Genomic DNA, 115,343 nt, shown 5'->3' on the forward strand with positions numbered 1-115,343 from the left:
GCAATAAGATGGTAGACTATAAAAATGGATTAAGAGAAGCGGTGCTTAAAGCAGCAGAGTCAATTAAATAATTACGAATTACGGCGCTCTTCGAGCTAATTACGAATTACGTAGGTAATCGCAGTTAGCACGAGGAGCGTTGTAATACTTTAAATAAAACAATCCTCTATAGCTTAATTAAGCATGAAAGAAGACAATATTATACAGATTAAGAGTTTTAAATTCGCTGTAAGAATAATTAAAGTTTACCAACATTTAACTACCGAAAAGAAGGAATACATATTAAGCAAACAATTACTTCGTTCAGGAACTTCTATTGGTGCTAACATTGAAGAAACTATTGGTGCGCAAAGTGAAAAAGACTTTCTTTCTAAATTATCTATTGCTTACAAAGAAGCTCGTGAAACTCATTACTGGATACGTCTTTTAGCAGAAACAGATTACTTTACACCTAAAGAAAAAAACAGTTTATTAAAAGATATTGAAGAATTACTAAAACTCATAGGTAGCATCCAAATATCACTTAAAGCTAAACTAGAGAGTGCCAAATAATATTTACAACTCATAGTTATTCTTTTCAATAAAAAACGCTTCATTTACATTTATTTTTCAGGTCAACAAAGCGTAATTCGTAATTTGAAATAATTAAACGTAAAGATGAGATCTTACATTACCCTCAAAAAACACATAACAGATGAGTATACTCATGGGCATCTAATATTGAATATGTACAGTACCCCCCTAATATTATATTTCTATTAGAAGTGATATACATACTTGATGCCGTAGGCAAACCATTTGTAATTCGTAATTTGAAAATCGTAATTAAAGAAACAGGCTGTGTTGGCATGCTGTTAATATATCTCTGACGATTCTACTTATAGGAGAGCTATTATTCACTCCGTACATCCCAAGATAAGGTAAATGCTGTATCACCTCATCTCTCCCTTGATACACCACTTCTTTACACAGTTTATCTATAGTATTACACTCTTCTTCTGTCAGTTCAATACCTTCTTGTACTTTCTGCCATGTAGTAGATGCTAAATCATAAAAAGCTTCTCTACGCGCGTGATATGCTGTCTGTAGTTTCACTAACAATTCTGTCTGGAACTGTTCATAAACACCTCCTTTGAGTTTATTAAAATATACCTCTACTTCTTGTAGAAAGTGGTATTGCATTCCCAACTGATTCACAGCTAATGTAAACTTCGCAAACGGATAAAAAGGAAACTTATAAAGTGGGGTGTCGATAGTACATGCCTCACTCGTGATACTAAAGCTACGTGATTTAGGTACGCATAATCCTTCTGCCACGATAGAATGACTCCCTGTAGCTCTTAGTCCTAAGGTATCCCAACTGTTCTTAGTTGTTACTTCAGAAGGCAAAAAGAAAAATGACTTATACACAGGTCTTCCTTCTGCATCATACTGCAATTCCCCATTGACTTCAAGATGACAATTCGCTGTAAAAACTGTACAATGCTGTAGTCCTGTAACGATATCCCAAGTCCCATTGATAAGGTAATATTCTCCTTCTTCTCTTGCTACTCCACTTACCTTACCACTACCTCCAAAACACACCTTAGCGTCTTGAAAGACTTTATTACTTTCATTAGGATCTAAAAAGCCTACAAACATATTAGCTCCTGCACATAGCGTCACTGTCCATCCTAAACTCCCATCTATAGTAGCTAATTGCTCTTCTACCCTTAGTGCATCTATAAAGTCTAGTTCTAATCCATTATATTGTTTAGGCACAAATAGGTTGAATAAATTGTTTCTATACAGCACTTCTAGTTGTTCTGTTGTTAGATGACCTAATTGTTCTGCTGTAGTTATATTGTCTTTAAGTATTTGCACATCGGCATCACTTAGATACTGTCTCATAATATGTTGTTTTATCAACAACAAAGCTACCGCATTAAAACACTTTAAACAAAAAAGACCTCATCAGTAATACTGATGAGATCTCTTCAAATTGCTCTATTTTTCTCTATTCTAAATTTTCTGGTAATAATAAACTAAACTGACTCGCTGTGAGAATATCTCCTATGATACGGTTCATCTCTGTAGTATAATTCATCGCTCCCATACCTAAATAAGGCACGACTTTCAGAACAGCATTACGTCCTTTATAGACTAGACCTTTGCACATCTTCTCAATATCAGCAGTAGTCTGCTCTGTTAACTTCCCATTTAATGCTATCTCATCACTAGAGGACTGAGCTAATCGATAGAAGGCTGCTCTTCTCTCAAGGAATTTCTCTTCATATTGATAGAACAATTCATCTTTAAACTCAAAATATTTATTATACAACTCTCCTGTAAAGTACTTTCTTAGTTCATCCATAAAATGCTCTTGCATGCCCAAATGATTTGCAGTCAAGGTTAACAATGCAAACGACATAAAGGGATAGTGATAGATCTGTTCGTTGATAACAGGATGATTACTATCTATCTCAAAAGCACGATTACTACTTACCCTAAAGTCTTTGATATTGACGCTGTGGCTCGCAGTAGCTTTTAACCCGACAGACTGCCAATCTTCAATAACATTAATCTCCTTAGGAAAGAAGAAAAACGTTTTAAAATAAGGCGAACCATCTTCCTTATAAAGCAATTCTCCTTTTTCTTCAATATGACAGTTCAAGGTCAATACAGTACAATGTGGTAATCCGACGATATAATCCCAAGTACCATTCACTATATACCCATCTCTGGATACCTTAGCGATACCATCTATCTGTCCACTTCCTCCAAAACATACTTTAGGGTCTTGGAAAATCATTTTGGCAAGAAAGCTTTCTAAATATCCTACGAACATATTAGCACCAGCACACATGGTCACTGTCCACCCTAGACTACCATCTATTCTAGCCAACTGTTCTTCCACCTGTAAAGCTTCAATCAAACTAACTCCTAGGCCTCCTAAATATTCAGGCACAAACATATTAAACAACTTATTATCATAGATAACTTGTAGTTGCTTATCCGTTAATGTACCTAATCTAATAGCTTCATTTACTTCACTTCTCAGAATGTCTACATCCTTTGATGATATTTCCATCATAACATATTGATTAATTATCTATTATAACAAACATATTAATTTAAAAATTGATTAATATGTGATTATTCACACCTAGTGCAAAAAACATTCCAATATTATTAACTAACCATTATTTAAAAAAAACTTACTTTTATAGTATAAAAATAAATTAGAAAATATGTCGGCATTGAACAATCCATTTAACACCGTTCATGGTACAGCACCATTTACTCAAATTAAAACGGAAGACTATATACCTGCTTTCAAAAAAGCAATACAAGATACAAAAGCAGAGATAGACACTATTACGGCTAACGTTGCAACACCTACCTTTGAGAATACACTAGAGGCATTAGCCTACTCAGGGATGGAATTAGATGTATTGTCTAATATCATCTTTAACCTGAACTCTGCAGAGACCAACGATGAGATGCAGAAAATAGCACAAGAGGTAGCTCCTATGTTATCTGCATTAGGCAATGATATCTCTTTAAACGAAGAGTTATTTAAACGTGTAAAAGCAGTTTATGAGCAAAAGGAGACACTGAACCTTACTATAGAACAAGAAACCTTATTGACAAAGAATTATAAAAGCTTTGTCCGCAATGGTGCATTGTTATCAGAAGATAAAAAAGAAAGATTAAGAGCAATAGATGCAGAACTGTCTACTACAGCCCTAAAGTTTGGAGAAAACGTATTAGCAGAAACACATAAATACCAACTGCACATCACTGAGGAGAAAGACTTAGCTGGTCTTCCTGAAGGCGCTATAGAAGAGGCAAGAGCTTTAGCAGAACAAGAAGGTAAAGAGGGATGGATATTCACATTAGACTATCCTAGTTATATCCCTTTTATGACCTATGCTGATAATCGTGAGTTGCGTAAAGAGATGGCTATCGCTTCAGGTAAAAAAGCCTTTCAAGATAATGAGCACAACAATGAAGCTAATGTCTTAAAGATCGTAAACCTACGTCATGAGAGAGCTAATCTATTGGGATATGCTACACATGCTCACTTCGTATTAGAAGAGCGTATGGCACAAAGCCCAGATAAAGTTAGTGCTTTCTTAGAGGAGCTATTAGCAAAGGCTAAGCCTGCTGCAGATAAAGAGTTTGCCGAATTAACTGCTTTTGCTCAAAAAACAGACAAAGTAGATGTGTTAGAGAAATGGGATGGTTCATACTACTCTGAGAAGTTAAAACAAGAGCGCTTTAGCTTAGATGATGAATTACTTAAACCATACTTCCAGTTAGAGAATGTATTAGACGGTGCTTACCAAGTAGCAAATAAGCTATACGGATTAGTTTTTACAGAAGTACAGACTATAGAGAAGTATCATGCAGATGTACGTACATTTGAGGTAACGAACGAACAAGGGGACTTCATAGCGGTATTCTATACTGACTTCTTCCCACGTAAAGGAAAGAGAAATGGTGCATGGATGACTTCATTCAAAAACCAATATATCAAAGATGGTATCAATGAAAGACCACATATCTCTATCGTATGTAACTTCACTAAGCCAACTGCGACTAAGCCATCGTTACTTACCTTTAACGAAGTGACTACTCTATTCCACGAGTTTGGGCATGCACTACACGGCATGTTAGCAAATACCACTTACCCATCTCTATCAGGAACTAATGTATATTGGGACTTCGTAGAGTTGCCTAGCCAAGTGATGGAGAACTGGTGTTATGAGAAAGAAGCTTTAGAGCTATTCGCTAAACACTATCAGACAGGAGAGACTATCCCTATGGAATTAGTAGAAAAAATCAAAGAGAGTGCGAGCTTCTTAGAGGGGATAGCTACTGTACGTCAGTTGAGCTTCGGTTTATTAGATATGGGATGGCATGGTCAAGACCCTACTACTATCACGAGTCTAAAAGACTTCGAAACAAAACAATTTGCCTCTACTCAACAATATCCTGATGTAAAAGAAAATGCAATGAGTACTTCATTCTCTCATATCTTCCAAGGTGGTTACTCATCTGGATACTACAGTTATAAATGGGCAGAGGTATTGGATGCTGATGCATTTGCTTACTTTAAAGCTAATGGTATCTTCAATAAAGAAGTAGCTACTAAGTTTAAAGATTATGTGTTGTCTCAGGGAGGTACTGATCACCCAATGACATTATACAAAAAATTCAGAGGTCAAGAACCTACTCCGGATGCTTTATTAAAAAGAGCGGGATTGTTATAGGTTAACGATGGACGGTTTACAGTTAATAGCTGTAGACCGTTTAGCTGTTAGCTACATTGAACAACTAAGCCCATTGCGTTGCAATGGGCTTAGTTGTTTTATTAAGGATTATCTATATTGTGGTTACTAGGTGGTAGACGCAATGTATTGCCGTCTCTACAGCAAACTACTAATCATCAATTGTAAACTATAAAAAACACTCTTCACTATAAGTATAAGCATCTAGTGTAACAGGTATTTTATTAGCCTCTTTAAGATCATGTTGTACCTCATTGTAACGCTCTATATCAGCATCCGCTTTAGGATCCTTTATACTCTCTAATATTGCATTGATACGGTCAAACTCGCGTTGTTGATCAGCTTTAAGATATCCTTCTGCTACTTTACATACTTCTTTAAAAGTTTGACCTCCTACCTCTTTTAAGAAAGCTGCATCTGTCTTATCATGATCTATTCCCTCATCTTCTGTATAGATGACATTCATATTTCCGATGATTTGTATTGCCTTTTGAAGACGCAATTGATCTGCATCTCCTAAAGTTACCATCATCTTATCTTCTGACTCCATGTAGACATCCATATTGTCTGCCGCTAGCTTTAAGTCTGCTGTCACTGGCTGTACTTGAGGAATCACTATTTGAGTCTCTTCTACAGCTTCTGTTTGAACCTCTTTATCCTTGCAACTAACTGTCAAAAGTGCTAGTGCAAATAATATAATCCCTACTTTTTTCATACCTATCGATTAATATGACAAATGTAAAAACATACCTAGTCAATATGCAATAGCTATAAACAGCTATTTTACATCCACAAAAAAAGGGAGAGGCAATCCATACCTCTCCCTTCACCAAAACAAAACCACTATAAAAATATAGTCACCTTACTTATTATGAAATTTATTATTATGCAAGATCTCCAAACTTCCCAGAGTTAAAGTCATCTACTGCTTGTACCAACTCATCTGTTGTATTCATTACGAATGGTCCATAGTGTGCTATTGGTTCATTTAAAGGTTCTCCTGAGATTACTAAGACTACAGTATCTTTAGTAACTTCTACCGTAAACTCTTCTCCTTCTCTCTCCATGTGCGCCACATGATCTGTAGCTACTGCTGTTCCATTTACTTTTACTTCACCTTCTAATACTAACAATAAAGTAGTGTACCCTGAAGGAAAGCTAAAGTTAGTACTTGTACCTACTTTTGCTTTTAAATTGTACATGTGAATAGGCGAGAATGTAGAAGCTGTTCCTTTAGTTCCATTATAGTCTCCTGCTATCACTTCGATTACCCCTCCCCCATTAGGCAATGTATATTTTGCCATTTTATCATGTTCTATTGTCTGATACTTAGCAGGTCCTTTCTTATCTTCTCTCTTTAAGTTCACCCATAACTGTACCATTTGAAACTCACCACCTGTTTTACTCCATTCTGTTTCATGAAACTCTTTGTGTAAAACTCCAGACGCTGCAGTCATCCACTGTACATCACCTTCCCCTATGATACCTCCACCTCCGCTACTATCTCCATGTTCTACACGTCCTTTATATGCTATCGTTACAGTCTCAAACCCTTTATGTGGGTGAACTCCTACACCTCTTGGGATTTCTGAAGGCCCAAATGTGTATTTAGAATTATAATCAAACATGATGAAAGGATCCATCTGTTGCATATTCATATTAGGCATACTTGGAATAAAGTTGTGCACTCTAAAACCATCTCCTACAAAATGTGCTGGTTGTGGTTTTACTACTTGTTTAATATTTCTTGTTTTCATATCTCTTTGTTTTTTGTATTACAAATTTACAACCTCATCACCCCTTAAACACTTAACCTACAACAAGAAGTATACCTAATAAAAAAGGAGGTTTACCTCAGCAAACCTCCTTCTGTTTATTTATCTAACTACACTAGTTCTTAATCTCTACTCTGATGCCTTCACTATGAGCACTTAGCTCTGGTGCGTACATACTCTGCATGGTTGTAATACCATTCGAGAATTGACCACTTACATTAGCTCTTAACTCATACTCGAATACATAACTTCCTTTTCTCAATCTCGATATAAAGAAATTCGTAGATGCGTCCCTCGTTTCTTCATAGTATCCGAACTCTCCTTTCCATCTATACCCTGATAGTACATTCGTAGGTTCAAAGCCACTAGCACGCATATCTTTTAAGTGAACATAGTCCATATTCCTATCTGTACTTATCTCTAAACGTACTGTCACCACATCACCTACTTTAATTGGAGACTCCTTAGTGATCTCACGTAGTACTTGACCCTGCTCTGTATTAGTTTTTACATATAGTTTTTTAGTTAACTTAATACCTGTCTCTGCTGTATTAATAGCATCTAAATCTTCAAAGTACTGCCAGTACATCGCGCCATAAGCAATACCAGGAGATGTCTTATTTACTTCTACAACACCTTTTTTAGCTGTCAGCTCAGCTTTAGTCCAACTCTGTTTGATATAACCACTACCCGCCTGAGCATTTGCTTCTGTATCTATAGGATATCCTCCTACTTTTACTTCAAGACCTTGCTCTGCATCTAACCAAGACTTTCCTGTATTTAATAAGGCATATACAGCCTTTGTAGTAGCTTTAGTAGATCTCCATCCAGTAGTTTGTTTATTCTTTAGTAACCAAACTTTCATCTGTTCTATCGCATTAGCGTATTTCTCTTTATTTACCTCGTTGGTAGCTTCTAGAATTGCTACTTGAGTTTCGATAGGCGCCTGATACCATAACCATCCTGCTGTATTATTCTTCCAATACATTCCCATCTCATCAGACTCTACGGCTGTCTCCATAATCCCCTTAACAATACTCTCTGCCTTTTTATCAGAACCAAATCTCTTTGCTATCACAGCTCGTATAGCCTCTTGATAAAGATTATTAGCAGGTTTCTCGCTCTCGATACTTTGACGAATAGCTGTTATCATAGGAGAGTATTTCTCATTGATACCAAAGTCCCCTATAAAATAACTACGTGCATATAGATAGTGTGTACCTAAGCTAGGAACTTTACCTTTTACACCAAACTTCACTTGCTCTTCATAATCTTTATACTGTGCCTGATCCATATACTCTATTGCTCTCTTTAGCATCGAAATATAATTCACATCACTTGCCCAAGGCGCATCCATTGCACCTATGCGTTTCAGATTACCAAAACCTTCTACAATAGTTTGTGTAATATAGTTGTCTGATTTACCTCCTTTAAACCAAGAGAATCCTCCATCTTCGTTTTGTTGCTCGATTAACTTATCAATATCCGACTGAAGATCATATTGCATTTTATTCAAATCAAACAAGACTGCCATACGCTTCATTTGTTCAGCCTCACTTGTTGCTTCTCTCACCCATGGTGACTCAGCTAATAGTACACTCTTCAGCTCTTGATTCTGTTCTAACTTAGAAGACATCTCTCCTTTTACATTCCATTGATCGAAGACTGTCTTAATCTTAGGATTGTCATTTAATATCTTCGTTGCAACAGCATTAGCAAACACTTTACTAAACACTTGCTCTGAGCTATCATAAGGATATTCTTGTAAGTATGGTAAAGCAAACACAGCATTCCAAATCGGATTAGTCGTTAACTCTAATGTCAATTTATGATTCTGTAGAGTATTACTTCTATTGGCTTCATACTCCTTAAACTTGAATATCTTATTCTGTCCTTCTTTGATGTAGATAGGCATCGTCTCTGTTACTAGCATTCTATTAGTCAATACCGGTAGTACAGACTCTTCCCCATCACTATAATTATCTGACACAGCTACTATTCTACAAGATACTACATCTACACTATTCGGAACTTCTATATCCCAACTTACAGCACTTGACTCTTCTTTATTGACAGAAAACTCTCCTGTTTTCTCTACCAACAACTCATTCGAGTAAGCATTAAACAGTTGAAGAGTAGCTTTTCCTTTTCTATTAGCATCAGATAGGTTAACTACTTTAGTAGATAAAGTTAACTTATCTCCTTGTCGTAAGAAACGAGGTAAGTTAGGCACTACCATTAACTCTTTTTGAGTTACTACTTCTTTTTCAGCATAGTCACTACGCAAATCCTTAGTATGAGCAAAAGCCATAAACTTCCATTTAGTCAAAGCTTCAGGCATTGTGAACTCAAACTTCACATCACCATTCTCATCTGTCTTTAGTGTAGGGTAAAAGAATGCTGTCTCTTGTAAGTTTTTACGAATAGTCGGCGCAGGGGCATCAGCTTTTTCTACACTGTTACCACCACTACTTACGTCCTTAGACTCAACCATAGGAGCAGTTTCTTTAAACTCCTCTTGAGATGAAAGTTTAAGAGCAACAATATTTTCAGCCATTGCATCTCCACTCGTAGCACTCACCTTACTCATCCCTCTCACTCGCATTGTTCCAGAACCAATTCTAACTTTAGGTTGGAAGTTTAAGCCGTAAGTATTAAATACGATTGGTCTATCTATTATAAACTTAGTATAATCTACTGTCTCACTTGCTAATGAATTAAAGTAACTTATTCCCTTGATATTACTAAAATCATACATACTAAATGAAGGTCTGTTGTAATAATGTACAGGAACCTTAAGAGTAGTATTTAGACTATGTGATACGAACTGATCTAAAGAAGCATCATACATAGTAGCCAATATTTCAGATACTACTTGCTCCTTCTCCTTCCCTTTTACTTTTAAAGACCACTTTTCTTTAGCTCCTGGCTCTACCTTATCTCTAAAGGACTCAATAACTAAAGACAGTTTACTCTCTTCTCCTTTTAGAGCAACACTAGCCGCATCTTGTGCTGCTATATTGTGCTTTAATGCTAAGGCATAAACATCTACTACCTTATAATCCTGTTTAATAGGAATATCTATTGACGAACCTCTCTTATTGATCTTCATCACTTTTTGATAAACCTGTTTACCGTTTGCTTTTACTTCTACGAATGCATACGTATTATTCTCAGCACTACGTATCTCTACACTAGCCTTATCTCCTACTTTATATACTTTGTCCTCTGCTTTTAATTCTACTAAGACCTTTGATGGCTCTTTTGACTCCTCATTTCTTAATGTAAAGCGTTTCTCTATCTCATTCTTCTCACCGTTCTCGTATACATATCCCTTAACGATATACGCACCCGAAGACAATTGTTTAGCTCCCTTAAATACCACCTCTTTTGTATCTGCTGTATTAAATGATGTACTAAACACAGAATTACCTATTCCCCATTGCGCAGTATCTTTCTCATCTCCGTAATCTAAATGAGGGAATAGAGAGACAAACTCATTGTAATCATACAACTTATAATCTCCTTTATCTAAACCAAAATTATCAGAGATACGCTCAGGATTAGGAGCTAAAAGAGGAAATATACTTAACTCCCCTTGAGAAGCGTAGTCTATCCCATTTAAGTTCTTCGTACTAATCGTAAACTTACTCAAATCCTTTACTGTAGAAATAAAAGGAAGATTAACAGCTAACTCTATATTCTTCTCTCCTACTACAACATCTATACTACTGCTATGTGTTTCTCCATTCTGGTCTATTACATCTGCATAGACAAAATAAGTAAAGGTACGAGGCAGCTTACTTTCTTTTTCTTCTTTAGGCAACGCCTTAAAGCTGATAGTAAACTTTCCTTTCTCATCCGTTATTGTCTCTCCCTGAATCATTGTCTCAGGATTCAGATATCTACTTGGGTAGTAAGGTCCACATATCCAATAAGGCCATATCTCTTGTCGTTCTACTCTATAGATTACTTTCGCCTTATCTATATTAGCCCCTAAGAAAGCCTTTGCACTTCCTTCTACTATTACCTCCTCATTTAGCTTATAGATCTCTTTAGGTTTTTCGAACTCTACTTCAAACTTCGGACGCTTATACTCTTCTACTGATAGATGACTCCATCCTACAGTCTCCTCTCCTAATATGACTTCAACACTATAATTACCTAATCTACCTACAGATGGCAATACAAACTGTCCATTGACAGAACCAAACTCATTGGTCAACAGTTGTTGTGTAGTCAATTCCTTTCCATTAGGATCATATAGCTTTATAGATACTTGTGCCTTAGCTACGACCTGCTCACTTAGCTTACTCTTTTTAGAAACTATAGATTTAAAATATAAGACTTGTCCTGGTCTATAGATACCTCTATCTGTTAGTACAGTCGCTTTATACTGTACATTATCTTCTTTTTCTTCTTGCTGATAGCGATTGTATACATAAGAAGAATAATATACCTCTTCCCCTTTTATATTAGCATAAAGATATCGATCAGATTTAGCAAAATCAAGATTAGCCTCTCCATTCGAGTCTGTCGTTATCACCGTTTCCCAATAATTACTATTAGTTCGCTTCTCATCTTCATTAGCGATGTGAATACTAATATTGCTTAATGGCTTACCTGTTCTTCTATTATAAGCACGTAATTTCCCTTCGTTTATTTCTATAATATTAGGTGTCACATTAACTAGGCTCACTTGTACATCCGACTCTCCTTCTTTGATTTGGTCAAAAGGAACATTAGAAAATGCTATAAAGTATCTACCTGCCTCTAATGGATGTAACGCTACCACAGTCTTGTGCATTTCATAATCAGTGAAGGTACTCAACTGCAATGCATAAGTATCTATAGAAGTATATTCCTTATCTAATCTGTTATATGCCTCTATCCCCTTATGAAAGGGTACATTGTTACTTCTCTTAGCCTGGTTGTTCTTATACACGCGCACATATACCTTATCCCCATTCTGATGTCCTATGCTCACAGGTATAGCCTGCTTATCTAGCACATACTTATTGATATTATAAGTGTATTGTTTGCGTTCTGTATACTTCTTCAGTGCACTTAAGTTCTCTGCCGTTTTTGTATTAGGAAATAACTTTACAGCCTTATCTATTAGAGCTACTAATTCTACTCCATTTAGATAATTAGCATATCCCTCATACACAAGAGGCTCATTAGGATACGCTGCTAATAAGCTTTCAAACTTCTCTTTTCTATCCTCACTAGATTCTATAGTAGCTGCTAGATACATCTCTACATACACATAGAGTGTAGGATCATTCTTAGCTTTTACATCTTTTAGAAGAGATGCTTTTAACTCTTCCTTCTTTTGCTCTAGTGTTCTACGTTCTTCATCTGACAAATCAAATGAGTTATACTGTAAATTGTCTAAATAATTTAGACGCAATGCATCATACACTGTCAGTTTAGTCCTATTAACACCTAAGTTAGAAACATTAGAGCTAAACATATCTCCCCAATTACCAATAGACTCTCCTTGTTCTTTAGCTGCTAGAGAAAGTCCACTTTGATAATACTTTTCTATTTCTTTCTTAAACTCCTCAGCAGTCCAGTATGCAACACCAGAAGCTGTACTTTGTTCTAAAGTTGTTCTACCTCTAAGTTTATATTTATTAGCAGTGTAATAAAGCTTAAATATTTCAGCGATATACGTGTCGATAATAGCCTTATTAATTCCTTTAGCATTTCTTCTTTCTTCAGCGAATTGCTTAATGACTGTATTGACATCATACTTGTCATCTTCACTGACTAAGATATTTACTCTTGCCTCGTAGAACATTGCCTTAATCATACTAGGATAGTCATTGTGTCTTTTAGACAACTTCTTTACTTCCTGTATATTGGGCAACATGCTCTTTACCTCAGCATTCTCTTCTTGTTTCTGAATAATATTCCACAACTCCTGTATTCTCCCATTCGAGCTTTGTCCAAAGCCGATCATCGGAGCAAGAATCATAAGATACAAACCTAACTTCTTCATAGTTTTATAATTGAATCCTTAAAGATAGAGTTTTTATAAATTACTTCTAAAAACTTGTACAGCAAATGATACAAAATAGTCGTTAACCCTACATTAAATAACGCCTACAGTTCTACTTTTTTCTAAACGTTTATATAACCTAAGCTTCACAAACGCATAATGCGAACAACTTGTATAATGAGGTGTAATCGAGGTTACTTTGTGACATACAAAAACATTATTATGAAAAGAATTATCCTAAGCCTTATCTTATGTGTATCACTAGTATCATGCTCTAGCGATGACAATAAAGTAGAACAAAAAGAAAACAAAAAGTATCAAACTGAGAATGTCGTTTTATTAGTAATAGACGGTCCTAGAATGACAGAGACATGGCAAGAAACTACACAAGCACATATCCCTAACCGTATTGCTCTATTAAAAGAAGGTGTTTTTATCAGCAACTTTAGAAACAATGGACTAACGAATACTAATGCAGGACATACAGCGCTAATCACAGGTGTATATGACAGTATTAAGAACAACGGTAAAGAACTTCCTACCAATCCTTCTGTGTTACAACAATGGTTAAAACAAACGAACAAAGACAGTAGCAAAGCTTGGGTTGTCGTATCTAAAGACAAATTAGAAGTACTAAACAATACTAAAAACCCAGATTGGAACAATAAATATATGCCTAAAGCAGATGCAGGAGTAGCAGGTAATGGTACAGGTTATAGAACAGATGAAGTAACTATCGAGAACTTCAAAAAAGTAATCACAACTGACAAACCTAATGTGGTTGTTATCAACTTAAAAGATGTAGATAGCTATGGACATGCTAACAAATGGAATGAATACATACAAGCTATCAAAACAACAGATCAAAGCATTAAAGATATATGGGATTTCTTACAATCTCAACCTGACTATAAAGACAAAACAACACTAATGGTATCTAATGACCATGGTCGTCATTCAGATGGTATTAAAGATAGTTTTGTCAACCATGGTGACTCATGTATAGGATGTCGTCATATCGAATTCTTCGCTATGGGGCCAGACTTTAAACAAAATACAACAATCAGTACAGGTAGTTATGAGCAAATAGATGTAGCGAATACAATGGCTGAACTATTAGGTATAAAACTAGAATACAGTAAAGGGAAAGTGATAAAAGATATCTTTAAGTAAGTCTATACTTTATTTCAACAAAAACAGCTATTAGAAAAATCTCTAATAGCTGTTTTTTTTAGTTATAAGTAATAATTTATTTTCTTGGTAACAAAGGATCCACAAAGGCAATAACAGGTCTAACATATAGCTTTCTATCCTTAATAAAGCCCACATCACTCATTTGTCCTTCCACAAGCACTTTCACTGATGTTACTCCTCCAGGACTTACACTAAAGTCTTCTGACTTATACTTTTTATCCTCTACAGTAGTTAGTTCTAGATATCCCTTTAACTGGTTAGTAGTAACAGACTTCACATTGTACATGAACTGACTATACCTTTTTGAATCTCTTTGTATAACAGTATGACTCACATATTCTGTATAAGCATCTTTATCATTACTCTTAAGTCCATTGTCATCTGACGAGCAACTAACTAATAATAGCATCATCATGATCATAGACATCAATATCTTATTCATAAAGCAATTTTTATTACAAATAAACTGCACAAACAAAATAAAACACAATGCTTTAACACTACGTCAACATTAAGTATCCCATTTGTATATATCCTATAGACATTCTATCCTGCCTTTGGAAATTTATACATAGGTGGATTAAAGAAGTCTCTTGAAGGCATTCCCTTATTCGGAAATGCATCAAAATTGATAGGTGTAGCATACACTTTATAGCTTTTTACATAATCTCTTTCAACTACTACTCCTTCTTTCTTCACTAGAACTTCTCTATGTTCTCCCATACTAAGAGAAAATCTATCCGACTTTATCTTCTCATTATTTATAGTAACTATTTCTACATACCCTTGCATAGGTGTACGCACTTTAGATCTAATAGTAAAATAAAAATTAGTGTACTCCTTAGCTTTTCTAGTTTCTACAGATGTACCATTGTACTGAATACTGACATCTTTATTGCTTACTTCTAAGTCTTCTTTTGAACATCCAGTAACAAAAACCATGACTAACATCATGATAACCAAACTTATATTTTTCATGTTATTATTGTTTTAGGGCATCAAAGTAAAATAAAAACAACAAAAGTTTATACCAAAAAAATATTATTTAACGTAAATACAAAACAGAAAACAATAAAATTAAGATTAAAAAATATAGTTTATTAAAATAGTCACCAAAAACTAACCATCAATACTAGAAACTAAATATAAAAACTAGTTTACACTAATATAAAACTCACTACCACTCCTCAAATGTATAACTATGACTGAAGCTCAAATCAAAGTTTTTATATTGCTCTTTAATTAATTCTATACACTCTTCTCTAGTCCCTTCCTTCTGATAAGAGCCTTTTTTACTCACTATAGGAATATCTATAATCCACATATCATCTCTTAACCAACCAAACTGTAGTGTATCATCCTCTCCCTTAAATATTCCAATAAAAGTACCTTCTTCTGTCGACAACTTCTTAAAACACGTGATTACTTCTAGCTCTGTAGCCACCTTAGACTCGTCTCCTTCTTGCCCCTGATCAGTAAGAGCGTCATAGTAAAACAACTTTATCATATCTACCTTTTTATCTTTCAAAATTAAACAACTCTATGCAACATTTTACAATAAAAAAAGAGCATTACCTCAGCAATGCTCTTTCTTTATATCTTAGTTACTTGTGCGCTTAGGTCCTCTTGACTCTGGCCACTCTTGACGTTCTCCTTTACTGTCTAATGGAAGAACAATCTTTTCTCTAGATACCAACTCTTTCTCCTCGCTTGCTTTATAAGCCATGATAGCGATCAGAATAGCGTTGTTCTGTACGTCGTCATAAACGATTTTGTCAGCTGTATCTCTGTTTGTATGCCAAGTATAGTTACCATACCCCCAGCTCAATGAACTCATCATAAACCCAGGTATATCTTTACTTACAAATGACACGTGATCTGAACCTCCTCCTGATGGAGAACCAGGGAAGTGTGTTTTAATTTCTTTCTTATATTTCTCAGGCACTGCGTATAACCAGTCTGTGATATATTGATAAGAATTTAAGAACCCTTGTCCAGAGATATTAGCCACACGTCCTGTACCGTTATCTTGGTTGAATACTACTTGTATCTTATTGTGTAGTTCTGGGTGATCTGCTACGAAAGCACGAGATCCATTTAATCCTTGCTCTTCACTTCCCCAGTTACCGATTAGGATAGTACGTTTAGGATTAGGCAGTACTGCCTTTAAGATACGAGCAGCCTCCATCATCGTAATGATACCTGTACCGTTATCCGTAGCACCTGTTCCACCATCCCAGCTGTCTAAGTGTGCAGATAAGATTACATACTCATCTCCTTTCTCTCCACCTTTAAGCTCAGCTATTGTATTATATGTCTTCGCAGTACCAAGGTCTTTTGACTGTGCATTCACATGGATATGAGGTTTCTTACCATTCTCTGCTAATCGATATAGCATTCCATAATCTTCTAATGCGATATCGATAGTAGGCACTTTTTTAGTCTCTGCTCCAAAGATTCTATTAGACCCCATGATACCTGTCCAGTATGACATTATCACACCAGCAGCTCCTGCATCTTCTAATACTTTAGGCAATTCCTTAGCTGTATATCCTGTATTTTTGATACGAGTAGCCCATGCTTTCTCAGCTGCAGCTTTCTCTTCTTTCATTTTAGTATAAGACTCTTCCGTAGCAAAAGTCTGCCATTGGTAGTCTGGTCTTCCTGTAGGTTGGTGCATAGAGATCATGACATACTTCCCTTTAACAGAAGGTAACCAAGCATTAAAGTCAGCCTGAGAAGCTACATCAGCTAATATCACTACTTCTCCGTCCACCCCTCCTTTTTTAGAAGCAGGGCTCCATGCCAGTTGCATTCCCTCTAATGATTTAGTACGAGGTGAAGTCATCGTGATCTGTGTAGTACCACGCTCCCATGCTTTCCATGTTCCGTATTCTTCATTACGCGCCTCGAAGCCCATAGAAGAATACTGATCCTTAACCCAATTATGTGCTTGCATCATCTGTGGTGTTCCAACTAAGCGAGGTCCGATGACATCCATTAGTTCAAATGCATACTTCTTTAATTGAGAATTAGTAGTTCCTTCTTTTACGATAGCTTCTACTATAGGATCTTGTTTTTGTGCTAATACTAGCGCACTAGACAGTAAGGTCACCCCTAGTACACTATGTGCAATCGTCTTACTGATTACGTTTGTGATTTTCATATTGGTTAGTGTTTAGTTTAAGATGGGCAAATTACACATTTTAACCATACTTCCAAGACTATTAATCGCCTATTTCACCATAAACACTAGATTATACAATAAAATTCACAATAATTAACCTCTATAAATACTCATCACGTAATTTTAATCACTTTTTATTACATAATTACAGCCAACCTATTCATAATATTCATACGCAATCTCCTTCTCACTCACTAGTACATCTCGCTCCACATATACTTCCTGCTTTGTAATATTCCCAAAACTATCGTACCCCTTATTCATTACTATATATTTAGCATCTGTAGAGGCTAATACATCTTTCTGTATATACCCATTCTGATATCCACTATCATCATACATAAACTTCGACAATGAGTTTATCTGTACACTCTCTCCATCCTTTGCTATCATCTGCATAGAGCTAATCTTTCCTTCTTTATCTACTGCCCCTTTTATAGTATTACTCACTGAGGGAGTATTAGTATAAGATGTAACTACAGTATACGCCGCAGGAGAAGACCACTTCTGTATCGCTTCACTTATCACAGCTCCTTCATAATCATATCCTTTTAATACGCGTTGTTGTCCATTATACGGTTCGTATTTAAGAATACCATTACTACTAAATTCTAACAATTCAGTATCTAACTCATTGTCTAAAGACTCCATCGATATCTTATATCCGTTCTCATCATATAGGCTTATTCTCTGTGACACAACATTAGAGTCAGACAGTCGTATAACCTCTGTTACAGACTTTACTCTTCCTCTGATCCCCTCTAACTTCGCATCACTATAGGGTGTAGTACTCCCCTCTGACTTACACCCTACTAGCATCACTGCTAGCACCAACATTAACTGCTTAATCATTTCTTTTTCTTTAGCTTTTTTTATTAATCGTAATATTCGTAGGTAAAGGTTTTATTAAGCACTAATACATCATCCTCGTAATGCTCTTGTACTGTTACATTTCCCTTAATATCTAGTTCTACATTTACCACTTTTAACTCTGTAGATGTATTTTTATTTAAATCATTTACTCTTAAACTAGTTAAATATCCTTCTGTATTGAACGTATTAACTGTCTCTAATCTTTTACCTGGCAAATCAGTTGAACTACTAAATTCATCTTCATACAAACTTTTTACTAAAAGCCCTTTTCCATTAAATGTTTCGGTAGTTATATTAATCAGAACTTCTTTTTCTTCACTACTTTCTCCCCACGAAATTCCTTTACTAATATTAACGCGAATACTATCTGACTGCCACTCTTCTGTCCCCTTAGCTATCTCTACTTTATCACCTAAAAAGCTTATCGTAATCCTTTTATTACCTTTATATGGTTCATAGTTCTCCATCATATTTAAAAACATAGCAACATCAGGTGCTTTTTCATCTAAAACTGACATCTTTTTAGATAGGTAATACCCCTCTTCATTATAAACATTTACTTCTTCAAAGCATGCACTTTCACCTACCCCATTCATAACTATTTCCATATTCTTCACCTTTCCTTTTAACCCATCCACTTGCCAATCTGTAGGTATTTGCCCTAAACAAAAGACAGAAATAAGTATAAAGATCAATATCAACATATTCCTCATATCGAATTTTATGTTAAAGATACACTATTCCTTAATTATCTTATTCTAAAATTATTACGAAAAATGTTATCATCTTAATTTTTCTCTACCAAATCTCTTATCAAAATAAACAGTCCTATCCTAGGTAAAACAAGAGATTAGCAATAATATACCTCCTACTTCTATACCCCGTCTTGAAAATGTACCTTTGCGCAGATTTTTAATTAAAAGATTTTTAAAACAATGAAAAACCTTAAAGGAATTCTATTCGCATTGATTTCTTCGGGTACATTTGGTTTGGTGCCTTTGTTCTCCTTACCATTGATACTGCCGAACTTGCGACCAGAAGGAGTGGTTGCTATAGGCATACCGACCATTCTATTTTATCGATTCTTATTTTCATCTGTGACCATGGGCGCAGTATGTTTGTACAAAAAAACAAGCTTAAAAATTTCTATTAAAGATCTAGCAGTCGTCTTTTTCTTGGCGTTATTGTATGCCGCAACAGCCAAATTCTTAGTCGATGCGTATGAGTATATAGATAGTGGGCTAGCCACTACTGTACACTTCTTATACCCTATATTCGTCAGTATTGTCATGATTATGTTCTATAAGGAGAAGAAGTCTATCGCACTCTTGGTAGCGTCTATTCTATCTCTAGTGGGAGTCGGTATGATGTGTATACACGGTGAGGCTTCACCTTCACTGATCACAGGTCTAGTACTCTCTGCCCTGACGATATTCACCTATGGACTGTATATCGTAGGCTTAAATAAATCTAGAATATCAGAGATGAACTTTGATTCATTGACCTTCTATGTATTGTTAATGGGATGTTTAATCTTCTTATTCTACTGTCTTTTCACTACAGGAATACAGACGGTGACCCTTACAAGCGATTGGATCAACCTTATTCTATTAGGAGTATTCGCTACCTTCATTTCTGACTTATGTCTAGTACTAGCAGTGAAGCACGCAGGTAGTACTGTCACCTCTATCCTAGGATCTATGGAACCAGTAGTAGCTGTACTAGTAGGTACCTTATTCTTCGCAGAGCACTTCGACTGGATGTCTGCTATAGGTCTACTATTCGTATTGGGTGCTGTAACCTTAGTTATTATTGCTAATCAGAAGAAATAGTTATTGGTCAACAGTTATCGGTTAACGGTTATCGGTTAACAGCCTTGCCCTACGGGCATAAGACACTTAGATGATGTGACAAATTATGTAGTGATAAAATAAGACTAAACGATTTCACACCTTCACAAAAAAACAAAAAAACAATTTCATAAAAAAAGCCTGCTAGTATGTCTAGCAGGCTTTTTCTATTCTTCTTTATTAAGCTTCTCTTTCTAATACATCGTCAAGACTCTCTTTGCGCACATCTACTAATTTCATCTGTGGATAGACGAACAGTTGTTGTTTTGCATAAATATCTTTAATGATGGCTAGACATTGCGTCTTGTCAGCATACATCTGTGGGTTGACTAAGGTAGGAGGATTTAACACCTCTACTAAGATACGGTCTTCATCACAGTGAAACTGCATCGTGTGTGCACCTATCGTAATACCGACGAAGTTATCCACTAAATCTATCGTCTCTGAGAATATCTCGATACATTCTTCTAATGTTAGCTCTAGATTCTCTTCAGATAAATTCTCATAATAATCTGTATAAAATACTGTAATCATACTGCGCTTTAATTGTTATAACACCTTCTAGACAACGCTATCTCAGTGGAAGTACAAAGGTATCGTTTTTTTCATTTTTTGCCTTATCCTCCTGAATCTTCTCTGTAATTAAAACTCCTCCCTTCAAAATAACCTATCACAACCTCAAGAGCAAATACATGAAGAATACGTGGAGTATAAAAGGAGATTCTTTCGACAAACAACCTCTTAGCTCCACCATTCTCGGTGTATTGTCCCACTATTGTCGAACAATATGCGATAAAACCCCATGAATACTGGCTTTAAGACAGGTGTATGATAATAGTAAACTTAACACAAAAAACAACAATTACTTAATTATCAACTATTTATAAAAAATACTACTCAAAAAAAACATACCCTTTTTTTCTATTAAATCCCCATTAATCTCCAAAAAAGGGGGATTTCTTAAAAAAAGGTATTCAAAATTTCTAAAATGAGAGAAAAAAACGACTAATAACTAGATGAAAACAAAAAAAGTAATGCTATTTATTTGTGTGATACTTTCTTCTGAAGGGAGTTATTTGCGCTCCACACATATTGTTGTAAGAGATAAAAGAGGATACCCCCTAAGATATAACAGCCTATATCATATAAATCTGCAGTATAACGAGAAGTGTGCTGAGGAAGGTAATATTCAAAATAAAAGGTGTAGTACAAGACTACACTAGTGATCATCAGGGGAGATAACTGATATGTACTCCCTTTCCACAGGCGTAGAATGACTAATATCACTGCCATCGTAAGGGGAATAGAGAGAATATCGTTGACATAATTATTAATAAAGGATGGTAACTCTACCTCCAGCCGCTGTGCTGTATAGATAGCCCCCCCCACTACTAACATAGTAATGAAAGTCCAATGCTTCAATACACTCATGCTACTATCATCCCGATTAGCCAAGCTATAAACATCGTCACTGCCATCACAGTAAACCAAACGCCATAGACTAACTTAAAAAATAAACGTACTAACAGCCATGGATGCTTCGTCATACGGAGTAAAAACTTCTCTATAGCAGAAGGTTCTTCAGCTAACGCCTTAGCGATGCGTTCGCGTTCTAAGTGCTTGCGTTCTTCTTCACGTTGCTGTACCATATTCAATGCATGTCCACACGATATACAGTTATCTGTATCTACATTAAATGTTCCGCATTTAGAACAGCGAATATGTACTTGTCCTTTAGTCATAAATCAAAATAATCTTCTGTCTTCAAAACTACTATTTTATAGTACAATAAAAAAAGCCTTTACTCCAATAAGGAAATAAAGGCTTCTTCCGTTAATAAAAATATAGTTATTACTTTTGATCTACGTTGTGTTGTCCATGAGCACCTCTTCTGTGTTCCATCACTTCTAGATTCTCATCTACGAAGTATGCACTACCGAATCCGTTCACATAAGAACCTTTAACTGGCTTAAAGTTAAACATGATGAAGTCTTCTAAGTTATCTAATACTTCTACTACCTTACCATGTCTTTCTCTTAAGTCAGCGATTGCTTTCTCGTATAATGGGTTTTCTTTCTCGATTAACTCCGCTTGAGTATCTAAAGTTAAACGGTGTCTAGCATATAATTGTTTAGATACGCTCTCATCTTCTACAAACATGAATGATACTTGCTTGCGATCACGTAAGTTCTTTGTATGTTTTGCCATAAAAGAAACTAATATCTGAAACTCATTACCTACTCTAGAATAAGGAGCTGTACTTACTAATGGTGTTCCGTCCTCGCTGATAGTAGCCATCATTACTGACTTACACTCATTGATTAATTCTTCGATTTTAGGAGCTTTAGGCTTTACTTTATGTTGATCGAAATTTGGGTTTATTGTATCTGTACTCATCTCTTATAAATTTTAATGAAGCGAAGATAATAAATTATTTAAACTAAATAAGAATAAGAAAGTAGCTTTAACAACATTATGCCATAAAGACACAAATAAATGTACTAGCTATCCGTACTAGGTTTAAATAAATTGCCTAGAAGTGTGTGTTTAAAAATAATTGTATTTTTATCGCCTAGTCAAGACAACAATGAAAAGAACACTTTTAATAGCACCACTATTATTACTATTAATGAATTGTGGTAGTTTTAACTCTACTACAAAACGAAAAGGGAAAACATTTAAAACAACAGTATTAGACCATGCTGTAGAGAAAAGTTACTTACTAATCACAGAAACTTATGCAGATGGAAAATCGAATACAATAAATAAAGATAAAGAGAATACAGAAACAGAAATACGCAACTTCTTATTTACTTATGATGAATATGGTCAATTAGTCAACACCTACTCTAGTAATATCGTCAATGAGAAAGCGACTAACCCTTCTAGCTTAGGAGTGGTGTTAAATGCTAAGAAGCAATTGACAACTATTTCACTAGACGAGGATACCGATAAGTTAAAAGCTGTTTATAAAGATAATATCCTTCATCAAATCACACATTACGAGCCAGAGTTTAAAGAACTAGTGGTTAGTACATTTAGCTATGATAAGCATCAACTACCTGTACATGCAAGATTAGGCAATGAAAGCAAACCTAATGAAGTTATCAATCTTGACTTCACCTATGACCTTAATCAGAATGTACGTACCTATAAGAATCCTCTAGAGTTATTCTCTTTTAGCTATGATGATAAGCAGTATATACTAGCAGGGCAACCTTATTACTATAATCCGTTCTACTATATGTCTATAGATTGGTTGACCTTTACTACTTATGCTCCTAAAAACAACATTGTGGGGTTCGAAGATGATGAGCACATCACTACGATAGACTATACCTATAATACAGACAACTTACCTATCACAGCAAGGGTTAGAAAGACTTCTAAAATAAATGCACTAGATAGTAGAGTGACGTGTGAATATGAGTTTTATTATAAAGAACTAGAGGTTATCCGTTTAAAAAACAAGAAAAGATAAAACCATGAAGTCTATCAGCTTAGTCTTTCTACTACTACTTATATTTCCTATTGCTTGGGGACAACCAATAACAGTAATAGAACGAGTAATAGAGAAACAACATATACCGAAAGCGCATATTATATCTATCAATCCTAATCCTTCTACAGATCAAACTGAAGGAGATACAGAGGTCTTTATAAGACACTATGATTTTACATACAATACGCAGGGTGTCTTAATTTCGACTAGTAGTTACGCTATAGAAAATAATATGCCTAGTTATCCCTTTACTACATACATAGAGATGAAGGATAAGCATACTATTAAAAATATTGATTTAGGATCTGATACGAGCTCTTACAAACTAGAGTACACAGATAAACTACTAAGCTCGTTTATATTTACTAACAGTAATTTTAGAGAAACGAGAACTAGTACATATAACTATAACACGAACTTATTACCACGTCAGATTACGATTAGCACTACACCAGAACAGACGAATGCTATTGAAATAAGTTTGGAGTATAACGATAAGTTAAACTTGAACAGAGAAATATATAATGGTCAATACACTGACTATACTTATGACAATAAAAAATATCCTTTCAGCTATCTGCCATACGGATATACTATATCTAGTTTCTTAGGGAGTGAATCCTTAATATTTACAAATTATATTCAACAAAACAATGTAATTAGAATTGAAAATGTTAAATTTATAACTTCTATAGACTACACATATAACAAGAAAGGATTCCCTATTACTGCTAGAATCACAAGTATAGATAAGGAGGATAAGAACAACAAAAGGCTTTTATATGAGTATGAATTCATCTATAAAGAATTACATATACCAATAATGAAGTAATATATTATAAAAATACTATGAAAAGAAGTTTGTTATTCACTCCACTGTTACTATTCGTAATTAGTTGGAATAGTTATAGTACATCCAGTCCTATACCTTCTGATCAGATAAAGAAACTGACTGTAGTAAGCCAAGTTGTTGAGAAGAACTATGTTCCTGTTGATAACGCTACCCTTATCGATAATGTAAATGTAGTAGACGCAAGTACACCTAATACTGAAGTATCTATTACTAAATATGACTTTAATTATAATGATTTAGGTCAAATGACTTCTGTGGAATCCTATTTAGTAGAGAATGGAGCACCTAGTAGTTCCTTCACTGCTACCATGGAGTTAGATGAGAATAACCTACTACGCAAAGTCATCTATGGAGAGAATAAAATGAGCTTAGACCTAGTATACGACAATAAAATACTTCAATATACAGAGTTTAAGGATTTATACTATGACGAGTCTAGAGTAAGTAAGATCGTGTATAATAGACTAGATCTACCTGGCTCTATAGAGATATCTTCTAAGCCTCAGTACTCTGATCCTGAAGTAACTGACTTTATCTATAATCCTAGTAACAATCTAAAGTTAGTCAACCTAGATAGCAATAAGACAATCTATACTTATGACCAAAAGAATTACCCATTTGCTTACTTGCCTTATGCGTATAATGTGTCAAACTATCTTAGTGCTAATGAGCTGATGTACACTAACTATAATCAACAAAACAATATCGTTAAAATAGAAAGTAGCGACCTCCTAACTACGATAGAGTACACTTATAATGCTCAAGATCTACCTCTGACTGCTAAGGTAAAAACAGTAGTCAAGTCTATGCCTAATGAGCAACCAAGTATTTATGAATATGAGTTTACTTATAGAGTAATAGAGCTGATGTTATAACAAAGAAGGTTAGCCAATGGCTAACCTTCTTTGTTATTATAAATCTAACTGATAGATATAATCATCCATTACATATCCGCCCCCGATATCAAAAGTCTTAGACTCTATACACTTCATATTATTGCGGATATAAAAGTCTATAGCTCGTTGGTTATTTTTATTCACAGTAAGATATACCGCAGTAGCGCCTTCGCGTCTAGCATAGTCTACTACATGCTCAAACATAAAATGCCCTAAGCCCTTTACTTGTTTATACACATTAGTATATAATTTAGAAAGAAACACACGGTTGTCCTCCATAAGCTTATAGTTTGTGTAGCCTAATAACTCGTCCCCTTGCATTAACAGTTCCCATTGGTACCCTTCTTTTAGTTCACCTAAGATACGCTCATCACTATACATCATTGGTAGCATATAGTCTATCTGTTCTTGTCCGATAATATGAAGATACGTATCCTCCCATATCTTCTCTGCTAAAGGAAGAATTAAGTGTATATTACTTTTATCTACAGATATAAAAGTGGTTGTTTCTACTAAGTTATTCATTGTTATGATTCTTTATAAGATGACGAAAATACGATAAAACTATAAATACAAGTATAAAAAAACGAGAGTAGTTAGACTACTCTCGTTCTCCTTCTTTATATCCTAATCAGATATTATCCTTTATAGTTAGTCAAGAAGTCAACTAGAGTACGTACTCCACTTCCTGTACCACCATTACCTTTATAATCTCTAGGAGCATCCATCCAAGCTGGACCTGCGATATCCATGTGTACATAAGGTGCTTTAGCAAAATGCTCTAAGAACTTACCTGCTGTGATAGTACCTGCAAAACGTCCACCGATATTCTTCATATCTGCTACGTTAGATTTCAACAAGTCTTTATAGTCGTCCCAGAAAGGTAACTTAGCTAAACGCTCGTGTACGTTGTATCCTGAAGCGATAATAGCATCGATAGTCTGCTCATCATTCCCCATAATACAAGATGCCATATCTCCAGCTACTACTAAAGCTGCACCTGTAAGTGTAGCTGCATCAATAATAACCTCAGGATCATACTGAGTAGCATAAGCAATAGCATCTGCTAAGATCATACGTCCTTCTGCATCTGTGTTTAATACCTCGATAGTCGTACCGTCAAACATAGTGATTACATCACCAGGAGCATAAGCATTTCCTCCAGGACGGTTATCTGTAGCAGGAACTAATCCGATAACGTGAACATTCACATCGTTTAAAGCTGCTGCATAGATAGTACCTGCCATACATGCTGCACCTCCCATATCACTCTTCATAGAGTCCATAGAACCTGCAGTTGGTTTTAAGCTCAAACCTCCTGTATCGTATACCACACCTTTACCAACTAAAACGATAGGTTTTTTGTTGATAGGATTAGCTGGCTTGTACTCCATAATTGTAAAAGTAGGTTGATCAATAGATCCTTTATTAACAGCTAATAAACCACCCATCTTCAAGTCTTCAATCTCTTTGCGTCCTAATACTTTCACTGAGAAGTTAGCCTCTTTACCTAAAGCTTCTATTTCAGTTGCTAATTGAGTAGCATTTAAGAAGCTTACAGGTTCGTTTACCATTGTACGAGCCCAATACACCGCTTTTACTGTATTGTTTAAGTCACTGATTTGTTTAGCTGTAAAATCTCCTTTTACCTCAACATTACTCAAAGCGAACTTCATTTCTTCTGCTTCTTTGAAGTACTTTAAGAATTGGTAGTTTGACAACATAAACCCTTCTACTAAAGCTAACGTAGAAGCTCCATTACCTACGATAGTAAGGTTGTCAGCTTTTTTATCTAATTGTTTGCGAACGCTATTACCTGCTAAACGCATTTTTTCTAAGTTCTCATTCTCTTTTACGAAAAAGAAATACTGACTTCCCACTTTAGCAAAGTCTTCTTCTTTTTTCCCTTCTTCGAATGCTTTTACAAAATCATTTAAGAATGCAGGAACCTCAACAATTCCTTTGTTCTCACTACTTAAAACGAAAACAACGTTCCCGTTTTCTTTCATGTTATTTACTAGTTGTATCATCTTTGTCTTTTTATATTACTGCAAATATAACATTTTTAGACGCAACTAAAAAAGAGCTTTTCTTAAAACTCTGCTATAATCCTTGAAGTATCCAAAAAAGACACATTTTACGTTTTTAGACAAGTATTTATCGAATAACAATAAATTTTATTTGTTTTATAAAAAATTAAATATACTTTTGAATTACAATTAACCAACTAAATTACTAACGATGATAAAATTACTAATCCATTGGGCTATGCTTTTAATAGCATTATGTGAACGATTAATAAACGTATTATTTTAAACCTAGATTATGAAGCTGAAATTACTTACAGTTATATTTATTGTATTATATATAGCCAATCTTTGTGTACACTTTAGAGATTTTCAACAAGGGTATAATAATGCTCCAGAATGTCATGATGATAAAGTGTATACTACTTTGATCGTTAAACAGACTCCTAGTGATACCTCTGACCTTCATTTATCTCTAACAGATAAAAAAACTACTGGTATACAAATACGTGAAATAAAAGAGACTATTGAAATAGAAGTTCCTAAACAATATTCGAACGGGATTAGTAATTTCTTCATAGGTTTGTTAGGTATCCTTACTATACTCCTTTTCCCAGTTATCATTATTGTATTTATAAAATTCTTTAAAAACTTATATAATGGTAATATAGCATCTAATAGTCAAATAAGACGACTACAAATTCTAGCTTATTTTCAATTACTTCTACCTGTATTAGGGAATATATTTATTTATTATTCAAACAAAGAACAACAAGAAGTAGCTAATATCTATAACCTCGACCTAGTTAAGTATGACTATGATTTTTCGTTATTTATTATTCCTTTAATTCTGTTATTGATTGTTGAAGTATTAAAGCAACATTTAACTTTAAAAGAAAATGCTGAACTAACCATATAACTTGATCTTATGAAACTAAAATTTCTAACTATATTATTAATCATTGCCTATTTATTTTCCTTTAACAACCACTTTAGGGATATGAAAAGAGGTTTTAATGAAGGTTCTGACAGCGCAAGAAGCATTTCGACAAATCCTTACTATATAACAATCAAAAACGGTACAGAATACAATGCAAAATTAACTACTAATCATAACTCACCTAAGATAGCAGTAACTGATTCAACAAGTAGAATTCGTGTAGATGATGTTCCTTTTAGTTATTCATTTCTTAGAACTGTTATGATAATGAGTTCATTTATTTTTATCGGCTTTATAGTCTATGCCTTATACAATAGCTTTACTATTCTAAAGTTTTTGTACAAAGGAGAAACTGTTAGTCGTATTCAAATTAAACGTATAAAAGTACTAGCTTCTATACTTTTAGGTCTTGCTATTTATGAGAATATACTCGAATATCTATCTACTTACGAAGCATCAAGAATAGCATCTCTATATAACCTAGAAGCTGTAAAAGGTGATTTTAATTTCACGATGTTCTTTATTCCTTTAATTTTGCTGATGATTGTAGAAGTATTGAAACAACATTTGCGTCTAAAAGAAGATGCAGAACTAACCATATAACCCCACGATATGCCAATAATAGTAAACCTTGATGTCATGATGGCTAAGCGAAAGATATCGCTTAATGAGTTGGCTGAGCGTGTAGGTATCACCGTGAGTAATCTATCCATACTCAAGACCAATAAGGCAAAAGCCATACGCTTCAGTACATTGGAGGCAATCTGTAAAGAATTAGATTGTCAACCAGCTGATATACTAGAATATGTAAATGAAGACTAAGCTAAATGCTTGGTCTTTTTATTCTAACATACTTGCATTCCCTTGAATAACAACAATTAACCACCATACAATAGGCACACTCTCTACCCAGAATAGCGTAAAGAACTTAGTTCGTTTCGGTGAAGCATATACAATAAAAAACAGCGTTAATAATACAATCAACATATTATTCCATGCCTGTATAGGCTGATAACCTACCTTAAAGAATTCGATAACATAAAAAGGAATTAGCAGTAATCCTAATAGCCATTTGGTATTAGCTATTCCTAGCATCTGAGGTAAGGTCTTCAAATACTTATCGTCATACTGTAAATCAACGACTTCAAATATTCCAATTAGAATAAACACTAAGATAAAACGCTGTATAAACTTAACTACAATATCCCAACTGACTGGTATATCAGCATTCATCACTGGCACTATAAGCGTTACAGTAGCCCAACACAGACATACGATATACACTTTAAGTCCTGCTAGATTGCGCAGATTACTTCGGTTACTACTGATAGGAATAGCGTATAGTACTGATAACACCAATAAACTCAAAGTAACGAATTGTGCTTTCCAATTCAGCATAAAGAAGGCAACAGTACCTATCAGCAACGCAATAATACTTATCCCTATAATGACTTTCAGACGTAGTGTAAATGGGTTCTTATGTCTATAGATTACTTCTGCATACTTAATGAAATTATAAGAAAACAGCGTTCCTGTAAAAGCTAAAGTAGACACGACTGCATCAAATGGAAGGTGACAGAAATAAAATGTCATCTGCACTAAAGCAAAGACTGCTAACGAAACGTGAACACTTCCGTTTAAATAAAGAGCAACTATTCTGTTTTTTAACAAATCCATATTAATTATCAATCTAACTAGTGTAATGCTTATTTACTTTTCAAAATTAATCGATATAAACATACAATTGTCAGATTAATGGTTATTTTTGTGTGATTAAACACAACTTTTATTTATTGTCCAAATGAAAACAAACGCATTTGCATTAAGACACATTGGTCCTCGTCCTGAGGATATGGCAGAAATGCTTAAAACAGTGAAAGCTGATAGCATCGAACAATTAATCAACGAAACTTTCCCAGACGCAATCCGTCTTAAAGAAGACTTAAACCTTGCTCCTGCAATGACTGAGTATGAGTACTTATCTCACATTCAAGCATTAGGAAACAAAAATAAAATATTCCGTTCTTTCATCGGTTTAGGATATAATGAGGCAGTAGTTCCTGCAGCTATTATCCGTAACGTATTTGAAAACCCTGGATGGTATACTGCTTATACTCCTTATCAAGCTGAAGTAGCTCAAGGTCGTTTAGAAGCTTTATTAAACTTCCAAACTACTGTTATCGAGTTATCAGGTATGGAGATTGCTAATGCTTCATTATTAGATGAGGCTACAGCAGCAGCAGAAGCAATGATCTTATTATTCGACGTAAGAACAAGAGATCAAAAGAAAAACAACATAGTGAAGTTCTTCGTTTCTGAAGAGATATTACCACAGACTTTATCAGTATTACAGACTCGTGCTACTCCATTTGGTGTAGAGTTAGTACTAGGTAACCACGAAGAGTTTAACTTCTCAGAAGAGTACTTCGGAGCGATCTTACAATACCCTGGTAAACACGGTATCGTAGCTGACTACGCTGACTTTATCAACCAAGCAAAAGCAAAAGACATTAAAGTAGCTGTAGCTGCTGATATCATGTCATTAGTATTATTAACTCCTCCAGGAGAAATGGGAGCTGACGTAGTAGTAGGTACTACTCAACGCTTTGGTATTCCATTAGGATTCGGAGGTCCTCACGCTGCTTTCTTCGCTACTAAAGAAGAGTATAAACGTAGTATGCCAGGTCGTATCATCGGAGTATCTAAAGATGCTGATGGTAACTTCGCTCTACGTATGGCTTTACAAACTCGTGAGCAACATATCAAACGTGAAAAAGCTACATCTAATATCTGTACAGCTCAAGTATTATTAGCTGTTATGGCTAGTTTCTACGCTGTTTACCACGGACCTAAAGGGTTGACTAATATCGCTTCTTTAATCCATGCTAAAGCAGTAACTGTAGCTACTGAATTAGGTAAATTAGGTATCGAGCAAGTGAACGCTAACTTCTTCGACACTATCTTAGTGAAAGCTGATGCTGCTAAAGTGAAACCTATCGCTGAAGCAAACTCTATCAACTTCAACTATATCGATGCAAACACTATCTCTATCTCATTAAACGAGACTGTAGAGTTAGCTGATATTAACGCTATCGTTAATGTATTTGCTCAAGCTACTGGTAAGACAGCTACAGAAGTAACTACATTAAGCACTGAAGTTAAATACCAAGATAAACTAAAACGTACTTCTAAGTTCTTAGAGCACGCTGCATTTAACAGCTACCACTCTGAGACTGAGTTAATGCGTTATATCAAAAAATTAGAACGCAAAGACTTAGCTCTTAACCACTCTATGATCTCTTTAGGTTCTTGTACAATGAAATTGAATGCTGCTGCTGAGATGTTGCCATTGAGTAACGCACAGTGGAACAACGTTCACCCATTCGTACCTGCTGACCAAGCACAAGGATACTTAGAGATGTTACACGGATTAGAAGAGAAGTTAAATGTGATTACTGGTTTTGCTGGTACTACATTACAACCAAACTCTGGAGCTCAAGGAGAGTACGCTGGTCTTATGGCTATCCGTGCATACCACCACTCTAGAGGAGACTTCCAACGTGATATCGCACTTATTCCTGCTTCTGCACACGGTACTAACCCTGCTTCTGCAGCAATGGCTGGTATGACAGTAGTAGTGACTAAAACTACTCCAGAAGGAAATATCGACGTAGCTGACTTAAAAGCTAAAGCGGAACAATATAAAGACAACTTATCTTGTCTTATGGTTACTTACCCTTCTACACACGGTGTATATGAGTCTGCGATCATGGAGATTACTCAAATCATCCACGATAACGGAGGACAAGTTTATATGGATGGTGCTAACATGAATGCTCAGGTAGCAATCACTAACCCTGCTAATATCGGGGCGGATGTATGTCACCTTAACTTACACAAAACTTTCGCTATTCCTCACGGAGGTGGAGGACCTGGTGTAGGACCTATCTGTGTGGCTGAGCACTTAGTACCATTCTTACCTACTAACCCTATCGTTAAAGTAGGTGGTGAGAAAGGAATCACTGCTATCTCTGCTGCTCCTTATGGATCTGCATTAGTATGTCTAATCTCTTACGGATACATCACTATGTTAGGTACTGAAGGTCTTAAGAAAGTAACTCAACAAGCAATCTTAAATGCTAACTACATGAAGACTCGTCTTGAAGAGCACTACGCTATCCTTTATACAGGAGAGAAAGGACGTGCTGCACACGAGATGATCGTTGATGTACGTGAGTTCAAAGAAAAAGGTATTGAAGTAACAGATATCGCTAAACGTCTTATCGACTACGGTTTCCACGCTCCTACAGTATCTTTCCCTGTTGCTGGTACACTAATGATCGAACCAACAGAAAGTGAGAGCAAAGAAGAGCTTGACAAATTCTGTGATGCGATGGCTTCTATCCGTCAAGAAATTGAGAATGCAACTATCGAGAACCCTGTGAACGAGCTTAAGAATGCTCCTCACACATTAGCATTATTAACTGCTGATAACTGGGATCTTCCATACTCAAGACAGAAAGCAGCTTACCCACTTCCTTATGTAGCTGAAAACAAATTATGGCCTACTGTACGTCGTATTGACGATGCTTACGGTGACAGAAACTTAATTTGTTCTTGTGCTCCTATCGAAGTTTATATGGAGAACTAATCTTAACTGATTTATCTATACAGAAAACGCCATCATTACGATGGCGTTTTTTTATGCTCTACTATGTTCTTTTTGACCAAAGCTACTAGGTAGCACCTCTATAGTTATCAACAATATTGTTAATAACTACAATTCATCTTATTCACATTATAAATAGTGATAACCTCTACACTTAACAACTAACAAACACCACTAATACAATCACTTACAAAAAAAATAGTAATTATTAAGAATAATATATCTCTAGAGTTATCAACATTTTTACTCCGTAAACAATTCTTATTAACAGGGTTATCAACATAGTTATAAACGCTGTTGTTAACTATAAACTATCGTATTCGAAGTAACCTCCTTGTTCTTTAATATGAGTGATCATCTCTTTATATATACTATTATGACTAAGCACCTCGGCATTACCGATGATAATCATTTGCTCTTTTGCACGAGTCAGAGCCACATTTAACTTACGGTCTACTGACTGATCCTCATTAAGACTCACTACCCCATCTAGCTGAAGTACTTCATTTATAGTAAACGAATAAATAATAATATCTCTCTGCCCTCCCTGAAAGCGCTCTACTGTATCGACTACTATATCCTCTGCATTTAGAATATCACTACCTTCTAGTTTATTTTTAATCAGGGCTATCTGATTCTTAAACGGAGCTATAATTCCTACTCGCTTAGTCAAATCTGCACTACGACCATTTAGTTGATAAAGTTGTTCTATCTTTTGTAATAATTGAACTACGAAGTCAGCTTCTTTCTCACTTGTTTTCTTTTGTTGTCCTGCGTGGTGTTCTTCCACATGGACAAAGAGGACTCTCTTCTGTGCCAATATTGTACTTAATACATCATTATCTACAGGCTTTAAGTTTAACGGAGCTACTTGTCTCTGTAGGCTACTTTTAGCTACTGTAGTTAAATTCTCTAATGTATATGCCTCTTTTAGTTTGCCTTCATAGAATGCTATATTAGGAAATGCCGCTATCTCTCTATGCATACGCCCTTGATATGTCAATGTATCATGTGCATAATTAAGCTTATTCAGTTCACAGAAGTTATATAATCGTTCGAATAATGAATTGCGTCTATCCGCTAACCCGATCTGTTCTAGTAGAGGATTATTAGTCTTAGACAACGTATCACTCTGTACCACTATCGCCGGAAGCTGTTTGTGATCACCGATCATAATGAACCTTTTACACTTCGGCAATAACCCTATAATCTGAGGTTCTAATATCTGAGAAGCTTCATCTATGATAACCGTATCAAATTTCTTTAGTTTGAACACGTCATTCTTACTAGACATAGTAGCCACTGTAGACAGAAACACTCTATTATTACGAATAATATTAGACAAAACATTTCTAGTAAATCTCCTACCCGATTTCTCTAACGCATCACTCTCACGTTTAATAATCGTGCTGACTAGATGATCAGCATATTTCTGACTACTAGATAACGGGCTACCTATACGCACAAACTTATCTATAGCAGATACATGCTCTAGCGCATCCGTCACCGCACCACATAGCTCATCCACAGCCTTATTAGTATAGGCTAGAAGCAGTATATTCTGATTGGTATTGGTATATAATTCTTCTACAAGCTCCTTAATAATATGAGAAGTCTTACCCGTACCAGGAGGTCCATTTAGTACAAAGTAATCTTCTGAAGATAAGGCATTGTTTAATATTCTATTCTGTTCTACAGAAAGAGTAGGCTTATAGAACCCATAATTTATCCCTTGTCTAGGAGGTAGCACATTGAGGATTACCTCTCTCTTATTCTTCGGTGCGTTCATAAACGCATATAGACTCTTATACATACTCGTAAAAGAAGAATCCATAGAGTCGCGTTCTAGCGCCCATAAGCGATATTGATTAAAGTAATTAATCCCTCTCTGCTTATGACGAAACACTACTGTCACCATTTCTTTAGTGATACTCTGTATCGTACATTTAAATATCTGATGCTTCACTGCTGTGTCAGTATCGTGATCTCGAGGATATAATACACAGACATCTCCCTTTCTAAAGTTGACAAAGTCATCTACTAATGTTCGCCTGAAGATAATTTGCTTCTCTTCTTCAAAGATTTTATTCTCTATAATCTCTAGATCATATAAGATGCTATACTTATCTTTTTTGACCTCAGCACTGTCTATCCATAAACTTGCCAACCCATGACTTCCTTCATAGTCACTCGCTCCTAACTTACTAATGTATTGTTCTCTTGCGATAAAGCTGACAAAAGAATAAAAATAAGTACGCTCTAACGCTGAGCACTTCTCTAGCACAGACGTAAACATATCTATCTGCTTATAGAGCATATCTTTAAACTTGGTATTCAGATTAGGGTTACGCACTATATTCTCCCCTTTTACATAGTGGAGTAGCAGCGCTACTTTATCCAGATCATCTGACTTTAAGATATGTTCGTTTAGCACGATTCTATTTCTCAACTCACATATTGCTTGTACCCTACGAAGGTTGATCTGATCTTTACGAAGATTATTAGTTCTTGGTTTACTATAAAAAATAAAGCCACTTAGATACTTCTCATTACCTATCTCTCGATATGGTATATCATATACCACAGATAGCATAAGGTGATATAAATACAGCTGTACAGTGTGATTAGGTTTCACCCCTACTCCATCATCAGGATAGACCGTCCCGCCAGACTTCAGCTCCACGATAGTTGTCTTTAGATTATCTTTCTTTATACTATGCAGAAGGTCTAAACGCCCCTGCACCCCATAGACATCACACAGAAAGCTTGGTTCTAGGTTAATATCTCCCTCATTCGTAATACCATAATGTACAAACTCTTCAAGATATACTCTCTTAATCGTATTAAAATGAGTTTCACAGTCATATCGATATTGTTTAAACTGTTCTATATCTAATATATCAGGACAAGCCGTATGCTCAAAAGGATAGTTCTCAAAGTGGTGGACAAAGACTGTATTAAAGTCTACTGTCTGCGCGTCTTCTGCACCTACTAACTCATCCATGACAGCATTAGCAAAGTTACCAATGAGTAGATACTTATTATTAGGTATCTCATCGAACTTCGACTTTATAAAGCTCAATGAAGAAGTCCCATAGTCTTGAAAACATTCTGCTATAGCAGACACATCTATTAAGTAATCTGGTTCTAGTATAAATATCTTCGGATGATGTATTTGATGATCATCCACTCCTATATTAATCAAGTGTAGTGTAGCTCCCTTCCATATTTTCTCTATAGAACTAAATGAAGCATTCACTCCTTCTTCATTAATCTGTACACGTATAGGCTGTCCATCTTCTGCATTCTCTACATCACATAAAAGTAAGTTATCCTTAATCCCCAATACATTAACTCTCAACTTATCAATAATCTGCTCAAACTCATTATGCTTCAGGGCTAACCTCTGAATAGGAAATGGGTAATATGACCTATTCGCATCAGGTACAGGCACCTGAAATACGTAAGAGATAAAATCATTTACATCCATCCAGTAGGTCTCTAGATATAGATCTAACTCTGCCGAATCATACTTAGTCAAATCATTACTGATCATTCTAAAACTGTGGATAACACGGCTCGCATTATACTTATTACATATAAAGGATAGACGAGAGAATAGATTAGAAAGACTAATCACCTCATCCTTTACTACATATTTACATATTTTCTCTAGTAGATTTCTAAGTAGTCTGTACTTAGCACGTGTAGTTAGTTCTGTATTATTGATAATATCTACTAATGAGGTAAAGTATAAGGAAGTATATTTATTATCAAGCATGTGCAGTATCCGTTTTAAACATCAAAGATAATCTAGATTTTACAGTTAGTAAAATATCTCACCTATACATAAAAAAAGAATTGTCTTATTAACTAAGACAATTCTTCTCTAAAACATTTAATAACTTGTGAACTATAATTGTAACCTCTCAAGCAAATTTAAATTACAAAAGCTTACAAAACCATTCACTATTCAAAGTAAAAATAACTAATACATCAACTAATCAAATATTTGATTAGACTTACTCCTATTACACTATATGATAGTGTATATTTATCCTATTGATATACTATTCTTTAGTACAGAGTAAAACAACTGTCAGTATAGTCGAGAAGTACAGTCTTCTGTCCTCCACTATTTTCTTCTAAGTTTACTTCTGCATACTGTTACATTTCATTCAGTTTTAGTCGCCTTGAGTCCGTAGTGAGTCCGTTATGAGTCCGTAGTGAGTCCGTTATTTTAACCAAAACAACGGACTAAAGAAGGAGACACATCCCTTCTAGTGTAGAATCAAAAGCAACATAACTGCTATAAGACTAAAAGCTAACTAAATGCACAGAAGAACCACTACTTCCTCATATTCTTTAACTAAACATAACACATGCTATTTATAGACAATATCCTTACCTGATCTACCCTCTTATAATCATAGCGTTCATGAAATAAAAGTAAATTTCTCTACAGTGATATTGTTTTTAGACAAACTGATAACTATCATATAATATCGATTTAGATATAAGTACTTTTACCAGTGCCAATAATTCGTATAAAGTTTTTATACAGCTGTTTTTTAGACGAAAAGAGAAGTATATGGGATATACTTCTCTTTTTATTATTTCACGATAGGAACCTTGTTAGACTCTAGTGGAGCCTCATAGATTTTATACCCTAATTTCTTCACCTCTTCTAGTAGCTTAGGACTTAGTACCTGCTCTACAGCCTTCGTATTATACACATAGGCTACATAGTACTTATACCCACCATCACTGATACTATCTTTACACGCATACCAGGTAGGAGCTACTGCTAGTTCAGATTTAAAAGGAAGTCTTAACTGTACGAAGCTTTTCGGTTTGATAATCACATAGTCGGTTACTTTCTTTGTTTTTAGCTTCTCTTGCCACTTCGCTAATAAACCATCCGAATCATAATCTCCACTCATCAGCATCGGCTCATCGATATGATTCGCCTTGTTATACACTCTCTGTCTCAACACATATACTTGGTTCTCATACGTACTTCCTACACTAGCCCCATAAGCTAACTCTGAAGTATCCCACGGAAACCAATATGTATCATTGGAGTTATTCATTACTACAATAGTAGCTAGGCTATTATCCTGCACAGTGGAGTCTAACACCTTCACTTCTATTGGTTTTTTTGCGCTTTGGCCAAAAGCACAAAATGCACTAATAAGTGCAACAAAAACAATAATTAATCTATTCATTTTCAACCGTCTCTTTAATCCGCACAAGATAATAACTACATATTATTTGTCCTCTAAAAGGAATTATAATTTCACAAATTAGAACAAGTATAAATAAGGACTTATATTTGTACTCAAACACAAAACAATCATTATCTATATCATGAAGAAGTTTTTCTATACATTATTATTTCCATTGGCTCTACTATTTGCTCATCCTATCACTGCTCAAGAAGCAATAGAAATAGGAAAAACATATACAATCCAATCTAAAGTGCTTAACGAAGATAGAAAGATACAAGTATACCTACCTGCGGGATATAATGAAGCTCAATATCCTAATCAGCAGTATCCTGTCATCTACTTACTAGATGGAGAAAGTAACTTTAATTATCTAACAGCCTATCTAGATAAGCTAAGTAGATATCCATACCCTTCTATCCCTGAGATGATCATAGTAGGAGTGATTAATACCAATAGAACAAGAGATCTGACTCCTACTAAAGTAAGTAGTGAGGAGATGTCTACAGAACAGGCTAAGAAAATAAAAGGTGAAAATGGAGGGAATGATGCCTTCTTTAAATTCTTAAAGGAAGAAGTCTTTACTTACGTAGATACCAACTACAGAACACTGGATTACAAAATACTAATCGGTCACTCATTCGGAGGAATTACTGCGTTAAACAATCTACTGAACTACACAGATATGTTTAACGCTTATATCGTACACGACCCAAGTATATGGTGGGATAATAAGGTTATACTGAGAGAATATACTGATGGGATAAACCAAGACTTTAAACACAGAAGACTATTCCTTACCCAAGTGGGCGAAAGCGAGAACAAAGGTCACCTAAGTGATCATTATAGTTCGATTAAAGAATTTGATAAATTATTAAGTACTAATACTCCTACTACACTGAGTTATCAATATGTAGCCTATGAAGGAGAAGACCACGGTAGTATACCACTAAAAGGAAATCTAGATGGACTAAGATATATATTTGACGGCTATCGAATCAACTTTAAAGAATTAAAGACCAATCCAACACTCTTAGAAGAAACTTTCGATCAGCTGAATAAACAGATGCATTATGATTTTAAACCGACTGAAAAATTCTTAGATACGGTGATTAAATATTTCACCTCTACAGGAGACAATGAGACAGCCAATCAAGTCACTAAGTATAAGAATACGCTTTACAAGAAATAACGCAGTAGTATCGCGCGCACATTCTTTTAATGCCAATAAGTAATAGTACACAATAAATATTACTTATTGGCATTATTATTATATACCTACACGAAAAGTACTACGAAATCAAAACAGCATTTCAGAATACTTCAAAAAAAAGAGAAAAAACTTATCATTAATAAATATAAAGCTCTAAGTTTACCTTACAATTAACCCAAAAACGATATTATGAATATTAAAATAATAAGTTCAGGATCTTATATCCCGACTAAAGTAATAGATAATACGAATTTCGACCAGTTTGACTTTAGAGATGAACAAGGACAACCATTAAAAGATACTAACCAACGTACAGCTTATAAACTACAACAAATAACAGGGATAGAAGAAAGAAGATATGTAGAACATGAATTAACTACCAGTGATATCGGTACTATCGCCTCTGAGCACGCTATCAAAAGTGCAGGTATAGACCCAGAGACATTAGACTATATCATCTTTGCGCATAACTTCGGAGATGTAAAGCACGGAACATTGCAGTCTGATATCGTACCTAGCTTAGCATCTAGGGTAAAACACAACCTAAAGATCGCCAATCCATCATGTGTAGCATTTGATGTTCTTTTTGGGTGCCCTGGTTGGCTACAAGGTGTGATACAAGCCTATGCGTTTATGAAAGTAGGTATGGCGAAGAGATGTCTAGTCATCGGAGCAGAAACATTATCACGTGTGATAGACTTACACGATAGGGACTCTATGATCTATGCAGATGGTGCTGGAGCTACTATATTAGAACTGACTAATGAAGAAGGCGGAATACTATCTGTAGAGTCTGCTAGTTATACACTAGACGAGGCTTTCTTCATTCACTATGGCAAATCTTATAATCCTGACTTAGACGAGAACACTAAGTACATCAAGATGTTTGGACGCAAGATTTATGAATTTGCACTAACTAATGTACCGTTAGCAATGAAGAGCTGTGTGGATAAGAGCGGAATAGATATCAACAAAATCAAAAAGGTGATGATACACCAGGCTAATGAGAAAATGGATGAAGCTATCGTAAAACGTTTCTTCGAGTTATACGATATGGAAATGCCAGAACATATCATGCCTATGAATATTCAAAAACTAGGGAACAGTAGTGTGGCTACTCTACCGACTCTATATGATATGATTATCAATAAGCAACTAGACCCGCACCAATTAGAACAAGGGGATATTATCCTATTCGCTTCTGTAGGAGCAGGTATGAACATTAATGCCTTTACTTATCAGGTATAAAATATGTATTAGAGAGAGAGCTTCATGCTCTCTTTTTTTTATAATACTCCTCTATTAATATTTCTATTATTTGTTTTCCTTTCTCTCTTTTCCACAAGACTTTCCTGTATAAAAGAGAATAGCTGTACAGACACCTAATGCGCTGTAACATATATAACTAACTAAATTATTACTAAAAAAGTCAAATAAATCAACTATTAGTAATAGTGTAGCTACAGCTATTATAAATTTTAAAATCCGATCTAAACTATACACTCGACTATACTTTCTATTATAAACTCCTTCTGTTGTGTTTAGTTACTTCACTAAAAACACAATAAAAACTCTATCAAATAATTATCAATAGTAATGCCAATTTTTCACAAAATATAAGCTCAAAAGACAAGTTCACATATAGTCATTTTAATTAAATCGAAAGTTTACTAGAAATATTTAAGTTTAAATCAATAATAAAAGAAGCAATCGTCTATTTTTAGTCATTCTTCTTATTCTTTATTAGAAGAAAAATAATTCCAGCTTCCTTATACAAATAACAAATTTTCTAAACTAACGCCATCAGTATAATAAAGCTCTTTTTGATTCTAAAAAACACCTTAAAAGGTAATTTTGCAAACAAAAAGAAAGTAAAGAATGAAAAACACTATTTATTTCGTCTGTTTATTAACATTGTATCAAACCCTAGGTTGGGGGCAATTAATCAATAATAAACAACATCTAACTGCACCGACAACGCCTAACTACGGTTTATCTCCTAAGAAAGAGAAGACTTTTTTTGAGAAAGATGCTGTACAAATTAGCTTTGTCCCTGCGATACTCTTAACAGCTTCAGGGCTAACGTGGAATAAAAAAGAAGAAATTAGAGAAATACGCAATAGATACGTTCCCACATTTCAGTATAAATATGATGATCTATTACAATATGCTCCTGCAGCGGCTACCTTTGGTCTAAAAGCAGCTGGTGTAAAAGGGCGTAATGACTTTAAGCGTTCTGCTATATCCTATGCTACTAGTATGGCTATCATGGCTATTCTAGTCAATGGAGTAAAATATACTGCAAAAGTAGAACGCCCTGATGGTTCTTCTAAGAATTCATTTCCATCGGGTCATACTGCAATGGCTTTTGCTAACGCTAGTTTCTTAGACAAAGAATACGGTCTAGTCAATCCTATGTATTCTATAGGTGGGTATGGAGCCGCTACTATGACAGGTCTTGGACGTAGCCTTAATAATAGACATTGGGTGCCCGATATATTAGCTGGAGCAGGTATTGGTATATTATCTACTCAACTAGCCTATTTCTTTGTAGATAAAATATATGGAAACAAAGGCGATAACCTCAGCCTAATCTCTAGATTTGAAGGAAATGAAAACCCTTCTTTTATGGCTATTAAACTAGGATTCACTAGCGGACTAGAAAGTATAGTAGAAACAGAAAACGAAGAACCATTAGCTAAGCTAGGATGGGAAGCGGGATTAGAAGGAGCTTATTTCTTCAATAAACACTGGGGAGTAGGCGGTCAAATAGCTGTGGCTAGTTTCCCTTTCTCTGAAGACAAAGTCAATGATCCTGATAACACAAACATCAATGGGAAAGTGCTATCTGAATCAATGGGTAATTTAACTTTCTCTCTAGGTCCATACTATGCTATTCATTTCTCTGATAGATGGAATCTGATGATAAAAGCATTAGGAGGTTATAGCATAGGAGCAGATGGTAATATCTCGTTAAAAGTGTTGTCTCATGAAGTTCATATCCCTGAACTAGAAGATGGAAAAGTACAGCTAGCAGAATATAAACCTGCTAATGTATTTCAATTTACAGGTGGATTAGCACTGACTTATAATATCACTGACAACTTGGGACTAACTGCCTACTCGGACTTTAATCACAGCCAATCTAAGATTACTTATATCATAAACGAAGATGTATTAGACGAAGGAGATCTAAAAGTAAATGTAGTAAGGCATCCTCTTAACTACTTAAGTACGGGAATTAGACTGACTGCTTACTTCTAATCAATCAGGAAAAGGAGCTAATAATTAGCTCTTTTTTTGTATCTGTACATTAAAACAACATTAAAGAAGAAACAGAACTTTATTTGATTTTAGTAACTTTGCTCTAATTTACTTATTCTCTTAATACTATGAGCAAACATCTAGAAACAATCGGTGACCACTATAGAGAGAACACGATTAGTCACTATGCCTTCGATGCGTCTGACTACCAATGTGGTAAATCACACTTCAATATTAATATTCGTAAATATTGTAATTTTAATACGCCTTATAACAGACGAGATTATTACAAGGTATGCTTAATTATAGGAGAAGGTGTATTTAAATACGGGGAACATACACTGATACTAGACAGACCTGCTTTATTCCTCCCATGTCCTACGATACCTTATGAATGGGAATGTCTAAGTAATCAACAAGAAGGATTTTTCTGTCTTTTCAACCAAGAGTTTTTAGTAGAACACAGTACAATAGAGTTCTTTAAAAAAACATCTCTCTTTAAAGAGTGGAGTAAACCATTTATATTCTTAGATGAAGAGCAATTAGAGTTGGCCTCTACCTACTTTAAACAGATGTATGCCATGGCACAGAGTGATTATCCCTTAAAGTTTGAGATTATCCGTAACTTACTTGCTCTATTACTGCATCAAGCGTTACAGTTAAAAGTAGAAGACCTTAAACTAGATGAAACACCTAATAGCACTAGATTATACAGACTATTTGATGAGTTGTTAAACAAACAGTTTCCACTAGACTCACCTGCTTATCCTCTAAACCTCAAGACAGCGTCTGACTATGCTACAGCCCTAAACGTGCATGTCAATCACCTGAATGCATCTATTAAGTCTGTAACAAGTAAGACTACTACTCAACTGATAAAAGAAAGGTTATTCGAAGAGGCTAAAAACCTATTGAAGAATACGAGTTGGGATATAGCAGAAGTTGGATATACACTAGGCTTCGATCAGCCTTCTCATTTTAATAATTTCTTTAAAAAGAATGCTGGAGTAACACCATTAAAATATAAAAACCCTATATAACCAATCTTTGATTTTTGCAATTATACCTTTGAGATATTTAATTCAAGATAATGATTGCCTACTTAATTTTGCTCCTCAAACAACAATTATAATATATGCTAAGAGAAGCAAGTGAACAAAGAAAAAAGCTAGCCACAATACTTGCCTTTTGTTCTATACCCCTTTCTGGTTTTGTGACCGATATATATTTACCGTCATTCCCTTCTATGGCTAAAGGACTAGCTGTATCAGAACAAGACATACAGCTTACCCTTACCTGCTATCTATTAAGCTATGGTATATCACAGATATTCGTAGGTAGTCTTTTAGACAATATAGGAAGATACAAACCGCGTTTAGTCGCGTTACTGATATTAATCTTTACCAATCTTAGTATCACACAGATGGATAGCGTCTTCTATATCTGTATTATGAGGATTATACAAGGGATGGCCATCTCTACATTAGTAGTTGCTACACGCGCTATCTTTATAGACATCTATGATGAAACGAAGAGACAGTATTACTTAAGCTACTTTACGATCGTATGGTCATGTGGTCCTATATTAGCGCCTTTCTTAGGTGGATACTTAGAGAAGCTATTTAACTGGCATGCTAACTTCTATTTCTTAGCTATCTATTCAGGGGTTTTATTAATCTTAGACCTGTGTATCAGTGGTGAGAGTATTCCTGAGAAGAAGAAGTTTAATTTATCTGATACATTAAGCTTATATAAAATGATGCTAAGTGAAAAGAGATTTATGATTGGTACCCTAATATTAGGACTTAGCTACTCTATCGTAATGATCTTTAATATAGCAGGGCCTTTTCTAATTGAAAACACATTTAACTATGGTTCTGTAGTTATTGGTTATTGTACATTAGTACTTGGATTCTCATGGATGCTCGGCGGTATAATAGGAAAGAAAAGAATGCACTTAGACTTAAAGCCTAAAGCTCTTAAGCCTTCATTAGTACAACTATCTCTTATTGCAGTTCTATTAATTACTACAATATGGATAGAGAGCTTGCCTTTATTAATTGGTTTTCTATTTCTTATACATATCTGCTCTGGTACTTTATTTAATAATTTCTTTACCACGACCATGTTACAGTTTCCAAATAATGCAGGTACAGCAGGTGGTCTAATGGGCGGATTGGTATATGTGCTTACCTCTTTTGTCACATTAATAATCTCATCTACAGGAGCTATTACCACTCCCACTGCACTAGGAATAAGATACCTCATAACGGCTATAGCATTACTACTAGCTATACTTTATATAATCAAGCTATACAATAAAGAAAAAGTAATAAACTAGAAGAAAAATAACTAAGCTTTGCATATTTCTATACAATACAGCATAAAATAGAACATCGCTGTAATTATAAAACTAAAAATAACTTATCGAATATGCATTACATCTCGATAAATACTTAATAAACCTCTCTTAAAACTAGCTATTTTATACAGAGTAGACAATTCGTATACTGTAGTATTTTTTACTATTTTACAGTCATATTTATCAGTAATTTTGCGTTAGTCTTTAGGTAAAAAGAATCCTTTTTATCACAATATATTCAACTAATAATGTACTTAGAAGTACGTTTTTAAAAATGCAATTAAACAATAAGTTTTTAGGCTTTGCATCCGCAATCTTTGCAGCGATGTTATGGGGAGTATCTGGAGCTTTTGCTCAGTTCCTTTTTAGAGAAAAAGAGTTTAACGCAGAATGGTTAGTTACTGTTCGTCTTCTTATCTCAGGAGTATTAATGTTATTATTTGGGATTGTCAGAAAGAATCCTGATGTCGTAAATATCTGGAAAGACAAAAAAGATGTCATTCAATTAATGCTTTTTAGTTTATTAGGAATGCTGACAGTACAGTACACTTACTTTGTAACTATACTTCACTCTAATGCAGCAACAGCAACAGTAATACAATACACTGGCCCTGTGTTCATCGCTATCTATCTAGCATTAAGACTGCGCAAATGGCCTAAGCCTATTGAATTCTTAGCGATAGGAATGGCGATGTTAGGTACATTCTTATTGGTAACACATGGAGATATTAATACACTGAATATCACTCCTACAGCATTAATATGGGGTATAGCTTCTGCTATAGCATTAGCCGTATATACACTTATGCCTGTACATTTATTGAATAGATATAGCCCTATTGCTATTATAGGTTGGAGCATGCTTATCGCAGGTATAGCGATGAGTATTATACACCCTCCACATAAGCTAGAAGGTATATGGGATACAGATACATATTTGGCAGTATTATTCATTATCTTCTTAGGTACATTGATACCGTTCTATATCTTCTTAATGGCGATAAAGAATATTGGACCACAAAGAGCTAGTTTATTAGCTTGTGCCGAACCTCTGTCTGCTACTTTAATAGCTGTAGTATATTTTGGGGTCAACTTTGAATTGATGGACTATATAGGAAGTCTTTGTATTATAACAACGATATTCCTATTGACTAAAATCAAGAAGAAAGTTATTCCAGAAAATTAAACAACGAGAATATCCATTTTTTATAAGCAACGCGGTATATCCCTGTAAGGTATATCGCGTTGTTGTTTTTATATAGGTTACAAACCTAGTTTGCGAAGTAGCTTATCTAACATTGACTTTATTCCTATAACCCAATTTGTCTTTAATAGAACAATGAAGTTTAAGATAATCACTAATCCAACTTTTAAGACTAAGACTAATAGAGGGTGAGAACTATTAGGTATAGAAAATATAATAACAACAAAAGTGACCATCAATAACAATAGCTTAAAGAAGTTAGTATCGAATGGCCATAACTTCATCTTCTGATAAATGTAGTAAGTCTTAGCTATATTAAACAACGTTAAAGATAATAGTGAAGCTAGTCCCACACCGAATATTCCTAAATCTGTATAGGCTAATAATACATAGTTCAAAACAACATTAAGAACCATCAAGCTTAAGATAGAAACTAAATTAAAACGGTAATATTTAGAATAAGAAATAATCTCTGTATTAAACCCTGTAGACATATTAATCACCACATTAATACCAAGTAAATAGATAATCGGCAATGAAGGGGCTAACTTATCATAAGTAGGCAACAACTGAAAAAGAGGTTCTATACCTACAACTACACAGCTAAAAAGAAGCATACCGATAAAAAAAAGATTACGTGCTACTTCTTTATATTTCATATTCAGTGTACGCAGTTCCGCTCTCTTTATTAAATCAGATATAATAGGCGCATATAGTGCAAATACTCCTGTAGCTGGTATAGCGAGTGTAGACGCTAATGTCACTCCAATATTATACGTACCATTCGCTTCATAAGAGATAAAGTAAGGAATCATCAAAGAGTCTACTCTAAATGCAAAGAAAGATCCAAAGCTTCCTGCAAAGGCGAATAAGCTATATGCATAATACTCCTTCTTTCCTACATAAGTAAATAAGTCGTCGTATTTCCAATGCCAATTAAACTTAAAATGTCTATATATATAAGCACCTATTACTATGGCGATAACGTAGTAAGAAACAATATAATACCACACTGCCTTATCTATCGAAAAACTACCATACACTACTATTAAGAACACTGTTGGTAAAGCTATCTTTGGGATAATCTTTTCAAAAAACGTAGGAAAAGAAAGGCGTTGTAGATTAGTCGCTTGTCGTCTAAATAGCTCTATATAAGCCATCGAAATAGCTAGTACAAACCCCATAACTACATATCTCAGCTCAGCACCATCATAGACATAGGATCCTAATAGTAATACTATCCCTACTCCTATCGTGAGCTTAATCATAGAGAGCATACTATAACTAAAGAGTTTGCCTTGTAAACGCTCACTTAATTTGGGGTAAAAGTTGATCAAAGCATGTGTGCTCCCTAAAACAATAATCGGAAACATAATCTGCGCACATGCATCTACAAAACGGATAATACCTAACAGTTCTTTGTCCTGAGGATAGATTAACACCGTAGACACCACCCCTATCAATACACCTATATAATTGATTATAGTAAAAAGAAAGGCTTGTTTCGTAGATATTTTATCCTGCATAGTATAATTACCTGTTAGTCTATTACAAATATACTTGCTAATAAGTCCTTAACTACTATTTTTTTTAAATTTGTAGTTCTTATGTGAATATACCAACTTATAAAAGAAAACTTATTCGCACAAACACTATTACATGAAATACCTAATTATCATGCCTGCTTATAACGAGTCGGCTTTTATCGGTCATACTCTAGACAGTATAATTTCTCAAACGTTATTACCTACTGATGTAATAGTTGTAAACGATAATTCCACAGATGACACAGCAGATATTGTAATAAGTAATTATGCTCATCATCCTTATATAAAACTAATCAACAAAGCCTCTGAGGCTATACATCTACCTGGTAGTAAAGTTGTACAAGCTTTTAACTATGGTTTAGAACAAGTAAACAACTTAGATCAATACGACCTCATTGTAAAGCTAGATGCTGATCTTATCCTACCTAATGATTACTTTGCTACTATTGCAAGTACTTTTGCGCAAGACCAAGCTATAGGTATGGCGGGAGGCTTTGCCTACATAGAGAAAAACAAGGAATGGACAATAGAAAACCTTACAGATAAAGATCATATTAGAGGAGCATTTAAAGCATATCGACTAGACTGTTTTAAACAGATAGGAGGACTTAAACCTGCCATGGGATGGGATACAGTAGATGAACTCTTGTGTAGATTTTACAACTGGAAGATCGTTACGATAGATACGCTAAAAGTGAAACACCTCAAACCTACTGGGGCAATGTATAATAAAGCAGCTAGGTATAAACAAGGAGAAGCTTTCTACAGACTTCACTACGGACTAGTAATCACAAGTATAGCAGCATTAAAACTAGCGATGAAGAAGAAGAAACCTTTCTTATTCATAGATTATATCAGTGGCTACTACAAAGCAAAAAGAGAAAAACAACCGTATTTAGTCACTGAAGAGCAAGGTATTTTTATACGTAAATACCGTTGGAGTAAGATAAAATCAAAGTTACTCTAATCACTTTTTTACTTTAATAAACTTAAAACTCATTTGTAATTGGTAATTTAGCCGATATTTTAATATTTATGATCAAATCTGGATTAACACATATAGGACAGTACTTTATAATGCTAAAAGAAATGTTTAGCAAAATGACAAAGTGGAAGGTTATGAAAGTACTTATATTTAAAGAAATAGATGACCTTATCATTGGTTCTTTAGGTATTGTGGCATTCCTATCGTTTTTCGTTGGTGGTGTAGTAGCTATCCAAACTGCTCTTAACTTAACCAACCCTCTTATTCCTAAATATCTTATTGGATTCGCAACGAGACAATCTGTAATCCTAGAGTTCGCTCCTACCTTTATCTCTATCATTATGGCAGGTAAGATGGGATCATTTATTACCTCTAGTATTGGTACGATGCGTGTAACAGAACAAATCGATGCACTAGAAGTAATGGGGGTTAGCTCACTTAACTACCTAGTGTTCCCTAAGCTAGTAGCAGTAATGTTATATCCATTCGTTATCGGTATCAGTATGTTCTTAGGAATCGTCGGAGGATGGTTTGGTGGTGTGATGGGGAACTTTGTTACATCAGAACAATTCATCATTGGATTACAAGATTCATTTACTCCATTCCACGTTACATACGCATTTATTAAAACCTTCTTATTTGGATTCTTATTAGCTACCATCCCATCATACTTTGGTTACTATATGAAAGGTGGTGCATTAGAAGTTGGTAAAGCCAGTACTACTTCATTCGTATGGACGAGTGTAGCTATTATCTTAACCAACTATATATTAACCTCTCTACTTTTAAGCAACTAAGAAATGATCGAAGTAAAAAATATACAAAAGTCGTTCAATGGTACACAAGTACTGAAAGGAATTACAACTACTTTCGAAACAGGTAAAACTAACCTTATCATTGGGCAGAGTGGATCTGGTAAAACAGTAATGCTTAAAACTCTTCTAGGTATTCACACTCCTGATGAAGGAACCATCAGTTTTGATGGCAGAATATATACAGACCTGACAAATACCGAAAAAAGAGAGTTGAGAACAGAAATAGGAATGGTATTCCAAGGAAGTGCCTTATTTGACTCTATGACTGTAGAAGAGAATATAGCTTTCCCTCTTCGAATGTTTACTAATAAATCCGATGCAGAAATAGCACATCGTGTAAATGAAGTTATAGATCGTGTGAATCTAATCAATGCTAACACAAAAAAGCCCTCAGAAATATCAGGAGGTATGCAAAAAAGGGTAGCAATAGCTAGAGCAATAGTTAACAACCCTAAATACTTATTCTGTGATGAGCCTAACTCAGGCCTTGATCCTAAGACAGCTATCGTTATAGACAACCTTATTCAAGAAATTACACATGAGTACGGCATTACTACAGTAATCAATACACACGATATGAACTCTGTATTAGAGATTGGCGAGCACATTGTATTCTTAAAGAATGGAGTATTAGCTTGGTCTGGTAATCATAAAGAGATCATTCAGACAGACAATGAAGATGTAGTTGACTTTGTGTACTCATCAGAATTATTCAGAATGGTACGTCAAGCTATGAGACAAATCGGAAACGAAAAGAAATAATATAAAAAAGGAGTAAAACTAATAGTTCTACTCCTTTTTCTTTTCTTGTATTCTTACTTAAGTTTATCTGTCACTTGCTGACTCACAACCTTAATCTCTTGTTCTTTCTTCTTAGGGTATAATAGTAAGATATCATCCTTATCTACGATGATATAGTCATTCAGACCATCTACCACCACCACTTTTCCTTTCGCAGTTCTAACAATGTTATTTGTAGCATTATTAAAAAACGCTGTAGCATTCACTACTGCATTGTCATTATCATCTTTAGGAAGCTTATCATATAAAGATCCCCATGTACCTAGATCGTTCCAATCAAATGTAGCTGGCAATACATATACATTATTAGCCTTCTCCATCACAGCATAGTCTATAGAGATATTTTCTGACTTAGAATAATTCTCTTCTATAAATGCTTTTTCTTTATCTGTATTTAAGAACTCATATCCTTTATCAAACAACTCAGTCATCGCAGGTTGAAATTCTGAAAAGGCATCTAAAATAGAGCTTACACTCCATATAAAGATTCCTGAATTCCACAGAAAATGTCTACTTTGAATAAATTTACGTGCTGTAACATAATCAGGCTTCTCTCTAAACTGAACTACCTTTTTAATAGGACGAGAGTCTAACTTGTTAAACTCTATATACCCATACCCCGTATTTGGGAACGTAGGTAAGATACCTAAAGTCATCAATACCTTATCTCGCTCACATACATCAAAGGTACGTTGTAAGTTAGACACGAACTGTAACTCATCTTCTATCCAGTGATCACTAGGAGCCACAACCATTACAGCATTAGGATTCTTCTTCTTAATCTTCATAGCTGCATAGAGAATACAAGGAGCTGTATTACGCATATCTGGTTCTAGGATAATACTATCAGATTCTACAGAAGGCAATTGTTCTTTTACAATTTCTTTATAATTCTCATGTGTTAAGATCAGAATATTCTCTTTAGGCACTACCTGAGACAGACGTTTAAAAGTCTTTTGTATCAAGGTATCTCCTGATCCTAACATATCGTGAAACTGTTTTGGAAACTCTGGTGTACTCACAGGCCAAAAACGTGACCCTACTCCACCTGCCATAATCACAGCGTAATAATTTGAACTCATATATCTTTATCTATTTACAACATAATGGGTCAACAACTCTACTTCAGCATTTGCTTTAAAAGTATACATTCTGCCCGTTGAAACTTCTAAACACTCGAAGCGTTTTACCCGTATAGGACCACGCTTAAATATCTTTCCGTTATACGTTTTAAAATGACTCCCTAAAGGGATTTCATATATAAAACAATTGTTATTATTTATATCCTGCACATCATACCTTCTCATCGCTATAGATAACTTCTCATCAGTATCGCTACTAGCAGAAGGGTTTCTAAAATGATTTGCTAACAAAGGTAATAATGCACTAGGAAACACTTCTTCTCTTAAAAAGGGTAACATTAATAATTGAAAAGTGCTTTTCCACTCTACTCCGTGCGGTTTTATTCCTCCTCTATACTTCTGATAAGCCACTAAATGAGCTATCTCGTGAATCAAGGTCATCAAAAAACGGTAAGGATTCAGGTTAGAATTTATCGTTATAATGTGTTTCCCATCGTGATTACGAGTATAATCTCCATGACGTGTAACTCTCTCATGTACAATCTTTAGATGCACATGATAGTGTTTTATCAATTCAAATACAGGTTCAACTGCTTGTTCTGGTAAATATGGCTTTAGCTTCTCTATCAATTACATTTTTATTTAAGGGGTAGTAGTAGACACTTGCAACACCTTCCCATTAAAAAATCTATTTCCATGTATCGCAAAATTCACGATATACTCAGCCATTTCATCTGGCATAAGTGGAGCTTGATATCCAGGGAATGCCTCTTCTAACATCTCTGTCTGTACTGCTCCTAAAGCTACTACATTAAAGAATACTCCCTTATCCTTATACTCTTCAGCTAGCAACTCACTTAAGATAGTGATAGCCCCTTTACTAGAACTATAGGCAGCTAATCCTCCGAATTTTAATACTCCTTGCACTCCTCCCATACTACTTACTGATACCACATGACTATTCACTTTCATAAATGGGATAGTAACTTGCATTAGACGAGCAGCACCGAATACATTCACGTTATATACATACTGAAAATCTTCTTGTGTGATCTCCTCAAAAGGTTTGTTCACGATAGCCCCTGCATTATTAATCAGGATATCTACATGCTCCCAATTGTCCTGTACAAAGGCAACTACCTTCTGAATGTCCTCTTCTTTAGTTATATCAACAGCTAAACAAGTAACATTATCTAAATCAATAAGTTTATCTGATATTTTTCTAGATACAGCCAATACATTATGACCTAATTTTGACAACCATTGTACGCACTCTAGTCCAATACCTCTACTTGTCCCTGTAACAATTACATTTTTCATCTTAATACATTCTTATTTCTCCCGGAGCTAAATTAACAAGTTTGTTCACAACCGGTATTATATCTTGTGTAAAAGAAGTCATAAAATTTAAATCCATTAAATGAGCTTCATCCTTTACATGGTGGTAATATTCATAATTTTCAAAGTCAAAAGAACTAAATGTTTGACATGGTACTTTAAACATTTGATAGAAAGGATAATTATCAGAACGCTTAAACAAATTAAACTCCTCAGCCTTTTCTAATTTACCTACAATAGGCTTCCCTGCCAATTCGTTTAACTTAGTTGCCATAGTAGATAGATCATACCCTGTAAGATAAGTCATATAATCTCTCTTCATTGGCAGCCCTAACATTTCAAAATTAAGCATAGATACCACATTCACATTTTCTTTCTTTAAACGCTCTGCTAGATGCTTAGATCCCCATAGTCCCTTCTCTTCTCCTGTGAAGAATGCCACAAGTACTGTACGCTTATTATTTTGCAACTTCAAGTTACGTGCTAACTCTAACAGGATAGCTGTACCAGCAGCATTATCATTCGCTCCATTTGCAATAGAATCCCCATCTACAGGCTTTTCTATTCCGATATGATCATAATGAGCACCTAACACCACTACCTCATTTTTTAAAGTCTCATCACTACCTGGTATAACTCCTACGATATTCCAAGCATCTGCTACATTCTGTAACGTATCGTTATAAGAACTATAATAAGGCTTAATCTTGTACTCTTCTAATCGCTTAGCTAAGTACTCTCCAGCCATTTTACCTCCTTCTGTACCAGTATCTCTACCTAGTAACTCATCAGAAGCTAAATAATATAATGTTTCTTTAATATTCTTTTGTTCAGCATTAGCTTTAACAACAGATGGTGTCTTAGTAGTAGCACATCCAACTAATAAGACTGCTGCCAATAGGCTTAAAATTCTCATTTATAAATATTTTTATCAAAAATACAAAAAGGTAATCAACTATAGAAAATAAATTCTACTGTATATCAAGCATACACCATAAATTATCACCAATAAAAAAGCCCTTATTCAAAAGAATAAGGGCTTAAGTATATTATTATTTAGATTACGCCAACATAGTCACTGGGTTCTCTACATAATCTTTAAATGTTTGTAAGAACTGAGCACCTGTAGCACCGTCCACAGTTCTGTGGTCACATGCTAGAGTTACTGTCATTGTATTACCTACTACGATTTGACCATTCTTCACTACTGGTTTTTCTACAATAGCACCTACTGATAGAATTGCAGAGTTTGGTTGGTTAATAATAGAAGTAAATGACTGAATACCAAACATACCTAAGTTAGACACAGTGAATGTACTTCCATCCATCTCAGCAGGAGTAAGTTTTTTAGTCTTAGCTTTACCAGCTAATTCTTTTACTTTACCACCGATATGAGTTAAAGACATTTGATCTGTGAATGGTAATACTGGTACTACTAATCCATCCTCTACAGCTACAGCTACACCGATATTGATGTGGTTGTTATAGATAGTTGCATTATCAGTCCATTGTGTATTCACCTGAGGGTGTTTGCGAAGTGCCATAGCACATGCTTTCACTACCATATCGTTAAACGACACTTTCGTATCAGGTAAGTTATTGATAATCTTACGAGATTCAATAGCATTATCCATGTCTAACTCGATAGTTAAATAGTAATGAGGAGCAGTAAACTTAGACTCAGCTAAACGACGAGCAATCGTCTTACGCATTTGTGAGTTTTTCACTTCCTCTACACTTACTTCTCCAGCTGGTACGAATGCCTTAACAGCAGGTACAGTAGCAGTAGCTGCAGCTTCAGGAGCAGCAGTTTTAGCAGCAGGTGTATAGTTTTCAATATCGCGTTTGATGATACGTCCATTCTCACCTGAACCTTTCACCTCAGTAATATTTATTCCTTTATCTTCAGCAATTTTCTTAGCCAATGGAGAAATGAATACTCTCCCATTAGTAGAAGTAGCAGCCTCCACACTTACAGTTTTTGGTTCTTCAGCCTTAGGAGCCTCCGTAGCAGGAGCCTCAGCAGCGAAAGTACCACCGTTTTGAGCAGATGCAACTACAGCTGATACGTCAGTTCCTTCTGGCCCTAAGATCGCTAATACGCTATCAACAGGAGCAGACTCACCTTCGTTAATACCAATATATAATAAAGTTCCAGCCTCAAAAGCTTCGAACTCCATAGTAGCTTTATCAGTTTCGATTTCTGCAAGGATATCACCTTCCTGAACCTTATCACCTACTTTTTTAATCCAAGTAGCTACTGTACCATCAGTCATAGTATCACTAAGACGAGGCATAGTAATGATTTTAACTCCAGCAGGCATAGCAGCCGCAGCAGGAGCTGGTGTTTCAACTTTAGCCTCTGCTACAGGAGCAGCAGCCTCAGCAGCAGGAGCAGCATTACCCGCACCACTGATTAAAGCAGAAATATCTTCACCTTCATTTCCTATAATAGCAAGTAACGAATCTACAGGAGCAGATTCACCTTCTTGTAATCCAATATATAACAATGTACCTGAATTAAATGATTCAAACTCCATTGTTGCTTTGTCTGTTTCAATTTCTGCAAGGATATCTCCTTCAGAAATCTTATCTCCAACTTTTTTTAACCATGCTGCAACAACACCTTCTGTCATCGTGTCGCTTAAGCGTGGCATTGTAATTACTTCTGCCATGTTCTTTTTATTATAATCTGTGAGGGATAAAAGGGTAATTCTCTTGTTCGTATACTACGTCATACATTACGTTTTTCTCTGGGAATGGAGACTCTTCAGCGAATTTCTCACACTCAGCCACGTAATCTTTTACTCTTTGATCCATTGCTTCGATCTCAGCTTCAGTAGCATATCCTTTTTCTCTAATTACATCTAATACTTGTGTAATTGGGTCTATTTTTTTGTACTCTTCTACTTCCTCTTTAGTACGGTAGTGTTGAGCATCTGACATAGAGTGACCTCTATATCTGTATGTTTTCATTTCTAATAAAGTAGGTCCATCTCCACGACGAGCTCTTTCGATAGCCTCGTACATAGCTTCAGCTACTTTTACAGGGTTCATACCATCTACTGGTCCACTAGGCATTTCGTATCCTAAACCTAATTTCCAAATATCACTATGGTTAGCTGTACGCTCTACTGAAGTCCCCATAGCATATCCATTGTTCTCAATGATGAATACTACTGGTAGTTTCCAGTTCATAGCCATATTAAATGTCTCGTGTAAAGACCCTTGACGTGCTGCACCATCACCGAAGTAACACATAGTCACAGCATTTCTGTCAAAATATTTATCAGCGAATGCTAATCCAGCTCCTAGAGGAATTTGCCCCCCTACGATACCATGACCACCATAGAAACGGTGTTCTTTAGAAAAGATGTGCATAGATCCACCTAATCCTTGTGATGTACCAGTACCTTTTCCTAATAACTCAGCCATAATACGCTTAGGATCTACTCCTAATCCGATTGGCTGAACGTGATTTCTATATGCTGTAATCATCTTGTCTTTAGACATGTCCATTGCATGTAAAGCTCCAGCCAATACTGCTTCCTGCCCATTATATAAATGCAAGAATCCTCTCACTTTTTGTTGAATATATAAAGCAGCAAGCTTATCTTCAAACTTTCTCCAAAATAGCATGTCTTCATACCACTTTAGATAAACTTCTTTTGTAATTTCTCTCATATGACTTTACTTTTCATAAACGGTCTCCCGTTTAAAATACAGACTTTCTCGTTTAACCACACTACTGTGGAGAAGCAAAAATAATATATCTACACTAGACTGAAAAATTTATTTGAAGTATTTTAGATTTGATAATATTTTAGACAATTAATTTAACAATACCTTATAATTAGATCGTTTACTTACATTTCTATTTTTTAAAACTTAAACCTAAAAATCCCTCTTTTGCTTTTTTAATCTTATTATAACATCCTCAATATTGCTAATATCAACCTCATTTAAAGAGACATAAATTATACCACCTTTCGAATAAAGGGCAACTAGTCTGTAAAATCTTCTAAAAACTCCTATTATAGCTCATTTATAGTATTCTCCATCTGCTAGTGTTATTATCTGTCATCTATCAACCTTGACTATTCATTGTCTCTTAGTGCAGATCAGTTAATCGCACTTCTATCTTGCCTGCATACTAAGTCCGTTTCTATCCTTGTTTTAACGGACTCACTACGGACTCATAACGGACTCACTACGGACTCAACTCGCATTACTTTAGTACCAATTCATACTAAGTTTGCATGCAATACCTAAAAAAGAAGAGAGCCTATTCTCACAGGCTCTCTTCTACATTATAAAATATATAATACACTATAAACACTCTCTTACTTAATGATCTATAATAGTGAATAAACTAAGTAGTTCTAATCAAAACTAATTTTGCCACCACATCTTATAGTTAATATTATCTCCTCCCATCTCTGCTACCTTTTTCTCATAATTACCTTTGTTCTGAGTACGTATATTGATCGGGTATGGGAATCTATTAGGCATATTCCCATCGTTTAGCATTGACTCTGTCTTAGGTAGTTTAGGGTATCCTGTACGCTTGTATTCGAACCACTGTTGATAATCGTTCATATACAATGCATAATATTTCTGCAACATAATACGCTCTAATGTACCATTATACCTAGTACTTTCTAAAGTAAAATAATTAGTTGGCATCTCTAATCCCTTAGATGTAATAGCCTCTTTCACCGCCTGCTCATAATAGCTCTTAGCATCTGATAAGTATCCCTTCTGAGCTAACTCAGCCTTTATAAATAATACTTCAGCATACGTTAGTATAGGTGCTTCTGTAGGATTAGCCGCCATAACATTATTCAATGTAGAAGCTTCGTAATCAAACTGTGAATCTGAACCATCAAAGGCACTAGGTATTCCTTTATACCCTATATATATTTTCTTCTTTCCTTCTACTCTGTATGCTTCTGTTGCATATAATGGAAGCCTTGGGTCATTAAAATCATTTAAATTATCAATAAAGAAAGAAGCCATCTTACGACTTAATGTAAAATCTTGAATACGACTCCATGGAGAGATATTAGGTGTTACCCCTGTTATCTTTAGGTTAGCCTGTGACTTCACATCATTAATAATAGGATATTTATCTGGATCGTTAAGTATCGTCAGCATACGTTGATATGCATTCTTATTTTCTTTATTTGATATTCTCAACAATAAACGCAAATGCAAACTATTCGTAAACTTTTGCCAGTCATCCCAATATGTCTTTGAGTCTATATATAAAATATCAGGATTATATACTAACTTCCTATTTAAATCATATAAGCTATTTGCTCTCTCTAGATCAGCTAAAAGACTATCATATATCTTCTCTTGTGAATCAAATGCTGGATATAGAATCTTCTCTTCTCCCTTAGACGCTTCAAAATAAGGTACATCCCCAAATAAATCAGTTAAGTTAGAAGTGATCCACGCTTTTAGAGTTAGAGCCATCGCTTCATAGTTAGGATCTGCTACCTTCACCGCTTCAAACTCCATGTCTCTAGCATTCTTTAACCATCTGTAATAGGCATTCCACGATGACGCTCCTACATCATCACTTAAATCATATCGTTGCATACCTGGTACATCACTAGGATAAACCACGATATCTTGCATTAAATGATTATTATGAGACCAACTGCGATACATATTATGACTAGCCATCTCATAGATGATAGGGTTTAATAACGTTGCTGGGCTAATCTGTTGTAAACGGTTAGGATCAATATTCTTCTCTTCAAAATCAGAAGTACAACTCACAGTCAGCAATACTGTTGCTGATAATCCTAAAAATATATTTTTGATTTTCATCTGTCGTTTTCTTAATATTAGATATCTAGTTTAATGCTAAAACCGTAAGTAGCAGGTGATGGCATCTGCCCCATCTCTACTCCTGGCATCATAGAACCTCCATTTAACGCTGCTGTCTCTGGATCAAATAACGGGAAGTTAGACAACATCGCTAGATTACGTCCATATACAGACACACTTAGCTTCTTCAGGCGTAACTTATTTAATATCTGCTTAGAGAAATTATATTCAAAACTCACTTCTCTCAATTTGATGTAAGAAGCATCGAATGTATTAGACTCTAGATTAGCTCTTCTATAGTATTCTTTATAGTAACTAGCTGGGTCTACCTTAGTCGTATTAGGAGAGAATGTACCATCTCCATTTCTCACTACTCCATCTCCTATGATATATCCTTGTTCTCTACCGTATAAAGTGTGTTCTAGTTTCCCCTGTTCACTCATCTTATGATGAGACTGTGAATATACATTACCTCCGTACTGCCCATCTATCGTAAAGCTGAACTTAAATCCTTTATACTTAAACGTATTAGTCCATCCCATCGTCCAATCTGCATAAGCACTACCGATATATTCTATTTCTTTAGATTGTTCAGGAAGTCCTTTATCAGTATATACGATTTGCCCTTGATCATCTCTCACAAATTTATAACCGTATAAGTCTCCTGTGGTTCCTCCTACTTTAGCTATAATAGATGCTGTACCAGATGTAGCTAATACTTGTTGATCTCCTCCTTCGAACTCTTCTGCTAGGCTTAAGATTTTATTCTTGTTTTTAGCCCAGTTCACTGAGGTGTTCCAAGAGAAATCTTTTGTCTTAATAGGTGTACCACTTAACATTAGTTCAATACCTCTATTGCGTACATCTCCTCCATTAATTACAGCCTTATTATATCCTGTCACATAATTTAATGGTACGGTAATAATTTGATTTTTTGTATTGGTTTCATAGACTGTCACATCAAGACCTAATCTATTGCCAAACATTTTGTGCTCATATCCGATCTCAAACGAATTAGTTCCTTCTGGTTTTAATTCACCATTATGTAAAGTCGTAGCAGACGTAGCAGAGCTCGCAAAAGCACTATTAGAATAGTATTTCAACGTTTGATATGGTTTAGTACCATTACCTACTTTTGCTACAGACACTCTCAATTTAGAGTAATCAATACTCGCAGGCATTCTAAAAATATCATTCAACACAAAACTTGCATTTAATGAAGAATATAAAAATGACCAGTTCATTTTAGGCAATGTACTCGACCAGTCATTTCGAATAGTTCCATCTAAGAATACCATATTCTTATACCCAAATGAAGCCATTCCATAGACAGAGTTCACTTTATAGTCGTCATCTAGAACATTAGTGATAGGATTATTGATACCATTCGCTAACATATATACACCAGGCGTAACTAGTCCGTCTACATAAGATGTCACACTGTGATATTTAGAATCAAGCATATTCCCTCCTATAGATCCACTATAGGTAAATATATCTGAGTCATTATCTGTATAAGTTAATAACACATCAGTATTGATCTCTTGGAAGTTTATCTGTTGTGTTCTAAAGTATCCTTTACCGAACTTAGTCGTGCTATAAGGTCTACGTTGTTCACGTTTATCATTACGTGAGTTCAACGCAGCACGCAACATTAATTTTAATTTAGGTGCAAGAGTAATATCAGTCGATAGGCTTCCTGTTATAGTGTTTGTATTTACTGGATTAGTCGTCTCATAAGCGATTAGATAAGGATTCTCTATATATGAGCTAAACGGATGTATTTGTTGTGTCTGGTTATAATCTTTTTTCCAGATAGGTCTATACCATTCTAAGTCAACATTAGGATTCTGAAAGATCATAAAATATCCTATCGTATGGTTACCATATCCTGTACCTGGTAGGTTATCACTCTTTCTGTTGGTATAACTAACATTAGCATTTAAAGTAACTGCATCAGAGATATTATACTTCGCCTTAGTAGACAGCGTAGTTCTATCGAAGCCGGTGTTAGGCATGATCCACTCATTCTTAGAGTGCGTTATCGTTGTTCTAATATCTCCTTTATCACTTCCGCCTGATAGACCTAAAGTGTTAGTGGTAGTAATACCTGTACGCCAGAAGTCTTTTATATTATTCTTATATGGTCTCCACAAGGTTCTTTCTGCACCCTGAGTCTCTGTTGTAGGATCGTACTGATAGTAATATTGTCCTTCAAACTTAGGTCCGAATGCACTACTCGTACTTCCCGTATTCGCACCATCATCTGATAAGCCGTAAGAGTAATAAGGATTACCTTCCTTGTCAAAGCTATTTCCACTACCTTGACCATATTCGTATTGATATTTTGGCCATCTCTGAATCACGTCAAAACTAACATTAGAATTAAAAGAAATACCTAATCCTTTGTCTTTTTTTCCAGATTTAGTAGTAATCATTAATACTCCGTTACTAGCTCTAGAACCATACAATGCAGCTGCACCTGGTCCTTTAAGCACAGAGATACTTTCTATATCATCAGGATTTATATCAGCTATACCGTTACCATAATCTACAGGAGCATCAGTACCAATATAAGAATCACCCGCCCCACTACTCCACAAAGTACTATTGACAATCACACCATCTACCACTACTAATGCCCCATTAGCATCAGCATTTAATGATCGATCACCACGCAACTTAATTTGTGTCGAATTCATTGGTCCAGAACTAGCAGAGGTCATAGTCATACCAGCCACTTTTCCTTTTAAAGCATCTGACCAAGTATTAGAACGAGTATTATCAAGTTGTTCACTGTTCAAAGTCTGTTGGGAAAACCCTAATTGCTTCTCTTCTCTCTTAATACCTAAAGCCGTTACTACAACTTCATTAAGCATACTGCTTGACTCTACTAAGGTCACATTCACAAAATCACCTTTACTAACAATCATTTTCTTCTCTTCAAATCCCATAAAAGAAATGATGATCTCACCTTTTAAGAAAGTATCAGGCACAGATAATGTGAAGTTACCATCTAGATCAGTCGATGTGATGTGCTTAGATCCAGACAGCTGAACCACTGCACCAGGTAAAGTCAATCCAAGGTTATCAATTACTTTTCCCTTTACGATCGAGCCACTACTTTGCTCTGAAGAAGATTTAGTAGTCATACTATCTAACGCATCAGTTGAAACATTAGAAGCGAATAATGAATTTGATTGTAGCAATAAAACACTTCCTATAATCAAACAAATTTGATGACAATTACGTCTAACTTTTTTCATTACTTAAAATTGTGTTGTTGTTGGTTGTACTAAATACCCCACTTAATACAGTCACAAAAGAATGAAATGCCATTAGTCGACACAACGTTTAACGATTACCAAACAGTTAATCATTGTTATATAATTGTAAACAAAAAAATATCTAAATAATTTTTTAGTATAATCTAAATTATTAATTTAGCCTTGTCTAATAAAAATAAAACTATAAATAATGAAATTCAAACTTCCTGATTTACCATATGATAAAAATTCTTTCAATTCTTTTATATCTACTGAAGGATTCGATTATCACTATGGAAAACATCATCAAACGTATGTAAACAACCTTAACCATTTAATAACAAACACGAAATGGGAAGATGAATGTTTAGAGAACATTATCACAGGTACACAAGCAGAAGGAGAAGTAGCCATATTTAACAATGCTGCACAACATTTTAATCACTCTTTTTTTTGGAAATCTATTACTCCTAATCAAGGTGGTCAGCCTAGTGAAGAGCTACTAGATATGATAGGTAAGTACTTCGGATCTCTAGAAGAGCTAAAAACTCAATTCATTGACAAAGCGACTAAATTATTTGGAAGTGGATGGGTATGGTTAGTACTAACTCCAGAAAACAAACTGGAACTAATGAGTCTAAAAGATGCTGACACACCAATAGTTTATGGAAACAAGCCATTACTTACTATAGATGTATGGGAACATGCGTATTATATAGACCATAGAAATGCAAGGCCTAGCTTTATCCAATTATTTTGGAATGCAATCAACTGGGAATTTGTCAATAAAAATTTAGTAAAATGAGTATAGAATGTATTATGCACATAGAGAAAAGCTGTCAACTAAAGCAAGAACTTGCTAATGAGCAGCTCCAAAAAGGAAATAATGGTTTAGCTATTAACTACTATATCGAAGCCATAAGTCGATTAGAAGTATTATGTGCTTCTTATAAAGCATATCTAAAAACAGGTCCTAAACTCTATCTACAATACATAGATATATCTATGAGGTTAGTCACCTTATATAGGAAAGAACAGGAGACTGACAAGTATAAAAAACTAGTCTCTAAGCTTAACAATTATATTGACAATGTCAAAGAGCTTATAAGCAAAGATCATGAAATGTCAATTACACTAGCTAACTTCAAACTGAAGCTTAATAATATTTAAAACTAAAAGAGATTATTCCATTAATTAGTAAAGCCATAATTCTAAATTGACAAGAATAAAAAACTCTTTTTAAACAAAAAAGGTCTACATTAAATGTAGACCTTTTTCTTTTGGTTGATGTTAAATCAACTATTCTATTGGATTTATGCTTCTCCTTTAGTGCCAAACTTTATAGCTGATAATTCACCAGTAGCTTCAACATCAACTATACTTCCATTACTACCTTCATAGCGCTGGATATTTTCTTGTAAAGCAGTCATTAATCTCTTCGCGTGTTGAGGCGTCAAAATAATTCTAGACTTTACTTTACCCTTTGGCATTCCAGGCATTATGGTAACAAAATCAACCACAAATTCAGTATTAGAATGATTGATAATCGCTAAATTAGAATACACTCCTTCTGCTGTTGCCTCGTCTAATTCAAGGCTAAATTGATCTTGTTCTTTTTCCATAATACTAGAAGTTTAAATCTGTTTCTTTATTTGCAAATCCTTCATCATCTGAAGTACTCACAAGGATACTTTCGTACTCTCTCATACCTGTACCTGCAGGGATTCTGTGACCTACAATAACGTTTTCTTTTAATCCGTTTAATCCATCTACTTTACCTGCTACAGCAGCTTCGTTTAACACTTTCGTTGTTTCCTGGAACGACGCAGCAGAAATAAATGATTTCGTTTGTAAAGACGCACGAGTAATACCTTGTAACATTGGAGTACCAGTAGCAGGCATAACATCACGACTAACTACTAAGTTCTTATCCTCACGTTTCAATAATGAGTTCTCGTCACGTAATTCACGCATAGTAATAATCTGTCCTTCTTTCAAATTATCAGACTCACCTGCATCAACTACAACCTTCATTCCATATAATCTATCATTCTCAGCGATGAAGTCAGCAGCATGTGCTAATTGATCTTCTAAGAATAAAGTATCTCCTGGATCTTCGATTTTAACTTTACGCATCATTTGACGGATAACTACCTCAAAGTGTTTATCACTAATCTTAACCCCTTGTAGACGATAAACCTCTTGAATCTCGTTTACTAAGTACTGTTGAACAGCAGAAGGTCCTTGGATTCTTAAGATATCGTCTGGAGTGATAGCTCCATCAGAAAGTGGCATACCAGCTTTCACGTAATCATTCTCTTGAACTAAAATTTGATTAGATAACTTAACTAAGTATTTTCTAACATCTCCAGTTTTAGACTCAACAACGATCTCTCTGTTACCTCTCTTAACTTTACCGAACGATACAACACCATCAATTTCTGAAACTACTGCAGGGTTTGAAGGATTACGAGCTTCTAACAACTCAGTAATTCTTGGAAGACCTCCAGTAATATCCCCAGCTTTAGATGTATGACGAGGAATCTTAACTAAAACTTTACCAGCTTTAATCTTATCGCCATCATTTACCATTAGGTGAGAACCTACAGGTAAGTTGTATGAACGAATTAACTCACCATCTTTACCATAGATTAATAAAGTAGGAATTAATTTTTTATTTCTTGATTCAGTAATAACTTTTTCTTGGAATCCTGTTTGCTCATCGATCTCAACCATGAACGTTTGTCCTTGTTCGATATCCTCATAAGCAACTTTACCAGTAAACTCAGAAACAATTACACCATTATAAGGGTCCCATTTAAATAACGTAGCACCTTCTTCAACAACATCTCCATCATTCACATAGATTGTAGAACCATAAGGAATGTTATTTGTTGTTAATAAGATACCTGTATTAGTATCAAATAACTTAGCCTCAGTAGAACGTGAAATAACGATATCAATAGCATTTCCTTCATTATCCTCACCTTTTACTGTTTTAAGATCTTCTATTTCTAAACGACCTTTAAATTTAGCAGTAATACTAGATGTCTCAGAGATATTACCAGCAGTACCTCCCACGTGGAATGTTCTCAATGTTAACTGTGTACCAGGCTCCCCAATAGATTGAGCAGCAATAACACCTACAGCTTCACCTTTTTGAACCATTCTAGCAGTAGCTAAGTTACGTCCGTAACATTTAGCACAGATACCAACTTTAGCCTCACAAGTCAATGGCGAACGTACCTCAATTGATTCAATTGGTGCAGCGTTGATTGATTTAGCAATAGCTTCAGTAATTTCTTCACCAGCTTCAACTAATACATCAGAATTAAGTGGGTTAATCACTGCATTAAGAGCAACACGTCCTAAAACTCTCTCTCCTAATGATTCGATAACTTCCTCATTCTTCTTAAGTGGTTTAACTTCAATACCTCTTAATGTACCACAGTCAACAGAGTTAACGATAACATCTTGAGCTACGTCATGTAGACGACGAGTTAAGTATCCAGCATCCGCTGTTTTTAACGCCGTATCCGCAAGTCCTTTACGAGCACCGTGAGTAGAGATGAAATACTCTAAAATCGAAAGACCTTCTTTAAAGTTAGAAAGAATTGGGTTTTCGATAATCTCTCCACCACCAGCTGTAGATTTCTTAGGCTTAGCCATCAAACCACGCATACCAGTTAACTGACGAATCTGCTCTTTAGAACCACGGGCTCCAGAGTCAAGCATCATATATACTGAGTTAAATCCTTGTTTGTCTTCACGAATGTTTTTCATTGCTAACTCAGTTAACATAGCATTTGTAGAAGTCCAAACGTCAATAACTTGGTTGTAACGCTCATTATTTGTGATAAGTCCCATATTATAGTTCATAGTAATATGATCTACTTGTTGGTTCGCATCATCAATTAATTCTTGTTTACGCTCAGGAATCATAATATCACCTAAACTGAAAGATAATCCTCCACGGAATGCGTAACCGTATCCCATGTTTTTGATATCATCTAAGAATGCAGCAGTAGTAGGTACATCAGTAATACTTAAAATACGACCGATAATATCTCTTAATGATTTCTTAGTTAATACCTCATTGATGTATCCTGCAACTTCAGGTACTACTTCATTAAATAAAATTCTACCTGCAGAAGTCTCAATAATCTGATATACTAATTCTCCTTCAGCATTATAATCTTTAGCTCTAACTTTAACGTTAGCGTTAAGATCAAGTTTACCTTCATTTAATGCAATATGTACTTCCTCTACAGAGTAGAAAGTCAATCCTTCACCTTTGATGATATGTTCTGGAGTAGATTTACGTGACTTAGTCATGTAGTATAACCCCAATACCATGTCCTGAGATGGTACAGTAATAGGAGCACCATTTGCAGGGTTTAAGATGTTGTGAGAAGCTAACATTAATAATTGTGCTTCTAAGATTGCCTCTGGTCCTAGAGGTAAGTGAACTGCCATCTGGTCACCATCGAAATCGGCATTGAATGCCGTACACACTAATGGGTGTAATTGAATCGCTTTACCTTCGATTAACTTAGGTTGGAACGCTTGAATACCCAATCTGTGTAACGTAGGAGCACGGTTAAGTAAAACTGGGTGTCCTTTAATTACGTTTTCTAAAATATCCCAAACAACTGGTTCTTTTTTATCTATAATCTTCTTAGCAGATTTTACTGTCTTAACAATACCTCTTTCGATTAACTTACGAATAACGAATGGTTTGTAAAGCTCAGCTGCCATATCTTTTGGCAATCCACACTCGAATAATTTTAATTCTGGTCCAACAACAATTACCGAACGAGCTGAATAGTCAACACGTTTACCAAGTAAGTTTTGACGGAAACGTCCTTGTTTACCTTTTAATGAATCAGAAAGAGATTTTAATGGGCGGTTAGATTCTGTTTTAACAGCAGAAGATTTTCTAGTGTTATCGAACAATGAATCAACAGCTTCTTGAAGCATACGTTTCTCATTACGTAAAATTACTTCAGGAGCTTTGATCTCCATTAAACGTTTCAGACGATTATTTCTGATAATTACACGACGGTATAAGTCATTTAAATCAGATGTAGCAAAACGACCTCCATCAAGTGGAACTAATGGACGTAATTCTGGTGGAATAACTGGAATAACTTTCAAAATCATCCACTCTGGTCTGTTCTCACGATTCAAATTAGAATCACGGAAAGACTCAACTACTTGAAGACGTTTTAACGCCTCAGTTTTTCTTTGTTTAGATGTTTCGTTATTAGCTGCGTGACGTAGAGTATATGATAACTGATCTAAGTCTGTAGTAGCTAATAAATCCATAATACATTCAGCACCCATTTTAGCGATGAATTTATTTGGATCTGTATCATCTAAATATTGATTTTCCATCGGAAGAGTATCACAAATGTTTAAGTACTCTTCTTCAGTTAAGAAATCTAATCTATTGATAGGTTCACCATCAACGTTTTTAGCAATACCAGCTTGGATTACCACATAACGCTCATAGTAAATGATCATATCTAATTTCTTAGAAGGAAGACCTAAGATATAACCAATTTTGTTTGGTAATGAACGGAAGTACCAGATATGAGCAATTGGCACAACTAAATTGATGTGACCAACTCTATCTCTACGTACTTTCTTCTCAGTAACTTCAACACCACAACGGTCGCACACGATTCCTTTATAACGGATTCTCTTATACTTACCACACGCACATTCGTAATCCTTTACAGGTCCGAAAATACGCTCACAGAAAAGACCATCACGTTCTGGTTTATGAGTACGATAGTTGATTGTTTCAGGTTTTAAAACCTCACCTCTCGATTCTGCAAGAATAGACTCTGGCGATGCTAAACCTATTGAGATTTTATTAAACCTTTTTACGGTATTTTTCTCTTTATTTTTATTCATGGTAAACTTACTTGTTAAAGTGTATGATAAAGAGTAAGCAGTGCAACACTGCTTACCCTATAATCTTAGTTTATTCTTCTAATCTGATGTCTAGTCCAAGACCTTTTAATTCATGCATTAATACATTGAATGATTCTGGTAATCCTGGTTCTGGCATAGTCTCTCCTTTAACGATTGCTTCGTAAGTTTTAGCTCTACCAATAACGTCATCCGATTTTACCGTCAAGATTTCACGTAATGTACTAGATGCTCCATAAGCCTCTAATGCCCAAACCTCCATCTCTCCGAAACGTTGACCACCAAACTGAGCTTTACCTCCTAATGGTTGTTGCGTAATCAATGAGTAAGGACCAATAGAACGCGCGTGCATCTTATCATCTACCATGTGACCAAGTTTCAGCATATAGATAACCCCAACAGTTGCACGTTGGTGGAATCTCTCTCCTGTACCTCCATCATATAAGTAAGTATGTCCAAAACGTGGTATACCTGCCTCATCTGTAAGAGCATTGATTTGATCTAATTCAGCACCATCAAAGATTGGAGTCGCATACTTTTTACCAAGTTTTTGACCAGCCCACCCTAATACTGTTTCATAAATCTGTCCAATGTTCATACGAGAAGGTACCCCTAATGGGTTCAATACGATATCTACTGGTGTTCCATCTTCTAAGAAAGGCATATCCTCATCTCTAACGATACGAGCTACAATACCTTTGTTACCGTGACGTCCAGCCATCTTATCTCCTACACGTAATTTACGTTTTTTAGCAATATATACTTTCGCTAATTTCAAAATTCCAGATGGTAACTCATCCCCTACAGTAATCATGAATTTCTCTCTTCTTAGAACTCCTTGAAGATCGTTTAATTTGATTTTGTAGTTGTGGATCAAATCAGTAATCATACCATTTGTATCCTCATCAGTTGTCCATTGTCCTTTAGTTAAGTGAGCGAAATCATCTACTGCAAATAACATTTTTTGAGTAAATTTCTTACCTTTTGGTAAAATCTCTTCTCCTAAATCATTCAATACACCTTGAGATGTTTTACCATTCACGATGAAGAATAATTTCTCAACTAAACGCTCTTTTAACTCGTTGAATTTAACTTCAAATCTAGTTTCTAATAAAGCCAATTCGTCTTTATCCTTAGAACGTTTACGTTTATCTTTTACTGCTCTTGCGAACAATTTCTTATCTAAAACAACCCCTCTTAATGATGGAGAAGCTTTTAATGAAGCATCTTTAACGTCTCCTGCTTTGTCACCAAAGATAGCACGTAATAATTTCTCTTCTGGAGTAGGATCAGACTCTCCTTTTGGAGTGATCTTACCGATAAGAATATCACCAGGCTTAACTTCAGCACCAATGCGGATCATACCGTTTTCATCTAGATCTTTTGTTGCCTCTTCAGAAACGTTAGGAATATCATTAGTTAACTCTTCGTTACCTAACTTAGTATCTCTAACTTCTAAAGTATAGTCATCAATATGGATAGATGTAAAGATATCTTCACGTACTACTCTTTCACTAATAACGATAGCATCCTCGAAGTTGTAACCTTTCCATGGCATGAACGCCACTTTCATATTACGACCTAGAGCAAGCTCTCCTTGTTGAGTAGCATATCCTTCACAAAGTACTTGTCCTTTAGTAACTCTATCACCTCTTCTTACAATTGGCTTTAAGTTGATACTTGTACTTTGATTCGTTTTTCTAAACTTAATTAAGTTGTATGTTTTCTCATCTGGATCAAAGCTAATTAAACGCTCTTCATCAGTACGATCATACTTAATGATGATCTTCTGAGCATCAACATACTCAACAGTACCTTCTCCTTCAGCATTAATTAAAACACGAGAATCTGAAGCTACTTGTCTTTCTAATCCAGTACCTACGATTGGAGATTCTGGACGTAATAAAGGAACCGCTTGACGCATCATGTTAGATCCCATCAACGCACGGTTGGCATCATCGTGCTCTAAGAAAGGAATCAATGACGCAGAAATAGAAGCAATCTGATTTGGTGCAACGTCAGTATAGTGAACATCTTTTGGCTCAACTACAGGGAAGTCACCCTCTTCTTTTACTACTACTTTTTGCTCAGTGATAAATCCTTTTTCATCAACAGGAATGTTCGCTTGAGCGATTAACATACCTTCTTCCTCTTCTGCACTTAAATAAACCGGATCATTAACGATATCTACTTGCCCTTCAGTAACTGGACGGTAAGGAGTTTCGATGAATCCCATATTATTTACTTTCGCATAAACCGCTAAAGATGAAATCAAACCAATGTTTGGTCCCTCTGGTGTCTCAATAGGACATAGACGTCCATAGTGAGTATAGTGAACGTCACGCACCTCAAAACCTGCTCTTTCTCTAGATAAACCTCCAGGTCCTAGAGCTGATAAACGACGTTTGTGTGTAATCTCAGCTAATGGATTCGTTTGATCCATGAATTGAGATAACTGGTTCGTTCCGAAGAATGAATTAATAACTGACGATAAAGTCTTAGCGTTAATTAAGTCGATTGGAGTAAACACCTCGTTATCACGTACGTTCATACGCTCACGAATAGTTCTAGCCATACGAGCTAAACCAACACCAAACTGAGCAGATAATTGCTCTCCTACTGTTCTAACACGACGGTTAGATAAGTGATCGATATCATCAATCTCAGCTTTTGAGTTAATTAATTCAATCAAGTATTTAACAATAGTAATAATATCCTCTTTTGTTAAAACTTGTTTGTCAATTGGAGTATCAAGATTAAGTTTCTTGTTCATTCTATAACGACCAACTTCACCTAGATTGTAACGTTGATCTGAGAAGAACAATTTATCAATAATACCACGTGCAGTTTCCTCATCTGGCGGTTCTGCATTACGCAACTGACGGTAGATGTGCTCTACTGCCTCTTTTTCAGAGTTAGTAGGGTCCTTCTGTAATGTATTATGTATGATGGCATAATCTGCCTGATTATTATCTTCTTTATGTAAAAGGATCGTCTTAACGTTAGCCTCAATGATTTCTTCGATATTATCTTTATCTAGGACTGTATCACGGTCTAAGATAATCTCATTTCTCTCAATTGAAACAACTTCTCCTGTATCCTCATCTACGAAATCCTCATGCCAAGTGTTTAACACACGTGCAGCAAGACGTCTTCCGCTATATTTTTTTAGTCCTGTTTTTGATACTTTAACTTCCTCTGCAAGGTCGAAAATCTCTAGGATATCCTTGTCTCTTTCGAATCCAATAGCACGGAATAATGTTGTAACAGGTAACTTTTTCTTTCTATCGATATAAGCGTACATTACACTATTAATATCGGTAGCAAACTCAATCCATGATCCCTTAAAAGGAATTACTCTCGCCGAATATAACTTAGTTCCATTTGCATGGAATGACTGTCCAAAGAAAACACCAGGTGAACGGTGTAATTGTGAAACTACAACACGCTCTGCTCCATTGATTACGAAAGTACCACTTGGCGCCATATACGGAATTGTTCCTAAATAAACATCTTGAACTATTGTTTCAAAATCTTCGTGTTCAGGATCAGTACAGTACAATTTTAAACGCGCTTTTAGCGGAACACTGTAAGTCAATCCTCTATCAATACACTCTTCGATTGAATAACGAGGAGGATCAACAAAGTAATCAAGGAACTCCAATACGAACTGGTTTCTTGTATCAGTGATCGGGAAGTTCTCCATGAAGGTATTGTATAAACCTTCCTTACCTCTCTCTTCAGATTTCGTTTCTAATTGAAAGAAATCTTTAAAAGACTTAACTTGAATATCCAAGAAATCTGGATACGCAGGTATGTTCTTTGTAGAGGCAAAATTTAATCTTTCAGTCTGATTTGTGATCATCAATGGACAAAAAATTTTGATTAGAATTTGAATTGTTTTTACGCAAAATCTCTTTATACGCAAAATGGTTTAGGCCTGTGGGAAGCTTCCCAAGACCTAAACCTAAAATATTTTTTAGAAAAAAACTATTTAAGCTCTACTACAGCTCCAGCTTCTTCTAATGCTTTTTTAAGACCTTCAGCCTCATCTTTAGAAACTCCTTCTTTGATGTTAGCTGGTGTAGAATCTACGATATCTTTAGCTTCTTTTAATCCTAAACCTGTTAATTCTTTAACAGCTTTAACTACAGCTAATTTAGAAGCTCCAGCTTCTTTTAATACTACAGTGAATTCTGTTTGCTCTTCAGCAGCATCACCTCCAGCACCTCCTGCAACTACTACAGCAGCAGCAGCTGGTTCGATTCCGTACTCATCTTTTAATATAGTTGCTAATTCGTTAACTTCTTTTACAGTTAAGTTAACTAATTGTTCTGCGAATTGTTTCAAATCTGCCATTTTTCTATCTTTTAATGATTTGTAAAAATATAATTTATTAATGTGCGTTCTGATGAACTTTAAAAACTAGATCTAGTCGTCGACTATTCTTCGTCTTTAAATTGGTTTTTAAGAGCTGAAATAACTCTTTGAGCTGGTGATTGAAGTAATCCAATGATTTCTCCAATAACTTCTTCTTTAGATTTAATAGCAACTAATGCATCTAAATTGTTATCTCCGATATAGATTTCTTCGTTGATATAAGCTCCTTTTAAAGCTGGAATATCAGATTTTTTTCTAAAGTCTTTGATAATTTTAGCAGGTCCATTTGCAACATCTGCAAATAAAACAGCACTGTTCCCTTTTAAAGTAGAAGGTAGCTCTTCATAATTTCTATCTGAAGCTTCCATTGCTTTAGCAAGCAATGTATTCTTAACTACTTCAATTTTAATTCCAGCTTTGTTACAAGCTCTTCTTAAGTTTGAAGTAACTTCAGCATTCAATCCTGATATATCAGCGATATAGAAGATATTAGCGTCAGCTAACTTAGCTTTTAATTCTTCTATCGCTACTGCTTTCTGTTCTCTAGTCATACGAATAATTTTTTATTTACCAATTATACTGCTTTAGGGTCTAAAGCAATAGCAGGGCTCATAGTACTAGATATATTAATAGACTTGATATAAGTACCTTTAGCTGCAGTTGGTTTCAATTTGATTAATGTTTGGATTAATTCAGCTGCATTCTCAGTAATTTTATCAGCTTCGAAAGAAACTTTACCGATAGATGCGTGAACAATACCAGTTTTATCAACTTTAAAATCGATTTTACCAGCTTTCACTTCTTGAACAGCTTTCGCTACGTCCATAGTAACAGTTCCTGTTTTAGGGTTTGGCATTAAACCTCTTGGCCCTAAAATACGACCTAAAGGACCTAATTTACCCATAACAGCAGGCATAGTGATGATTACATCAACATCTGTCCAACCGTCTTTGATCTTTTGTAAGTACTCATCTAGTCCAACATAGTCAGCCCCAGCAGCTGTAGCTTCAGCTTCTTTATCAGGAGTAACCAATGCTAACACTCTTACATCTTTACCTGTTCCGTGAGGTAACGTAACCACACCACGAACCATTTGATTTGCTTTACGTGGATCAACTCCTAAACGTACAGCGATATCTACAGACTCGTCAAATTTTGCAGAAGCAACTTCTTTAATCAATGCAGATGCATCTTTCAAAGAATATAATCTATTCTTTTCAATTTTAGCAGCAGCCTCTTTTTGCTTTTTCGTTAATTTTGCCATTTCTTCTTTCTTTTACAATTAAAAAGGAGCTGTTCCTGTTACTGATATTCCCATAGATCTTGCAGTACCAGCTATCATACTCATAGCTGCCTCAACAGTAAATGCATTTAAATCAGGCATTTTGTCTTCCGCAATAGCACGAACTTGTTCCCAAGTTACGCTAGCTACTTTTTTTCTATTAGGCTCACCAGATCCAGATTTCACTTTCGCAGCCTCTAATAATTGAACAGCAGCAGGTGGCGTTTTAACAACAAAGTCAAATGATTTGTCTTTGTAAACAGTAATTTGTACTGGTAAAACTTTGCCTGGTTTATCTTGTGTTCTAGCATTAAATTGCTTACAGAACTCCATGATGTTAACTCCAGCAGCCCCCAAAGCAGGTCCAACCGGTGGCGATGGGTTCGCAGCACCTCCCTTAACTTGTAGTTTAACTACTTTACTAATTTCTTTTGCCATTTCTTAAAAAAATTTGGCACATCTCATTTGGAAGCCAAGATGTGACTATTGTAACATTATAATTTTTCTACTTGTGTAAAACTTAATTCTAATGGTGTTTTTCTTCCAAAAATCTTAACCATTACTTCTAGTTTACGTTTCTCTTCATTAATGTTTTCGATTGTTCCATCGAATCCATTGAATGGTCCGTCGATAACTTTTACTGACTCTCCTATTTCATAAGGAATAGATCCTGACTCAACTTTTACAGCTAGTTCATCAACTCTACCTAACATTCTGTTTACTTCTGACTCACGTAAAGGAAGTGGATCTCCACCTCTTTCACCTCCTAAGAAACCAATAACACCTGTTATCGATTTAATAGCGTGAGGAACTTCTCCTGTTAAGTTAGCTTCAATCATAACATAACCTGGAAAGTAAACACGTTCCGTAGTCTTCTTTTTACCATCTTTTACAGTTACTACTTTTTCAGTAGGAACTAATACCTGTGATAAGTAATCTGATAAACCTAAACGAGTAATTTCAGTTTCGATATAATTCTTAACCTTATTCTCCTGTCCACTTACCGCACGAACCACATACCATTTTTTGACACTTGTATCAGCCATAATCTTTCTTTAATTTTCTCTATGCAGTAGCCCAATTATAAAATACTCCTAAAACTCTTCCGAACGCAGTGTCTACACCCCACGTTGCTAAAGAAAACAAAATTGCAAAAATAGCAACTATTATAGTGTATCGTTGAACTTCTGACCACGGAGACCAAGTAACATTACTTTTTAACTCTGTGAAAGCATCAGATATGTAATTAAAAACCTTTGCCATGTTAATATTGTTTTTGCACGGGTGGAGGGATTCGAACCCCCATCAACGGTTTTGGAGACCGCTATTCTACCCTTGAACTACACCCGTTTGTTAATAAAAGTCAGTGGCCGTAACCACTGACTTTTGGAACTTATTTATACTAAATAATTAGTCAATAATTTCAGTTACCTGACCAGCACCTACTGTTCTACCACCTTCACGGATAGCGAAACGTAAACCTACTGATAAAGCGATTGGGCTTAATAACTCAACAGTGATAGTTAAGTTATCTCCAGGCATAACCATCTCTACTCCTTCTGGTAATTGGATAGTTCCAGTTACGTCAGTTGTACGTACGTAGAACTGTGGACGGTAGTTGTTATGGAATGGAGTGTGACGTCCACCTTCTTCTTTTTTCAAGATATAAACCTCAGCTTTGAATTTAGCGTGTGGTTTTACTGAACCTGGTTTACAAATAACCATACCACGACGGATATCAGTTTTGTCAATACCTCTCAATAATAAACCTACGTTATCTCCAGCTTCTCCACGGTCTAAGATTTTACGGAACATCTCAACTCCTGTAATAGTAGAAGTTAATTTGTCAGCTCCCATACCGATGATTTCAACAGCATCTCCTGTATTAGCAACTCCAGTTTCGATACGTCCTGTAGCAACAGTTCCACGTCCTGTAATTGTAAATACGTCTTCTACTGGCATTAAGAATGGTTTCTCGTTGTCACGTACTGGCTCTTCGATCCAAGCATCAACTTCTTCCATTAAGTGTAATAATGCGTCAACCCATTTTTGCTCTCCGTTTAATGCTCCTAAAGCAGAACCTTGAACTACTGGTCCATTATCACCATCGTATTGGTAGAAAGATAATAAATCTCTTACTTCCATCTCAACAAGCTCTAATAACTCAGCATCATCAACTAAGTCAACTTTGTTTAAGAATACAACGATTCTTGGAATACCTACCTGACGTCCTAAAAGGATGTGCTCACGAGTTTGTGGCATTGGTCCATCAGTAGCAGCAACTACTAAGATAGCACCATCCATCTGAGCAGCACCAGTAACCATGTTTTTCACGTAATCCGCGTGACCTGGACAGTCAACGTGTGCATAGTGACGGTTTTTTGTTTGGTACTCTACGTGAGAAGTATTAATTGTAATACCACGCTCTTTTTCTTCTGGAGCATTATCAATTGAATCAAATGAACGAGCTTCTGAGAATCCTGCGTCAGCTAATACTTTAGTAATAGCAGCAGTAGTAGTAGTTTTACCGTGGTCAACGTGTCCGATAGTACCGATGTTTAAGTGCGGTTTCGAACGATCAAAAGTTTCCTTTGCCATGATTTAATAATTTAATCTTAGTTATATAATTAGTGTTCAAATATAATAAAAAAACCTGAGCCAATGACGGGATTTGAACCCGTGACCTCTTCCTTACCAAGGAAGCACTCTACCCCTGAGCTACACCGGCTTGATGCTTCTTATTCTCTGTGGGGAGAGCAGGATTCGAACCTGCGAAGGTTTCCCAACGGATTTACAGTCCGTCCTCGTTGGCCGCTTGAGTATCTCCCCTCAAACTGTGTTTGATATTACTTTTCTTTGAGCCGATGGAGGGACTCGAACCCACGACCTGCTGATTACAAATCAGCTGCTCTAGCCAGCTGAGCTACACCGGCAAATGACTCAATAGAAAAAGTCCGCTATTTCTAACGGACTGCAAATGTATATATTTTATTGATTAAAAAAAACAATTTACTTATTTTTTTAAATTAATGAGCTTTGATTTTCTCTTTGTGTTTTACCACTAATCGCTCTAGTGCATCTGCTCCAGCATCTAAACCTTCTTCGAAAGTCTTACACGTTTTTTTAACAATCATCTCGTCACCCGGAACCAGTACTTTTATTTCTGTAATCTTATTTTCTTTTTCATTTGTGTTCTCTAATTTAAAAAAAACATCTACTGAAACTATCTTATCATAATACTTTTCGATTTTTGACAAACGCTCGTTTGCAAAATCTACCAACTTACGATCCACATTGAAATTAATAGCTTGAATGTTTACTTTCATAATTAACGGTTTTAAAAGGTTATTTTTCTTTATTCTTCCCTCTTGGATGCGAACTTTGATACACTTTCTTCAACTCACTTAGATTAATCTGTGCATATCCTTGTGTTGTTGATAAGCTTTCATGCCCCATTAATTCTTTAATTGAATTAATATCTGCTCCTCCTTCTAAAAGGTGCGTAGCAAAAGAGTGACGCAACATATGAGGGCTTTTCTTCTCCTTTGTTGTTGCATTACTAAAGTATGAATTTATTACTCGATAAACAAACATTTCATCAACTTTCTTACCAGATTCTGTTACCAAAAGTCCCTTAATACCCACCACAGAACTCAAGACTAAACTTCTTGATTCAAGATATTTTTTCAATAACACTTCTACACTACCTAATAATGGTACGATGCGCTGTTTTGACCCCTTTCCTAAAATACGCACTTGATGCAAATAAAAATCTATATCATCCACATCTAAAGCAACCAACTCTGCTCTACGAAGCCCAAGACAATACAACATCTCCACAATCAGCAAATCTCTCAGAGAATTAAAATCCTCCTTACCTTCAAACATCGTACGTACTGCATCAATCTCTTTTATAGAAAAAGGCAATTGCAACTTTTTTTCCACTTTTAAAGATCGATGTAAGTAAAGCGGATTAGTCTCTACCTCCCCTATCTTCAACAAGAATTTATAAAAAGAACTCAGCGCACTAGTCTTTCTATTTATAGACCGATTAGTCAGTCCCTCTTCGGATAACTTCACTATCCAGAGACGAACACCATCATATCCTGCCTTTAGATAATCTAACGACAGTTGCTCTAAGAAAGACACATAATCTCCAATATCGTTCTGATAGGCTAAAACCGTCTTGTCAGAATACTTTCTTTCTTTCTGTATATACTCAATAAACTTTTCTAAATTTTCAAACATAAAAAAAACCGTTGCAACAAAGTTAATACTTTATTACAACGGTTATTTTTTAATATTCAATACTTATTAGATTTCTACTGAATCTTTCAAGTGTTGAACGTATGCAGCTTTTTGCATTTTGTCTCTTTTAAGTACAGACGGTTTTAAGAATGCCTGACGAGATCTTAACTGACGTAAAGTTCCTGTTCTGTCAAATTTTCTTTTATAGCGCTTAAGTGCTCTATCGATATTTTCTCCGTCTTTAATTGGAATGATTAACATGTTTTCATACACCTCCTCTCATTAGTGGTGCAAAAGTAAAACTTTTTTTATTCATCACAATAAAAAAACAACTTTTTTTAAAAAACATATACTTAAAGACAAATACTTATCGTTTATCTAAGAAATAAAGATAGAAAACTAACAGCCATAGAAACGAGTGTGAACATTCTTAGAGCCTCTTACCTAATTATTACCCACTCTTTGAGGTTTCCCTCCCAAAAACAACAATTTCAAAAATTCTATACGAATACTTAAGATCACATTGTTTCCTATACTATCTACTAAGGTATTAGTACATAAAAAAGCTGACCAAACAGCTAACTTCTATACACTTACCATCCTACTAAAAGCAAACCTATTCCTAAAGCTAAAAATGCTAAACACAGTGTGAAGAACAGATATTTAAAATAACCTTTAATCCCTTCTATTGCATACTCTAGCCCTTCTCTATCATGATTTCTAATGGCTGACTTTAAGCCTATACTATAGTTTAACATTCCTATTACAGAAACTAATTGAAGAAAAAACAAAATAGCTAAAGTGAAAACGACTATCATCTTATCTGAATATGCTATCCCAAACATAATCACTAATAAGACACTTAACATCAAATTACACACAGCTATAAACGCTCCCCATCTACCAATACTTCTCAAATATGACTGTATCTTTTGAGTAAACACAAATTCTTTTGTCATCATTCAAACAAATTAAGGTAAATCAATTATCACTAATGAATAAGCAATCCAGCCGATAAAAGAGGATACTAACAGCATAATAAATATCCCCATAATCCTCATACTCCAGCTCACGCTCATTAATCCACTCTCTAATAACTCCACATTATTCACATCCACAGCTTTTCTCAATTTCTTACTACTATTCATCAGGTGTACATTAATCAAAAAGAAAATCACACAACCCCCTGCTAATATTAAACAGGTATCTTCTGTCATTAGTCGATCATCTAACGCTGGGTTATCAAACATTGGGGGTTTTACCTTATACTTCATATAGTATAATGTATACCCTACTCCTCCTAAAGAAAGTAACATCGTCACATAACTTACCCGATTCATATAAGTTCCTAATAGTCCTAAACCACTATGCATAGAAGTAAGTACTTTTATATTACTCTCTGTGATTTGTTCGTAACCTTCATTCATTAATAATAGGTATTATTTATCCTCACCAAATTACTAAATAAATCTAGGACTACTATTATCCTTTTTACTTCTTACTAATTCTCCGCTAACCAGCTCTTAAATTCACTCACTCTTTCTCTACTCACAATCACCTCATCTGTATAATTCCTCATCGTTAGTTTTAATCGAGCAGTAGACAGTTGTACGATCTGTTCTATATAATCGATACACACTACTTGAGATCTATTCACTCGAAAGAACTTCTCTGGGTTGACCATTTTAATAGCTGCTTCTATAGAGCCTTCTTCTAGCAGATGAGTCTTTCCTTCTACTGTAGAGACATACACTCCTCTATCCTCTCTATAAAAACACACCACCTCATCTACCAACACCATCTTTATCTGCATCCCCACTTTTATCATCAGCCGTTTTGCATAACTATTCCCACCTATACTTTGCCTAAGGTTTTCTACGGTCTGTGTTGTACTGCGTTGTTGTGACTTGTATTTATTAATAGCACCTAATAGTTCTGTTGGCTCTATTGGCTTTAGTAGATAATCAATGCTGTTTAGTTTAAATGCCTTAATCGCATAGTGATCAAAACTTGTGACAAAGATGATAGCACTCTTAATCTCTACTTGTTCGAATATCTCTAATGACAGCCCATCCGCTAACTGTATATCAGCAAATATCAAGTCTGGGTGCTCATGTTGCACAAACCAAGGGATAGCCTCACTTACAGAATACAGCGTATGCTGTACTTCTAACCCAAGTTTTTCTAATTCTCTACTTAACAGCCTTGCTGCAGGCTTCTCGTCTTCTATAATTACTATTTTCATCAGCTGTCTTTTCTAACTAAAGGTATTCTAACGCTAAAACTATCTTCTAAATCTTTTATCACAATATCTTGTTTAAACAACAACAGACTTCGCTTAGACAAATTCTGAAGTCCTAATCCAGTTGAATCTACTTGTTTAGGCTTCGCACATCTTTCATTCCACAGCACTAAACCATTATCTTCTACAGTAAGTATCACACTAATTTTTCCATCAGAAGGAATTATATTGTGCTTTACTACATTCTCTATCAAAATCTGTAGACATAACGTAGGTACTTGTATATCGCTATAGTGCATCACCTCATCACTAATTCTGAAATCAATAGCATTATCATAACGCACATTGAGTAGATATACATAGTCTTTTATAAAAGCTACCTCATCAGATAGAGCACATGATGTATTGTCTAATCTTTCTAATACATACCTATAAATTTTAGAGAACGAACGGGCGAACTGTTCTGCCTTAACAGGATCCTCTTGTATTGTACTTATCAGTACATTCATATTGTTAAACAAGAAGTGTGGCGATAGCTGCTCTTTCATACTCTCTATCTGACTCTTCTGTAATTCTATCTCTATTTCCTTATTCTTCAACTCTAACAACCTTAATTGATCATTATAAGCAAATATGAATACAACAAGTAAAATAAATACACTAATCAACACAATTGCTAAGAAGTTACCAAAGCGCATATGATCTCCATTGTAAAAGTCTTTAAACGATAAACCATAAAAGATATTGAGCATTATAGCTAAGAACAGATAATAGGCAGTAACAGAAGTAATGATACCATTTATAAAGAACGCTATATTACTAACCTTCTTACTTAACTGTCCTTTTATCTTTTTTTCATGCCTCTCTATCCCCCAACAAACTAAAGTGCTTGTAATAAAATTAGACAGATAGATCAGTACTGATAATACAAATGAAGAGAATGTAGCTTTTTGAAAACGAGCATTACCAAACAACTCAAAAAAACTCATCCCTTTATCTTGAAAAGAATAGTAAGATATCATTAAACTTAAAATCAATCCAAAGCTGGTAGCTAATAGAATATGTCGACGCCAATTAATAACCATAGTTCTCATGTATAAAAATCTAAATTACAACAAAGACAGTAACAATTATTTCCCTTTACACAATTCTTGTGTTTTTAATGCCCAATCTTTCCCCCATGATGGATAAAATGGCACATCACTCTTCTGTTTATCGAATAGCTCTATCGACTTCTCTAGCATCTTACAGTAATAAGTCATATCTACCTTCATAAACTTAGCGCTATTAATCTGAAAACTTGCCACAGAGTACACCGCTCTCGGATTAGTAGGATCTAACTCTATCGACTTATCATACGCTTTATTGATAATTGGAGTCTGTACCATCCCCTTATTCATCGGATCAGTAATTAACTCTAGTGTCTCATTCATTCCTTTTAATACATACCACTCACTTCCTCCCTTTTCTAACCATTGGTCTATTAGTACGCGGTTAGCTGCTACGATATCTTCTATATTATCAGCCTGCGGATTACTAAACCCTCCTGTGATACTTATAAACACCTTGTAGTACACTGGTATCCAATTCTCTTTATCAGACATCGCTATGCGGTCTAGCATAGCCACTGCTTCTTTCGATTGCCCACTTTGCCATTGTTGCATCGCTTTTTGCATTCCTGCCTCGTATTTAGATTGTCCGAAACTCATTACACTAAATACACTGAATAATAAAATCAATAACTTTTTCATCTTTCTAATTATTTAATTACACAACAAATCTACACTGACTATCAAATCTTTAAAAAACGAACTGCGCGAACTGTTGTTTCTAATGTTTAAGTTGTTTTACAAATTCTCTAATTGGTTTTTCTTCTTATCAGCACTTATTGTCCACATAAACCCTACATATATAAATCGCTTTGCAGAGGCATTTGTGATATCAGGTTGTCCCCCTCGTTGATTAAACTGATAAGCATACACAGGATTGCGTCCTAACAAATTATCTACTGATAAGTACACTATCTTTTGCCCACTGAATAGATAAGCCCAGCTCATACTTACATTGTGTATGGGACTACTCTCATAAGTAGCTTTATTAGTTGTATTTATATCGTGGAAGTGACGTGGGCTACTGTAGTTATACGTCATACTCACCTGAGACTTCCATTGCTCTATCCAGTACTTCGTCACCACAGAGAAATTGTGCTTCACTACATAAGACGGCTGTATCCATTCGTTCCAATACATCTCTTTACGTTGAGAGTCAATGTAAGTATAGGTTACCCAATAGCTAAAATTCTTAAACGTGATATTATCTTTCCAAAACAAATCAAATCCCTTTGCATACCCCTCTCCTAACTGTGCATACTCACTTGGTTTACCCAGTGGAGTTAATAACAACTTACTGTAATCTTTATAGAACATCTCTGCTCTCAATAGACGTTTTCTAAACTCATAAGTATAGTTCAGTATATAATGATTAGCCTGCATCCAGTCTTCTTGTTTCACTGCTAATGACTGTTCTAAGTTCATCGCTTGATTAAACACCCCATAAGAGAAAGACATCTGATGCTTAGATGTCATCTGATACGTCAGCATCGCTCGTGGCTCCACTGTCCAATCTTCTATCTCTGAATACTTACTCGTTCTCAAACCAGCTCTCAATGACAAGTCTGATGTTATCTTCCAATTGTTCTCAAAAAACAATGCCCATCTATTCGCATCCGTACCTAAGTCTTCTGCTCTACTTCCTTTACTTCTCGTCAAATCTAACTTAGAAGCCTGTACATCTACCCCAACAAAAAACTGAAACTGCCCATTCCACTGATAAGACAACTTCACCTTCTGATTCACATCCCAACTAATCTTCTTTACACTCAAATCATTGCTATCTCCTGTATAATCCATATACCCTAACCCTGTACCAATATCAAGTCTCATATAAGGAGTAAGCTTCTTAAAGAACACACTATTCATATACACATTACTCGACTTAAAGCCTAATGTATCTACTCGATTACTTGGTTGTATCTCTTGCTCATACTTAATGGTAGAGAAGTCTACAGCAGTGTATAGTTTATATCCTCCGTCCTTAATCTCGCGCTTATACATCATCTCTCCAGAAGCTGTAGAGAAAGGTTTTCTAGTATTATATCGCTGTTTTACCACTGCAGTATAAGCTCCTAAGTTTAGATAGTTTAGACTATATGACAGCGAGTTTTTGCCCCATTGATGTGTCTGCGCGAAGCTCCCTCCTACAGTAGAGATAGAGTAATCTCTACGTGACGGATCTATCTCATCTGATGTATCTAACTGTAATACTCCTGATAACGCATCTCCAAACTCTGCGCTATATCCTCCTGCTGAGAAAGACATTCCCTTAAACAGAAACGGATTAAACTTAGAACGCACAGGTACATTACCCACAGAAGAGGTATAAGGTTGAAACACCCTTACACCATTGACGAATATACCACTCTCCTCTGCTCTACCTCCACGTATCAGTAGTCTCCCATCTTCTCCATTGGTCTGCGCTCCTGGCATGGTACTTAGGACTCCCATAATATTACCAGGGCTACCCGCAGTACTCACTACATCCATCGCATTTAATCCTATACTCTCTGCGCGTCCTCTCTTATTCTTACTATTGGTAGTAATAAGTATCTCTCCCATCACCTCATCTTGCCCACTTAACACAAAATGTTCATTATAATTCTCCTTTGTATTGATCTCTACATCTAGATTGCCATACTGTGGGTGCATTAACTTCAGTACGCCACTCACTACTGTATCTGTAACTATAAAACTGAAATACCCTTTCGCATCGGTCAATGCTCCTTCAAAGCTATCTTCAAAGTACACATTCACATTCTCGATTGGTTTATTCTTATCGTTTACCACTGTACCCGATAGTTGAATCTGTTGTGCCTGCACAGCACCTACACATAAGGTTAATAACAAACATAGTAGTGTTCTCATCTTTCTTCTTGATTAATTCTATCACAAACGTAATCTGACAACACAACTTCTGAAAAAACGAGTGCGCGAATGGGAGTATTTACTGCGCGAATGGGGAGATTGGTTAACGGTTTACTGTTATCGGTTCACAGTTGTAGTGATGTGGATAAACTAGAGCTAGGTATCTTGAGATGTTTATTTATTCTTGCTGACTTATAACCATAAAAAAACGGTTAATAGCTTTTTATACTATTAACCGTTTTTCGTATACTAATTCAGATAAAGAATGCTATATTGAATAGAGTAGGTTTAAAACATAACATTTAATAACTATATACTACAAGTCTTATAATATGAGATTCCTCCTTCGTCGGAATGACATACTAGACAAATAGAGCTTATCCTTTTAAAAAAGCCTATGAGAAACAACTCCCTAGTATCTTATATCAAACGAGAAGTAGCATTAAAACTCTATTACACTAGACACAAAGTATTGTGTCTCTACCGTGCTATTACATACAACACGCTTATATGACCATCAAAGTAAAAATCATTCTCCTACTTCTCTATCTTACGAATCCTATAATGACTGTCATAACTAAATTAATTACAAAGAATAAACAGAAAACAAACAATAACTTTCGAATAGTACTGAAAGTGTCTTCTAAAAATTCTTCAGAATTATGAATAATGGTCTTTCTGATTCGTCTACTTAAAAAGAACAAATGCATACATGAATAACTACTTAATACAAAACTTAACAGATTCATTAAAACAGGCAGATATTCTTGTTTTGATAACCTCACAAATAGTTCAAAAAAACTGACTAAACTAATGACTCCACATACAACAATTAAAGGTATAACCCACTTACTAATACGTTTTAAGTAAAGTAGTGATTGTTCTGTTAGTACTAACTTTTGATTGCTATCTTCACTATGTTGATTTACTTGATTATTCATGACTTAATAACTGAGAAAAAAATTATAAATGCAGTAATAACACCTACTAAAACAGAACTAGTGATAAGTATAGTTATCCTACTAAGATTACCTAAACTATATTCTAATTTATTACTGTTCTTCATCTCTAAAGCTATTTTTAAAGATGTACTAAATCTATATAGAAGATAACATATATACACAAATATTAAGAAGGCTAATAAGAAACTCAATCCTAAACCAAACAATTTACCATCTATAAAACCCGCTATTATGATAAGGAAAAATTGACTCATTAAAGGTTGAAGTGTATCACTTAAAAAAAGATCAAATAGTATTACTAACAATACCTGTGATAAAATCAAGATTAATAACGCTTTTGCTAATACTCTTATCCGTTTTAATTGGCCAATAGACATAGCTGATATCCCTAATTCTTGCTTTGTATATTCTTTTATTTCTTTATCCATTTCAGTTCTATTTTTTTATACTATTTAGACATAAAGTATTGTATCTCTACTGTGCTATTACATACAACACGCCTATATGCCCATCGAAGTAAAAATCATTCTGATAGACTAGTCCTATCTTCTCTAATACTTTGATTGATGCGATATTCTCTTTCATCGCTCTACCGATAATACGGTGTAGCCCTAAGGCTGTAAATCCATATTCTAAACACGCCTTTGCGCTCTCTGTAGCATACCCCATATTCCAATGCTCCTCATAGAAGCGAAAGCCTATATCTGTCCTATCTATATCAGCATTGTACTTCAGCCCACACCATCCTAAGAACGCATTGTCTTCCTTACGAATAACTGTCCATCGTCCATATCCGTTTCTCTCATAATCGCTATAATTAGCTAAGAAAGTATACGCTTCATCCACACTGTCAAAAGCATCATCTCCTGTATAGCGCATCACATTAGGATTAAGGTTTAGCTGATAAAAGTGCGCTGCATCTGCAGTAGTTAATTTTCTTAGTACTAATCGATCTGTTTCTAAAACACTCTTCATGCCTAGTCATATTTCTAATAGGTTAATATTACGAATATTTAATGAAGTAACAATTCATAAACTCCTTATAAACACCCTATTCATTTTATAATTGACCTACTTTGGAGAAAATGATCTGATTTGGTTAAAATAGATATTTATGAAAAAAAGATAATCCTTATCACTTCTTTATTGACAAGGCTTACAAGAAATTGGCTACGCTTTACGAAGCAGTTTGTTCGGAAGTTGTTCGGAAAAACCTCGGTTTTTACTAGGATAAAGCCCCCTTTTCCGAACGACACTAAGTCTGTCTCCGAACCAAACTATATCAACAAAAACATATCATTACTAACATCCTATATTATACCTCCCTACCTCGACTACCATATATATGGTATATTCTGAAAATGACTAATAAAAAACAAGGTTTATAAATATCTTTGCTTTGAATAATTTAGTACTTTAATCAAAAATAGAGATATCAGAATATGAAGAAATTCTTTAGTAATACTATAGTAAAACTTTTACTAGGGGTGATAGTTGGTCTAGTCATAGGACCATATCTTACAGACAGCTTACTACAAATCATCTTATCAACGAGACATATACTAGGTCAGATCATTCTGTTCTTAGTACCGCTGATCATTCTAGGATTCGTAGTATCTTCTATCGCTAAACTAGACAAGGGACAGACTGGTATAATCGGTTTCTCTATTATTATTGCTTACTTATCTAGTATCGGAGCAGGGTTCTTTAGTAGTACACTAGGGTTTAACATTATCCCTCACTTACAGATAGAGAACAATGTGGAGACTCTTAAGGAGCTTCCTGCGATGTTGTTTAAGCTAGATATACCGCCAGTTTTTGGAGTAATGACTTCTCTGACACTTGCCTTAATGATTGGTATCGGTATTCTATGGACAGAGTCTAAACCACTAGAGCGTGCATTTGATTCTTTTAAAGATATCGTACTATTATTAGTGAATAGAGTATTAGTACCTGTATTGCCATTCTATATTATGGCAAACTTTGCATTACTTAGTTATGAAGGGTCTATACAGTCACAGCTACCTGTGTTCTTAACTGTGATTCTTATCGTGATAGTGGCACACTTCATTTGGTTAGGTGTGTTATATACGATAGCAGGGATATACTCTGGTAAGAATCCATGGGAAGTTATTAAACACTATCCTCCTGCTTACCTAACAGCAGTAGGGACGATGTCTTCAGCGGCTTCTCTAGGTGTAGCACTACAGTCTGCACACAAAAGTAAAGTGCTAAAACCTGAGATCACGAACTTCACTATTCCGTTCTTCTCTAATATACACTTATGTGGATCAGTATTGACAGAAGTATTCTTCGTGATGACTGTATCTCAAGTGTTATATGGTACATTACCTACGCTGGGTACGATGATCTTATTCGTACTACTACTAGGTATTTTCGCTATCGGAGCACCTGGTGTACCTGGCGGTACTGTAATGGCCTCATTAGGTATCATCGCTTCCGTACTAGGTTTTGACGATGCTGGTATTGCATTAACCTTAACGATATTTGCATTACAAGATAGCTTCGGTACTGCATGTAACATTACAGGAGATGGAGCACTTAGCCTTATGGTAACAAAATACAGTGATAAATAAAGATAATGAGGGAAGGCCTGTGCTTTCCCTTTTTTATACCTTCTACGCTATGCTAAAGAAATTAGTAAACAATACTATCGTTAGATTAATATCAGGAGTAATCATCGGTCTATTAGTAGGACCTTATCTAAATGATATTCTACTTCAAGTCATCTTATCAACGAAACATATTTTAGGACAATTAATCTTATTTTTAGTTCCCTTAATCATCTTAGGATTTATCGTATCGTCTATCGCTAAGCTAGATCAGAAGTCTTCTGTTATTATAGGGTTCTCCCTAGCTATAGCCTATATATCGAGTGTCGGAGCAGGGCTATTCAGTGGTTCATTAGGATACACTATATTACCTTGGCTAGATATCCCCTCTACTGCTGCTACGGGAAGAGCATTACCTGAGATGCTTTTTAAACTAGACATTCCACCTATATTCGATGTGATGACTTCCTTAGTACTTGCACTCATGATAGGTTTAGGTATACTATGGACGCAGTCTAAACCATTAGAAATAGCCTTCGATCATTTTAAAGAGATTGTGTTATTATTAGTCAATAGAGTACTAGTTCCTTTATTGCCTCTATACATTGCGTGTAATTTTGCTTTGCTTAGTTATGTAGGTAGCATACAGTCCCAATTACCAATATTCTTAATCGTGATTATCATCGTGATCTTAGCTCATATCGTATGGATCGCCATCTTATACACAATCGCAGGTCTGTACGCTAAAAAGAATCCGTGGGAAGTACTCAGACATTATGGACCGACCTATCTAACAGCATTAGGCACGATGTCTTCAGCGGCTAGCTTAGGTGTAGCACTACAATCAGCACATAAGAGCAAAGTACTAAAGCCGGAGATTACGAACTTCACTATTCCGTTCTTTTCTAACGTACACTTATGTGGTGCTATGGTTACAGAGACCTTCTTTGTGATGACAGTATCCTTAGTCCTTTATGGGCATTTACCCGATGTTAGTACATTGATTCTCTTTGTGCTTTTGCTAGGTGTATTCGCTCTAGGAGCACCTGGTGTACCTGGGGGAGCACTAATGGCATCCTTAGGATTAATAACCTCTATGCTGGGCTTCGATGATACAGGGATAGCATTAGTATTAACCATATTCGCACTACAAGACAGTTTTGGTACTGCGTGTAATATAGTGGGTGATGGCGCCTTAAGTCTTATGGCGACAGCCTTTCATGAACGACAACAAAAAAGGGAAGCTCAGTAGCTTCCCTTTCTTATATATCGCCTAATCTGATTAGTCTTTTAAAATGTTACGAGAGATAACTAATTTTTGAATCTCTGTAGTTCCTTCTCCGATAGTACACAACTTCGAATCACGGAAGAACTTCTCTACTGGGAAGTCCTTAGTATATCCATATCCACCGTGGATTTGGATCGCTTCTGTAGATACTTTCACACATACTTCAGACGCATACATCTTCGCCATAGCTCCGATCTTAGTCATTGGTTTGTTATTGTTCTTTAAGAAAGCTGCTTTGTGTAATAATAACTCAGAACACTCAATCTCTGTAGCCATATCCGCTAATTTAAAACCGATAGCTTGGAATTGGCTAATTGGTTTTCCGAATTGAACTCTCTCTTTTGAGTATTTTAATGCTGCTTCATAAGCTCCTTTAGCAATGCCTAATGATAATGCACCAATAGAGATACGCCCTCCATCTAATACTTTCATCGCTTGAATGAACCCTTCTCCTACTTCTCCTAAACGGTTAGCATCAGGTACGCGACAATTATCAAAGATAAGTTCCGCAGTCTCAGATGCACGCATTCCTAATTTATTTTCTTTCTTACCACTAGAGAACCCTGGTGTACCCTTCTCTACTACGAAAGCTGTCATTCCGTGAGAATCACCTTTCTCTCCTGTACGAACAATAACTACTGCAACGTTACCCGAGATAGCGTGAGTGATAAAGTTCTTCGCTCCATTTAAGATCCAGTGATCACCATCTTTCACAGCTGTAGTACTCATACCTCCTGCATCAGATCCAGTGTTGTGCTCTGTCAATCCCCATGCACCAATCCACTCTGCTGTCGCTAGCTTAGGTAACCATCTTTTCTTTTGTTCTTCATTGGCAAATGATAAAATATGATTAGTACATAATGAGTTATGTGCTGCTACTGATAAACCAATAGATGAGTCAACTTTAGAAATCTCTTCTACGATAGTGATATATTCGTGGTAACCTAGTCCCGATCCTCCGTATTCTTCAGGAACTAAAACTCCCATATATCCCATCTCTCCTAGTTTTTTAAATAAATCTACAGGAAAGATTTGAGCTTCGTCCCATTCCATAATATGTGGACGAATATGTTGTTCTGCAAAGTCTCTTATAGATTGAGCAATCATTGCTTGAGTTTCATTGTATTCAAAATTCATGGTTGATAGTTTTAATTCGTAAATCTCAAATATAAACTAATTATATCAATTTTGTCAATAGGGAATTTCTCAATTTGTAGTAATCCTTCTTTATTAACAAAATCTCCGTTCATACTCCTATGCTTAACTACTTCTCTTGCGATATAATAATTCATATAGGGTAATTCTTTCAATTGATTTATAGAGGCTTCATTGATATTTAAAGTTGTAACAGTTGGGGCATTCATCACTTTAAAATACCTATATAATTCATTTACAACTTCTTCTGAAAGTCCATACACAAACTTTAACTGCTGTATGGACACAAAACCACCGTACTTCTCCCTTTCTTTCATAATCTTATCGGCATAATACGGGCCTATTCCTCTGACTTTCTGTAAGTCCTCTAAAGTTGCACTATTTATACATATTGCTACTATGGGAACTTCTACTTTAGGCTTACTATAATCTACATATTCTCGTTTCACCTTAGGATTATTCACCCAATCTGGGAACTTAAAATAAGTACTATAGGTCTTCAGCCATTCGTCTGAAACTTGAGTGATTTGTTGAAATTCTTTAGCAGAATTGACATACTTATTCTCCTTTCGAAATGACAATAACCGATCTATCTCCTCTGTAGACATTCCTAAAACAAAGCCTCGATAATCTGTAATAAAGTTGGGGTTAAAAGGATAGATCGTATCTCGCTTAGCTATAGCAATAGTATTAATACTATCTAAGAGACTAATCTGCTTCTGATATTCATCGTTAAAAAGGGTGGAATATTGATCAACGATATGCTGATCGGATGACCTAGGATAATAGATATAAAGCTGAATGGCTATCACAAGGAGCACTAAAAAGAAAAGGCCTCGCTTCTGTGACTTCGTGTAGTAGTAAAATCTTTTTCTATAGTTAGATAACATCTCCTCTTTTTACAGGAAAATTACAAGATTACTATCTAACTCACATACAGTATTCAAAGAGATTTATAGGTCGAATACTGATGTTCTCTTTGTATAGATTAAGTCTTTAATACGAGCTAAAAAAGCTAAAGTAAGATATAAAGCAAAAGCTAATCCTAAGGTGAAGAATGATAAATAGATAAAGAACAGACGTACACTAGTAGCGCGCATCCCTAGTCTATCCCCTAGACGGCTAGATACTCTGAATCCTCTTTTCTCGAAATAGTGTCTTAAACTAGTAACCATACCTATATCATATTAACTAGACAAAGATAAACAATATCCATCACAGCGAAGTGAACTATGGTGTATGATTAACTTTTTTTGAGAAATTCTTTCCCTATAGCACACTCTATACATCGATTACTATCACAATACTTCTTCTTTAGATGAACTAGAGCTTGGCTATCTACAGCATTAATCGCTGTTATATTATAACTAGAGAATAAACTGACGATACTGTTCTTCTCCGCTTTTATGCTTTCGGCTAGTGTTATAATATCACTAATATCGTAATCTTCATGCGATATCGACTTCTGATAAATAATCTGCATCGGTAAAATGACATTGATAATTACTAAATCAATAAAGTCTTTAGTCAGCTTCTTAGCCTGTTTCTTACTTACTTTATTAAATACATAATGTGTCTCCCAATATGAACTCACTTTTATATCAAATAATTGATAGAAATAATCTAAATCTGTTGTTGTCAGTATCTTTACAACAGGGATCTGCTGGTGATATAACCAACTACTCAGCTGTGCTAATCTAATAGTAGGAAAATTAGGTGGTCTAAGCTGAAAGAATCGTATAGGAGATGGGGATGATACTGAAATAGTATATTTATGTCTTAAGAAGGTCCATTCTCTTTTTATGTCTTTTACATAGTCATCCTCTAACTCCAGTTCTTCTTCTAACAGACCTGTTACTCCAAAGAGTAAAGCTTCTATTTGTAACAAGGATTGGGATTGTTTGTAAATAGACAGTATAGGTAGATGTCTTACTGCATCATAGAATGCTTCGCCATTCGCGTTTAAGCCAAAGCTCTTAGCTAGAAAACAAAAGAATACATGTTCCCAATGATTATTGGTTTCTAAAAGCAATTGTTCCATTGGTTTGGTTTTTTCTATCAACCGTTCTAGAAACAACTTCTCTTTCCAGAATGTCCAGATACATGGGTCAACTACTCCTATGCTATCTTCACAGTTTAAGTGATTCTTGCGCAAAAAGAGTTGAGTACATTTCTCTAAAACTTGTTGATCTACATAGTTCTTCAAAACGAAAACAGATATCTCACTGCCATCTAATCTAAAAACTGGAATATCATACTCCCATACCACATGTAGTATCACACTGTCATAACGCTGATCTCGCTCATGATGATGTGCATACCAGTCAGAAGCCTTAATGTGTATCTCTACATTTCCCGCCCATTCCTGATCAGCAATGCATATTCTTGCATTAAAAAAGTCAGGCCCATCTAGACCTGTAAAAGTCCCTGTAGAAAGTATATTGAGAGATTCATTAGATGTTGTATATAAGTCTTTAGAATTGAACAACTGATTTGCCCAAACATAATGTAGAAATGCTTCTTTCATAAAAGTATTCGCTTATTGATTATATTCAATTCGTTTTCTCTATTTTTATAAAAAACTATAATCACACTAACTACAATCATGAGAATATTATTCTACCTCACTTGTCTTACTATGACCTTGTCTTCTAGTATTATATACGCACAAAAACCTAACCAAAATATGCTTATAGAATACTATACTTACTCCAACAATAAAATAATCAATGTAGAAGACCCTATAATTCTGATAGCAAATGAGGATAATGCTTTTATCGCTAAGAAAAAGCAACTCGATATAGGGCTAGAAAAATATCCTTATGAACAAACTTATATCGACTATAAAAACAATATTCAATACAGTGTAGCCCATCTAACAAAGAAGAATAAAATAAAGATGGTACTTCCAAACACCAACCAATCCTTCACACATCATAAAGAGACCAAAACAATATTAGGCTATAAATGCAATAAAGCGACTATAACAATTAATTCTAATAAAATCACCTTATGGTACACTAACGATCTAAAAGCGAAAGGAAGTCCTATGTCATTAGGAGCTAATCTAGGGGTAGTGTTAGAGATAGATCGCAATGGTACATACAAAACGATAGCTAATAAAATAAACAAAGATTTAAAACTGAATATACAAGACTATATACAACTAGAAGATAGTCATGAGGTAGATACTAAAACTTATAAAACTGAACTATGGAAAAGCAGATTCACTACAATTAAGCTATTCGAAGATGACTTGATCAATTTCTCTGACTCTATTATTAATAAGCCAAATCTAATGCGCTTCGCTAAAGGGACAGTTATCGTTACTAAAGTAAAAATACCTGCTATAAAACCTACTGATCAAATATTCGTCAACTTAACAGAACAATCTAATGGCGATGCTTATGATAGAACAGGTAGTGTGTTCTTGATACCGCACTATCACGAAATTTCTTTTATGGATGCTTTAGAACAAGGTATAGAGGTACTCCCTATCTATCAGAATCAGGATTCGTCAGAGAAATTCCAAGGTGTTATCGCTACACAAAACTATACTCCTCCGATAGAGTTAATGCGCTTCTTCACTCCATTTGGTGTCAAAGGCTTTAATCATATCGATGTACTAGATTATAAATGGCAAGAGAAGGTGTATTATAGACAAGAGATTTCTGAGTTTCAACCTTTATTAAGCAATAGTGAATGGTATGTAGGGGTATATATAGGCAATTATGATAAAGATGGTCATAAAATAAGTGCTGATATCACTATCCATCCTGACGGACTAAGCAATGCTAATAAAACGACAACGATGATGCCTATCTTTAACACTACTAATCTAATGGAGATGGCAGGTCAGAACTATCCTATTATGTTCGCTTCACCTACAGGTCTAAAAATAACTTTTACAACAACTACTGATATCAAAAATGCTAGATTAAGGTATATCACGACAGGTCATGGCGGATGGGAGAATGGAGATGAGTTTAATCCTAAGCTTAATACAATTAGCTTAGATACTACTAAAGTGTTAGACTACTTTCCATGGAGACAAGACTGTGGCTCTTATAGAGAATATAATCCTGCTTCTGGTAATTTTGAGACTGGGTTATCTTCATCTGATCTTAGTCGTTCTAATTGGTGCCCTGGTACTATCACACCACCTATTTGGGTTCCGCTAGGAGATATAAAGAAAGGTACACATACACTAGAAGTCAAAATACCTCAAGGAAGAAGAGAAGGCAATAGCTTTAGTTATTGGAATGTCTCAGGTGTTCTCTTTGGGGAATAAAAAAAGCGCAGTTTTACAAAAAGTAAAACTGCGCTTTTTTTTTATTCTAAATTCTTATGTAAAGAAGTTCCACGTTACTCCAAATCTCAAGGTAAAGTCCTTATATGGATTATTAGGTGCTGAATAATATTTGTATCCTGTCATACTAGAGTTAAAATGCTCCAACATAATATATATTCTAGCTGTTCTAATCTTCATATTAATAAAGAAATCTAATACTGGATAATTTCCTATTTCAACTTTATCTTGTACAAAAAAGTCTCCTATCAATGGGTTATAATCATTTCCATAGTACTTCGTAAAATAACTCAAGGTGATACCTGTCTGAAACTTTAAAGCCTTATCAAAGAATGCATCTGTGAAGTATAAAGTATTACGTGTCACAAACTCTGGTACATTTAAGATATTATCTTTTTGGTCAACTTTCTGATACAAGAATGTATTATCTAAACCAAACTTACCAAATCTAAAGTCTTTCTCAGCCTGAATAGATAAGTAGTTAATTGTACCTCTATATTGTTTAGGAGTAACTAACACTTGCTGTGGTATACCAAACTTATCATACTCAGTAGCATCATTAGAAAAATATAACTTATCTTTTAATACTGAATATGTCCCTGACAGCTTTACCCATGGTGTTGTAACAGAGGCATCGAATTGATTAATCTTTTCGTTCTTAAACTCATTATACCAATTGTAATTAACATAGTCACTTTGATATAAATAATAGTTTAAATTCCCCATTCTATTTAGGTTTTGATAGCCTAATTGAAATGCAATATCTTCTGAATACTTATAATCTAAATTAGCTTCGAAGTTTCTTGTTTCGTCATTCCCTAGAGATGTACTGGCTAAAACATTTGCTTTCCAATTCTCCTTATGATAAATATATCTACCACCTAGCATTGTTATATTCTTCTCTAGTTGATCTGGTATTAGACCACCTCCCACATGAGCTATACTTTTATAATGATATCTATACTTATAAAAATCAACAAACCCTTCAAAACGTCCTGCTACATCTGACTGGTAAGCAGCCCCTACTCTATTAAATACATTGTAATATCTGGTCTTATTATTTATACTACTTTTAAATGCATCTCCAAAGTGTGTCTTATCTGTAAACTCACTATTAATATCTGCTTGTGTATACTCAAAGAACTTATCTTCATAAGTAAACTCATGAGTTAATAAAACACCATTTTTAAAAGAGTTATTTAATTGATATTGATGATTTAAGTATAAACGCTTTCCTTTCAACATCGTTTCTACATCTCTGTAATAGACATTAAGACGTTCGCGCTTATTATATGGTTTAACACTGCTTTCAAAAAGATCTAAGTCACGTATCCCCCCATTCTCTTTGTTCATGATGTCTTGAGCTGTAAAGTGAGCTCTCATCAAATATTTCTTGTTCTCAGATTGATAACTAGATCCTATTCTAAAATTCCCTGTTGAAGACAGTTGATTAATATACTTTCCTAAAGAACGCAATCCTTTATACCCTACAAAGAAATTTAAGTTCTTACTTGTATTTAAAGTAATGAAGGCATCGAGATTCTGTCCTTGTTTCATCACTGATCTATAGTATAAATCAGTATAAGGAGTAGGTGCAGAATAATACTTAATATCTTCTACATTTAGGTATGCAAACTGCTTAGCTTCGAAACCAAAACCTGGTAAAACATGATTTGCTTTATAATTATATTTTAATACGTTATAAGTCTGACCTTCATTAGCAAACTGAACTAACCCAAAAGGATCTTTTCTTAAGTAATTAAATTCATAATGTTTCTTTACAGATAAAGCTGTATCAACAGCTATTGTGTCATTCTTAATCGAGATTATCTTATAGTCACTGATAGGTGCCACAGAGTCTTTCTTTACCTTCTGTCTAAGGCTTCCTATTTCTTTCTTCTCTTTTTTATCTTGGTCTCCATCAGGTCTATAACTTCCTTGCATATCTAAAGTTTGAAACTGTGCCTGAATAGTCACACAACAAAAAAACAATAGAAAAACACCTAGGTACTTTCTCATAAAAATATAATTTGGACAAAGGTAAATTTATTTTTGAATTAAATAAAAAAAGCCATCCGAAGATGGCTTTCTATTTTATACTTAATAAGCTAATTATTTCTTAGCCCAAATAAGTTTTGTATCCATTTTGTCACCGCCCATACGAGCAGCAGCAGCATCTTTGTTAGCTTTGTTAACAAGATTCATATCTGATGGAAATGTAATTCTCTCTGGTAAGTCTTTTAAATCCACTTTAGGAACAAAAGTATACTGAGTTTCTCCTTTAGGTCCTGGCGCTACAAGATCACGTGTTTCACCTGGTAATAAAAATGTTTTTGGAAACTTCGTTCTTCTGTATTCAGCCCAAGCCTCATAAGGTTGCATATATAATGCAATATACTTCTGAGTCATCACATTTTCTTCATTAGCAGCTGGAACTAGTTGCATATAACTATCTATATTTCCACCACTAATTCCCCAACTTTCCATAGATGCTCTGATACCTTTTTTGTAATTAGTATCATCCCATCCATTTACTTCTGATAGAATAAACTCTACTTCAGCATACTCCATTAAAACCTCAACCTTATCAGCTTTATATATAGCAGCTCCAAATTGAGAAACACTACCCGTTTGTGAACCAGTAAAAGCACCCAAAATACCTATTGGCATACCAACATAAAAATCAGCTGTTCTATCAACATAATTCCCTTCTTCAATACTACCTACTACATTAGATGCACGGAAAGATACACGTGTTTCTACATCTTTATTATCTTTATCCTTAGTAATGTTAGTTGTCGGTGCCACCATCTTGTATAAACGTGGATCTACAATTCCTTTGAAAGGATTCTTTTTTCCCACCATTTTCTCCTCACCTTTTAATAACTCTACAAACGTATTTGTAGGAGCGAAATCATTACGATTATCAATGAAAGCGGCTCTATAAAATGGAGCAGGATTAACTTTATCATTCTGGAATTTAAGACCTACAGAATCATCATTAGATGTCATTACTCCACTTTTAATCGCATCCGTTATATGATCTTTAGCTTCTGGGATAACATTTTTTACACGATTAGCAATCTTTAATCTTAAAGAATTCGCAAATTTTTTCATCTTAGTTGCATCACCAAAAATAAAATCTCCTTTGCTAAAAATATCCGAATCTAATGTAATACTTTCGGCAGCCTCCTTTAACTCTTTCATCATATCCTTATAGATCTTATCTTGTGGAGCAAATTTAGGAGTTCTTATAGGATTAGCAGTTCCTACTGTCATACCTTCAAAATCAGGGTCATCACTACCATAAGAATAATACGGAATATCTCCATAGATTTCCAAAGCTTGTAATTGGCTATACACCATCATAATACGTGCAGCAGACAACATATTTCCAGGGTGTCCATAAGTAAGAACTTTTACCTGATTAGTCTGATCTGTAACTATGTCAATGATTTCCTTATATCCTTTTGCAGCTAAGAATATATTACTGTACAAGCTATTATTTACATCAGTACGGAATAAATATAGGTCTTCATCTGTATAATTTCGTTGTGCAGAGTACTGCACCCATGGTAATGCCATACGTCCTGAAGGGAAACCTCCACGAGTGTTTGTCATTAAATCTTTATTGGATTTATTAAATAAACCACCTGTAGGAACCTCTAATGGTTTATTAGGGTTTACGTTAATATCTTCTAAATCTTTATCACAACCTACAAAAGCAATAAAGCATGTTAATAAAGATATTTTATAAATGTATTTTTTCATGAGAGTTTCTAGAATTTAAATTTAACATTCATACCATAAGTTCTTGTAGATGGCAATGATGCCCCTTCAATCGCTTGAATATTTCCACTTCCGTAAGATGCCATCTCTGGATCCATACCTTTCCAGTCTAAGTTCCAAGTAAATAAATTACGACCATAAGCTGAAATAGTAATTCCTTTAAATGGACCAATCCACTTAGTAGGTAAATCATATCCTAAAGAAATTTCTCTTAACTTAATATAATCTGAATCAAATACATTTAATGCATCAACACCACCATAATGTGATTGTGCCCATTCCTGACCAGATACAACTTGATCATTTTTAGAGCCATCTTGTTTAACTCCCGCTAAAATAAGTCCATTCTCACGAATACCATTCTCAGCTGACTTATCAAGCATACCAGTATACATTCCAAACATATGAGAAGTAGAGAAGTATTTACCACCTTTTTGCATATCAATTAAAACTCCTAGATTAAAATTTTTATACTTAAAGTTGTTTCTAATTCCCATATTGTAATCAGGAAGATATGACCCTAAAGCTTGTATTCCTGTTTTCAAATAAAGACCATCTTCTCCAATAACCTTGTTACCATTATCATCATATACAAAGTCAGTTCCATAGATTTGTCCATAAGACTCACCTATTTTACCTTGTAAAGAAACTTGGAAAGGAGCTCTTGTAATCTCAACTGATTCTACACCCTCAGCTAAACGAGTTAACTCGTTCTTATTCTTAGAGAAATTCCATGTAATATCCCAAGAGAAATCATCTGTACGAATCGGAGCTAAATTAACAGTTGCTTCTATACCTTTGTTTTTCATGTCTCCAGCATTTTGCCATTGGTAAGCAAATCCTGTTGCAGCATCATACTGTACACGAGTAATCAAATCCTTTGTGTCTATTTGATAATAAGATAATTCAAATCCTACTCTATTATTTAAGAAACCAGCTTCTAAACCAATTTCTTTTGTAGTCATCATCTCTGGTTTTAAATCTGGATTATTTGCTGTTGAGCTTAGAGAATACGTTGGGTTTCCATTAAATGGACCATCTAAATTATAATAGTCAGCTGTTCTATATGCTTCAGTATCATTCCCAACTTGAGCCCATCCTACACGAACTTTTCCGAATGATAACCAATCGATCTCTGGCATTAACTGAGAGAAGATAAATGTTCCTGTTACCGATGGATAAGTAACCGATTTTTTAACAGTTGAGAACCAATCTGTACGAGTAGTTCCTTCTAAAAATAAAAACTCTTTATAGTTCACACTAACAGATCCAAATACAGAGTTAGTTCTTGAATGAAACTTCTCATTACTTGCTTTTGCATCTGAAACACTATTACTTAAATTATATAAATTAGGTATATCTAAACCTCCAACTGTAGTCCCATATACATAATCTCTACGTTTTTCACTTCTATTTACTCCAACAAAAGCATTAAGTCCAAAATCTCCAAAGTGATCATCATAATGAACACGTCCTTCATAATTGTATTCTGACACATCACGTTTCATAATACTATACTTAGATGTAGCTTGTGAACCTACAGCCACTCTTTCTTCAACAGTAAAACTATAACGATCACCGTATACTGTTCCAACAGCATATATTTTATCCGTAAAATTATAAGTTAACTTCACATTCCCATACGTTCTATTACGAACATCTTGAGATGTGTTTTCATTAACTACCCAATAAGGGTTATCTGAATAAGCAGGAGTACCATCATCCCAAGCATTTCTGTTCCAAGAACGTTGATCTCCATTCGCTAACTTATAATCCTTTAATTTCTTAAAGTCAACTTGACGTTGTCCCCATTGAAAGAACTTTTGTGCAACAGAGTTATCACCATATCCTACCTCTGGACGGTTAAACCCTTTAGTGTAAACATAATTAAAGTTAGTTTCTGCTTTTAATTTATCTGTTAATTGAGTAGATGCACTTACAGAAAAATTATTACGTTGTAATTTTGAATTAGGCACTACCCCTTCTGTAACATTGTTACTAAAAGACATTCTAACATTACTATCTTTAAATGATTTTCCAACAGAAACAGATTGGCTATGTGTAATTCCAGTATCAAAGAATGATTTAACATCGTTCTTAGCTTTTTGCCAAGGTACTTCTTTCATATAATCATCAGCAAACTCTGGATCAAAAGCATACCATGGTAAATATGGAGTACCATCAAACTTAGGTCCCCAGCTTTCATCTACTTTGTATTCTGCAATATTATATGTTTTGCCTCCAATAACAGCTGTTGGTAACTTACTAGCAGAACCACCTCCATATAATGTTTGTAACTTAGGCATGATATTAATACTTTCGAAACTTAATCCTGTATTAACCTCAATATCTGTACGTCCATTTTTAGCAGACTTAGTAGTATAAATAATTACACCATTACCACCTCTATTTCCATAAAGAGCAGAAGCAGGCCCTCCTTTTAATACTGTTACAGATTCGATATCATCTGGGTTAATATCTGCAGAAGTATCACCATAGTCACGTCCACCAGACCCACGTTGCATATTTGTATCCGCAAAGTTACTATTATCCAGCGGCACTCCATCTACTACAATAAGAGGCTGATTGTTACCTGTTACAGATTTAACACCACGTAATACGATACGTGCAGAACCTCCCATTGAAGAAGGAGAAGTCACTTGTAGACCAGCAACGTTTCCTGAAAGTGCATTAACAGCATTTGTCTGACCTGATCCAGATAAGTTATCTCCTTTAACTTCTTGTGAAGAATAACCTAACTTTTTCTTATCACGCTTAATACCTAAAGCTGTTACTACCACTTCGTCAAGCATTTCTTCATCGCTCGCCATAGTCACATTGTAAACAGCTTCACCGCCTACAGTGTGTTTAATGTCTTTCATTCCTACAAAAGAGAAAATAATTACATCTCCCTTTTTAACTTTTAACGAATACTTTCCGTCAAGGTCAGTCTGAGTACCTTCTGAAGTACCAGAAATCGTAACGGAAACACCTGGAAGAGGAAGTCCACCTTCACTTACAATCCCATTAAAAGTCTTTTCCTGAGCAAAACCTACTTGCACTAAAAAAGCAAGAGACCCTACTAAGATCCATTTAAACTTTGATTTCATTTTAATTATTGATTAGTTAGTATGACAAATCTAACAAAATATTTTAAACTCATTAGGTTTATTTTAAGTTTTTTAAAAAATCAAACATTAAACTAACCTTATAAATGAAAACGAAATCAAACATTATTATTAAAAAACAATACGAAAAAATACATATATACTAAAAATAACCTTTTAAAAAACAGTGAATATGCTAATTAAAAAATTAGAATTCCATCAAACATACAATCTATCAAGTTTACATAAATATTCTGTAAAATCACATTGTATTAAGGATACCAATAGTTACTAAAGTATATCTATTAAAATCTTTAAAAAAAGTATCACTTATCAGTGCATAAAAAAACAGTAGTAAATTAAGTTTACTACTGTTTCTATTTATAGTGAATTTTAATACTTAAAACCTTACTATTTATAAGCTTGATTCTGTTCTATCTTACTAACATTAATCTCTGATTGTGGTATAGGAAACGCTGTTAAAGCATCTCCGAATTTGACTTCTTTTGAAGGGATATCTGTATTTGTACTAAGTACAGGATTAGTTACCTTCCCTCCCCATCTCATAATATCCTCATAAGCAAACCCCTCAAACATCAGCTCCTTTACTCTTTCCTTCTTGTAATCCTCAAAAGTAAGTATTGAGTACTTATAAGCACCTCCTCCAATCTCAACACGTTCCCCTACTATTTGATTCAAATACCCCAAAGCCAAGCCTCTATCTCCTTTAGTAGCGCCATTAATTGTTGCTTCAATATAATTTAACATTACTTCTTCTATACGCAACATTCTTATATTAGATGTACGGCTTGTATATTTTCCAAGATTACGATAGGGTTGTTTATCTGCTAAAACACCAACTACTCTACTTCTTATATCATCTATAGGTTCTCCATTGACAGTTGACAATGGAAAGAAATACTCTTTTGTACTTCCTATCCAAATCAAATCTCCATAACCACCTCTTGTTTCAGGTCTTGGATCATAAACATAAATATTAAATAAACTATTCGTCCCTTTATTATCTGTACCACTTTGAGTTAATTCGAACAAAGAATTTGACATTATTCCATCACCTTTATAAGCATCTAAAAAACTACTTCTAGGCATAACAGGAGATTTATCTTTTTCCATTGCCAACTTAGCGCTCTCAACCACTATATTTAACTTAGATGTATCATATTTACTAAAAAACAAAGCAATACGTGATTTTAGTCCATAAGCAGCTGCTAATGTAATACGTTGTTTAGAATTATTCCCTAAATCATTCTTAACCATTAAATCTATACCTCGATCTAAGTCTAGAAAAATATCTTTCATGTTCTCTCCTACAGTAGAACGCTTAATCTTTTCATCAATAGCTTTAAAAGTGGTTTTATAAGGCACTCCCAACGCATTTAAACCTTGTCCTCCTACATATTGTTCACCATAAAGTCTAACTAAATCATAATGTGCTAAAGCTCTAATAATGTACGCTTGCCCCTTGTAATATTTTACTTTTTCATCTTCTGGTACATTTGCCTCAAGAATTCTATTCGTATTAGAAATTACCTTATATATTTGACTCCAAGTATCTTTTGGATAAGCCTGAGTAGGGTTTAAAGTAAAACCAGAAACGTTATCAAACCTACCTGTCGCACCTGTTGAATACATATAAGTAGCCCTACACTCAGAGAAAGCAATTATATCTCTTCCATAATAACTAGCAGCGGTCATACGCGCATAAGAACCATTTAAACTAGCCAACATATCAGCAGCATTCTTAATTGGATCCTTCTCATTATCCTTATAATTTGACTGTTCTGGTTCTAAAGAACAAGAAGTAGTAAAAACTCCTGTCAATCCAATCATTCCTACAATAAGGATATATTTTATCTTATTTCTCATACTTCTTAAAATTTAACGTTTAACGTAAAAATAAATGTCTTAAGTGGAGGCGTAGCCATCTCGATGTAACCATCAGCTTTAACCTCTGGATCCCACTTTAACTTACTATCTTTAACCCAAGTCAATGGATTACGAGCTGTAACAGATAAGTTTACAGCATCTACTCCAATAAATTTAGTTGCTGATTTATTAAGATTATATCCCACTGTAATCTGTTTTAAACGAATATGATCACCTTTATATAAAAATCGTGTACTTGCAGAAGTATATGTTGTTCCACCTCCTTTTGTTAGTTTAGGCACATCTGTTATATCTCCAGGTTTCTGCCATCTATCAAATAAATCTGTAGTACCATTATATGTATTTAAAGTTTTAGAATTTACACCACTCGTATATGATGCCCAATAATCATACACACTATATCCTGTTGCAAAAGTAAATAAGGCATCTAGATAAAAACCTTTATAATTCAAATGAGTACTAAGCCCACCTGTGACTTTAGGTAGAGCACTTGTATTCTGAAATCTCGTCTCTGCTTGGTTGTAATTACTTGTCTTAGTACCATCTGCTTTATACCATTGGGCTAATCCTGTTTGAGGATCTACACCAGCGAATTCTTTTAATCTCCATGTTTCTATAGCTTTTCCGTTAACTGTAGCTTTAAAACTCCCCAAAACTTCTAATGGTTTTCCATCTACAATTGGCATATTAGTCATCTCATTCTTTACTGTTGCAACATTAACTCCAATAGACCAATTAAAATCTTCACCACGCACAACATCAAAATTAAACTCTGCTTCAAAACCACTATTCTTTAAGTCTCCCATATTCATCCATTGATACTCAAAACCAGAAGTAAGAGACAAGGGTCTTTTATACAACAAATCTTTACTCTTACTACTAAAATAACTAAGGCTTCCTGTTAATCTATTGTCAAATAAACCGAATTCAACACCTACATCAATTTTATTTTGGTTCTCCCATCCTAACGGTCCTCCAAATTGATTAGAGATTAATGCAGACTCTCCATTATAAGAGCCAGCTCCTACTAGTTGCATATAGGTATTAGGTGTTATTTCGGCATTACCTGTAGTTCCGTAAGACCCTCTTAATCTCAACAAATTAATTGACTCAACACCTGTCATAAAACTTTCTTCATTAATATTCCAAGCTCCACCTATGGCATAAAATGTCCCCCATCTGTCATTTTCAGAAAATCTAGAAGATCCCTCTCTTCTAACTGTTAAATCAATCAAATAACGATTTGCATAACTATAGTTTAACAAACCTAAAAAACTCAATTGAGACCAATCTAGATATTCAGCATCTGTCCTAAAATTAGTTGCAGCAGTACCTAGTCCCGTCATTCCTGGAGGTATAACTTCTCCAAACCCTTCCAATCTTCTAGTTTTATTTTTTTGGAACTCCATAATAGCACGAGCATTAAACTTGTGCGAGTCACCTAGATAAAACTTATAGTTAAGTGAATTCTGCCATACATAATTAAACCTTTTATTGACAATATCATTTGCATAACCATCCCTTTGTGCACCATCACCATACGTTGGATTCCTATAGGCACTGTAATTTGCTAATATATAATCTAAGCCGATTGTAGATTCAAATTTCAAATCATCTAACACTTTATATCCTAATGCATTACTAGATATAACACGAGTAATATCATTTTCTGTAAAATCATTTTTAACAGTATACAAAGAATTATGTACCCCTGATGGAATAGATAAATTATAAGATCCATCCTCATTATAAATAGGTGTCCAAGGACTCATAAACATACCTGTTAAATTAGGATTCGAAAAATAAGCTCCACCTTCTAAGATTGCATCTTGTTTAATATTAGATATATTCGCTCCAATCTTCATATCAAATTTATCCGAAAGCTTTCTAGTCATATTAAATGAACCTGTAACCTTCCTAAAATACATACCTATAATCACTCCATCATACTTCTCATGTCCCAAACTTGCAAAATAAGTACCTTTATCATCTCCACCTGTTACATTCAAATTAATAGATGAAGTCACAGCTTGCTTATTTAAGACAGCATTGCGCCAATCATTATCAATAGATCCACCATCTACCCATTGCTTCAAAGGGCTCGCAGCTCCTTCTCTAGTGTTAATATACCAATTATAAGTATCTTCCTTAGCAAATCCATTCGCAGCACCATCAGTATTATAAATAGCTTCTAACCAAAGCTCCTTCTTTTGTTCTCCGTTTAAAAATTTAGGTCCTTTAACAGCAAAGTCCTGAAAACCTATAGCAGCTTTAAAATCGAACTTAGGAGCACCTTGTTTACCACGTTTAGTAGTAATCAAAATAACACCATTACCTCCTCTAGCTCCATAAGCGGCTGTAGCTGCGGCATCTTTTAACACTGTAATACTTTCTATATCCTCACTATTAATCCCTGACAATGAAGATAAACTAGTACTTGAATTACCACTCTCAGTATAAGTTCCAGATATATCCCCATTAGTTAATGGTATACCATCTACGACAAATAAAGGTTCATTAGTCGCTGACATTGAGTTACGTCCACGAATACGAATATTCTGAATAGCCCCTGGAGAACCTGAAGTAGATGACATCTGTAATCCAGCAACTCTACCTTGCAACGCTTGATCTACAGATGCTACGGGTGTATTAGCTATAATATCACCTTGAACAGCTACAACATTACCTGTTACTTCATTTCTTGTTTTTGCTTCACCATAAGCTAAAACTATTACACCATCTAACACATTATCCTCTGTAGATAAATTAACATTATAATGATCACTTGTACCTACTTTATAGGTTACCTCATTCATCCCTATAAAACTAAAAACAAGCACATCGCCTGATTTAACTTTCAAAGAATACTTACCATCCAAATCAGTTTGGGCTCCTTCTTGAGTACCCTTTATCGTAACAGAAACACCTGGTAAAGGCACTCCTCCTTCACTGACAATTCCAGTGAGTGTCTTGTTTTGTGCATAACCCGCACTTACTGAAAGTAATAGCAGGTTAACATAAAACCAATTAAGTCTAGATTTCTTCATAAAAACATTGATTAGTTAGTATGGCAAATCTAAATATATCACTTAACATTAAATTAACATAAACAAAGAACTATAAATTATTTGTAATAGAATTCAAATAAAAAAAGCCCATCCAAAATTTGGATGGGCTTTAATAAAATTTCTCACATCAATAACTATTATCAAAAATAACCACTGATAAATTATCAGTGGTTTTACATTTTTAAAAATATTATTTATATGCCTGATTTTGTTCTATCTTACTTACGTTAATCTCTACTTGAGGTATTGGAAATGCAGTCCATTTATCTCCAAAAGCAACTTTTCCATCAGTTAATAACTTATTAACTTTAGTTCTAGGATTAGAAACTACTCCACCCCAACGCATTAAATCTTCATATGCCAAACCTTCAAACATCAACTCTCTTACTCTTTCCTTTTTATAATCTTCTAAAGTTAATGAAGAATATACTTTAGCAACTGCGCTGAAATTTCCTTCTTGTAAAGTAACTCGTTGTGAAACAATATCATTCATATACGTTAAAGCTTTAGCGCTACTTCCATTAGAAGCACCTTGTAAAGTTGCTTCAATATAATTCAACATAATTTCTTCAAGACGCATTACTCTGATATTAGATGTACGAATTGTATACTTCCCAAGATTACGCAATCTTGCAGGTTTCATTTCATCTGATGCAACAATATCTCTACGAATATCATCTACCTTTTTATCTCCTTCTAATTTTGGAAATATACTCTCGATAGCATCTTCCATACAAATCAAATCACCATAACCTTCATGTGAGTAAATATTAAACAAGCTATTAGTACTTAAATTATCAGTACCAGACTGTGCTAATTCAAATAATGAATTAGACATAATACCTTCTCCTTTATAAGCGTCTAAAAATGAACTTCTTTTTATAACTTCAGCTCCAGTCGATTCGATCGCCTTTAAAGAACTCTCTACTACAAGATCCAGCATTTTAGCATCATATTTACTAAAAAACAAAGCAATCCTAGATTTAAATCCGTTAGCACTTGCAACATTTAAACGAACATTAGTACCTCTACCAACTATCTTTTCTGAATCAGTCATCATTTTAATTCCTGTCTCTAAATCAGACAAAATTGATACTTGATTTTCTTTTACAGTAGGACGGCTAATTTTCTCATCAATATCAATAAATGAAGTTTTATAAGGTACACCTAAAGCATTAACACCTTGATTTCCAACATACTGCTCTCCATAAAGCCTTAACAAATCATAATGAGCAATAGCTCTCAAAACATATGCTTGACCTTTATAATATTTTACAAAATCAGATTCAACAATATCTGCCTCTAAAACACGATTTGTATTTGAAATAACTTTATATATTTGAGTCCATGTATCAGCAGAATAAGCATGTGTAGGCAAAATAGTATAACCAGATACATTTCCAAATCTACCTGAACTATTTAAAGAGTACATATACGAAGATCTACTTTCTGAGAATACTATAAGATCACGTCCATAATAAGTTTCAACAGCCATACGAGCATAAGAACCATTCAAACTCGCTAATAATTCATCTACAGAACTTATAGGATCCTTTTCATTATCTTTTGTGTTAGAATCAATTGAATCTAACGAACAAGATGTAAAACTTGTACTTGCTAATCCAACAAATCCAGCAAGTAAAAAGATTTTAACTATATTTTTCATTCTTCTTAAAATTTAACGTTTAACGTAAATACAAATGATTTCAACGGAGGAGTTGCCATTTCAATATACCCTGTTGCATCAACCTCTGGATCCCATTTCAATCTACTATCCTTCACCCATGTCAGAGGATTTCTAGCAGAAATTGATAAATTAACAGCATCTAATCCCATAGATTTTGCTACAGCCGATTTTAAATTATAACCTAATGTTATTTGTTTTAATCGTATATGATCTCCATCATACAACCATCTAGTACTTGGAGAAGTATATGTTTCTCCTCCTTGAGTAGAAACCATTGGCACATCAGTAATATCTCCTGGTTTCTGCCATCTTTCTAACAATTCAGTTGTCCCATTAAAATTATACAATGATGTATCATTAACAGCATTTGTATAAGCTGACCAATAATCGTAGACACTATAACCCGTTGCAAAAGAAAATAATGCATCTAAATAAACACCTTTATATTCAACATGGGTGTTGATAGCTCCAGTTAATTTTGGTAATGCACTCTTATTTTGATATCTATCTTCTGCTGCATTATAATTAGTTGTTTTACTACCATCAGCCATATACCATTGCGCTAACCCTGTCTGAGCATCAACACCTGCATATTCTTTTAATCTCCACTCTTCCAATGCTTTACCTTCTTCAGTTCCTTTAAAACTCCCTAATACTTTTAAAGGTTTCCCATCAACAATCGGCATACTTACCATTTCATTTTTAACAGTTCCAATATTTCCACCTATAGACCAATTAAAGTCTTCTGTACGGAATACATCATAATTTAACTCAACCTCAATACCACTATTTTTTAGGTCTCCTAAATTCGTCCACTGAGAAGAGAATCCTGAAGTACGTGACAACGGACGTGCATATAATAAATCTTTACTTTTACTATGGAAATAAGTAAAACTACCTGTTAAACGATTATCAAATAATCCAAACTCAATACCCACATCAGTTTTTACTTGTTTCTCCCATCCTAACAAACCTCCAAATTGAGATGAAACCATTGCTGACTCTTCATTATACTTACCTGGTTGCAAAAGCTGAGCGTACATATTAGAATCGATCTCTGAATTCCCTGTAGTACCTACAGATCCTCTTAAACGCAATAAATTCACAAATTCAACATCACTCATAAAAGATTCCGAACTAATGTTCCAAGCTCCTCCTACTGCGAAGAAAGTTCCCCATCTATCACTTTCAGAGAATCTAGAAGAACCTTCTCTTCTCAACGTCAAATCAAGCAAGTACTTATCATTATAACTATAATTCAATAGTCCTAAAAATCCAAGACTAACCCAATCAGTATATCTCGCATTCGCTACATAATTAGTAGCTGATGCTCCGACACTAATCATTCCTGGAGGTAAAACTTCTCCACTACCTTGTAAAAGATTTGCCTTATTTTTTTGATACTCCATTAATACTCTTGTATCAAACTTATGACTATCACCTACATAAAATTTATAGTTTAAACTATTTTGCCATACATAGTTAAATCTTTTTCTATCAGTTTCACTAGCTGACCCTTTATAATCCTCACCATCACCGTGCACTGGATTAAGATAGGTCTTATAATTAGCCATAAGATAATCTAATCCAATAGTTGACTCAAATTTTAAATTATCTAATATTTTATAACCTAAACTATTATTTGATATCACACGTATTACATCATTACGAGCAATATTATTATCTGTTACATATAACGTATTATGTAATCTTCCAGGAAGATTAAAATTCGGAGTACCATCTTCATTATACATAGGAGCCCAAGGAGAAATAAACATCCCAGATAAATTAGGATTAGAAAAATAAGCACCTCCTTCGTTAACACCATTTTGAAGAATATTAGATACGTTAGCACCGATTTTTATATCTAATTTATCATTTAAGTTTCTAACCATATTAAATGCACCTGAAACTTTTCTGAAATCAGTACCTATAATTACACCATCGAATTTTTCATGTGCTAAATTAGCATAATACGTTCCTTTCTCATCTCCTCCATTTACCCCTAATGAAACAGTAGTAGTTAAAGCATCTTTATTTTGAACTGCATCTCTCCAATTATGGCTTTGAGATCCATTTGCTACCCATTTTGAAAGAAAATCATCTGGCCCATATCCATCTGGCCCAAGATACCAATCCCAAACATTATCCATTGTGAAACCATCTTCAGCTCCATAGTCGTTAAAATTCGCTTCTAACCACAATTCTTTCTTTTGCTCTCCACTCAAGAACTTAGGTCCTTTTCTTGCAAAATTCTGGAATCCTATAGAAGCTTTTAAATTATAACTAGGTTCACCTCTTTTACCTTTTTTAGTTGTAATCAAAATAACCCCATTACCTCCTCTAGCTCCATATGCAGCAGTGGCAGCGGCATCTTTCAACACAGTCATAGTTTCGATATCTTCAGAATTAATACCTGAAAGAGAAGAAAGGGAAGTTCCTTCGTCGTTACCAGAAATATTACCACTTGTCAACGGAACACCATCCACAACGAATAAAGGTTCATTATTAGCAGATAGTGAATTACGACCACGGATACGAATATTCTGTGTAGCTCCAGGAGAACCAGATGTCGTTGCCATTTGTAATCCAGCTACACGTCCTTGTAATGCCTGATCTACAGATACTACAGGTGTCTTTGCAATAACATCACCTTTTACAGTTACAACATTACCTGTAACCTCATTTTTACCTTTACTTTGTCCATAAGCAAGAACTACAACTTCTGTCAATTGATTATCTTCAGATGATAAAGATGGATTATAAATACTTGCTTGTCCGACTTTATACGTAATATCCTTCATACCTATAAAACTAAAGACTAATACATCCCCTGGTTTTACATTTAAAGAATAATTACCATCCAAATCTGTTTGAGTTCCATGGTTAGTACCTTGGATTGTAACAGAAACCCCTGGAAGAGGAGTTCCTCCCTCGCTTACAACTCCCGTAAGCTTCTTGTCTTGTGCATAACCTGCGCTTACTGAAAGTAATAGCAAACTAGCATAAAACCAATTAAGTCTAGATTTCTTCATTAATAACATTGATTAGTTAGTGAAACAAATCTAACAAAATATTTGAATTTCTTTATGACAATATTAAGATTTAACAAAGTGAAATAGATTTATTAAAAAATAATAATAAAAAACAAAACAATAAACATGTATTAAAACTAAAATATTAACATAATAAATATATTGTTTTTAATTTCAATTTGTAAAATAATTATAATATACAAATAATCACATCATCAGTTATCTCCAAACAAAAAGCCTATAAGAAATTTCTTATAGGCTTATATATTTTTTAAATCAGACTTAATTACTTCTCTGGTTCTCTAATAATAACATAATCAAACTTAAACAACATATCTATTGACTTCTAATTCTTCTCTAAATATTAACCAAATATAGTAATGACGAAAAAAAGGCTTTCGCATATGCGAAAGCCTTTTCCTTATTTTTCAGATGACCAAATTAATTAGTAACCTTTATTTTGATCGATTTTACTATCATTGATCTCACTACGAGGGATAGGGAATGCTAACTTAGCATCACCATATTTAACCCCATCCTTAGATTGAGGTGTTACACCTAGATCTTCTTTATTACGCATTTGATCGTCAAAACGGAATCCTTCAAATACTAATTCTTTACGTCTCTCTGCTAATACAACCTCTAATGTTAAAGAAGCAAATTTAGCTTTAGGGTTACCTTCATATCTTTCTTCAGCAACCTTATTAACTAATTCTAAAGCTCTTGTAACATTTGATTTTGAACGAACTGCAGCCTCAGCGTAGTTATAAATTAGCTCCTCATAACGCATAACCTTGATGTTAGAGCTTACAGCTGTATACTTACCAAAGTTACGGTAGTACTCAGCTTTACCTTTCACCATATTTACACCTTGCATCTCTTCAGATGAACGGATATCTGTTTTGTCTGTAAAAAGAGCTTTTAAGTTCTCTTCTATCCCTACAACATCTCCATATCCTAAATAAGAATAGATATATGATAATCCATTAATACCTTGATTATTGATATTATCTTGTGCTAATTCTAGTATAGAGTTACTTTGTGGTTCTTCAGCTCTAAATGAAGCAACATAAGCACTTCTTTGAACAACAGCACCACCTAAACTCAATGCTTTCTCAGCACTTTCCATTGCAATGTTATAATCTGCACTATCAAATGCTCCAAAAAACAATGCTACTCTTGATTTCACACCATTAATTGATTGTGCATTGAAACGTGTTTTCTTAGTTGCATTCTTATCTACTAAAGTCAAAGCCTCATCTAAATCTCTATAAATAAGATCTCTAACTTCTCTAACAGAAAGTCTTTTGTAATTTTTAGCATCTAATTCGCCAAACTGCGTAATATAAGGTACACCTAATCCTGCTAATCCAGCATTGTCAACATTTTGTTGTCCAAATAAACGCAATAGATCAAAATGAGCTAATGCTCTTATTGCTAAAGCTTCAGCTTTTCCTTGATTAATATCAGTTTTATCACCTATTGTAATATTAGAACCTATAGCTAAGTTAGCAGAACTAATTACCTCATAGATCTTCTTCCATGTATCTGATGGAAAAGCATGAGTAGGAGTCAAAGTAAAACTAGATACATTTTGAAAACGGTTCGAAAAACCAGCCGCCGCATATGCATTATCTCCACGTACTTCACTGAAGATAACCATATCACGTCCGTAGTAATTATAATTTACCATTCTATAATATGCACCAGATACTGCCGCTCTTAAGTCAGTAGCAGATACTAGTGGCTTAGATTCGATATCTCGAGCACCTTCTAATGTAGCGTCTAATCTATCATCTGAACAACTAGTCATTCCAGCAGATAAAAGAACTACAGATAATATTGAAAATATAATTTTTTTCATAACTTTTTAAAACTTAACATTTACAGAGAATACTACTGATTTTACAGGCGGAGTAGCTACACTAACATAACCTGAAGGATCTACTTCTGGGTCATATTTTAATCCTTTGTCTTTAACCCATGTCCATAAGTTCGTTCCTATAACTGAGAAACTTAAACCATCGACTTTTAAAGCTCTTGTAAATTCAGAGTTGAAATTATACCCTAAAGTAACATTACGCAATCTAATATAATCTCCATCGTGTAAGAATCTAGTAGATGGACTTGTGAAACTCTTGTTACCTCCAGTAGCAGTATACTCTACGATTGGCACGTTAGTAATATCACCTGGTTTTTGCCATCTATCTAACATCTCTACAGACGCATTTGAAGAAACTAAAGCACTTGTAGTACCAGCTGTTTTAAATGCATACTGCTCATATACTTTATGTCCTCCAGCGAAAGTAAACATACCATCTAAGAAGAATCCTTTATAATCTACGTGTAAGTTAGCACCTCCAGTATATTTTGGTAAAGCACTCGCTCCTTGGAATCTATGTTCTGCTTTAGAATAATCAGAAGTAGCATTACCGTCTTTATCAAACCACATAGGTTGTCCTGTAGCAGGGTCAACACCAGCCCATGTTGGCATATACCACTCTCCTACTTCATGTCCTGATACATCAGCATTATAAGATTTATAAACCTCTAATTCTTTTCCATCAACAACAGGCATCTCAGTAATTCTATTACGAACTGTACCAAAGTTAAAACCAACAGAAACATTAAAATCATCAGATCTAACAACTTCCCCATTGAACTCTACTTCAATACCACGGTTATTCATAGCTCCCATATTCATCATTTGGCTAGTGAAACCAGACATTTTAGAAAGAGATCTATTGTATAATAAGTCACTTGTTTTACTGTCAAAATAAGCAGCTCCTAATGTAATACGCTCATTAAACAACCCTAAAGTAAAACCAAAGTCCATTTTTTGTTGTTTCTCCCATCCAATAGGTCCTCCAATCTGAGTTGGAATAAGTGCTGCCTCTCCATCATAAGATACGATATCAGCACGACGTACATATTGATTAGGATTAATCTGAGAGTTACCATTCGTACCATACGATCCTCTAAGACGTAATGTCGAAATAGTTTGTTGATTTTGCATCCATTCTTCCATATGCATATTCCATGCACCACCAACTGAATAGAAGTAACCTATTCTATCTGTAAATTTAGAAGAACCTTCACGTCTTCCTGTTACATCTACTAAGAATCTATTTTGATAGTTATAGTTTAAGATACCAACATATCCTAAGTTAGAATCATCTAAGAAATCATATCCAGCATCTCTATTAGCAGCCGCAGCAGCTAAAGAATTGAATCCTTCTAAGATAATCTGTCCTGTTCCTTGTAAGAAACTACGTTTAGATTTTTGATATTCTACTAATACTTTAGCATCGAACTTATGGTTCTCTCCTAAATAGAATCTATAGTCTAATCCGTTTTGAGCTACATAACTAAAGTTTCTTCTAACATATTTAGCAGCAGTACCATCATAAGTTCTACCATCACCATGAATAGGGTTTCTATACTCAGAATAATCTGCTAATGTATAATCAATACCCATAGAAGAAGTAAACTTCAAGTTATCCGTAATAGCATAACTAATAGAATTAGAATTAATTACACGAGTAACATCATTCAAATTTTGATTATGCTTTGTAGTATATACAACATTGTGATATCCTGATGGTGGTAGATAGTAACTACCATCTTCGTTATACAATGGGTTCCATGGATTCATCACTAACTTAATATAGTTAGGATTCGAGAAATATGATCCCCCTTCAGAAATACCATTTTGTTTAGTATTTGTAACTTTAATACTAGTGTTAAATTCGATTTTATCACTTAATTTTTGCATAAAGCTTAAAGAAGCTCCGATACGTCTAAAATCAGATCCGATAACAGTACTCTCCATTTTGTCATGTGACATAGATGCGTAGAAGTTGTTACGCTCACCACCACCTGTAGCAGAGAAGTTGATACTAGTTAAAGGCGCATCTGCATTCTTAACATATTCACCCCAATCATTATCAGGACGACCTGCAGCAATCCAATTACTGTAACCACCAGCATTAGCATGTTTAGGCTGTGTTAATGCCCAAGCTCCAGCTTCTGCACGAGTAAATCCATTTTCAGCACCGAAAGTATTATATAACCCATCTAAATAAAGTTCTTCTTTTTGATTAGATGATAATAATTTAGGCCCTCTAACAGCGTTATTTTGGAATCCTACACGTGCACTTAAATTATATTTAGTAGCTCCTGATTTACCTCTTTTAGTAGTAATCAAGATTACCCCATTTGTACCACGAGCACCATATACTGCTGTCGCACCAGCATCTTTTAATACAGTCATAGACTCAATATCTGCTGGGTTAATCGTTGCTAATAATGATAATGATGTAGAAGGTGAATCTGATCCTTGATTTCCTCCAGAGAAATCACCATCATACATAGGTACACCATCGATAACGTATA

91 protein-coding genes and 4 tRNA genes (2 of these 95 cut by a window edge) are annotated in these 115,343 nt (G+C 34.9%); 27 read left to right on the top strand and 68 right to left on the bottom strand.

Annotated elements, in window-relative coordinates:
* Positions 1–71: the 3' end of a 5-(carboxyamino)imidazole ribonucleotide mutase gene (gene purE, locus AABL87_RS00335; protein WP_341276753.1), read on the top strand. It extends 409 nt beyond the left edge of the window; 71 of the gene's 480 nt are visible here — the last part of the coding sequence; the start codon falls outside the window, past its left edge; the stop codon is at positions 69–71.
* Between the two features lie 112 nt (positions 72–183).
* Positions 184–552, top strand: coding sequence for a four helix bundle protein (locus AABL87_RS00340; protein ID WP_006266950.1), 369 nt, complete (start codon positions 184–186; stop codon positions 550–552).
* 273 nt (positions 553–825) lie between these two features.
* Here AABL87_RS00340 and AABL87_RS00345 read toward each other — a convergent pair whose 3' ends face one another.
* A complete protein-coding gene (locus AABL87_RS00345) occupies positions 826–1,890 on the bottom strand; it encodes a hydroxylase (RefSeq protein ID WP_313138446.1) in 1,065 nt (354 codons plus the stop codon).
* Between the two features lie 106 nt (positions 1,891–1,996).
* Positions 1,997–3,073 (bottom strand): hypothetical protein, encoded by a 1,077-nt coding sequence (locus AABL87_RS00350; RefSeq protein ID WP_006259527.1) that lies wholly within the window; start codon positions 3,071–3,073, stop codon positions 1,997–1,999.
* 157 nt (positions 3,074–3,230) lie between these two features.
* Here AABL87_RS00350 and AABL87_RS00355 point away from each other — a divergent pair, with 157 nt between their 5' ends.
* A complete protein-coding gene (locus tag AABL87_RS00355; RefSeq protein ID WP_341276754.1) occupies positions 3,231–5,258 on the top strand; it encodes a M3 family metallopeptidase in 2,028 nt (675 codons plus the stop codon).
* 187 nt (positions 5,259–5,445) lie between these two features.
* On the opposite strand, the gene AABL87_RS00360 is transcribed toward AABL87_RS00355, so the two are convergent.
* The 3 genes from AABL87_RS00360 to AABL87_RS00370 all read right to left on the bottom strand — a co-directional run bounded on the left by AABL87_RS00360 (position 5,446) and on the right by AABL87_RS00370 (position 13,058).
* Positions 5,446–5,991, bottom strand: a complete 546-nt coding sequence (locus AABL87_RS00360) for a hypothetical protein (protein WP_341276755.1) — start codon at positions 5,989–5,991, stop codon at positions 5,446–5,448.
* Between the two features lie 169 nt (positions 5,992–6,160).
* Positions 6,161–7,033, bottom strand: coding sequence for a pirin family protein (locus AABL87_RS00365; RefSeq protein WP_341276756.1), 873 nt, complete (start codon positions 7,031–7,033; stop codon positions 6,161–6,163).
* 133 nt (positions 7,034–7,166) lie between these two features.
* Positions 7,167–13,058, bottom strand: coding sequence for an alpha-2-macroglobulin family protein (locus AABL87_RS00370; RefSeq protein ID WP_341276757.1), 5,892 nt, complete (start codon positions 13,056–13,058; stop codon positions 7,167–7,169).
* Positions 13,059–13,280: 222 nt separating this feature from the next.
* Between AABL87_RS00370 and AABL87_RS00375 the strand changes: the two genes are divergently transcribed.
* On the top strand, positions 13,281–14,231 hold the full coding sequence (locus AABL87_RS00375; RefSeq protein WP_073145612.1) for an alkaline phosphatase family protein: 951 nt from the start codon (positions 13,281–13,283) through the stop codon (positions 14,229–14,231).
* A gap of 76 nt (positions 14,232–14,307) precedes the next feature.
* Here the strand turns inward: AABL87_RS00375 and AABL87_RS00380 are convergent, their stop codons facing one another.
* The 6 genes from AABL87_RS00380 to AABL87_RS00405 form a co-directional block, all read right to left on the bottom strand.
* Positions 14,308–14,694 (bottom strand): hypothetical protein, encoded by a 387-nt coding sequence (locus tag AABL87_RS00380; protein WP_073145614.1) that lies wholly within the window; start codon positions 14,692–14,694, stop codon positions 14,308–14,310.
* Between the two features lie 104 nt (positions 14,695–14,798).
* Complete coding sequence (locus tag AABL87_RS00385) at positions 14,799–15,230, bottom strand: hypothetical protein (protein ID WP_006264717.1); 432 nt, start codon at positions 15,228–15,230, stop codon at positions 14,799–14,801.
* A gap of 199 nt (positions 15,231–15,429) precedes the next feature.
* Positions 15,430–15,759: a hypothetical protein gene (locus tag AABL87_RS00390; protein WP_006264716.1), complete on the bottom strand. Its 330-nt coding sequence runs from the start codon at positions 15,757–15,759 to the stop codon at positions 15,430–15,432.
* Between the two features lie 93 nt (positions 15,760–15,852).
* Positions 15,853–17,418, bottom strand: a complete 1,566-nt coding sequence (locus AABL87_RS00395; protein WP_006259538.1) for a M20/M25/M40 family metallo-hydrolase — start codon at positions 17,416–17,418, stop codon at positions 15,853–15,855.
* A 177-nt stretch (positions 17,419–17,595) separates the two neighbouring features.
* Positions 17,596–18,291 carry a hypothetical protein gene (locus AABL87_RS00400; protein WP_006264715.1) on the bottom strand — a complete coding sequence of 232 codons (696 nt, stop codon included), beginning with the start codon at positions 18,289–18,291 and terminating at the stop codon, positions 17,596–17,598.
* Between the two features lie 23 nt (positions 18,292–18,314).
* Positions 18,315–19,025 carry a hypothetical protein gene (locus AABL87_RS00405; RefSeq protein WP_006266942.1) on the bottom strand — a complete coding sequence of 237 codons (711 nt, stop codon included), beginning with the start codon at positions 19,023–19,025 and terminating at the stop codon, positions 18,315–18,317.
* Positions 19,026–19,247: 222 nt separating this feature from the next.
* Between AABL87_RS00405 and AABL87_RS00410 the strand changes: the two genes are divergently transcribed.
* Complete coding sequence (locus AABL87_RS00410; protein WP_006266941.1) at positions 19,248–20,144, top strand: DMT family transporter; 897 nt, start codon at positions 19,248–19,250, stop codon at positions 20,142–20,144.
* 198 nt (positions 20,145–20,342) lie between these two features.
* Here the strand turns inward: AABL87_RS00410 and AABL87_RS00415 are convergent, their stop codons facing one another.
* The 5 genes from AABL87_RS00415 to AABL87_RS00435 all read right to left on the bottom strand — a co-directional run bounded on the left by AABL87_RS00415 (position 20,343) and on the right by AABL87_RS00435 (position 22,559).
* Positions 20,343–20,696 (bottom strand): hypothetical protein, encoded by a 354-nt coding sequence (locus AABL87_RS00415; protein WP_073145618.1) that lies wholly within the window; start codon positions 20,694–20,696, stop codon positions 20,343–20,345.
* Between the two features lie 83 nt (positions 20,697–20,779).
* The gene (locus tag AABL87_RS00420) at positions 20,780–20,935 is read right to left on the bottom strand and encodes a hypothetical protein (RefSeq protein ID WP_341276758.1); all 156 of its coding nucleotides are present in this window, start codon (positions 20,933–20,935) and stop codon (positions 20,780–20,782) included.
* Between the two features lie 268 nt (positions 20,936–21,203).
* Entirely contained in the window at positions 21,204–21,593 is a 390-nt protein-coding gene (locus tag AABL87_RS00425; protein ID WP_006259544.1) for a hypothetical protein, read from the bottom strand.
* Positions 21,590–21,904 carry a hypothetical protein gene (locus AABL87_RS00430; RefSeq protein ID WP_006259545.1) on the bottom strand — a complete coding sequence of 105 codons (315 nt, stop codon included), beginning with the start codon at positions 21,902–21,904 and terminating at the stop codon, positions 21,590–21,592. Before AABL87_RS00430 ends, AABL87_RS00425 begins: the two co-directional genes overlap by 4 nt.
* Positions 21,905–22,013: 109 nt before the next feature.
* Positions 22,014–22,559: a HugZ family pyridoxamine 5'-phosphate oxidase gene (locus AABL87_RS00435; protein WP_006259546.1), complete on the bottom strand. Its 546-nt coding sequence runs from the start codon at positions 22,557–22,559 to the stop codon at positions 22,014–22,016.
* 190 nt (positions 22,560–22,749) lie between these two features.
* On the opposite strand from AABL87_RS00435, the gene AABL87_RS00440 reads away from it, so the two are divergent.
* The 3 genes from AABL87_RS00440 to AABL87_RS00450 are packed head-to-tail and all read left to right on the top strand — an operon-like array spanning position 22,750 to position 25,392.
* Positions 22,750–23,643: a hypothetical protein gene (locus tag AABL87_RS00440; protein WP_006264711.1), complete on the top strand. Its 894-nt coding sequence runs from the start codon at positions 22,750–22,752 to the stop codon at positions 23,641–23,643.
* A 4-nt stretch (positions 23,644–23,647) separates the two neighbouring features.
* Complete coding sequence (locus AABL87_RS00445; protein ID WP_006266937.1) at positions 23,648–24,496, top strand: hypothetical protein; 849 nt, start codon at positions 23,648–23,650, stop codon at positions 24,494–24,496.
* A 17-nt stretch (positions 24,497–24,513) separates the two neighbouring features.
* Positions 24,514–25,392, top strand: coding sequence for a hypothetical protein (locus AABL87_RS00450; protein ID WP_006264708.1), 879 nt, complete (start codon positions 24,514–24,516; stop codon positions 25,390–25,392).
* A 36-nt stretch (positions 25,393–25,428) separates the two neighbouring features.
* Here AABL87_RS00450 and AABL87_RS00455 read toward each other — a convergent pair whose 3' ends face one another.
* Both AABL87_RS00455 and AABL87_RS00460 read right to left on the bottom strand, forming a co-directional pair.
* The gene (locus AABL87_RS00455) at positions 25,429–25,938 is read right to left on the bottom strand and encodes a GNAT family N-acetyltransferase (RefSeq protein ID WP_039328517.1); all 510 of its coding nucleotides are present in this window, start codon (positions 25,936–25,938) and stop codon (positions 25,429–25,431) included.
* A 113-nt stretch (positions 25,939–26,051) separates the two neighbouring features.
* Positions 26,052–27,443: a leucyl aminopeptidase family protein gene (locus tag AABL87_RS00460; protein ID WP_041894145.1), complete on the bottom strand. Its 1,392-nt coding sequence runs from the start codon at positions 27,441–27,443 to the stop codon at positions 26,052–26,054.
* 295 nt (positions 27,444–27,738) lie between these two features.
* Between AABL87_RS00460 and AABL87_RS00465 the strand changes: the two genes are divergently transcribed.
* The 3 genes from AABL87_RS00465 (at position 27,739) to AABL87_RS00475 (ending at position 29,202) form a co-directional block, all read left to right on the top strand.
* On the top strand, positions 27,739–28,359 hold the full coding sequence (locus AABL87_RS00465; RefSeq protein ID WP_039328521.1) for a DUF2975 domain-containing protein: 621 nt from the start codon (positions 27,739–27,741) through the stop codon (positions 28,357–28,359).
* Between the two features lie 81 nt (positions 28,360–28,440).
* A complete protein-coding gene (locus tag AABL87_RS00470) occupies positions 28,441–28,983 on the top strand; it encodes a DUF2975 domain-containing protein (RefSeq protein WP_235280033.1) in 543 nt (180 codons plus the stop codon).
* A 9-nt stretch (positions 28,984–28,992) separates the two neighbouring features.
* Positions 28,993–29,202 (top strand): helix-turn-helix domain-containing protein, encoded by a 210-nt coding sequence (locus AABL87_RS00475; RefSeq protein WP_006259555.1) that lies wholly within the window; start codon positions 28,993–28,995, stop codon positions 29,200–29,202.
* An 18-nt stretch (positions 29,203–29,220) separates the two neighbouring features.
* Here AABL87_RS00475 and AABL87_RS00480 read toward each other — a convergent pair whose 3' ends face one another.
* Positions 29,221–30,057 carry a hypothetical protein gene (locus AABL87_RS00480; RefSeq protein ID WP_006259556.1) on the bottom strand — a complete coding sequence of 279 codons (837 nt, stop codon included), beginning with the start codon at positions 30,055–30,057 and terminating at the stop codon, positions 29,221–29,223.
* A 124-nt stretch (positions 30,058–30,181) separates the two neighbouring features.
* Between AABL87_RS00480 and gcvP the strand changes: the two genes are divergently transcribed.
* The gene (gene gcvP / locus AABL87_RS00485; RefSeq protein ID WP_341276759.1) at positions 30,182–33,031 is read left to right on the top strand and encodes an aminomethyl-transferring glycine dehydrogenase; all 2,850 of its coding nucleotides are present in this window, start codon (positions 30,182–30,184) and stop codon (positions 33,029–33,031) included.
* A 322-nt stretch (positions 33,032–33,353) separates the two neighbouring features.
* Here the strand turns inward: gcvP and AABL87_RS00490 are convergent, their stop codons facing one another.
* Positions 33,354–36,830, bottom strand: coding sequence for an AAA domain-containing protein (locus AABL87_RS00490; protein ID WP_341276760.1), 3,477 nt, complete (start codon positions 36,828–36,830; stop codon positions 33,354–33,356).
* Between the two features lie 832 nt (positions 36,831–37,662).
* Positions 37,663–38,277 carry a hypothetical protein gene (locus AABL87_RS00495; protein ID WP_006266930.1) on the bottom strand — a complete coding sequence of 205 codons (615 nt, stop codon included), beginning with the start codon at positions 38,275–38,277 and terminating at the stop codon, positions 37,663–37,665.
* Between the two features lie 142 nt (positions 38,278–38,419).
* Here AABL87_RS00495 and AABL87_RS00500 point away from each other — a divergent pair, with 142 nt between their 5' ends.
* From AABL87_RS00500 to AABL87_RS00525, 6 genes are all read left to right on the top strand, one after another.
* Positions 38,420–39,469, top strand: coding sequence for an alpha/beta hydrolase (locus AABL87_RS00500; protein WP_006259561.1), 1,050 nt, complete (start codon positions 38,420–38,422; stop codon positions 39,467–39,469).
* Between the two features lie 210 nt (positions 39,470–39,679).
* Complete coding sequence (locus tag AABL87_RS00505) at positions 39,680–40,738, top strand: 3-oxoacyl-ACP synthase III family protein (RefSeq protein ID WP_006259563.1); 1,059 nt, start codon at positions 39,680–39,682, stop codon at positions 40,736–40,738.
* Positions 40,739–41,368: 630 nt separating this feature from the next.
* Positions 41,369–42,754 (top strand): phosphatase PAP2 family protein, encoded by a 1,386-nt coding sequence (locus AABL87_RS00510; RefSeq protein ID WP_341276761.1) that lies wholly within the window; start codon positions 41,369–41,371, stop codon positions 42,752–42,754.
* Between the two features lie 128 nt (positions 42,755–42,882).
* Complete coding sequence (locus AABL87_RS00515; protein ID WP_006259565.1) at positions 42,883–43,794, top strand: helix-turn-helix domain-containing protein; 912 nt, start codon at positions 42,883–42,885, stop codon at positions 43,792–43,794.
* Between the two features lie 95 nt (positions 43,795–43,889).
* Entirely contained in the window at positions 43,890–45,095 is a 1,206-nt protein-coding gene (locus AABL87_RS00520) for an MFS transporter (RefSeq protein WP_006262094.1), read from the top strand.
* 295 nt (positions 45,096–45,390) lie between these two features.
* Positions 45,391–46,302 (top strand): DMT family transporter, encoded by a 912-nt coding sequence (locus tag AABL87_RS00525; protein WP_006264695.1) that lies wholly within the window; start codon positions 45,391–45,393, stop codon positions 46,300–46,302.
* Positions 46,303–46,379: 77 nt separating this feature from the next.
* Here the strand turns inward: AABL87_RS00525 and AABL87_RS00530 are convergent, their stop codons facing one another.
* Entirely contained in the window at positions 46,380–47,846 is a 1,467-nt protein-coding gene (locus AABL87_RS00530) for a lipopolysaccharide biosynthesis protein (RefSeq protein WP_341276762.1), read from the bottom strand.
* Between the two features lie 133 nt (positions 47,847–47,979).
* Here AABL87_RS00530 and AABL87_RS00535 point away from each other — a divergent pair, with 133 nt between their 5' ends.
* The 3 genes from AABL87_RS00535 to AABL87_RS00545 all read left to right on the top strand — a co-directional run bounded on the left by AABL87_RS00535 (position 47,980) and on the right by AABL87_RS00545 (position 50,429).
* The gene (locus AABL87_RS00535; protein ID WP_341276763.1) at positions 47,980–48,834 is read left to right on the top strand and encodes a glycosyltransferase; all 855 of its coding nucleotides are present in this window, start codon (positions 47,980–47,982) and stop codon (positions 48,832–48,834) included.
* A gap of 68 nt (positions 48,835–48,902) precedes the next feature.
* Entirely contained in the window at positions 48,903–49,649 is a 747-nt protein-coding gene (locus AABL87_RS00540) for an MlaE family ABC transporter permease (protein ID WP_006259573.1), read from the top strand.
* A 3-nt stretch (positions 49,650–49,652) separates the two neighbouring features.
* On the top strand, positions 49,653–50,429 hold the full coding sequence (locus tag AABL87_RS00545; RefSeq protein WP_006259574.1) for an ABC transporter ATP-binding protein: 777 nt from the start codon (positions 49,653–49,655) through the stop codon (positions 50,427–50,429).
* A gap of 53 nt (positions 50,430–50,482) precedes the next feature.
* Here the strand turns inward: AABL87_RS00545 and AABL87_RS00550 are convergent, their stop codons facing one another.
* The 8 genes from AABL87_RS00550 to AABL87_RS00585 all read right to left on the bottom strand — a co-directional run bounded on the left by AABL87_RS00550 (position 50,483) and on the right by AABL87_RS00585 (position 61,995).
* A complete protein-coding gene (locus tag AABL87_RS00550) occupies positions 50,483–51,550 on the bottom strand; it encodes a mannose-1-phosphate guanylyltransferase (protein ID WP_016650379.1) in 1,068 nt (355 codons plus the stop codon).
* Between the two features lie 6 nt (positions 51,551–51,556).
* The gene (locus AABL87_RS00555; RefSeq protein WP_006259577.1) at positions 51,557–52,180 is read right to left on the bottom strand and encodes a SprT-like domain-containing protein; all 624 of its coding nucleotides are present in this window, start codon (positions 52,178–52,180) and stop codon (positions 51,557–51,559) included.
* Positions 52,181–52,192: 12 nt separating this feature from the next.
* A complete protein-coding gene (locus AABL87_RS00560) occupies positions 52,193–52,870 on the bottom strand; it encodes an SDR family NAD(P)-dependent oxidoreductase (protein WP_006259578.1) in 678 nt (225 codons plus the stop codon).
* Between the two features lies 1 nt (position 52,871).
* A complete protein-coding gene (locus tag AABL87_RS00565) occupies positions 52,872–53,804 on the bottom strand; it encodes a M20/M25/M40 family metallo-hydrolase (RefSeq protein ID WP_006259579.1) in 933 nt (310 codons plus the stop codon).
* Between the two features lie 145 nt (positions 53,805–53,949).
* Positions 53,950–55,563: a 2-oxo acid dehydrogenase subunit E2 gene (locus AABL87_RS00570; RefSeq protein ID WP_025124976.1), complete on the bottom strand. Its 1,614-nt coding sequence runs from the start codon at positions 55,561–55,563 to the stop codon at positions 53,950–53,952.
* Between the two features lie 10 nt (positions 55,564–55,573).
* On the bottom strand, positions 55,574–56,572 hold the full coding sequence (gene pdhA, locus AABL87_RS00575) for a pyruvate dehydrogenase (acetyl-transferring) E1 component subunit alpha (RefSeq protein ID WP_006259581.1): 999 nt from the start codon (positions 56,570–56,572) through the stop codon (positions 55,574–55,576).
* A 708-nt stretch (positions 56,573–57,280) separates the two neighbouring features.
* Positions 57,281–58,729: a SusD/RagB family nutrient-binding outer membrane lipoprotein gene (locus AABL87_RS00580; protein ID WP_006262103.1), complete on the bottom strand. Its 1,449-nt coding sequence runs from the start codon at positions 58,727–58,729 to the stop codon at positions 57,281–57,283.
* 17 nt (positions 58,730–58,746) lie between these two features.
* Positions 58,747–61,995, bottom strand: a complete 3,249-nt coding sequence (locus AABL87_RS00585; protein WP_039328545.1) for a SusC/RagA family TonB-linked outer membrane protein — start codon at positions 61,993–61,995, stop codon at positions 58,747–58,749.
* 211 nt (positions 61,996–62,206) lie between these two features.
* Here AABL87_RS00585 and AABL87_RS00590 point away from each other — a divergent pair, with 211 nt between their 5' ends.
* Both AABL87_RS00590 and AABL87_RS00595 read left to right on the top strand, forming a co-directional pair.
* Complete coding sequence (locus AABL87_RS00590; RefSeq protein WP_016650376.1) at positions 62,207–62,800, top strand: superoxide dismutase; 594 nt, start codon at positions 62,207–62,209, stop codon at positions 62,798–62,800.
* On the top strand, positions 62,797–63,165 hold the full coding sequence (locus AABL87_RS00595; RefSeq protein ID WP_016650375.1) for a hypothetical protein: 369 nt from the start codon (positions 62,797–62,799) through the stop codon (positions 63,163–63,165). Before AABL87_RS00590 ends, AABL87_RS00595 begins: the two co-directional genes overlap by 4 nt.
* A 143-nt stretch (positions 63,166–63,308) precedes the next feature.
* On the opposite strand, the gene AABL87_RS00600 is transcribed toward AABL87_RS00595, so the two are convergent.
* The 23 genes from AABL87_RS00600 to AABL87_RS00710 all read right to left on the bottom strand — a co-directional run bounded on the left by AABL87_RS00600 (position 63,309) and on the right by AABL87_RS00710 (position 84,067).
* Entirely contained in the window at positions 63,309–63,617 is a 309-nt protein-coding gene (locus tag AABL87_RS00600) for a DUF3467 domain-containing protein (RefSeq protein ID WP_006259586.1), read from the bottom strand.
* Between the two features lie 4 nt (positions 63,618–63,621).
* The gene (gene rpoC, locus AABL87_RS00605) at positions 63,622–67,917 is read right to left on the bottom strand and encodes a DNA-directed RNA polymerase subunit beta' (protein ID WP_006259587.1); all 4,296 of its coding nucleotides are present in this window, start codon (positions 67,915–67,917) and stop codon (positions 63,622–63,624) included.
* A 70-nt stretch (positions 67,918–67,987) separates the two neighbouring features.
* A complete protein-coding gene (gene rpoB / locus AABL87_RS00610; protein ID WP_006262105.1) occupies positions 67,988–71,800 on the bottom strand; it encodes a DNA-directed RNA polymerase subunit beta in 3,813 nt (1,270 codons plus the stop codon).
* Between the two features lie 125 nt (positions 71,801–71,925).
* Positions 71,926–72,294 carry a 50S ribosomal protein L7/L12 gene (gene rplL, locus AABL87_RS00615; RefSeq protein WP_006259589.1) on the bottom strand — a complete coding sequence of 123 codons (369 nt, stop codon included), beginning with the start codon at positions 72,292–72,294 and terminating at the stop codon, positions 71,926–71,928.
* An 83-nt stretch (positions 72,295–72,377) separates the two neighbouring features.
* A complete protein-coding gene (rplJ, locus tag AABL87_RS00620; RefSeq protein ID WP_006259590.1) occupies positions 72,378–72,866 on the bottom strand; it encodes a 50S ribosomal protein L10 in 489 nt (162 codons plus the stop codon).
* Between the two features lie 23 nt (positions 72,867–72,889).
* Positions 72,890–73,579, bottom strand: a complete 690-nt coding sequence (rplA, locus tag AABL87_RS00625) for a 50S ribosomal protein L1 (RefSeq protein WP_006259591.1) — start codon at positions 73,577–73,579, stop codon at positions 72,890–72,892.
* 18 nt (positions 73,580–73,597) lie between these two features.
* The gene (rplK, locus tag AABL87_RS00630; RefSeq protein ID WP_006259593.1) at positions 73,598–74,035 is read right to left on the bottom strand and encodes a 50S ribosomal protein L11; all 438 of its coding nucleotides are present in this window, start codon (positions 74,033–74,035) and stop codon (positions 73,598–73,600) included.
* Positions 74,036–74,091: 56 nt separating this feature from the next.
* Positions 74,092–74,643 carry a transcription termination/antitermination protein NusG gene (nusG, locus tag AABL87_RS00635; RefSeq protein WP_341276764.1) on the bottom strand — a complete coding sequence of 184 codons (552 nt, stop codon included), beginning with the start codon at positions 74,641–74,643 and terminating at the stop codon, positions 74,092–74,094.
* 19 nt (positions 74,644–74,662) lie between these two features.
* On the bottom strand, positions 74,663–74,860 hold the full coding sequence (secE, locus tag AABL87_RS00640) for a preprotein translocase subunit SecE (RefSeq protein ID WP_006259595.1): 198 nt from the start codon (positions 74,858–74,860) through the stop codon (positions 74,663–74,665).
* 16 nt (positions 74,861–74,876) lie between these two features.
* Positions 74,877–74,947 (bottom strand) — tRNA-Trp (locus AABL87_RS00645).
* A 60-nt stretch (positions 74,948–75,007) separates the two neighbouring features.
* Entirely contained in the window at positions 75,008–76,195 is a 1,188-nt protein-coding gene (gene tuf, locus AABL87_RS00650; RefSeq protein ID WP_006259596.1) for an elongation factor Tu, read from the bottom strand.
* A gap of 58 nt (positions 76,196–76,253) precedes the next feature.
* A tRNA-Thr gene (locus tag AABL87_RS00655) sits at positions 76,254–76,325 on the bottom strand.
* A gap of 20 nt (positions 76,326–76,345) precedes the next feature.
* Positions 76,346–76,426: transfer RNA gene (locus AABL87_RS00660), tRNA-Tyr, on the bottom strand.
* 30 nt (positions 76,427–76,456) lie between these two features.
* Positions 76,457–76,530, bottom strand: a tRNA-Thr gene (locus AABL87_RS00665).
* A 93-nt stretch (positions 76,531–76,623) separates the two neighbouring features.
* Positions 76,624–76,923, bottom strand: coding sequence for a ribosome hibernation-promoting factor, HPF/YfiA family (gene hpf / locus AABL87_RS00670; RefSeq protein WP_006259597.1), 300 nt, complete (start codon positions 76,921–76,923; stop codon positions 76,624–76,626).
* A gap of 19 nt (positions 76,924–76,942) precedes the next feature.
* Entirely contained in the window at positions 76,943–77,845 is a 903-nt protein-coding gene (locus AABL87_RS00675; RefSeq protein WP_006259598.1) for a tyrosine-type recombinase/integrase, read from the bottom strand.
* Between the two features lie 66 nt (positions 77,846–77,911).
* Positions 77,912–78,106, bottom strand: a complete 195-nt coding sequence (rpsU, locus tag AABL87_RS00680) for a 30S ribosomal protein S21 (protein WP_006259599.1) — start codon at positions 78,104–78,106, stop codon at positions 77,912–77,914.
* Positions 78,107–78,438: 332 nt separating this feature from the next.
* Positions 78,439–78,807, bottom strand: a complete 369-nt coding sequence (locus tag AABL87_RS00685; RefSeq protein ID WP_230456765.1) for a hypothetical protein — start codon at positions 78,805–78,807, stop codon at positions 78,439–78,441.
* Between the two features lie 9 nt (positions 78,808–78,816).
* A complete protein-coding gene (locus AABL87_RS00690) occupies positions 78,817–79,272 on the bottom strand; it encodes a hypothetical protein (protein ID WP_006259601.1) in 456 nt (151 codons plus the stop codon).
* 74 nt (positions 79,273–79,346) lie between these two features.
* Positions 79,347–80,090: a LytR/AlgR family response regulator transcription factor gene (locus AABL87_RS00695; RefSeq protein ID WP_006259602.1), complete on the bottom strand. Its 744-nt coding sequence runs from the start codon at positions 80,088–80,090 to the stop codon at positions 79,347–79,349.
* Complete coding sequence (locus tag AABL87_RS00700; RefSeq protein ID WP_230486183.1) at positions 80,090–81,172, bottom strand: sensor histidine kinase; 1,083 nt, start codon at positions 81,170–81,172, stop codon at positions 80,090–80,092. The genes AABL87_RS00695 and AABL87_RS00700 overlap by 1 nt, the downstream gene beginning before the upstream one ends.
* Before the next feature lie 45 nt (positions 81,173–81,217).
* Positions 81,218–81,838 (bottom strand): hypothetical protein, encoded by a 621-nt coding sequence (locus tag AABL87_RS00705; RefSeq protein ID WP_006259604.1) that lies wholly within the window; start codon positions 81,836–81,838, stop codon positions 81,218–81,220.
* Positions 81,839–81,934: 96 nt separating this feature from the next.
* The gene (locus AABL87_RS00710) at positions 81,935–84,067 is read right to left on the bottom strand and encodes a TonB-dependent receptor (protein WP_341276765.1); all 2,133 of its coding nucleotides are present in this window, start codon (positions 84,065–84,067) and stop codon (positions 81,935–81,937) included.
* A 69-nt stretch (positions 84,068–84,136) separates the two neighbouring features.
* Between AABL87_RS00710 and AABL87_RS00715 the strand changes: the two genes are divergently transcribed.
* A complete protein-coding gene (locus tag AABL87_RS00715) occupies positions 84,137–84,265 on the top strand; it encodes a hypothetical protein (protein WP_341276766.1) in 129 nt (42 codons plus the stop codon).
* A gap of 739 nt (positions 84,266–85,004) precedes the next feature.
* Here AABL87_RS00715 and AABL87_RS00720 read toward each other — a convergent pair.
* Both AABL87_RS00720 and AABL87_RS00725 read right to left on the bottom strand, forming a co-directional pair.
* Positions 85,005–85,457 (bottom strand): hypothetical protein, encoded by a 453-nt coding sequence (locus AABL87_RS00720; RefSeq protein WP_006262110.1) that lies wholly within the window; start codon positions 85,455–85,457, stop codon positions 85,005–85,007.
* 46 nt (positions 85,458–85,503) lie between these two features.
* On the bottom strand, positions 85,504–86,004 hold the full coding sequence (locus AABL87_RS00725; RefSeq protein WP_341276767.1) for a GNAT family N-acetyltransferase: 501 nt from the start codon (positions 86,002–86,004) through the stop codon (positions 85,504–85,506).
* A 467-nt stretch (positions 86,005–86,471) separates the two neighbouring features.
* On the opposite strand from AABL87_RS00725, the gene AABL87_RS00730 reads away from it, so the two are divergent.
* Together AABL87_RS00730 and AABL87_RS00735 are read left to right on the top strand one after the other, a co-directional pair.
* Complete coding sequence (locus tag AABL87_RS00730; protein ID WP_006264680.1) at positions 86,472–87,626, top strand: dicarboxylate/amino acid:cation symporter; 1,155 nt, start codon at positions 86,472–86,474, stop codon at positions 87,624–87,626.
* Positions 87,627–87,675: 49 nt separating this feature from the next.
* Entirely contained in the window at positions 87,676–88,854 is a 1,179-nt protein-coding gene (locus tag AABL87_RS00735; protein ID WP_006264679.1) for a cation:dicarboxylate symporter family transporter, read from the top strand.
* Positions 88,855–88,884: 30 nt separating this feature from the next.
* Here the strand turns inward: AABL87_RS00735 and AABL87_RS00740 are convergent, their stop codons facing one another.
* The 4 genes from AABL87_RS00740 to AABL87_RS00755 form a co-directional block, all read right to left on the bottom strand.
* Positions 88,885–90,027 (bottom strand): acyl-CoA dehydrogenase family protein, encoded by a 1,143-nt coding sequence (locus AABL87_RS00740; protein WP_006259611.1) that lies wholly within the window; start codon positions 90,025–90,027, stop codon positions 88,885–88,887.
* An 11-nt stretch (positions 90,028–90,038) separates the two neighbouring features.
* Positions 90,039–90,857: a ComEA family DNA-binding protein gene (locus AABL87_RS00745; protein WP_341276768.1), complete on the bottom strand. Its 819-nt coding sequence runs from the start codon at positions 90,855–90,857 to the stop codon at positions 90,039–90,041.
* A 141-nt stretch (positions 90,858–90,998) separates the two neighbouring features.
* The gene (locus tag AABL87_RS00750) at positions 90,999–91,220 is read right to left on the bottom strand and encodes a hypothetical protein (RefSeq protein WP_006259613.1); all 222 of its coding nucleotides are present in this window, start codon (positions 91,218–91,220) and stop codon (positions 90,999–91,001) included.
* A 68-nt stretch (positions 91,221–91,288) separates the two neighbouring features.
* Entirely contained in the window at positions 91,289–92,572 is a 1,284-nt protein-coding gene (locus tag AABL87_RS00755; protein ID WP_341276769.1) for a DUF2851 family protein, read from the bottom strand.
* Positions 92,573–92,650: 78 nt separating this feature from the next.
* Between AABL87_RS00755 and AABL87_RS00760 the strand changes: the two genes are divergently transcribed.
* Positions 92,651–94,336, top strand: coding sequence for a PNGase F N-terminal domain-containing protein (locus tag AABL87_RS00760; protein ID WP_445929832.1), 1,686 nt, complete (start codon positions 92,651–92,653; stop codon positions 94,334–94,336).
* Between the two features lie 54 nt (positions 94,337–94,390).
* Here AABL87_RS00760 and AABL87_RS00765 read toward each other — a convergent pair whose 3' ends face one another.
* The 9 genes from AABL87_RS00765 to AABL87_RS00805 form a co-directional block, all read right to left on the bottom strand.
* Entirely contained in the window at positions 94,391–96,373 is a 1,983-nt protein-coding gene (locus AABL87_RS00765) for a putative porin (RefSeq protein ID WP_341276771.1), read from the bottom strand.
* A 93-nt stretch (positions 96,374–96,466) separates the two neighbouring features.
* Entirely contained in the window at positions 96,467–98,125 is a 1,659-nt protein-coding gene (locus AABL87_RS00770; RefSeq protein WP_006266902.1) for a SusD/RagB family nutrient-binding outer membrane lipoprotein, read from the bottom strand.
* A gap of 8 nt (positions 98,126–98,133) precedes the next feature.
* The gene (locus AABL87_RS00775) at positions 98,134–101,253 is read right to left on the bottom strand and encodes a SusC/RagA family TonB-linked outer membrane protein (RefSeq protein WP_006264673.1); all 3,120 of its coding nucleotides are present in this window, start codon (positions 101,251–101,253) and stop codon (positions 98,134–98,136) included.
* A gap of 408 nt (positions 101,254–101,661) precedes the next feature.
* Positions 101,662–103,137: a RagB/SusD family nutrient uptake outer membrane protein gene (locus AABL87_RS00780; protein WP_006266901.1), complete on the bottom strand. Its 1,476-nt coding sequence runs from the start codon at positions 103,135–103,137 to the stop codon at positions 101,662–101,664.
* A gap of 5 nt (positions 103,138–103,142) precedes the next feature.
* Positions 103,143–106,205 carry a SusC/RagA family TonB-linked outer membrane protein gene (locus AABL87_RS00785; RefSeq protein WP_341276772.1) on the bottom strand — a complete coding sequence of 1,021 codons (3,063 nt, stop codon included), beginning with the start codon at positions 106,203–106,205 and terminating at the stop codon, positions 103,143–103,145.
* A 211-nt stretch (positions 106,206–106,416) separates the two neighbouring features.
* Entirely contained in the window at positions 106,417–107,892 is a 1,476-nt protein-coding gene (locus tag AABL87_RS00790) for a RagB/SusD family nutrient uptake outer membrane protein (RefSeq protein ID WP_016650359.1), read from the bottom strand.
* Between the two features lie 5 nt (positions 107,893–107,897).
* Positions 107,898–110,948, bottom strand: coding sequence for a SusC/RagA family TonB-linked outer membrane protein (locus tag AABL87_RS00795; protein ID WP_016650358.1), 3,051 nt, complete (start codon positions 110,946–110,948; stop codon positions 107,898–107,900).
* Between the two features lie 445 nt (positions 110,949–111,393).
* Positions 111,394–112,812: a RagB/SusD family nutrient uptake outer membrane protein gene (locus tag AABL87_RS00800; RefSeq protein ID WP_006266897.1), complete on the bottom strand. Its 1,419-nt coding sequence runs from the start codon at positions 112,810–112,812 to the stop codon at positions 111,394–111,396.
* A 6-nt stretch (positions 112,813–112,818) separates the two neighbouring features.
* A protein-coding gene (locus AABL87_RS00805; protein ID WP_006266896.1) for a SusC/RagA family TonB-linked outer membrane protein crosses the window boundary here: on the bottom strand, positions 112,819–115,343 show its 3' portion. It continues 535 nt past the right edge of the window; 2,525 of the gene's 3,060 nt are visible here — the last part of the coding sequence; the start codon falls outside the window, past its right edge; its stop codon occupies positions 112,819–112,821.

This window comes from Myroides sp. C4067 (assembly GCF_038039665.1).
Lineage (GTDB): Bacteria > Bacteroidota > Bacteroidia > Flavobacteriales > Flavobacteriaceae > Flavobacterium > Flavobacterium odoratimimum.

Coding starts and splice junctions, on each gene's coding strand:
- rplK (WP_006259593.1), bottom strand. CDS start 74,035: ATGGCAAAAGAAATTAGTAAAGTAGTTAAACTACAAGTTAAGGGAGGT.
- AABL87_RS00405 (WP_006266942.1), bottom strand. CDS start 19,025: ATGAGGAATATGTTGATATTGATCTTTATACTTATTTCTGTCTTTTGT.
- AABL87_RS00435 (WP_006259546.1), bottom strand. CDS start 22,559: ATGAGTACAGATACAATAAACCCAAATTTCGATCAACATAAAGTAAAG.
- AABL87_RS00560 (WP_006259578.1), bottom strand. CDS start 52,870: ATGAAAAATGTAATTGTTACAGGGACAAGTAGAGGTATTGGACTAGAG.
- AABL87_RS00545 (WP_006259574.1), top strand. CDS start 49,653: ATGATCGAAGTAAAAAATATACAAAAGTCGTTCAATGGTACACAAGTA.
- AABL87_RS00720 (WP_006262110.1), bottom strand. CDS start 85,457: ATGGATAAAGAAATAAAAGAATATACAAAGCAAGAATTAGGGATATCA.
- AABL87_RS00550 (WP_016650379.1), bottom strand. CDS start 51,550: ATGAGTTCAAATTATTACGCTGTGATTATGGCAGGTGGAGTAGGGTCA.
- nusG (WP_341276764.1), bottom strand. CDS start 74,643: ATGGCTGATACAAGTGTCAAAAAATGGTATGTGGTTCGTGCGGTAAGT.
- AABL87_RS00755 (WP_341276769.1), bottom strand. CDS start 92,572: ATGAAAGAAGCATTTCTACATTATGTTTGGGCAAATCAGTTGTTCAAT.
- AABL87_RS00595 (WP_016650375.1), top strand. CDS start 62,797: ATGAGTATAGAATGTATTATGCACATAGAGAAAAGCTGTCAACTAAAG.
- AABL87_RS00565 (WP_006259579.1), bottom strand. CDS start 53,804: ATGAGAATTTTAAGCCTATTGGCAGCAGTCTTATTAGTTGGATGTGCT.
- AABL87_RS00740 (WP_006259611.1), bottom strand. CDS start 90,027: ATGAATTTTGAATACAATGAAACTCAAGCAATGATTGCTCAATCTATA.
- tuf (WP_006259596.1), bottom strand. CDS start 76,195: ATGGCAAAGGAAACTTTTGATCGTTCGAAACCGCACTTAAACATCGGT.
- AABL87_RS00540 (WP_006259573.1), top strand. CDS start 48,903: ATGATCAAATCTGGATTAACACATATAGGACAGTACTTTATAATGCTA.
- AABL87_RS00505 (WP_006259563.1), top strand. CDS start 39,680: ATGAATATTAAAATAATAAGTTCAGGATCTTATATCCCGACTAAAGTA.
- AABL87_RS00385 (WP_006264717.1), bottom strand. CDS start 15,230: ATGAAAAATATAAGTTTGGTTATCATGATGTTAGTCATGGTTTTTGTT.
- gcvP (WP_341276759.1), top strand. CDS start 30,182: ATGAAAACAAACGCATTTGCATTAAGACACATTGGTCCTCGTCCTGAG.
- AABL87_RS00675 (WP_006259598.1), bottom strand. CDS start 77,845: ATGTTTGAAAATTTAGAAAAGTTTATTGAGTATATACAGAAAGAAAGA.
- AABL87_RS00340 (WP_006266950.1), top strand. CDS start 184: ATGAAAGAAGACAATATTATACAGATTAAGAGTTTTAAATTCGCTGTA.
- AABL87_RS00425 (WP_006259544.1), bottom strand. CDS start 21,593: ATGAGTGTATTGAAGCATTGGACTTTCATTACTATGTTAGTAGTGGGG.
- AABL87_RS00725 (WP_341276767.1), bottom strand. CDS start 86,004: ATGAAGAGTGTTTTAGAAACAGATCGATTAGTACTAAGAAAATTAACT.
- AABL87_RS00490 (WP_341276760.1), bottom strand. CDS start 36,830: ATGCTTGATAATAAATATACTTCCTTATACTTTACCTCATTAGTAGAT.
- AABL87_RS00370 (WP_341276757.1), bottom strand. CDS start 13,058: ATGAAGAAGTTAGGTTTGTATCTTATGATTCTTGCTCCGATGATCGGC.
- hpf (WP_006259597.1), bottom strand. CDS start 76,923: ATGAAAGTAAACATTCAAGCTATTAATTTCAATGTGGATCGTAAGTTG.
- AABL87_RS00515 (WP_006259565.1), top strand. CDS start 42,883: ATGAGCAAACATCTAGAAACAATCGGTGACCACTATAGAGAGAACACG.
- AABL87_RS00750 (WP_006259613.1), bottom strand. CDS start 91,220: ATGGTTACTAGTTTAAGACACTATTTCGAGAAAAGAGGATTCAGAGTA.
- AABL87_RS00455 (WP_039328517.1), bottom strand. CDS start 25,938: ATGAATAACTTAGTAGAAACAACCACTTTTATATCTGTAGATAAAAGT.
- rplA (WP_006259591.1), bottom strand. CDS start 73,579: ATGGCAAAATTAACGAAAAAGCAAAAAGAGGCTGCTGCTAAAATTGAA.
- AABL87_RS00465 (WP_039328521.1), top strand. CDS start 27,739: ATGAAGCTGAAATTACTTACAGTTATATTTATTGTATTATATATAGCC.
- AABL87_RS00795 (WP_016650358.1), bottom strand. CDS start 110,948: ATGAAGAAATCTAGACTTAATTGGTTTTATGCTAGTTTGCTATTACTT.
- AABL87_RS00415 (WP_073145618.1), bottom strand. CDS start 20,696: ATGATTACAGTATTTTATACAGATTATTATGAGAATTTATCTGAAGAG.
- rpoC (WP_006259587.1), bottom strand. CDS start 67,917: ATGAATAAAAATAAAGAGAAAAATACCGTAAAAAGGTTTAATAAAATC.
- AABL87_RS00765 (WP_341276771.1), bottom strand. CDS start 96,373: ATGAGAAAGTACCTAGGTGTTTTTCTATTGTTTTTTTGTTGTGTGACT.
- AABL87_RS00500 (WP_006259561.1), top strand. CDS start 38,420: ATGAAGAAGTTTTTCTATACATTATTATTTCCATTGGCTCTACTATTT.
- AABL87_RS00365 (WP_341276756.1), bottom strand. CDS start 7,033: ATGAAAACAAGAAATATTAAACAAGTAGTAAAACCACAACCAGCACAT.
- AABL87_RS00580 (WP_006262103.1), bottom strand. CDS start 58,729: ATGAAAATCAAAAATATATTTTTAGGATTATCAGCAACAGTATTGCTG.
- rplL (WP_006259589.1), bottom strand. CDS start 72,294: ATGGCAGATTTGAAACAATTCGCAGAACAATTAGTTAACTTAACTGTA.
- AABL87_RS00520 (WP_006262094.1), top strand. CDS start 43,890: ATGCTAAGAGAAGCAAGTGAACAAAGAAAAAAGCTAGCCACAATACTT.
- AABL87_RS00590 (WP_016650376.1), top strand. CDS start 62,207: ATGAAATTCAAACTTCCTGATTTACCATATGATAAAAATTCTTTCAAT.
- AABL87_RS00790 (WP_016650359.1), bottom strand. CDS start 107,892: ATGAAAAATATAGTTAAAATCTTTTTACTTGCTGGATTTGTTGGATTA.
- AABL87_RS00800 (WP_006266897.1), bottom strand. CDS start 112,812: ATGAAAAAAATTATATTTTCAATATTATCTGTAGTTCTTTTATCTGCT.
- AABL87_RS00730 (WP_006264680.1), top strand. CDS start 86,472: ATGAAGAAATTCTTTAGTAATACTATAGTAAAACTTTTACTAGGGGTG.
- AABL87_RS00705 (WP_006259604.1), bottom strand. CDS start 81,838: ATGAAAAAGTTATTGATTTTATTATTCAGTGTATTTAGTGTAATGAGT.
- AABL87_RS00430 (WP_006259545.1), bottom strand. CDS start 21,904: ATGACTAAAGGACAAGTACATATTCGCTGTTCTAAATGCGGAACATTT.
- AABL87_RS00785 (WP_341276772.1), bottom strand. CDS start 106,205: ATGAAGAAATCTAGACTTAATTGGTTTTATGTTAACCTGCTATTACTT.
- AABL87_RS00495 (WP_006266930.1), bottom strand. CDS start 38,277: ATGAATAGATTAATTATTGTTTTTGTTGCACTTATTAGTGCATTTTGT.
- AABL87_RS00440 (WP_006264711.1), top strand. CDS start 22,750: ATGAAAAGAACACTTTTAATAGCACCACTATTATTACTATTAATGAAT.
- rplJ (WP_006259590.1), bottom strand. CDS start 72,866: ATGACTAGAGAACAGAAAGCAGTAGCGATAGAAGAATTAAAAGCTAAG.
- AABL87_RS00570 (WP_025124976.1), bottom strand. CDS start 55,563: ATGGCAGAAGTAATTACAATGCCACGCTTAAGCGACACGATGACAGAA.
- AABL87_RS00400 (WP_006264715.1), bottom strand. CDS start 18,291: ATGATTAAGCAGTTAATGTTGGTGCTAGCAGTGATGCTAGTAGGGTGT.
- AABL87_RS00470 (WP_235280033.1), top strand. CDS start 28,441: ATGAAAAGAGGTTTTAATGAAGGTTCTGACAGCGCAAGAAGCATTTCG.
- AABL87_RS00350 (WP_006259527.1), bottom strand. CDS start 3,073: ATGATGGAAATATCATCAAAGGATGTAGACATTCTGAGAAGTGAAGTA.
- AABL87_RS00535 (WP_341276763.1), top strand. CDS start 47,980: ATGAAATACCTAATTATCATGCCTGCTTATAACGAGTCGGCTTTTATC.
- AABL87_RS00775 (WP_006264673.1), bottom strand. CDS start 101,253: ATGAAATCAAAGTTTAAATGGATCTTAGTAGGGTCTCTTGCTTTTTTA.
- AABL87_RS00355 (WP_341276754.1), top strand. CDS start 3,231: ATGTCGGCATTGAACAATCCATTTAACACCGTTCATGGTACAGCACCA.
- AABL87_RS00735 (WP_006264679.1), top strand. CDS start 87,676: ATGCTAAAGAAATTAGTAAACAATACTATCGTTAGATTAATATCAGGA.
- AABL87_RS00475 (WP_006259555.1), top strand. CDS start 28,993: ATGCCAATAATAGTAAACCTTGATGTCATGATGGCTAAGCGAAAGATA.
- AABL87_RS00480 (WP_006259556.1), bottom strand. CDS start 30,057: ATGGATTTGTTAAAAAACAGAATAGTTGCTCTTTATTTAAACGGAAGT.
- AABL87_RS00700 (WP_230486183.1), bottom strand. CDS start 81,172: ATGGTTATTAATTGGCGTCGACATATTCTATTAGCTACCAGCTTTGGA.
- AABL87_RS00395 (WP_006259538.1), bottom strand. CDS start 17,418: ATGAAAATCACAAACGTAATCAGTAAGACGATTGCACATAGTGTACTA.
- rpoB (WP_006262105.1), bottom strand. CDS start 71,800: ATGATCACAAATCAGACTGAAAGATTAAATTTTGCCTCTACAAAGAAC.
- AABL87_RS00345 (WP_313138446.1), bottom strand. CDS start 1,890: ATGAGACAGTATCTAAGTGATGCCGATGTGCAAATACTTAAAGACAAT.
- AABL87_RS00380 (WP_073145614.1), bottom strand. CDS start 14,694: ATGAATAAGATATTGATGTCTATGATCATGATGATGCTATTATTAGTT.
- AABL87_RS00585 (WP_039328545.1), bottom strand. CDS start 61,995: ATGAAAAAAGTTAGACGTAATTGTCATCAAATTTGTTTGATTATAGGA.
- AABL87_RS00360 (WP_341276755.1), bottom strand. CDS start 5,991: ATGAAAAAAGTAGGGATTATATTATTTGCACTAGCACTTTTGACAGTT.
- AABL87_RS00450 (WP_006264708.1), top strand. CDS start 24,514: ATGAAAAGAAGTTTGTTATTCACTCCACTGTTACTATTCGTAATTAGT.
- AABL87_RS00770 (WP_006266902.1), bottom strand. CDS start 98,125: ATGAAAAAATACATTTATAAAATATCTTTATTAACATGCTTTATTGCT.
- AABL87_RS00390 (WP_006264716.1), bottom strand. CDS start 15,759: ATGATAAAGTTGTTTTACTATGACGCTCTTACTGATCAGGGGCAAGAA.
- AABL87_RS00695 (WP_006259602.1), bottom strand. CDS start 80,090: ATGAAAATAGTAATTATAGAAGACGAGAAGCCTGCAGCAAGGCTGTTA.
- rpsU (WP_006259599.1), bottom strand. CDS start 78,106: ATGTTAATCATTCCAATTAAAGACGGAGAAAATATCGATAGAGCACTT.
- AABL87_RS00710 (WP_341276765.1), bottom strand. CDS start 84,067: ATGAGAACACTACTATGTTTGTTATTAACCTTATGTGTAGGTGCTGTG.
- AABL87_RS00525 (WP_006264695.1), top strand. CDS start 45,391: ATGCAATTAAACAATAAGTTTTTAGGCTTTGCATCCGCAATCTTTGCA.
- AABL87_RS00460 (WP_041894145.1), bottom strand. CDS start 27,443: ATGATACAACTAGTAAATAACATGAAAGAAAACGGGAACGTTGTTTTC.
- AABL87_RS00510 (WP_341276761.1), top strand. CDS start 41,369: ATGAAAAACACTATTTATTTCGTCTGTTTATTAACATTGTATCAAACC.
- secE (WP_006259595.1), bottom strand. CDS start 74,860: ATGGCAAAGGTTTTTAATTACATATCTGATGCTTTCACAGAGTTAAAA.
- AABL87_RS00445 (WP_006266937.1), top strand. CDS start 23,648: ATGAAGTCTATCAGCTTAGTCTTTCTACTACTACTTATATTTCCTATT.
- AABL87_RS00375 (WP_073145612.1), top strand. CDS start 13,281: ATGAAAAGAATTATCCTAAGCCTTATCTTATGTGTATCACTAGTATCA.
- AABL87_RS00530 (WP_341276762.1), bottom strand. CDS start 47,846: ATGCAGGATAAAATATCTACGAAACAAGCCTTTCTTTTTACTATAATC.
- AABL87_RS00600 (WP_006259586.1), bottom strand. CDS start 63,617: ATGGAAAAAGAACAAGATCAATTTAGCCTTGAATTAGACGAGGCAACA.
- AABL87_RS00715 (WP_341276766.1), top strand. CDS start 84,137: ATGGGAGTATTTACTGCGCGAATGGGGAGATTGGTTAACGGTTTACTG.
- AABL87_RS00410 (WP_006266941.1), top strand. CDS start 19,248: ATGAAAAACCTTAAAGGAATTCTATTCGCATTGATTTCTTCGGGTACA.
- AABL87_RS00685 (WP_230456765.1), bottom strand. CDS start 78,807: ATGATGACAAAAGAATTTGTGTTTACTCAAAAGATACAGTCATATTTG.
- pdhA (WP_006259581.1), bottom strand. CDS start 56,572: ATGAGAGAAATTACAAAAGAAGTTTATCTAAAGTGGTATGAAGACATG.
- AABL87_RS00760 (WP_445929832.1), top strand. CDS start 92,651: ATGAGAATATTATTCTACCTCACTTGTCTTACTATGACCTTGTCTTCT.
- AABL87_RS00780 (WP_006266901.1), bottom strand. CDS start 103,137: ATGAGAAATAAGATAAAATATATCCTTATTGTAGGAATGATTGGATTG.
- AABL87_RS00690 (WP_006259601.1), bottom strand. CDS start 79,272: ATGAATGAAGGTTACGAACAAATCACAGAGAGTAATATAAAAGTACTT.